Annotated in this window: 106 protein-coding genes and 1 pseudogene (2 of these 107 cut by a window edge); 55 read left to right on the forward strand and 52 right to left on the reverse strand. The window is 64.9% G+C overall.

What is annotated here, in order from left to right; all coding sequences use genetic code 11:
• Positions 1-693: the 5' portion of a tetratricopeptide repeat protein gene (locus tag BJ6T_RS10055; RefSeq protein ID WP_028169870.1), read on the reverse strand. It extends 312 nt beyond the left edge of the window; 693 of the gene's 1,005 nt are visible here — the first part of the coding sequence; the start codon lies at positions 691-693; its stop codon lies beyond the left edge, outside the window.
• A 275-nt stretch (positions 694-968) separates the two neighbouring features.
• On the opposite strand from BJ6T_RS10055, the gene BJ6T_RS10060 reads away from it, so the two are divergent.
• Positions 969-2,459 carry an amidohydrolase family protein gene (locus BJ6T_RS10060; protein WP_028169871.1) on the forward strand — a complete coding sequence of 497 codons (1,491 nt, stop codon included), beginning with the start codon at positions 969-971 and terminating at the stop codon, positions 2,457-2,459.
• Positions 2,460-2,463: 4 nt separating this feature from the next.
• On the forward strand, positions 2,464-3,393 hold the full coding sequence (locus BJ6T_RS10065; protein ID WP_014492235.1) for a CobW family GTP-binding protein: 930 nt from the start codon (positions 2,464-2,466) through the stop codon (positions 3,391-3,393).
• A 48-nt stretch (positions 3,394-3,441) separates the two neighbouring features.
• Here BJ6T_RS10065 and BJ6T_RS10070 read toward each other — a convergent pair whose 3' ends face one another.
• Positions 3,442-3,837: a GFA family protein gene (locus BJ6T_RS10070; RefSeq protein ID WP_014492236.1), complete on the reverse strand. Its 396-nt coding sequence runs from the start codon at positions 3,835-3,837 to the stop codon at positions 3,442-3,444.
• A gap of 121 nt (positions 3,838-3,958) precedes the next feature.
• Complete coding sequence (locus BJ6T_RS10075) at positions 3,959-4,336, reverse strand: tautomerase family protein (RefSeq protein ID WP_014492237.1); 378 nt, start codon at positions 4,334-4,336, stop codon at positions 3,959-3,961.
• 171 nt (positions 4,337-4,507) lie between these two features.
• On the opposite strand from BJ6T_RS10075, the gene BJ6T_RS10080 reads away from it, so the two are divergent.
• Positions 4,508-5,107: a TetR/AcrR family transcriptional regulator gene (locus tag BJ6T_RS10080; RefSeq protein ID WP_014492238.1), complete on the forward strand. Its 600-nt coding sequence runs from the start codon at positions 4,508-4,510 to the stop codon at positions 5,105-5,107.
• A 141-nt stretch (positions 5,108-5,248) separates the two neighbouring features.
• On the opposite strand, the gene BJ6T_RS10085 is transcribed toward BJ6T_RS10080, so the two are convergent.
• Complete coding sequence (locus BJ6T_RS10085; protein WP_014492239.1) at positions 5,249-5,722, reverse strand: hypothetical protein; 474 nt, start codon at positions 5,720-5,722, stop codon at positions 5,249-5,251.
• 11 nt (positions 5,723-5,733) lie between these two features.
• Entirely contained in the window at positions 5,734-6,234 is a 501-nt protein-coding gene (locus BJ6T_RS10090) for a hypothetical protein (RefSeq protein WP_028169872.1), read from the reverse strand.
• 295 nt (positions 6,235-6,529) lie between these two features.
• Between BJ6T_RS10090 and BJ6T_RS10095 the strand changes: the two genes are divergently transcribed.
• The 3 genes from BJ6T_RS10095 to BJ6T_RS10105 all read left to right on the forward strand — a co-directional run bounded on the left by BJ6T_RS10095 (position 6,530) and on the right by BJ6T_RS10105 (position 13,659).
• Positions 6,530-8,212, forward strand: coding sequence for a methyl-accepting chemotaxis protein (locus tag BJ6T_RS10095; RefSeq protein WP_014492241.1), 1,683 nt, complete (start codon positions 6,530-6,532; stop codon positions 8,210-8,212).
• Between the two features lie 192 nt (positions 8,213-8,404).
• On the forward strand, positions 8,405-11,707 hold the full coding sequence (locus BJ6T_RS10100; protein WP_014492242.1) for an acetyl-CoA carboxylase family protein: 3,303 nt from the start codon (positions 8,405-8,407) through the stop codon (positions 11,705-11,707).
• Positions 11,708-11,802: 95 nt separating this feature from the next.
• The gene (locus BJ6T_RS10105; protein WP_014492243.1) at positions 11,803-13,659 is read left to right on the forward strand and encodes a sigma-54-dependent Fis family transcriptional regulator; all 1,857 of its coding nucleotides are present in this window, start codon (positions 11,803-11,805) and stop codon (positions 13,657-13,659) included.
• A gap of 141 nt (positions 13,660-13,800) precedes the next feature.
• On the opposite strand, the gene BJ6T_RS10110 is transcribed toward BJ6T_RS10105, so the two are convergent.
• The gene (locus tag BJ6T_RS10110) at positions 13,801-14,355 is read right to left on the reverse strand and encodes a flavin reductase family protein (protein ID WP_028169873.1); all 555 of its coding nucleotides are present in this window, start codon (positions 14,353-14,355) and stop codon (positions 13,801-13,803) included.
• A gap of 56 nt (positions 14,356-14,411) precedes the next feature.
• Positions 14,412-15,509, reverse strand: a complete 1,098-nt coding sequence (locus tag BJ6T_RS10115) for an LLM class flavin-dependent oxidoreductase (protein ID WP_014492245.1) — start codon at positions 15,507-15,509, stop codon at positions 14,412-14,414.
• A 240-nt stretch (positions 15,510-15,749) separates the two neighbouring features.
• Between BJ6T_RS10115 and BJ6T_RS10120 the strand changes: the two genes are divergently transcribed.
• Genes BJ6T_RS10120 through poxB form a run of 3 tightly spaced genes read left to right on the forward strand, consistent with a single transcriptional unit; the run spans position 15,750 to position 19,126 of the window.
• Positions 15,750-16,664, forward strand: a complete 915-nt coding sequence (locus tag BJ6T_RS10120; RefSeq protein WP_014492246.1) for a 2-dehydro-3-deoxygalactonokinase — start codon at positions 15,750-15,752, stop codon at positions 16,662-16,664.
• A 13-nt stretch (positions 16,665-16,677) separates the two neighbouring features.
• On the forward strand, positions 16,678-17,331 hold the full coding sequence (locus tag BJ6T_RS10125; protein ID WP_014492247.1) for a 2-dehydro-3-deoxy-6-phosphogalactonate aldolase: 654 nt from the start codon (positions 16,678-16,680) through the stop codon (positions 17,329-17,331).
• Positions 17,332-17,389: 58 nt separating this feature from the next.
• Positions 17,390-19,126: a ubiquinone-dependent pyruvate dehydrogenase gene (poxB, locus tag BJ6T_RS10130; RefSeq protein WP_014492248.1), complete on the forward strand. Its 1,737-nt coding sequence runs from the start codon at positions 17,390-17,392 to the stop codon at positions 19,124-19,126.
• On the opposite strand, the gene BJ6T_RS10135 is transcribed toward poxB, so the two are convergent.
• Together BJ6T_RS10135 and BJ6T_RS10140 are read right to left on the reverse strand one after the other, a co-directional pair.
• Complete coding sequence (locus BJ6T_RS10135) at positions 19,123-19,488, reverse strand: hypothetical protein (protein ID WP_014492249.1); 366 nt, start codon at positions 19,486-19,488, stop codon at positions 19,123-19,125. The genes poxB and BJ6T_RS10135 overlap by 4 nt on opposite strands.
• A 68-nt stretch (positions 19,489-19,556) precedes the next feature.
• Positions 19,557-20,465 carry a PaaI family thioesterase gene (locus BJ6T_RS10140; RefSeq protein WP_014492250.1) on the reverse strand — a complete coding sequence of 303 codons (909 nt, stop codon included), beginning with the start codon at positions 20,463-20,465 and terminating at the stop codon, positions 19,557-19,559.
• 161 nt (positions 20,466-20,626) lie between these two features.
• On the opposite strand from BJ6T_RS10140, the gene BJ6T_RS47080 reads away from it, so the two are divergent.
• Positions 20,627-20,944 (forward strand): hypothetical protein, encoded by a 318-nt coding sequence (locus BJ6T_RS47080; protein ID WP_014492251.1) that lies wholly within the window; start codon positions 20,627-20,629, stop codon positions 20,942-20,944.
• Between the two features lie 184 nt (positions 20,945-21,128).
• A complete protein-coding gene (locus BJ6T_RS10150; protein ID WP_014492252.1) occupies positions 21,129-22,355 on the forward strand; it encodes an LON peptidase substrate-binding domain-containing protein in 1,227 nt (408 codons plus the stop codon).
• Between the two features lie 11 nt (positions 22,356-22,366).
• On the opposite strand, the gene BJ6T_RS10155 is transcribed toward BJ6T_RS10150, so the two are convergent.
• Together BJ6T_RS10155 and atzD are read right to left on the reverse strand one after the other, a co-directional pair.
• Positions 22,367-23,836: an amidase gene (locus tag BJ6T_RS10155; protein WP_014492253.1), complete on the reverse strand. Its 1,470-nt coding sequence runs from the start codon at positions 23,834-23,836 to the stop codon at positions 22,367-22,369.
• A 111-nt stretch (positions 23,837-23,947) separates the two neighbouring features.
• Positions 23,948-25,066, reverse strand: a complete 1,119-nt coding sequence (gene atzD / locus BJ6T_RS10160; RefSeq protein WP_014492254.1) for a cyanuric acid amidohydrolase — start codon at positions 25,064-25,066, stop codon at positions 23,948-23,950.
• 420 nt (positions 25,067-25,486) lie between these two features.
• On the opposite strand from atzD, the gene BJ6T_RS10165 reads away from it, so the two are divergent.
• The 4 genes from BJ6T_RS10165 to BJ6T_RS10180 all read left to right on the forward strand — a co-directional run bounded on the left by BJ6T_RS10165 (position 25,487) and on the right by BJ6T_RS10180 (position 30,607).
• The gene (locus BJ6T_RS10165; RefSeq protein ID WP_014492255.1) at positions 25,487-27,823 is read left to right on the forward strand and encodes a Tex family protein; all 2,337 of its coding nucleotides are present in this window, start codon (positions 25,487-25,489) and stop codon (positions 27,821-27,823) included.
• 367 nt (positions 27,824-28,190) lie between these two features.
• Positions 28,191-28,751, forward strand: a complete 561-nt coding sequence (locus BJ6T_RS10170; RefSeq protein WP_014492256.1) for a hypothetical protein — start codon at positions 28,191-28,193, stop codon at positions 28,749-28,751.
• A 100-nt stretch (positions 28,752-28,851) separates the two neighbouring features.
• Positions 28,852-29,544 carry a response regulator transcription factor gene (locus BJ6T_RS10175; RefSeq protein ID WP_014492257.1) on the forward strand — a complete coding sequence of 231 codons (693 nt, stop codon included), beginning with the start codon at positions 28,852-28,854 and terminating at the stop codon, positions 29,542-29,544.
• Positions 29,531-30,607, forward strand: a complete 1,077-nt coding sequence (locus BJ6T_RS10180) for a sensor histidine kinase (protein ID WP_014492258.1) — start codon at positions 29,531-29,533, stop codon at positions 30,605-30,607. The genes BJ6T_RS10175 and BJ6T_RS10180 overlap by 14 nt, the downstream gene beginning before the upstream one ends.
• Positions 30,608-30,619: 12 nt before the next feature.
• Here BJ6T_RS10180 and BJ6T_RS10185 read toward each other — a convergent pair whose 3' ends face one another.
• Both BJ6T_RS10185 and BJ6T_RS10190 read right to left on the reverse strand, forming a co-directional pair.
• Positions 30,620-30,991 carry a response regulator transcription factor gene (locus tag BJ6T_RS10185; protein ID WP_014492259.1) on the reverse strand — a complete coding sequence of 124 codons (372 nt, stop codon included), beginning with the start codon at positions 30,989-30,991 and terminating at the stop codon, positions 30,620-30,622.
• On the reverse strand, positions 30,988-31,854 hold the full coding sequence (locus BJ6T_RS10190) for a S1C family serine protease (RefSeq protein ID WP_014492260.1): 867 nt from the start codon (positions 31,852-31,854) through the stop codon (positions 30,988-30,990). The genes BJ6T_RS10185 and BJ6T_RS10190 overlap by 4 nt, the downstream gene beginning before the upstream one ends.
• Before the next feature lie 200 nt (positions 31,855-32,054).
• Here BJ6T_RS10190 and BJ6T_RS10195 point away from each other — a divergent pair, with 200 nt between their 5' ends.
• The 3 genes from BJ6T_RS10195 (at position 32,055) to BJ6T_RS10205 (ending at position 36,477) form a co-directional block, all read left to right on the forward strand.
• Positions 32,055-33,020 (forward strand): VOC family protein, encoded by a 966-nt coding sequence (locus BJ6T_RS10195; RefSeq protein WP_014492261.1) that lies wholly within the window; start codon positions 32,055-32,057, stop codon positions 33,018-33,020.
• 56 nt (positions 33,021-33,076) lie between these two features.
• Entirely contained in the window at positions 33,077-33,952 is an 876-nt protein-coding gene (locus tag BJ6T_RS10200; protein WP_014492262.1) for a dihydrodipicolinate synthase family protein, read from the forward strand.
• A 203-nt stretch (positions 33,953-34,155) separates the two neighbouring features.
• Positions 34,156-36,477, forward strand: coding sequence for a xanthine dehydrogenase family protein molybdopterin-binding subunit (locus BJ6T_RS10205; RefSeq protein WP_014492263.1), 2,322 nt, complete (start codon positions 34,156-34,158; stop codon positions 36,475-36,477).
• Positions 36,478-36,579: 102 nt separating this feature from the next.
• Here BJ6T_RS10205 and BJ6T_RS10210 read toward each other — a convergent pair whose 3' ends face one another.
• The 3 genes from BJ6T_RS10210 to BJ6T_RS10220 are packed head-to-tail and all read right to left on the reverse strand — an operon-like array spanning position 36,580 to position 39,795.
• Entirely contained in the window at positions 36,580-37,776 is a 1,197-nt protein-coding gene (locus BJ6T_RS10210) for an acyl-CoA dehydrogenase family protein (RefSeq protein WP_014492264.1), read from the reverse strand.
• Between the two features lie 11 nt (positions 37,777-37,787).
• Positions 37,788-38,936, reverse strand: coding sequence for an acyl-CoA dehydrogenase family protein (locus tag BJ6T_RS10215; protein ID WP_014492265.1), 1,149 nt, complete (start codon positions 38,934-38,936; stop codon positions 37,788-37,790).
• 4 nt (positions 38,937-38,940) lie between these two features.
• Positions 38,941-39,795: an enoyl-CoA hydratase gene (locus tag BJ6T_RS10220; protein WP_014492266.1), complete on the reverse strand. Its 855-nt coding sequence runs from the start codon at positions 39,793-39,795 to the stop codon at positions 38,941-38,943.
• Positions 39,796-39,940: 145 nt separating this feature from the next.
• Here BJ6T_RS10220 and BJ6T_RS10225 point away from each other — a divergent pair, with 145 nt between their 5' ends.
• The 6 genes from BJ6T_RS10225 (at position 39,941) to BJ6T_RS47085 (ending at position 45,328) form a co-directional block, all read left to right on the forward strand.
• Positions 39,941-40,555 carry a LemA family protein gene (locus tag BJ6T_RS10225; protein ID WP_014492267.1) on the forward strand — a complete coding sequence of 205 codons (615 nt, stop codon included), beginning with the start codon at positions 39,941-39,943 and terminating at the stop codon, positions 40,553-40,555.
• 138 nt (positions 40,556-40,693) lie between these two features.
• Positions 40,694-41,614, forward strand: a complete 921-nt coding sequence (locus BJ6T_RS10230; protein ID WP_028169874.1) for a TPM domain-containing protein — start codon at positions 40,694-40,696, stop codon at positions 41,612-41,614.
• A gap of 5 nt (positions 41,615-41,619) precedes the next feature.
• A complete protein-coding gene (locus BJ6T_RS10235; RefSeq protein WP_014492269.1) occupies positions 41,620-42,117 on the forward strand; it encodes a TPM domain-containing protein in 498 nt (165 codons plus the stop codon).
• 347 nt (positions 42,118-42,464) lie between these two features.
• Positions 42,465-43,445 carry a hypothetical protein gene (locus tag BJ6T_RS10240; protein WP_014492270.1) on the forward strand — a complete coding sequence of 327 codons (981 nt, stop codon included), beginning with the start codon at positions 42,465-42,467 and terminating at the stop codon, positions 43,443-43,445.
• A gap of 93 nt (positions 43,446-43,538) precedes the next feature.
• A complete protein-coding gene (locus tag BJ6T_RS10245; protein WP_028169875.1) occupies positions 43,539-45,080 on the forward strand; it encodes a hypothetical protein in 1,542 nt (513 codons plus the stop codon).
• An 80-nt stretch (positions 45,081-45,160) separates the two neighbouring features.
• Entirely contained in the window at positions 45,161-45,328 is a 168-nt protein-coding gene (locus tag BJ6T_RS47085; RefSeq protein ID WP_014492272.1) for a hypothetical protein, read from the forward strand.
• A gap of 11 nt (positions 45,329-45,339) precedes the next feature.
• Here the strand turns inward: BJ6T_RS47085 and BJ6T_RS10250 are convergent, their stop codons facing one another.
• The 3 genes from BJ6T_RS10250 to putA form a co-directional block, all read right to left on the reverse strand.
• Entirely contained in the window at positions 45,340-45,987 is a 648-nt protein-coding gene (locus tag BJ6T_RS10250; RefSeq protein WP_014492273.1) for a glutathione S-transferase family protein, read from the reverse strand.
• 160 nt (positions 45,988-46,147) lie between these two features.
• On the reverse strand, positions 46,148-47,353 hold the full coding sequence (locus tag BJ6T_RS10255; RefSeq protein ID WP_014492274.1) for a CaiB/BaiF CoA transferase family protein: 1,206 nt from the start codon (positions 47,351-47,353) through the stop codon (positions 46,148-46,150).
• Between the two features lie 305 nt (positions 47,354-47,658).
• Positions 47,659-50,658, reverse strand: coding sequence for a bifunctional proline dehydrogenase/L-glutamate gamma-semialdehyde dehydrogenase PutA (putA, locus tag BJ6T_RS10260; protein ID WP_014492275.1), 3,000 nt, complete (start codon positions 50,656-50,658; stop codon positions 47,659-47,661).
• A 114-nt stretch (positions 50,659-50,772) separates the two neighbouring features.
• On the opposite strand from putA, the gene BJ6T_RS10265 reads away from it, so the two are divergent.
• Complete coding sequence (locus BJ6T_RS10265) at positions 50,773-51,234, forward strand: Lrp/AsnC ligand binding domain-containing protein (RefSeq protein ID WP_014492276.1); 462 nt, start codon at positions 50,773-50,775, stop codon at positions 51,232-51,234.
• A gap of 169 nt (positions 51,235-51,403) precedes the next feature.
• Here BJ6T_RS10265 and BJ6T_RS10270 read toward each other — a convergent pair whose 3' ends face one another.
• From BJ6T_RS10270 to BJ6T_RS10285, 4 genes are all read right to left on the reverse strand, one after another.
• Entirely contained in the window at positions 51,404-51,604 is a 201-nt protein-coding gene (locus BJ6T_RS10270) for a cold-shock protein (protein WP_008134691.1), read from the reverse strand.
• 208 nt (positions 51,605-51,812) lie between these two features.
• Positions 51,813-52,121, reverse strand: a complete 309-nt coding sequence (gene sorB, locus BJ6T_RS10275; RefSeq protein ID WP_014492277.1) for a SorB family sulfite dehydrogenase c-type cytochrome subunit — start codon at positions 52,119-52,121, stop codon at positions 51,813-51,815.
• A gap of 12 nt (positions 52,122-52,133) precedes the next feature.
• Entirely contained in the window at positions 52,134-53,333 is a 1,200-nt protein-coding gene (sorA, locus tag BJ6T_RS10280; RefSeq protein WP_014492278.1) for a SorA family sulfite dehydrogenase catalytic subunit, read from the reverse strand.
• A 320-nt stretch (positions 53,334-53,653) separates the two neighbouring features.
• Positions 53,654-55,384 (reverse strand): adenylate/guanylate cyclase domain-containing protein, encoded by a 1,731-nt coding sequence (locus BJ6T_RS10285; RefSeq protein WP_014492279.1) that lies wholly within the window; start codon positions 55,382-55,384, stop codon positions 53,654-53,656.
• Between the two features lie 321 nt (positions 55,385-55,705).
• Here BJ6T_RS10285 and BJ6T_RS10290 point away from each other — a divergent pair, with 321 nt between their 5' ends.
• Together BJ6T_RS10290 and BJ6T_RS10295 are read left to right on the forward strand one after the other, a co-directional pair.
• Complete coding sequence (locus BJ6T_RS10290; RefSeq protein WP_167541719.1) at positions 55,706-57,211, forward strand: glycosyltransferase family 39 protein; 1,506 nt, start codon at positions 55,706-55,708, stop codon at positions 57,209-57,211.
• Between the two features lie 259 nt (positions 57,212-57,470).
• Positions 57,471-57,713 (forward strand): hypothetical protein, encoded by a 243-nt coding sequence (locus BJ6T_RS10295; RefSeq protein WP_014492281.1) that lies wholly within the window; start codon positions 57,471-57,473, stop codon positions 57,711-57,713.
• A 12-nt stretch (positions 57,714-57,725) separates the two neighbouring features.
• Here the strand turns inward: BJ6T_RS10295 and BJ6T_RS10300 are convergent, their stop codons facing one another.
• The 5 genes from BJ6T_RS10300 to BJ6T_RS10315 all read right to left on the reverse strand — a co-directional run bounded on the left by BJ6T_RS10300 (position 57,726) and on the right by BJ6T_RS10315 (position 61,460).
• The gene (locus BJ6T_RS10300) at positions 57,726-57,926 is read right to left on the reverse strand and encodes a hypothetical protein (RefSeq protein WP_028169876.1); all 201 of its coding nucleotides are present in this window, start codon (positions 57,924-57,926) and stop codon (positions 57,726-57,728) included.
• 83 nt (positions 57,927-58,009) lie between these two features.
• Entirely contained in the window at positions 58,010-58,219 is a 210-nt protein-coding gene (locus tag BJ6T_RS10305; protein WP_014492283.1) for a hypothetical protein, read from the reverse strand.
• 27 nt (positions 58,220-58,246) lie between these two features.
• A complete protein-coding gene (locus BJ6T_RS49105) occupies positions 58,247-58,381 on the reverse strand; it encodes a hypothetical protein (protein WP_256461605.1) in 135 nt (44 codons plus the stop codon).
• A 587-nt stretch (positions 58,382-58,968) separates the two neighbouring features.
• Positions 58,969-59,994, reverse strand: coding sequence for a YcjF family protein (locus BJ6T_RS10310; protein ID WP_014492284.1), 1,026 nt, complete (start codon positions 59,992-59,994; stop codon positions 58,969-58,971).
• Complete coding sequence (locus BJ6T_RS10315; protein ID WP_014492285.1) at positions 59,991-61,460, reverse strand: YcjX family GTP-binding protein; 1,470 nt, start codon at positions 61,458-61,460, stop codon at positions 59,991-59,993. Before BJ6T_RS10315 ends, BJ6T_RS10310 begins: the two co-directional genes overlap by 4 nt.
• A 181-nt stretch (positions 61,461-61,641) precedes the next feature.
• Here BJ6T_RS10315 and trhA point away from each other — a divergent pair, with 181 nt between their 5' ends.
• The 3 genes from trhA to BJ6T_RS10330 all read left to right on the forward strand — a co-directional run bounded on the left by trhA (position 61,642) and on the right by BJ6T_RS10330 (position 64,607).
• The gene (gene trhA, locus BJ6T_RS10320) at positions 61,642-62,337 is read left to right on the forward strand and encodes a PAQR family membrane homeostasis protein TrhA (protein ID WP_014492286.1); all 696 of its coding nucleotides are present in this window, start codon (positions 61,642-61,644) and stop codon (positions 62,335-62,337) included.
• Positions 62,338-62,430: 93 nt separating this feature from the next.
• Positions 62,431-63,225: an SDR family oxidoreductase gene (locus BJ6T_RS10325; protein ID WP_014492287.1), complete on the forward strand. Its 795-nt coding sequence runs from the start codon at positions 62,431-62,433 to the stop codon at positions 63,223-63,225.
• Positions 63,226-63,428: 203 nt separating this feature from the next.
• Entirely contained in the window at positions 63,429-64,607 is a 1,179-nt protein-coding gene (locus BJ6T_RS10330) for an IS481 family transposase (protein ID WP_014490322.1), read from the forward strand.
• 26 nt (positions 64,608-64,633) lie between these two features.
• Here BJ6T_RS10330 and BJ6T_RS10335 read toward each other — a convergent pair whose 3' ends face one another.
• Positions 64,634-65,095 carry a MarR family winged helix-turn-helix transcriptional regulator gene (locus BJ6T_RS10335; protein ID WP_014492288.1) on the reverse strand — a complete coding sequence of 154 codons (462 nt, stop codon included), beginning with the start codon at positions 65,093-65,095 and terminating at the stop codon, positions 64,634-64,636.
• 76 nt (positions 65,096-65,171) lie between these two features.
• On the opposite strand from BJ6T_RS10335, the gene BJ6T_RS10340 reads away from it, so the two are divergent.
• Positions 65,172-65,948, forward strand: coding sequence for an SDR family NAD(P)-dependent oxidoreductase (locus tag BJ6T_RS10340; RefSeq protein ID WP_014492289.1), 777 nt, complete (start codon positions 65,172-65,174; stop codon positions 65,946-65,948).
• A 71-nt stretch (positions 65,949-66,019) separates the two neighbouring features.
• On the opposite strand, the gene mdlC is transcribed toward BJ6T_RS10340, so the two are convergent.
• The 4 genes from mdlC to BJ6T_RS10360 all read right to left on the reverse strand — a co-directional run bounded on the left by mdlC (position 66,020) and on the right by BJ6T_RS10360 (position 70,937).
• Positions 66,020-67,642, reverse strand: coding sequence for a benzoylformate decarboxylase (gene mdlC / locus BJ6T_RS10345; RefSeq protein ID WP_014492290.1), 1,623 nt, complete (start codon positions 67,640-67,642; stop codon positions 66,020-66,022).
• A gap of 145 nt (positions 67,643-67,787) precedes the next feature.
• A complete protein-coding gene (locus BJ6T_RS10350) occupies positions 67,788-68,639 on the reverse strand; it encodes an HTD2 family dehydratase (RefSeq protein WP_014492291.1) in 852 nt (283 codons plus the stop codon).
• 15 nt (positions 68,640-68,654) lie between these two features.
• Complete coding sequence (locus BJ6T_RS10355) at positions 68,655-69,758, reverse strand: CaiB/BaiF CoA transferase family protein (protein ID WP_014492292.1); 1,104 nt, start codon at positions 69,756-69,758, stop codon at positions 68,655-68,657.
• Between the two features lie 9 nt (positions 69,759-69,767).
• Positions 69,768-70,937, reverse strand: a complete 1,170-nt coding sequence (locus BJ6T_RS10360; protein WP_014492293.1) for an acyl-CoA dehydrogenase family protein — start codon at positions 70,935-70,937, stop codon at positions 69,768-69,770.
• 125 nt (positions 70,938-71,062) lie between these two features.
• Here BJ6T_RS10360 and BJ6T_RS10365 point away from each other — a divergent pair, with 125 nt between their 5' ends.
• The gene (locus tag BJ6T_RS10365) at positions 71,063-71,983 is read left to right on the forward strand and encodes a LysR substrate-binding domain-containing protein (RefSeq protein ID WP_028170432.1); all 921 of its coding nucleotides are present in this window, start codon (positions 71,063-71,065) and stop codon (positions 71,981-71,983) included.
• A 316-nt stretch (positions 71,984-72,299) separates the two neighbouring features.
• Here BJ6T_RS10365 and BJ6T_RS10370 read toward each other — a convergent pair whose 3' ends face one another.
• Positions 72,300-73,574 carry a cytochrome P450 gene (locus BJ6T_RS10370; RefSeq protein WP_014492295.1) on the reverse strand — a complete coding sequence of 425 codons (1,275 nt, stop codon included), beginning with the start codon at positions 73,572-73,574 and terminating at the stop codon, positions 72,300-72,302.
• A 97-nt stretch (positions 73,575-73,671) separates the two neighbouring features.
• Positions 73,672-74,937, reverse strand: coding sequence for a cytochrome P450 (locus BJ6T_RS10375; RefSeq protein ID WP_014492296.1), 1,266 nt, complete (start codon positions 74,935-74,937; stop codon positions 73,672-73,674).
• Positions 74,938-75,241: 304 nt separating this feature from the next.
• Between BJ6T_RS10375 and BJ6T_RS10380 the strand changes: the two genes are divergently transcribed.
• Both BJ6T_RS10380 and BJ6T_RS10385 read left to right on the forward strand, forming a co-directional pair.
• On the forward strand, positions 75,242-76,396 hold the full coding sequence (locus BJ6T_RS10380; RefSeq protein WP_039229001.1) for a YjgN family protein: 1,155 nt from the start codon (positions 75,242-75,244) through the stop codon (positions 76,394-76,396).
• Between the two features lie 3 nt (positions 76,397-76,399).
• Complete coding sequence (locus tag BJ6T_RS10385; protein ID WP_014492298.1) at positions 76,400-77,512, forward strand: M48 family metallopeptidase; 1,113 nt, start codon at positions 76,400-76,402, stop codon at positions 77,510-77,512.
• Positions 77,513-77,521: 9 nt separating this feature from the next.
• On the opposite strand, the gene upp is transcribed toward BJ6T_RS10385, so the two are convergent.
• From upp to BJ6T_RS10400, 3 genes are all read right to left on the reverse strand, one after another.
• A complete protein-coding gene (gene upp, locus BJ6T_RS10390) occupies positions 77,522-78,151 on the reverse strand; it encodes a uracil phosphoribosyltransferase (RefSeq protein ID WP_014492299.1) in 630 nt (209 codons plus the stop codon).
• 200 nt (positions 78,152-78,351) lie between these two features.
• Positions 78,352-79,590, reverse strand: a complete 1,239-nt coding sequence (locus tag BJ6T_RS10395; protein WP_014492300.1) for a URC4/urg3 family protein — start codon at positions 79,588-79,590, stop codon at positions 78,352-78,354.
• Between the two features lie 7 nt (positions 79,591-79,597).
• Positions 79,598-80,854: a GTP cyclohydrolase II gene (locus BJ6T_RS10400; RefSeq protein ID WP_014492301.1), complete on the reverse strand. Its 1,257-nt coding sequence runs from the start codon at positions 80,852-80,854 to the stop codon at positions 79,598-79,600.
• A gap of 377 nt (positions 80,855-81,231) precedes the next feature.
• On the opposite strand from BJ6T_RS10400, the gene BJ6T_RS10405 reads away from it, so the two are divergent.
• The 3 genes from BJ6T_RS10405 to BJ6T_RS10415 are packed head-to-tail and all read left to right on the forward strand — an operon-like array spanning position 81,232 to position 84,152.
• A complete protein-coding gene (locus BJ6T_RS10405) occupies positions 81,232-82,359 on the forward strand; it encodes a threonine synthase (RefSeq protein WP_014492302.1) in 1,128 nt (375 codons plus the stop codon).
• 10 nt (positions 82,360-82,369) lie between these two features.
• Positions 82,370-83,023 carry a helix-turn-helix transcriptional regulator gene (locus BJ6T_RS10410; RefSeq protein ID WP_014492303.1) on the forward strand — a complete coding sequence of 218 codons (654 nt, stop codon included), beginning with the start codon at positions 82,370-82,372 and terminating at the stop codon, positions 83,021-83,023.
• A complete protein-coding gene (locus BJ6T_RS10415; protein WP_014492304.1) occupies positions 83,013-84,152 on the forward strand; it encodes an alanine racemase in 1,140 nt (379 codons plus the stop codon). Before BJ6T_RS10410 ends, BJ6T_RS10415 begins: the two co-directional genes overlap by 11 nt.
• Positions 84,153-84,207: 55 nt before the next feature.
• Here BJ6T_RS10415 and BJ6T_RS10420 read toward each other — a convergent pair whose 3' ends face one another.
• Together BJ6T_RS10420 and BJ6T_RS10425 are read right to left on the reverse strand one after the other, a co-directional pair.
• The gene (locus BJ6T_RS10420; RefSeq protein ID WP_028170429.1) at positions 84,208-85,023 is read right to left on the reverse strand and encodes a DUF2927 domain-containing protein; all 816 of its coding nucleotides are present in this window, start codon (positions 85,021-85,023) and stop codon (positions 84,208-84,210) included.
• Positions 85,024-85,107: 84 nt separating this feature from the next.
• Positions 85,108-85,686, reverse strand: coding sequence for a L,D-transpeptidase (locus BJ6T_RS10425; protein ID WP_014492306.1), 579 nt, complete (start codon positions 85,684-85,686; stop codon positions 85,108-85,110).
• A 381-nt stretch (positions 85,687-86,067) separates the two neighbouring features.
• On the opposite strand from BJ6T_RS10425, the gene BJ6T_RS10430 reads away from it, so the two are divergent.
• Positions 86,068-87,615, forward strand: coding sequence for an acetolactate synthase large subunit (locus BJ6T_RS10430; RefSeq protein ID WP_014492307.1), 1,548 nt, complete (start codon positions 86,068-86,070; stop codon positions 87,613-87,615).
• A gap of 37 nt (positions 87,616-87,652) precedes the next feature.
• Positions 87,653-88,171, forward strand: coding sequence for a hypothetical protein (locus BJ6T_RS10435; RefSeq protein WP_014492308.1), 519 nt, complete (start codon positions 87,653-87,655; stop codon positions 88,169-88,171).
• An 88-nt stretch (positions 88,172-88,259) separates the two neighbouring features.
• Here the strand turns inward: BJ6T_RS10435 and BJ6T_RS10440 are convergent, their stop codons facing one another.
• Positions 88,260-89,798 carry a peroxidase family protein gene (locus BJ6T_RS10440; protein ID WP_014492309.1) on the reverse strand — a complete coding sequence of 513 codons (1,539 nt, stop codon included), beginning with the start codon at positions 89,796-89,798 and terminating at the stop codon, positions 88,260-88,262.
• A 336-nt stretch (positions 89,799-90,134) separates the two neighbouring features.
• Positions 90,135-90,368, reverse strand: a complete 234-nt coding sequence (locus BJ6T_RS10445) for a DUF3551 domain-containing protein (RefSeq protein WP_014492310.1) — start codon at positions 90,366-90,368, stop codon at positions 90,135-90,137.
• 251 nt (positions 90,369-90,619) lie between these two features.
• On the opposite strand from BJ6T_RS10445, the gene BJ6T_RS10450 reads away from it, so the two are divergent.
• The 6 genes from BJ6T_RS10450 to BJ6T_RS10475 all read left to right on the forward strand — a co-directional run bounded on the left by BJ6T_RS10450 (position 90,620) and on the right by BJ6T_RS10475 (position 95,443).
• Positions 90,620-90,958, forward strand: a complete 339-nt coding sequence (locus BJ6T_RS10450; RefSeq protein ID WP_014492311.1) for a hypothetical protein — start codon at positions 90,620-90,622, stop codon at positions 90,956-90,958.
• Positions 90,959-91,130: 172 nt separating this feature from the next.
• Positions 91,131-91,616, forward strand: a complete 486-nt coding sequence (locus BJ6T_RS10455; protein ID WP_014492312.1) for a hypothetical protein — start codon at positions 91,131-91,133, stop codon at positions 91,614-91,616.
• Positions 91,617-91,718: 102 nt separating this feature from the next.
• Positions 91,719-92,201 carry a transcription elongation factor GreA gene (gene greA / locus BJ6T_RS10460; protein ID WP_028170428.1) on the forward strand — a complete coding sequence of 161 codons (483 nt, stop codon included), beginning with the start codon at positions 91,719-91,721 and terminating at the stop codon, positions 92,199-92,201.
• Between the two features lie 212 nt (positions 92,202-92,413).
• Entirely contained in the window at positions 92,414-94,000 is a 1,587-nt protein-coding gene (locus BJ6T_RS10465) for a tetratricopeptide repeat protein (RefSeq protein WP_014492314.1), read from the forward strand.
• Between the two features lie 59 nt (positions 94,001-94,059).
• Positions 94,060-94,584: a hypothetical protein gene (locus BJ6T_RS10470; protein ID WP_240537960.1), complete on the forward strand. Its 525-nt coding sequence runs from the start codon at positions 94,060-94,062 to the stop codon at positions 94,582-94,584.
• Between the two features lie 181 nt (positions 94,585-94,765).
• On the forward strand, positions 94,766-95,443 hold the full coding sequence (locus tag BJ6T_RS10475) for a membrane protein (RefSeq protein WP_014492316.1): 678 nt from the start codon (positions 94,766-94,768) through the stop codon (positions 95,441-95,443).
• 91 nt (positions 95,444-95,534) lie between these two features.
• Here BJ6T_RS10475 and BJ6T_RS10480 read toward each other — a convergent pair whose 3' ends face one another.
• The 3 genes from BJ6T_RS10480 to BJ6T_RS10490 form a co-directional block, all read right to left on the reverse strand.
• Positions 95,535-95,900, reverse strand: a complete 366-nt coding sequence (locus BJ6T_RS10480; protein WP_014492317.1) for a hypothetical protein — start codon at positions 95,898-95,900, stop codon at positions 95,535-95,537.
• Positions 95,897-96,331 (reverse strand): hypothetical protein, encoded by a 435-nt coding sequence (locus BJ6T_RS10485; protein ID WP_028170427.1) that lies wholly within the window; start codon positions 96,329-96,331, stop codon positions 95,897-95,899. The genes BJ6T_RS10480 and BJ6T_RS10485 overlap by 4 nt, the downstream gene beginning before the upstream one ends.
• A gap of 62 nt (positions 96,332-96,393) precedes the next feature.
• Positions 96,394-97,851, reverse strand: a complete 1,458-nt coding sequence (locus BJ6T_RS10490) for a metallophosphoesterase family protein (protein ID WP_197538872.1) — start codon at positions 97,849-97,851, stop codon at positions 96,394-96,396.
• 35 nt (positions 97,852-97,886) lie between these two features.
• On the opposite strand from BJ6T_RS10490, the gene BJ6T_RS10495 reads away from it, so the two are divergent.
• The 3 genes from BJ6T_RS10495 to BJ6T_RS10505 all read left to right on the forward strand — a co-directional run bounded on the left by BJ6T_RS10495 (position 97,887) and on the right by BJ6T_RS10505 (position 101,951).
• The gene (locus tag BJ6T_RS10495) at positions 97,887-99,224 is read left to right on the forward strand and encodes a TAXI family TRAP transporter solute-binding subunit (protein WP_014492321.1); all 1,338 of its coding nucleotides are present in this window, start codon (positions 97,887-97,889) and stop codon (positions 99,222-99,224) included.
• A 33-nt stretch (positions 99,225-99,257) separates the two neighbouring features.
• Entirely contained in the window at positions 99,258-100,007 is a 750-nt protein-coding gene (locus tag BJ6T_RS10500; protein ID WP_014492322.1) for a bestrophin-like domain, read from the forward strand.
• A 612-nt stretch (positions 100,008-100,619) separates the two neighbouring features.
• Complete coding sequence (locus BJ6T_RS10505; protein WP_014492323.1) at positions 100,620-101,951, forward strand: tyrosine-type recombinase/integrase; 1,332 nt, start codon at positions 100,620-100,622, stop codon at positions 101,949-101,951.
• On the opposite strand, the gene BJ6T_RS43215 is transcribed toward BJ6T_RS10505, so the two are convergent.
• Entirely contained in the window at positions 101,896-102,261 is a 366-nt protein-coding gene (locus BJ6T_RS43215; RefSeq protein WP_014492324.1) for a hypothetical protein, read from the reverse strand. The genes BJ6T_RS10505 and BJ6T_RS43215 overlap by 56 nt on opposite strands.
• Before the next feature lie 318 nt (positions 102,262-102,579).
• Here BJ6T_RS43215 and BJ6T_RS47090 point away from each other — a divergent pair, with 318 nt between their 5' ends.
• The 5 genes from BJ6T_RS47090 to ybgC all read left to right on the forward strand — a co-directional run bounded on the left by BJ6T_RS47090 (position 102,580) and on the right by ybgC (position 104,780).
• Positions 102,580-102,951, forward strand: coding sequence for a hypothetical protein (locus BJ6T_RS47090; protein ID WP_014492325.1), 372 nt, complete (start codon positions 102,580-102,582; stop codon positions 102,949-102,951).
• The gene (locus tag BJ6T_RS48200; protein ID WP_014492326.1) at positions 102,914-103,384 is read left to right on the forward strand and encodes a site-specific integrase; all 471 of its coding nucleotides are present in this window, start codon (positions 102,914-102,916) and stop codon (positions 103,382-103,384) included. Before BJ6T_RS47090 ends, BJ6T_RS48200 begins: the two co-directional genes overlap by 38 nt.
• A gap of 46 nt (positions 103,385-103,430) precedes the next feature.
• Positions 103,431-103,640 carry a hypothetical protein gene (locus BJ6T_RS48205; protein ID WP_014492327.1) on the forward strand — a complete coding sequence of 70 codons (210 nt, stop codon included), beginning with the start codon at positions 103,431-103,433 and terminating at the stop codon, positions 103,638-103,640.
• A gap of 288 nt (positions 103,641-103,928) precedes the next feature.
• Positions 103,929-104,114, forward strand: a complete 186-nt coding sequence (locus BJ6T_RS47095; protein WP_014492328.1) for a hypothetical protein — start codon at positions 103,929-103,931, stop codon at positions 104,112-104,114.
• Positions 104,115-104,336: 222 nt separating this feature from the next.
• A complete protein-coding gene (ybgC, locus tag BJ6T_RS10520) occupies positions 104,337-104,780 on the forward strand; it encodes a tol-pal system-associated acyl-CoA thioesterase (protein WP_011089947.1) in 444 nt (147 codons plus the stop codon).
• Positions 104,781-104,856: 76 nt separating this feature from the next.
• Here the strand turns inward: ybgC and BJ6T_RS45450 are convergent.
• The 6 genes and pseudogenes from BJ6T_RS45450 to BJ6T_RS10545 form a co-directional block, all read right to left on the reverse strand.
• A pseudogene (locus BJ6T_RS45450) lies at positions 104,857-104,943 on the reverse strand (acyl-CoA thioester hydrolase); the annotation flags it as partial.
• A 72-nt stretch (positions 104,944-105,015) separates the two neighbouring features.
• On the reverse strand, positions 105,016-105,930 hold the full coding sequence (locus BJ6T_RS10525) for a metallophosphoesterase (RefSeq protein WP_014492330.1): 915 nt from the start codon (positions 105,928-105,930) through the stop codon (positions 105,016-105,018).
• 151 nt (positions 105,931-106,081) lie between these two features.
• Positions 106,082-107,116, reverse strand: coding sequence for a Holliday junction branch migration DNA helicase RuvB (gene ruvB / locus BJ6T_RS10530; RefSeq protein ID WP_174770139.1), 1,035 nt, complete (start codon positions 107,114-107,116; stop codon positions 106,082-106,084).
• Positions 107,117-107,136: 20 nt separating this feature from the next.
• On the reverse strand, positions 107,137-107,754 hold the full coding sequence (gene ruvA, locus BJ6T_RS10535) for a Holliday junction branch migration protein RuvA (protein WP_014492332.1): 618 nt from the start codon (positions 107,752-107,754) through the stop codon (positions 107,137-107,139).
• Positions 107,751-108,278, reverse strand: a complete 528-nt coding sequence (ruvC, locus tag BJ6T_RS10540) for a crossover junction endodeoxyribonuclease RuvC (RefSeq protein WP_014492333.1) — start codon at positions 108,276-108,278, stop codon at positions 107,751-107,753. The genes ruvA and ruvC overlap by 4 nt, the downstream gene beginning before the upstream one ends.
• Before the next feature lie 256 nt (positions 108,279-108,534).
• Entirely contained in the window at positions 108,535-109,281 is a 747-nt protein-coding gene (locus BJ6T_RS10545; protein WP_014492334.1) for a YebC/PmpR family DNA-binding transcriptional regulator, read from the reverse strand.
• Between the two features lie 203 nt (positions 109,282-109,484).
• Between BJ6T_RS10545 and BJ6T_RS10550 the strand changes: the two genes are divergently transcribed.
• Entirely contained in the window at positions 109,485-111,233 is a 1,749-nt protein-coding gene (locus BJ6T_RS10550; RefSeq protein ID WP_014492335.1) for a methyl-accepting chemotaxis protein, read from the forward strand.
• Between the two features lie 108 nt (positions 111,234-111,341).
• Positions 111,342-111,937, forward strand: the 5' portion of a protein-coding gene (locus tag BJ6T_RS10555) for a methyl-accepting chemotaxis protein (RefSeq protein ID WP_014492336.1). The gene runs 829 nt beyond the window's last position; the window shows 596 of its 1,425 coding nt (coding positions 1-596); it begins with the start codon at positions 111,342-111,344; the stop codon falls past the right edge of the window.

A 111,937-nucleotide genomic window follows, 5' to 3' on the forward strand; every position in this document is an offset into this window, starting at 1 on the left:
CGCCACCGATCCCCAAATGACGCCGTAGCCACCGGGATCGGAAAACCGCGCCTCCCGGTCGTAGTCCGAAGCGGCATCCCTGAAATCGCCTCTCCGATAGTACGCATCTCCCCGGGCCGCGTAGTAATCAGTCGCGACGCGATCGGCCTCCGGACGACTCACCTCCTGGTCTTTCGCAAATGTGGTGTTCTTGTCGGGCCCAAGCCTGATGGTATCGGTGAAATCCCGGATCGCCTCGTCCAACCTGTCCTCAGACATATAAATCTGCCCGCGAATGAACCGGCTTGCGGCACCTGAGGGATCAAGATTGATGGCCTCGGTGAGAGAAGCGATTGCGCGTGTGGTGTCGCCCTTTTTGGCCAAGGTCAGTCCCAGCTCGTGATGGGCGTAGTTGTTCTTCGGGTTGAGCCTGACCGCCTCGGTGAAGTCGGCTTGAGCGGCATCCATGTTGCCGAGTGCAAAATTTCCGAAGCCACGCTTGAGCAGCGCCATGGATCTTGCACCAGCAGGCAATCTGGCGTCCTGGGAGAGGCTGCTGCACGCTGCCATCATGCGCGGGACATCGGTGCTGTCCTGACAATCGTTCAGGTCTTGTGGGGTGGCCGCAAACGCGCTTACCGCCGAGACGACGATGGAGACGATCAAAGCTGCCCTGCAGCGGATGCGCAGGCCCTGATTTGACATTGCAGACATTTCGCCCCCTTGCACGACACACTTGGCCGATGATCCCGACGCAGGAAGCGCGACCGGCCGCGACGGCAACCTTATAGCGATCTTTTCCATCGTTCTACCGGAAGCTTTTTGGGCCGTTGCCCGTCGGACAAGACATGCCGCGAGGTCGCGAGCGCATGCAGCATCGGCATCAGTGGCGGTAGTCGTTCTCCCCAAAATCTGCACTATGCGCTCCGCGCCTCCGAAGCTGCTGCCGGGCCTTTGGAGGTTTTGGCAATAGCATGCGGAGTGACGACATGAGCGGCTTGTTGATTTCTGGCGGACGGGTGGTGGATCCCGCGAGCGGAATGGACGCCATCGGCGATGTGGCGGTGGTGGACGGCAAGATCGCCGCGGTCGGCACGGGCCTCGGCGGCGCCGAGCGGGTGATCGATGCGACCGGGCTCGTGGTCGCGCCGGGCTTCATCGATCTGCACGCGCATGGCCAGTCGATCCCGGCCGATCGCATGCAGGCGTTCGACGGCGTGACGACGACGCTCGATCTCGAGGCCGGCGTGCTGCCGGTCGCCTCTTGGTATGAGCGCCAGGCGCGGAAGGGACGCGTGCTGAACTACGGCGCCGCCACCAACTGGGCCTTTGCGCGCATCGGCGCGATGACCGGCTCGAATGCGGAGAGCTCGCTGGAGGCGTTCGGCAACGCCATGCGCGATCGCCGCTGGATGGACAACGTGGCGAGCGATGCGGAGGTCGCCGGCATCCTCGAACGTCTTTCGCGCGGCCTCAACGAGGGCGGCATCGGCATCGGCATCCTGAACGCCTATGCGCCAGGCGCCGGTGTGCAGGAGTTGACGGCGGTCTGCCAGCTCGCGGCCAGGCAGGACGTGCCGACCTTCACGCACGTCGCCTACATGTCGCGCGTCGACCCCGAAAGTGCGGCGGAAGCCTATATCCGCCTGATCGGCTATGCCGGCGCCACCGGCGCGCACATGCACATCTGCCATTTCAACTCGTCGAGCAAGACCGACATCGAGCGCTGCCGCGTGCTGGTCGAAAAGGCGCAGGCGCAGGGCCTCCCGATCACGGTCGAAGCCTATCCCTACGGCACAGGCTCGACCGTGCTGGCCGCGGCCTTCTTCAGTGATCCCCAGTTCGTCGAGCGCAACGGCACCGGCTACGATTCGGTGCAGCGCGTGACCGACGGTCACCGCTTCCGCGATCGCGAGGAACTGCTGAAGGCGCAGGCCGAAGAACCGTCCTCGCTGGTGCTCTGGCACATCCTCGATACCGACAACAACGCGCATCATCGCGATCTGCTCGATATGTCGGTGCTGTATCCCGGCGGCGCGATCGCGTCCGATGCGATGCCGTGGACGACGTCGGACGGCAAGACCTACACCGGCGATGCCTGGCCGCTGCCGGACGATGCCACCTCGCATCCGCGCTCGGCCGGCTGCTTCACGAAATTCATCCGCGAATGGGTGCGCGAGCGCAAGGCCGTGTCGCTGCTGGAGGGCGTGCGCAAATGCGCGCTGATCCCGGCGGAGATCCTGTCGCAGAGCACGCCGGCGATGCGCGCCAAGGGCCGGCTCGCAAAGGACGCCGATGCCGATATCGTCGTGTTCGACTACGAGAAGCTCTCGGACCGCGCGACCTTCACGGCGATGAACCGTCCCTCCGAGGGCGTGCGGCATCTCGTGGTCAGCGGCCAGCCGCTGATCAGCGATGGCGTGCTGGACGTGGCGGCCCGGCCCGGCCGGCCCGTGCGCCGCCCCGTCGTCGAGGGCTGATCCCATGCCGGTCCCCATTCTCCTGGTCACGGGCTTTCTGGGGGCGGGCAAGACGACGGTCGTGAACCATCTGCTGGCGAATGCGGAGGGACGGCGGATCGCGGCAATCGTCAACGATTTCGGCGCGATCAACATCGACGCGGAGTTGATCGCGGGTGCGAGCGACGGCGTGGTCAGCCTCGCCAATGGCTGCATCTGCTGCTCGCTCGAAGGCGATCTCCTGCGCACGCTCTCGACGCTGCTTCGGCGCGATCCGAAGCCCGAATATATCGTCATCGAGACCAGCGGCGTCGCCGATCCCGCCGACATCGTCCGCAACCTGATGGACCCCGTGATCCTGCGCGAGGCGCCGCTCGAGACGGTGCTCTGCGTGATGGATGCGGCGACGCTACCGGCGGCCCTGGACGATGCGCTCCATCGTTCGCAATTGCGCGTTGCCGATATCGTGGCGCTGAGCAAGCTCGATCTGGCGGACGAGAGCGCAGGCGCCCGCATGCGCGAAGCCATCCGCGCGCAGCGCGTCCCCGCCGTGGTGGTCGATGCCAGACACGGCGCGATTCCGTCCGCGCTGCTGTTTCCCGCGGCTGTCGATCGTGCGCCCGCGCCGCGCGACCCTGGACCACGGCGGCCTTCCGAGGAGCGCTTCGAGACGCTGAGCTGGACCTCGGATCAGCCGCTGTCGCTGCCGCGCCTGCAACAGGCGATCGGCCGTCTTGCGCCAAAGCTTGCCCGCGCAAAAGGCCTGTTCGAGACCGTCGAGCAACCCGGGCGCCAGATGGTGTTTCAGTTCGCCGCCGGCCGCGCGACGCTCGCGCCGGGTGATGCACCGGCGGAAGGCGTGCCGCGATCGCGGGTCGTCTTCATCGCCGAGCTCGGCGTGCTCTCGAAGGCCGAGCTCGACGGGATCATGGCGGCGTGTGTTGCCTACGGGTAGCGTGGTCTGCAGCGCGCATAGGCGCACCCGATCAAATCAGGCGGCGCGTCAATCCTCCACCTGCAGTCCATCCCCATGCACATACCACTCCGCGCGCGACGTCCAATGCGCATGCCGGTCCGGTGTCATCCCCAGCGGCCCGTCGAATGCGCCGGCATGGATGATCGCCTCGCGCCCGCTGCGTGTGAGGTGTGGCATCGGGCTGCCGCAAATCTTGCAGAACGCGGTCGCAAAGCTTCGCGCGTTGGGCAGGTCGAAGCGCACGACGGATGCTTCACCGCGCAACCATCGCAGCGCTCCTGCCTTCACGATCACCTCGCAGGCATGGGCGGTCCCGGTCGCCTTGCGGCAGCGCGAGCAATGGCAGTTGAGGAAGCGATCGAACGGACCCTCGACCTCGAACGCGACCTCGCCGCACAGGCAGCTTCCCTGGAATGCGGCCATCTCACTCTCCATCCGGCTCGGCCGGCTTCGCGATCGCTTCCTTCAGCGGAGGTTTGCTCCGGACTCCATCAGGCCCGACGGGCCGGGAATTCTCAAGAGGATATCTGCAGGTCTGGCAGGGTCAGGCAAATTGCGCGATGCCGTTTCCGACGGACCAGTTCTCCGCGGGGGCATCGAGCACGTTGACGAACACGTCCTCGGAGCGGATGCCCGGGCTTTCGCCGAGCAGCTCCGCGATCCGGCGGTACAGCGCCTTTTTCTGCTCCGGAGTGCGCGATGCGAACACGGTGATCTGGATCAGCACGGCGTCGTCGCTACGTTTGACGCCATAGGCATTGCCGCAGCGGAAGTTCGAGGCGTCATGCTCGCTGATGGTCATGAACTCGTCGCCCTCGGGCACGTTCAGCGCCTCGCGCATGGCGCGGTACAAACCATCGAGGATCGCCTGCCGGTAGGCTTCCGGTTTGCCGGCGCGCATCGAGATGTGGAGGAGAGGCATGGGCGGGTCCCTTTTGGCATGCGGGCCCGATCGGCCAGGGCGCACGCAAGCGCCAGCCGTCGGGCCCATTGACGGAACGGGCTATCAATCCCAATTAGTTTTTGACACGATGTCGAGAAAACACATTCTTGACATCATGTCAAATATATTTGCCATGCGGAGGAGCAGGATTTGAGGCCGCGCGAGTTCGACCACGACGACGTCCTGCGCATCGCGTTCGACCAGTTCTGGCGCAGAGGCGTGCGCGGCACGTCGCTGTCGGACATCGCGCGCGATGCCGGTGTCCAGCGCGGCAGCCTCTACAATGCCTTCGGCAGCAAGGAGGCACTGTTTCTCCAGGCCTATGAGCGTTATGCGGGCGACTATCTCCTCGCCCTGCAAAAGGCGCTCGGCGCGGGCTCATTGCGAAGACGCCTCACCGCGTTCTTCGAGCTGACCATCACCAACTTCCGCTCGGGCTCGCCGCCGCGGGGATGTCCGACCACGCGCGGATTGATGGAGCTCGGCGCGGCCGAGGGGGAGGGCTTGGACGAAGACGCGCGTCAGGCTTTTGCGGGCCTCATCTCGCGCATCACCATGCTGGTTCAAGAGGCGCTGGCGGCGGGCGCAGAGCGCGGCGAGTTCAATGGCAATCCTGCGGCCGCCGCGCTGCACATCATCACGGTGACGCGCGGCCTTGGCGTGCTCGAACGTGCATTCGGCGACGAGCCGCAGCTGCGCAAGATCGCGGCTCACACCATCGATCTCGTGCTCGGCAAGAAGGGCGGTTAGGTCAGTCCGCAAAACGACGACCCCAGCGGTGGTGATCCCTGGGGCCGTCTGGAGGTTTTATGGAGGGCATCGAGCACTGCGCTCCATGGCGATGTTGATAGCGCAAGGTCGCTTGAGATGCGACTAGAACCCATCAAAGCGTCAGCACAAGGCAAGCGCGTTGACGGCCCGCGTTGTCGCGATCTCGTTCTCGTTCCCGACGAACTGGCAAACGATGGATTCGAGTTCGCCCGGCTGGTTGCGGCGCGCGACCGCCAGCAGTCGCATCAATTCCGCCTCGTCCTGCGACAGGCGCCGGCACGAGGGCGGCATGAAGCACAGTTCGCACGGCCGGCCGCTGCGCAGGATCCTGACGAGCGCAGCTGCGCGCGCCACCAGCAGCGGACTGTCGGCGATGCCCGGCGCCTCGTCGGCGAAGCGATAGGCCGCTTCCCAGCAATCAGAGGCGCCGGTCGCATAGGCCGCTCCGATGAATCGGAGCAGCGACAGCGCGACGCGGGAAAATTCATCGTAGCTCTCGACGCATGGACGCGCCGCAAGCGCGGCCTGGAGCGGACAGAGCCGCGGCTGGCCAGCTTTCTCGACTGGCGCAGAACCGCACGTATCGTGGAGCATGAACGATCCCGTCAGTGCAGCGTGGGACTTCCGACCAGCCAGCTCTTCATCGCCATCGTCCGATCATGGTCGAAAGAGCGAACGTGTCGGTCGGGCAGGATGAGGCCAGCCATGCGGAAGATCGTTGCAAGCCCCCGCACGGGCGCGAGAGCCCAATCGGCACCGACCGGCGGCAACCAGCTCTCGAACTGCTCGCGCGCGACGTCGATGCGTTCCTGCTGTGCCGCGGCGATCGCCCGCAAGATTCCGTGCTCGCTGTCGGACATCTTCGGACAGGTCGGGCAATGAACTTCGATGGCCGTATGCGCCGTGCACGCGAAGATCTCGATGATGGATTCCAGTGAGGGCACGGCGTCGCCGACGCGAAAGTGATCGTACACTTGCTGGATATCGGCCGCGGTCGGAACGGCGCTTCCGCTGCGTGCCTTGGCCCGAAATCCCCAGATGAAGAGCCGCTCGGCCGCGCACAGCGCGGGAAGGTCGAGCGAGTTGCCATATGTCGATTGATGCATTGAGCCTCTGGCCTTCCATGCAGCTCACGCCACAGCTGGCGCTGATGATCTGCCCCGATCGTTCCGCCAGAGCCGACCGCAAGTCAACGCTCGGAGCGCCGATATCGAGGTCTTCTAGATCTAAAGAGCCGGGATCCCGGATGCAGCCAAGCCCCGCCAGCCTGCAAGGCCGCGCAGTATGCCGGCGGCCGCCGACGCAATTTCGTGGAGGTTTGGGGAACCCGAATGCTTAAAGCTTCGCTAAGGGGTGCGGGATAAACTGGCAAATCAGCCCTTCCAATTCTTGCGAGCACCGATGTTTTTCTCCCGCATCAGTTTCAAGCTGGTCCTGATTGTCGGCATCAGCCTTCTCGGCATGATCGCTCTGGCGCCGATCGCGCTCTCCACCCTGCGCGCGCAGATGATCGCCGACCGCCAGGCCAAGACGCAGCACATGGTCGATGTCGGCTACGGCATCCTGGCGCACTATCAGAAGCTCGAGAGCGAGGGGAAGCTGCCGCGCGAGCAGGCGCAGGCCGCCGCGATCGCAACGATCAAGAACCTGCGTTATGACAAGGTCGAGTATTTCTGGATCAACGACATGGCCCCCAAGATGGTCATGCACCCGATCAAGCCCGAGCTCGACGGCAAGGATCTCTCCGGCATGAAGGACCCTGCCGGCAACGCGCTGTTCATGGGCTTCGTTGACGTCGTCAACAAGCAGGGCGCCGGCTTCTACGGCTATCTCTGGCCGAAGCCGGGCTTCGAGCAGCCGGTCGGAAAAATCTCCTATGTGAAGGGCTTTGCGCCCTGGGGATGGATCATCGGCACCGGCATTTATCTCGACGACGTCGACGCCGCTTTCCGCCAGAACGCGACGACATTCGCCTACATTTGTCTGGCCGTCCTGGTCCTGGTGTTGGCCTGCTCCTTCGTAATCGGCCGCAGCGTGACCGGGCCGCTCGCGAACATCACCGCGCTGACCGAGCGGCTCGCCGCCGGCGACAGCGCGTTCGAGGTGCCCTACACCGGCCGCAGCGACGAGGTCGGCGGGCTCGCCAAGGCGCTTGCCGTGTTCAAGGACAATGCGTCGGCGGTGAGCCGCATGCATGCCGAGCAGCAGGAGACGAAGCAGAGGGCCGACGACGAGAAACGCAAGACGATGGCCGATCTCGCCGGTAGGTTCGAGGCGAGCGTTCAGGCCGTCGTCCGCGACGTCTTCACCGAGGCGCGCGCGATGCAACAGGCCGCGCAAGGCATGTCGGAGACCGCGAACAAGGCGACCGACCGCGCAAGCTTCGTCGCGACCGCCTGCCAGCAAGCGTCGAGCAACGTGCAGACGGTGGCGTCCGCCGCCGGCCAGCTGTCATCCTCGATCACCGAGATCAGCCAGCGTGTGGCGCAGGCTGCAAGCGTGGCCGACAAGGCGGCTGCCGACGGTCAGCGCACCAACGACACCGTGCAGGGGCTGGCCGCCGCCGCGCACAAGATCGGCGAGGTCATCGACCTCATCAACCAGATCGCCTCGCAGACCAACCTGCTCGCGCTCAACGCCACCATCGAGGCGGCGCGCGCCGGCGAGGCCGGCAAGGGGTTTGCCGTGGTCGCGAGCGAGGTGAAATCGCTGGCGAGCCAGACCGCGAAGGCGACGGACGAGATCGGCGCGCAGATCGCCGCGATCCAGGCCGAGACCAACCAGGTCGTCGGCAACATCGAGAGCATCCGCAAGACCATCATGGAGGTCAACGAGATCTCCTCGTCGATCGCGGCCGCGGTCGAGGAGCAGGGCGCCGCGACGCAGGCGATCGCCCACAGCGTGCAGGAGGCGGCGTCCGGCACCGACCAGGTCTCGCAGAACATCTCCGGCGTCACCGACGCCACGGCGGAAACGGGCCAGGCCGCGGGCCTCGTGCTGCAATCGAGCGGCCGGCTGTCGCAGAAGCTGCAATCGCTGGAGAACGAGGTCAGCACCTTCGTTGCGGGCGTGCGGGCCGCCTGACATCGCGCTCATACTGTCTGCCGTGGCGCGGATTATTCGTCTCATCGCGGCGCGCGCGGACAACTGATATTCCGGCCGACGGGAGCGGTCATCGCATCCGCTTCCTCGCCCTTGACGATCGCGGTTAAAGTGCCGAAGCAGGACCATCGAACCTGCCGATCCGCGCTTCGCTCGCGGGCATGGAGACGCCGCATGTCGTTAAAAAAACTCCTGATCGCCAACCGTGGCGAGATCGCCATCCGCATCGCGCGTGCGGCGGCCGATGCCGGCGTCGCGACGGTCGCGATCCATCCCGCGGATGACGCACTCTCGCTGCATGTGCGTGTTGCCGACGAGGCGGTCGAAATTCCCGGTCGCGGCGCACGGGCCTATCTCGATATCGAAGCGGTGGTGAAGGCGGCGAAGAGCGCCGGCTGCGACGCGGTGCATCCCGGTTATGGCTTCCTCAGCGAGAATGCCGCGTTCGCCAAGGCTTGCGCGGATGCGGGCATCGCCTTCGTCGGGCCGAAGCCGGCCGCGCTTGAACTGTTCGGCGACAAGGTTGCGGCCCGGCAACTGGCGAAGCGTTGCGGCGTGCCGATCATCGCCGGCACCAGCGGACCCTCGTCGCTGGAGGAGATCACGGCATTCTTCGAATCCCTCGGCAAGGGCGCGGCGATCGTCATCAAGGCGATGGCCGGTGGCGGCGGCCGCGGCATGCGCGTCGTGGAGAATGCCGCCGATCTCGCGGAAGCTTATGCGCGCTGCCAATCCGAGGCCAGCGCGGCGTTCGGCTTCGACGGCGTCTATGCCGAGCGGCTGATCCGGCAGGCCCGCCATATCGAGGCGCAGATCATCGGCGACCGCCATGGCGCGATCTCCCATCTCTGGGAGCGCGAATGCAGCATCCAGCGGCGGCACCAGAAGCTGATCGAGGTGGCGCCGAGCCCGTCGCTCAGTGACGCCTTGCGCGGCCGCATCATCGAAGCTGCAAAGCAACTCGCGACCGCGGCGGCTTACGACAATCTGGGCACCTTCGAGTTCCTGGTCGACGGCACGGCCGAGGACAGCTTTGCCTTCATCGAGGCCAATCCGCGGCTTCAGGTCGAGCACACCGTGACGGAGGAAGTGCTCGGCCTTGACCTCGTCCGCGCCCAGCTCGCGGTCGCCGCCGGCGCAACATTGGCCTCCCTTGATCTGGCACAGGGCTCCATCCCGAAGCCGCATGGCTATGCGATGCAGCTCCGCGTCAACATGGAGACGCTGGACGAGCTCGGGGCGACGCATCCGACCGGCGGCGTGCTCGCCGTGTTCGAGCCGCCGTCCGGGCCCGGCGTCCGCGTCGATAGTTTTGGTTACGCCGGCTACAAGACCAGCGCGGCGTTCGATTCCCTGCTGGCCAAGGTCATCGTGCACACGCCGGGCGAAGCCTGGCACGACGTCGTGGCAAAAGCCTCGCGCGCCTTGCGCGAGTTCAGGATCGACGGCGTCGTCACCAATATCGCCTTCCTCCAGGCCGTGCTCGCACATCCCGATTTCAGGACCAACCGCATTGCGACCGATTTCATCGATCGCAACATCGCAAAGCTGGTCGAGGCGGCCGATGGCGCGGCAAAGCCGCTCTATTTTGCCGCGACCGAGCGAAGCGGCCATGGCGCGGAGACGCACGTCGCGCAGATCGTGCCCGAAGGCGCGGTGATGGTCGCAGCACCCCTGCAGGGAACCATCGTCACCATCCAGGTGAAGGAAGGTGAGATCGTGCGTCCGGGTCAGCAACTCGCCGTGATCGAATCCATGAAGATGGAGCATCTGGTCATGGCCGAGCAGGGCGGCCGCGTCATGAAGCTCGTCGCCGCCGATGGCGTGACCCTGATGCATGGCGAACCGATCATGTATCTGGAGCCGCTCGACGTCGCGGCCGATGCGTCGGCCGCGGAAGCCGATGTCGATCTCGACCATATCCGTCCCGATCTTGCCGAACTGATCGCTCGCCAGGCCAATACGCTCGATGCGAACCGGCCGGCCTCGGTCGAGCGCCGCCGCAACACCAATCAGCGCACCGCGCGCGAGAACGTCGCGCAGCTCGTCGACGACGGCTCGTTCATGGAATATGGCAGCCTTGCGATTGCAGCGCAGCGGCGCCGCCGTAAGCTCGACGATCTCATCAAGAGCACACCGGCCGATGGCCTCGTGATGGGTGTTGCGACGGTAAATGCCGACAAGTTCGGCGCCGAGGGCGGCCGCTGCATCGTCGTGGCCTACGACTACACCGTGCTCGCGGGCACGCAGGGCCACATGAACCACAAGAAGATCGACCGCATGCTGACGCTTGCGGAAGACTGGCGCGTGCCGCTGGTGTTCTATGCCGAAGGCGGCGGCGGCCGGCCCGGCGACACCGACCGGCTCGGCATGACCGGCCTCGACGGCCCGTCCTTCGTCCAGTTCGCGAAGCTCTCCGGTCTCGTGCCTGTCATCGGCGTGGTCTCCGGCTATTGCTTTGCCGGCAACGCCGCGATGCTCGGCTGCTGCGATGTCATCATCGCCACCAGGAATGCCTCGATCGGCATGGGCGGACCGGCGATGATCGAAGGCGGCGGTCTCGGCGTCTATCACCCGGCGGAGGTCGGCCCTGTTACGTTCCAGTCACCGAACGGCGTGATCGACATCCTCGTCGAGGACGAGGAGGAGGCGACGCGGGTGGCGCAAAAATACCTGTCCTATTTTCAGGGCGCGGTGTCGGAGTGGCAGGCGGCCGACCAGCGCCTGCTCCGTCGTGCGATCCCGGAGAACCGTTTGCGGGTCTACGACATCCGCAGCGTCATCGCTCTCGTTGCCGACAAGGATTCCGTGCTGGAGCTGCGCCGCGACTACGGCGTCGGCATGATCACCGCGCTGATCCGCATCGAGGGCAAGCCGTTCGGCCTGATCGCCAATAATCCGCGCCATCTCGGCGGCGCGATCGATGCCGACGCCGGCGACAAGGCCGCGCGCTTCCTCCAGCTCTGCGATGCCTTCGATCTGCCGATCGTCTCGCTCTGCGATACGCCCGGCTTCATGGTCGGCCCGGAGGCCGAGAAGACCGCGATCGTGCGCCACGTCTCGCGCATGTTCGTGACAGGCGCGAGCCTTACCGTGCCGCTGTTCGGCATCGTGTTGCGCAAGGGTTATGGGCTCGGCGCACAGTCGATGATCGGTGGCGGCTTCCACGCCTCGTTCTTCACCGCGGCCTGGCCGACCGGCGAATTCGGTGGCATGGGTCTGGAGGGCTATGTCCGTCTCGGCTTCCGCAAGGAGATGGAGGCGATCGCCGATCCCGAGGAACGCGAGACCTATTATCGGAACAAGGTCGCCGAGCTCTATGCCAACGGCAAGGCGGTCTCGATCGCCTCGGTGTTCGAGATCGACAACGTCATCGACCCCGCCGAGACGCGGCGCTGGATCATGGCAGGCGTGCGCTCGGTGCCGAAGCCGCCCGCGAGGACGGAGAAGAAGCGACCCTGCATCGATACGTGGTGAGCGCAGTGCAGCAATAGCTGCGTCCCGGTTCCCGATTGACATCCCCGCCTGTGCTGCCAGACTTTGCACAATAATACAGGGTGGAGACGTCCGCGATGGCCAGCCTTTCGGCCTCGAACCATGTCGCCCGTGTCTTGTCCGTCGCCAATCATGTGGCCGACGTCGACGCCTCTTCGCGCATCGCCAATTCCTGGCGGCGCTGCCTGGTGAGCCACAAGCTCGACCCCGCCCGCCAGGGCCCGCCGCAGACGCTCACCGAAGCCGAGATTCGCCATGTCGCCGAGCCCATGGAGGAGACGATCCGGCTGGCAACGCCCGAGCTCGACGATCTCGCCCGCGTGCTCCGCGACGCAGGCTACTGCGTCAATCTCGCTGACGTGAACGCGACCATGCTGTTCAGCCGCCTGCCGGGCGAGGCCGATGCCAAGATGTTTCTGGACTGGAAGATCTACACCGGCTCGAATTTCGCCGAGACCTTCGAGGGCACCAACGGGCTCGGCACTGCGCTTGCCGAAGAGAAGCCCATCCTGGTGCATCGTGACGAGCATTTTCGAGCGCAATGGCACATGTTCTCCTGCGCCGTGGCGCCGTTGTTCGATCAGGCCGGCCGGCTCGCCGGTGCCGTGAACATCACCTCGTGCCGCGAGGATCTCGAACGCACCGCGCATCAGCTTGCGCTCGCGGTGACGATGGAGGCGACGCGGCGGATGGAGGGCGCGATCTTCCGCGGCCATTTCCGCAACGCCTGGATCGCCACCGTGCCGGGTGACGGCGGCAGCGGCCTGCTCGCCTATGACGACGATCGCCGCATCGTCGGCGCTTGCCGTTCGGCGCGCGCGCTGCTGGGCCTCACCGACGGCTTGATCGCATCGGGCATCGATCTGTCGCGCTATATCAAGTTCGATCACCATGCTGCGCGTGGTGCGGACGAGGTCGTCGAGCTGCGCCGCGCCGACGGCAGCGCGCTCGGGCAGGGACATGTCGCGCCGCCGCTGCGGGCGAGGCCGTCCACTCAGCGTCGTGAGGTTCCCGTCGATCGTTTCGATTCGCTGCATCGGCTCGCAGGTCGCGATCCCGGCCTGATCAAAAGCGTCCAACGGCTGCGGAGCATCGGCGACCACAATCTGCCGGTGCTGCTGTACGGCGAGACCGGCGTCGGCAAGGACGTGTTCGCGCGCGCGATTCATGCGGCGAGCAACCGCGCCCGCAACCATTATGTCGCGCTGAACTGCGCGGCGATGCCGGAGAGCCTGATCGACGCCGAGTTGTTCGGCTACGAGGCCGGCGCCTTCACCGGCGCGCGCCGCGACGGCTCGAAGGGTCTGATCGTGCAGGCCGACGGCGGCACGCTGTTTCTCGACGAGATCGGCGACATGCCGATCGCGCTCCAGACCCGCCTCTTGCGCGTGCTCGAAAACCGCGAGGTCTGGCCGCTCGGCGCGCTCAAGCCGGTGCCGGTCGACATCCGCCTGATCAGCGCGACCCATCGCGACCTCGGCCGCATGGCGGAGGAGGGCGCCTTCCGCGCCGATCTCTACTTCCGCCTGCGCGGCATGGAGGTGCGACTGCCGGCGCTGCGCGAGCGCGCCGATAGAGACGATATCATTCGCCAGATCGCGCGCGAGGAGGCGCCGGATTGCCGCCTGTCGGACGAGGCCTGGGCGTTGCTCTCGGCCTATCCCTATCCCGGCAATATGCGCCAGCTCCGCCACGTGCTGCGGCTTGCCGGCTGCACGGCGGAGGACGGCGTCATCATGGATGCCGATCTCGATCTGCCTCCGTTCGGAGGCCGCGCCGCGGAGCCTGACCTTGCCGCGGCCGAACGCGCGACCATCATCGAAGCGTTGCAGAAGCACGGCGGGCGGGTGACGGAAGCGGCGCGTGCGTTGAAGCTCAGCCGTGCGACGCTCTATCGCAAAATCAAGCAGCTGAAGATCGAGACGGCGCAGTAGCGTGGTCTGCCGGAGATGAACGCGCGGCGGGTGAGAGGGAGTCTCCGCGCGTCCAGCTCTCACCTTGCTCGCGGAGACTCCCCCTCACCCCAACCCTCTCCCCGCAAGCGGGGCGAGGGAGCGCACCGCCGATGCCGGCCACTATGAAAAATCCGTCCAGCTCAGATGCCGCGAATCGAGATCGCCGACTGTCACCGTGTCGCGCATTTCGCGCGGGACGTGGAAGCTGCTGCGCAGATACACCAGCGGCGCGGCCTCGTCGGAGTGCGAGACGCCACGCACCTCGCCGACGAAGATCGAATGCGTCTTGGTTTCGAATTCCTGCGCCAGCACGCAGTCGAACGCGGCGACCGCATCCGTCAGCACCGGCGCGCCTGTCACCCCGCGCGTCCACTGCCCGAAGGCAAAGCGATCGTCGCCATTGACGCCCTTCTGGCCGCTGAAGGTCAATGCGAGCGCGGCGTGATCCTCGTGCAAAAAGTTGATCGCGAAGGCGCCTTCCTCGCGGATGCGGGCATGCGCGCTGGCGTTGCGGTTGACGCAGACGATCAGGGACGGCGGATTGTCCGACAGCGAGCAGGCTGATGTCACCGTCAGCCCGGTGCGCTTGCCGTGTTCGGCGCCAACCGTGACCAGTGCAACCGCGCCGGCACATTGGCGCATTGCAAGTTTGAAATCCTTCGCGTCGACGCTCACGCCGAAATCTCCGAAACGGGGCGGGTGCGACACGATTGCGCCGCACCCGCCGCGCGTCAAGCGGCCTTCTTCGCGGAGCCGAGATGCTTCAGGCGCGGCATCACCTCTTTGCTGAGCAGCGAGAGCGAATGGCGCCAGGCCTCCGGCTTGTGCTTGTAATCGAAGCCGAACACCAGCAGCACGCCGAAGCCGCCGACCTCGTCGTAGATCTTCTCGATCTTCTCGGCGACGGTTGCGGGCGAGCCGACGATCCAGTTCCGCTTGGCGCAATATTCGACGGTGACGTCGCTGTCGGGCACGTCAGGCGCGTGCTTCAGATAGTCCTTGAAGCCGAAATGGCCGAGCAGGGGCAGGAAGTACTCGTGCATCATCCGGCCCATCATGTCACCGGTCGAGAGCTTCCACGCCTCTTCGTCGGTGTTGGCGACGAACACCTCGCGCACGAGGCGCCAGTCCGCGCGGTTCGGCTTGCGTCCGGTCTTGGCGGCGCCGATCTCGACCGAGTCCCAATGGCTGCCGACATAGGCCGGGTTGAGGTTGAGGCTCATCGGAATGAAGCCGCGCTCGCCGGCGAGCTTCAGCGTGTCCGAGTTCTTCGAGAGCCCGGCAACGCCGATCGGCGGATGCGGGGCCTGGAGCGGTTTGATGTGGGGCTTGAGGAAGTCGAACATCGTGTCCGGCTTGGTCACGGTCCAGAACTTGCCCTTGTAGGTGAATGGCGCGGGATCGGACCACAGCTTCAGGATGATCTCCAGCGCCTCGCGGGTCATGTCGCGGTTCTGTCCGCTCATGCCGTCGACGTTGAACATCGCCCAGTCGCTCGGCAGGCCCGAAGCTGCGACGCCGAAATTGAGCCGGCCCTCGGAGAGATGGTCGAGCATTGCGACGCGGTTGGCGAGCTCGGCCGGGTGGTGATAGGGCAGCAGGAAGCCGCCCGGCCCGATGCGGATATTCTTGGTCTGCATCAGCGCCTGTGCGATCAGAAGGTCCGGCGTGGGATTGGGTTCCCAGGGCGCGGTGTGGTGCTCGCCGACCCAGGCCTCCTGATAGCCGAGCTCGTCGAGCCAGCGCATGACTTGCAGGTCCCAGTCGTTTCCTTCCTTCAAGCCGCACTCCGGCGGATGCGAAGGCATCGTGAAATAGCCGATCTCCATGGGTTTCCTCATCTGATGTTGACGCGTCTTGTTGCGCGTTCCTGGACTTGAACAGGACAGCTTTAGCAAGCGGTGTGCCACCGCATCGCAAGCCGTGTGTCAGCGCGGCGAGCGCCTCAGACCCGCGAAAAATCGCTGGTTTGAGGCGGCAATAGCCGATATCCCGGGGCGGATTTGCGGGCGTCCGTCTCATTGTCGCGAGACGGCGTCTTGCCGATGAGACCAAGGATACCCGTTGAGATGACCGAACCCGCCTATGTCGCGGTGGACTGGGGCACCAGTAGCTTCCGCCTCTGGCTGATCGACCGTGCCGGCCAGGTGCTGGCTGAACGTCGCAGCGATGAGGGCATGCTGGCCGCGGCCAAGGCCGGCTTTGCCGGTGTGCTGCAGTCGCATCTCAAGGCAGTCGAGGCCCCGGCCCAGCTGCCGGTGCTTGTCTGCGGCATGGCCGGCGCCAAGACCGGCTGGGTCGAGGCCGGCTATGTCGACACGCCTGCGCCGCTCTCTGCCGTGCTGAAGCAGGCCGCGCTTGTGCCAGGCGAGACGCGCGATATTCGCATCCTGCCCGGGATCGCGCAGCGCGATACCAGGGCGCCGGACGTGATGCGCGGCGAGGAGACGCAGTTGCTCGGCGCACTCGGTCTCGAGGCCGCAGGCGAAGCGCTGGTCTGCATGCCCGGCACCCATTCGAAATGGGTGCGCGTGAAGGACGGCACGGTCGCCCATTTCTCCACCTTCATGACCGGCGAGCTCTTCAGCGTGGTCTCGCGCGAGACGATCTTGTCGCTCGCGGTCGCCGGTGCCGATGATGCCGAGGATGTCGCGAGCTTCAAGGCGGCCGTGAAAGCCGCGTATGAAGCGCCGGCCTTCGCGGCCAACCTTCTGTTCACGGCGCGGTCGCGGCAGCTCCTGTTCGGCGGCACGCCGGCCGCCGCGCGCGAGACGCTGTCGGGCACGTTGATCGGCGTCGAGCTGGCGGCAGGGCTCTCCGGCACGGTGCCGAAAGCGGGCATCACGCTGATCGCCTCGGGGCGGCTCGCGATGCTGTACCGGTTCGCCTTCGATGCGCTGTCGGTCACCGTGCGGCCGATCGATGCCGATGAAGCCGTTCGCCGCGGCCTGTCGATGGCGGCTGCCGCGATCTGGACGACATGAGAGGAATCTTGAGATGAGCGTTCCCTTTCCGCCGATGAAGCGTCCGCTGGTCGCGATCCTGCGTGGTGTGAAGCCCGAGGAGACCGAGGCGATCGTCGGCGTGCTGATCGAGGCCGGCATGACCGCGATCGAGATCCCCCTGAATTCGCCGGAGCCGTTCCGCTCGATCGCGACTGCCGCGAAGCTCGCGCCGTCCGGCGTCCTGATCGGCGCCGGCACGGTGCTGACCGCCGCAGATGTCGATCGTCTCAACGACGTCGGCGGCAAGTTGATGGTCTCGCCGAATGTGGATACGCAGGTGCTCACGCGTGCACATCAGTACGCCATGGTGACGTTGCCGGGCGTGTTCTCGCCGACAGAGGCGCTGCTCGCCGCGCGCTCCGGCGCATCGGGCCTGAAATTCTTTCCGGCCAGCGTGCTCGGCGCGTCCGGCATTGCCGCGATCCGCGCCGTGCTGCCGGCGGGCGTGATGATCGCCGCCGTCGGCGGCGTCTCCGATCAGAATTTTGCCGAATACATCCAGGGCGGCGTGACGGCGTTCGGGCTCGGCTCCAGCCTCTACAAGCCCGGCATGAATGCGGCCGATGTCGCGGCCCGCGCGAAAGCGACGATCGCGGCTTACGATCGGGCGATTGCGAAAGACTCCGTGGTAATAAACAAGCCGTGATCCCGGCATCGCGGATTTGTATCCTATCCTGCCGCGTCAGCGAGATCAGGAGACCGACATGGCGATCAACAACGTGGCCGATCTGTTCGTGGCAACGCTAGAGCAGGCCGGCGTCAAGCGCATCTACGGCATCGTCGGCGACAGTCTGAACGGTCTCACCGAGGCGCTGCGCCGCCGCGGCACCATCGAATGGATCCATGTTCGGCACGAGGAGGTCGCGGCCTTCGCCGCCGCTGGCGAAGCCGAGATGACGGGAAGCCTCGCGGTGTGTGCAGGCTCCTGCGGCCCAGGCAATCTGCATCTGATCAACGGCCTGTTCGATGCGCATCGCAGTCGCGTCCCCGTGCTTGCGATCGCGGCACAGATCCCTTCGGCCGAGATCGGCGGTGGCTATTTCCAGGAGACCCATCCGCAAAACCTGTTCAGGGAGTGCAGCCATTATTGCGAGCTGGTGTCGGATCCGAGCCAGCTGCCTTACGTGATCGAGAACGCGATCCGCGCTGCCGTAGGCCTGCGCGGCGTCGCCGTGATCGCGATGCCCGGCGACGTCGCGTTCCGCAGCCCGCCCAAGCGCGCGCTGTCGACGACGCGCGGCCTTGCGCTGTCGGCGCCGAAGGTCGTGCCGCAGGCCGACGAGCTGAAGGCGCTCGCGGACCTCCTGAACGGCGCCGAGCGCATCACCCTGTTCTGCGGCCGCGGCTGCGCCGGCGCGCATGCGCCGCTGATGCAGCTGGCCGAAGCGCTGAAGAGCCCGATCGTGCATGCGCTCGGCGGCAAGGAGCACGTCGAGTACGATAACCCCTACGACGTCGGCATGACCGGCTTCATCGGCTTCTCCTCGGGCTACGCCGCCATGCACGCCTGCGACGCGCTGGTGATGCTCGGCACCGATTTCCCTTACAAGCAGTTCTTCCCCACTGATGCGCAGGTCGCGCAGATCGACATCCGCCCGGAAAATCTGGGACGGCGCTGCAAGATCGATCTCGGCCTCGTCGGCGACGTCAAGCTGACCATCGAGGCACTGCTGCCGCTGCTCAAGACCAAGACGCAGCGGAGGCATCTCGACGACGCCATCGCGCACTACAAGAAGGCGCGCGAAGGGCTCGACTCGCTTGCGAAGGGGACGCCGGGCAGCAAGCCGATCCATCCGCAATATCTGGCAAAAGTCATCAGCGACCATGCCTCCGACGACGCCGTCTTCACCGCCGATGTCGGCACGCCTACGGTGTGGGCCGCGCGCTATCTCGACATGAACGGGCGCCGCCGGCTGATCGGCTCGTTCGTGCACGGCTCGATGGCCAACGCGATGCCGCAGGCGATCGGCGCGCAGGCCTCGCAGCCCGGCCGCCAGATCATCTCGCTGTCGGGCGACGGTGGCTTCACCATGCTGATGGGGGACCTGATCACGCTGACCCAGATGAAGCTGCCGGTGAAGGTCGTGGTCTTCAACAACGGCGTGCTCGGCTTCGTTGCGCTGGAGATGAAGGCGGCCGGGTTCGTCGACACCAATGTCGATCTCGAGAATCCCGATTTCGCGGCGATGGCGCGCGCGATGGGCATTTTCGCCAAACGCGTCGAGGACCCCGGCGAGCTTCCGGGGGCCGTGAAGGAGATGCTTGCCCATGACGGACCCGCGCTGCTCGATGTCGTCACGGCGAAGCAGGAGCTGTCGATGCCGCCGACCATCACGCCCGAGCAGATCAAGGGCTTCAGCCTCTGGGTGCTGCGCGCGGTGATGAACGGGCGCGGAGACGAGGTGCTCGATCTCGCTAAAACAAATCTGCTACCGCGCTAGCCGCGCTTCGCCGAAGGGGCGGGCAGGCGCTCGTGGCGGTGCTGGAAGCGCTGCCAGTACAGCACGATGCCGATCAGCAGGGCCGGCGCGAAGCCGAGCGCGATCAGGAAATGCGGCAGCTGCGTCGGCGAGATGAACGCAATGGCGATATCGGAGATCAGCCAGAGCGCTGCGAACATCACCGCGAAATCGGTGCGCGGGCAGCGCAAATAATAGAACACGGCGGTGATGACGATGGCGGGCCCGATCGCGATGCCGATCATCACGGCGGTCAGCTCCTTCGGCGTCAGTGCGTCGAGCACCATCGACGCCAGCAGCCAGAGCGCGGCGAACATGGCGATGATGTCGAGCGGATGCCGCAACCCAATACCTCTCGCAGGAAACGCGCTATCGTTGTGGCCGGAACTCCGGTCGTCAAGGGAAAATACGCCTATTCCTCGTCACTTCCGGGCGTTGGCCGCAGCATGAAATGGCCGAAAGCGGTGGCGATCGGCTTGTTCGCATCGCCCTGCCAGGCCCGCGCCTCGAAGGCGACGATGCGCCGGCCCTGTTTCACGATCGAGACATTGGCGACGGTATCGAGGGCACGTCCGGAACGCAGATAGTTGACGGTGAGCCCGATCGGCTTGGGCAGCGCAGCGATACCGAGCTCGCGCCTCACGCCGAGGATCGCGGAGGTCTCGAGGAAGGCACCGGTCATGCCGCCATGGATCGCGGGCAGGATCGGGTTGCCGATGATCTGCGGTGAGAACGGCATCGTCAGCGTGCCGTCGTCATTGACGCGAATGCCGAGGCAGCGCGCGAACGGGCTGTTGGCGAACGGGCCATCCGGATCGTCGGGCGCCTCCAGCGTCGGGATGCTGCGCGAGTCCATCCTGCGGTCCGCGAGCATGTTGGTGCGGTTAGCGCCGATCATGAAGCAGGCGGTCGCGGTTGCGACCGGATCGTCCTCAGACTCCTGATAGGCGGTGGAGCGCACGAAGGCGATCGAACGCGTGGTGCGGTAGCAGACCGAATGCGCCTTGATGTCGAGGCCCGGCGTTGCCGGCTTCTGATAATCGATGCGCAGATCCAGGGTTGCGATCGCGCGCGTGCCGTCGAGCGCAAGTTGCACGGCCATGCCGCAGCTCTCGTCCAGCATCGCGGTGACGACGCCGCCATGCAGCACGCCGGTCTCGCTGTCGCCGACGAAGACCGGACGATAGGGCAGGCTGGACCAGGCCTCGGCGGGGGCGAAGCGGTCGAGCTGGAGCCCGCTGATATGGCCGTAGTCGGAACGGCGGCCCTTGATCGCCTCGGCGAGTTCCTCGAACGGCAGCGTGGTGGGTGAAGTGGACATGACGACGTTCTAGACCAGTGTCGGTCGCTGCGCAAAACCCCGAAAGGGGCTCATCAGGCAGGTCTGCAGGCAGGTCTGCCTGGGCCGGTTTGGCCTCGACACGGCGTGCCGAAGCAACGATGGTGGGCGCTTCGTCCGCCGACTAGCCCCAAGGAGTGCCCATGGCCGACCCCGAAACACCCGCCGCCAATCAGGGGCCCGCGACCATTTCGAGCTCCAGCTCGGAACGGGCACCGATCATCTATTTCGACGGCGCATCCTGCTTCGGACACCACAACGGCGCGATCCAGATCGAGCTCGCCGCGAACTTGCTGATGCCGGTTGGTGCCGCCGTCAGGGTCGACGTGGTCCAGACCGCGCACTTGCGTTGCAGCGTGGCCGCAGCGCTGGCGCTGCGCGAAGCGCTCGACAAGGCGCTGGCGATGTACAGGCAGGGCCAGCAGCAGCCGGCGGAGGTGATCCCGACCGTGAAGAACTGAGATCGCAATTGACAGCAAACTGTCTTTGCGTCACTTTTCGCGCAGGTTGATACGACCTGCCGGTTGCACCCCTCCGTGGAATGGTGAACGTATCGAGCCCTTGATCGGCCCCCTTTGCCCGAGCGACCGGGTCAGCAACGCAACCACCTGACACACCTGGATCGCTCATGCAGAGGACGAACCGATGCGCGATTTTCGCGATGCCAAGGCTATGGCGCAGGCCCTGCGCGAATCCCTGACCCATAAGGCCGTTACCATCAGCCACAGCGAGAGCCTGGAGCTGGTGTCGAAGATGCTCGGCGCTGCCGACTGGAACACGTTGTCGGCCATGCTTCAGGCAGATCGTCGCGACACCGTCGCGCCGGCTGCACGGCTCAAGACGACAACGGCGCTCTATCCGGCCGTTCCGCTGCGCGATCTCGTTCCATTTCCGAATGCGACCTACCCGCTGTTTGTGGGCCGCGAGAGCACCGTTCGGGCCCTGAACCAGGCGTTCGACGGCGGACAGGAGGTCGTGCTGGCGATCCAGCGCGAGGCAGCCGTTGATGATCCCCGGTTTTCCGATGTCTACGAGATCGGCATATTGGCCCAGCTGCTCGAACTCGTGCCGCTCGAAGATGGCACGTTCAGGGTGCTGACGCGCGGACTCCGGCGTGTCGCGCTGCGTAGCTTTGCCGCTGAATCAGCCGCGTATCAGGCCGAGGTCTCCGACGTCAGCGAGGGAGCGACCCGCGATGCGAGGGATCTGATCCGAAGGATCTATCAGCGCTTCCAGGACTACGCGGCGGCCCACGGAATCCTCGTGCCGGACCTCTGGCTGTTCTTCGATCAAACCCGTGATCCCGGACAGATCGCCGATACCGTTGCGACGCGGATGAAGTTATCCATCAGGGACAAATACGAGCTGTTGGCGACGCTCGATCCCATGAAGCGGCTCGAACGGATCGAGGCGCTGCTCAATGCGTCGCAGCGCCCGGTGTCGGCAAATTACGCGGCGACGAAACGGCAGGCGCTCGATCATGCCGATCGGCGTCGCCATCAATACGCCACGCTCGAGCATCTGCTGCTCGCCCTGATCGATGATGCGGAAGCCTCCGCGGTGATGCGCGCCTGCGATGCCGATCTTGGCGGGTTGAGCCAGGGTCTCGTGCAATATCTCGACAACGAGCTCAAGCACACGGTGATCGAGGCAGCCAGCGCCGAGCCCACGGCGGCGTTCAAGCGCGTCGATCAGCGCGCCGCGTTCCTCGCCCAGGAGGTGGGTTACGCGGCGGTGACCGGCGCCAACGCGCTTGTTGCCTTGTTTGCCGAAACGCGAAGCCCGGCGGCACGTCTGCTCGCGGAGCATGGCGTTTCGCGCGGGCGTGCTGACAAAGCGATCGCGCGCGGCGTTGGCAAGGGCGAGCCGTAGGTCGCTCTCTCTCAGCCCACATGCACCTTCGGCTTCTTGCCGCCGTTCCACTTGCCGTCGAGTGCGCGCTCGATCTGGGCGGCCAGCTGCAGCAGCAGGCCGTCATTGGCCTGCTTGGCGATGGCCTGGATGCCGAGCGGCAGGCCGTGGTCTTGCTCTGCCATCGGCATCGAGATCGCCGGCATGCCGCAGAGATTGGCGAGCGGCGTGAAGGCGAAGAAGCGCCAGAGATTGCCGAACCAGTCGAGCACGTCGGGATTGTCGGAGATGGTGAGATATTCCCTGGTGCCCACCTTCGGCGTCGGCAACGCGGTGATCGGCGTCAGGATGACGTCCCACTGCTCGAAGAACGCGCCGAAGCCGCGCGAGGTCGTGTTGAACACGCCTTGCATCTTCGCCCGCTCGGCGAAGCTCGTGTGCCGACCGGCTTCCCAGATCCTGATGTTCATGGGCTCGATCAGATCTTCGGGTGGCTTTTCCAGTCCGCGCGCGGCAAGCATGTTGGAGATCACCACGGCAAAATTGCTGATGTAGCAGGTGGTCTGCGCCGCGAACGCGGCGCGGAAGTCGAGCTCGGGCAGCGCGTATTCGACGTGATGGCCAAGGCCTTCGAGGAAGCGGCCGGTCTTCTCCAGCTCAGCGGCGATCTCCGGCGTTGCGGTGTAGTCGCCCCAGGTGTGCGACAGCGCGATGCGGAGCTTTGACGGGTCGCGCTTGATCATCTCGGAATAGGGCTGCGCCGTGGTCCAGAACGGCATGAACTCGCCGGGCGCAGGCCCGCGGGCATGATCGACGAAGGCGGCGGTGTCGCGCACCGAGCGCGATTGGCAGCCCTGGATCGAGACGAGACCGGTAAGGTCGGACATGTGCGGCGCGAGCGAGAACACGCCGCGCGACACTTTCAAACCGATATTGCCGTTGACGCCGGCGGGAATGCGGATCGAGCCGCCGCCGTCGGTCGCATGTGCGATCGGCACGACGCCGGCCGCGACCATCGCCGCGCTCCCGGCGGACGAACCGCAGGTGGTGTAGTCGGTGTTCCAGGGATTGCGCGTCACGTAGACGGCGGGATTGTCGGCCGAGCTGCACACGCCGAATTCCGGCGTCGTCGTGCGTCCGATCAGGTTGAGGCCTGCCTGGCGGAATTTGCCGGTGAGGAACGTATCGGCCGCGGCGCGATTGCCGCGCATCAGCAGCGAGCCCATCTCCTGCAGCCGGCCCTTCATGGTCGGTCCGAGGTCCTTCATCAGGAAGGGCAGGCCGGCGAACGGGCCGGCGAGATTGGCGCCGTCCTTGGCCGGATCGGCGATCACGTCCTCGAACAGCTCGACCACGCCGGACAGTGCCGGATTGACCTTGGCCACGCCCGCGGCGGCCTGGCGCGCCAGTTCCTTCGCCGTCAGTTCGCCCTTGCGGACGCGCGCCGCGAGGCCAACGCCATCGTGCTGCGCCCATTCATTCCAGCTCATCGGCAAAGTCATGAAGTCGAAATCCCCTTGATAGCGGCGCCACCTTCTTCGCAAGGGCCCGCGTGAATCAACTGAGCCGGCGCGAAGGGCAGGGTTGCGCCGGGCGGAGAGGTCGCCGCGTCATTAAGACAGCCGCGCGATCGCCGCAACCGGGCCGCCGCCGGCCGGTCCCTGATGCTCGGCACCGCCGGAGACATAGACCGCGCCGGTGCCGGCGAGGCCGGCGATCAGGCCGCCGACGGCCGCGCGGGCGTGGCGCGTCGAGCTGATGTCGGTGTCTTCCAGCATGGTGTGGCGGAAGCCGCGCACGCTGCCATCAGGCGAGGCCTCGGCCTTGGCGAAGATGTTGACGAGCTCGCGGCCCTCGGTGGCTCGCGGCGCGACGCCGAGGCCAACACCAAGCCCGACGCTGTTCAACGCCGACACCACCGCCGGGGCATCGATGGCATCGTTCATCACGGCGTGGCCGATCTCGAAGTCGCTCGCTGAAGACGCCGAGTTGCCGAGCACGATGATGACGTTGTGCATCAGCTCGATCCCTGACGAGGTGGACGCAACCGACGAGAACAGATCGTAGCGCCGCAGCACGTCGTCGTCGTGAACGTCGGAATCGATCTCGCCGAGCGCGACCGCGACCCCAAGCGCGGAGGCGCCGCGCGAATAGGCCATCGAGCTGTAGGCGCTGGTCGTGGCCGTCTTGCTGCCGCGCGCGTTTGCTGCTTCGACGCGGTCGCTGGTGAGCAGCGGGCATTTGATCTGCACGAAATGGACGTCGGCGGGATCGATGATGCCGGCATCCGCCATCGCGGCACTGACCGCCCGGGCCGTTTCCATGATCTGTGCCGAGCGGCCGATCTCTTCCGGGAGGAAGTCCCGGGTGTGCGCCATGCCGATGCTCAAGCGCTTGCCGGACATGCCTGCCGGGCGCTCAGCCTCGCGCCGCGTGAACACCGTGATATGCGGGCTGAGCACGCCTTCGGTGCCACCCGACATCACGAAGGCGATCCGCTGCTCGACTGCCTCTGGCGAAAGGCCGAGTTCTGGCGCCAGCGCCGTGCACAACGCAGCAACGGCATACTCCCGCGTAAAATCGTTGACGCCGCCATTGCCTTCGGTCTTGCCGAGGATGGCCAAAATCGTTGCCGGGTCGATCGCGCCGGAGCCGATCATGGCCATGAGGCCGGAGACGTCGCCGGGGCCGGTGGTGGCGACCTTGAAGACGCCGACCGATGCTGTCCGCATTGCAGTCCTCGTGTGGAGTTCGGTGGTCCGGCGGGTCAACCAGCCGTGGAACGGAGGCGCATGTCAAGGTGCACGCGATGTCCTCTCACCGTCACCCTGAGGTGCGAGCGACGCGAGCCTCGAAGGGCGACGGCCCGGCTGCATCCGGGCCGTTCGTCCTTAGAGGCCCGCATGGAACGCGATGCGTCCCATGCGGGCACATCAGGATAGCGGATCGGCCATTTTTGGTTTCCCGCGACGCAAGAGAGAAGCCGCCGGCATCCCCACGAATGTGGCGAGATCGCATCGGTTTGACAAAAAAATCCTCTGTCGACGGTTGCGCGCCGCACCTTGATGAATCAACCTCGGTTGGTCCATAAGCGGCGTCCCGCTGCCGGTGGTTCGCCCCCGCGTCGCGTGCTTGGATAGAGGGATTCTCGCGTGGCAAATATCAACCAGAAAATTGCGCAGGAGCTTGGGGTACGGGCGGAGCAGGTCGAGGCGACGGTGACGTTGCTCGACGGCGGCGCCACGGTTCCCTTCATCGCCCGCTACCGCAAGGAAGCGACTGGTGCGCTCGACGACGCGCAATTGCGCACCCTGGAGGAGCGCCTGGGCTATTTGCGCGAGCTCGAAGACCGCCGCAAGGCCATCCTCGAATCGGTCCGCGAGCAGGGCAAGCTCGATGCCGCGCTCGAAGCCTCCATTCTCGCCGCCGACAGCAAGGCGCGCCTCGAAGACATCTATTTGCCGTTCAAGCCGAAGCGCCGTACCAAGGCCGAGATCGCCAAGGAAGCCGGGCTCGAGCCGCTCGCCAATCAGCTGATGGCTGAGTCCGGCAACGATCCGAAGGTCGTGGCCGAAGCCTTCATCAACGCCGAGAAGGGCGTGGCGGATGCCGCTGCCGCGCTCGATGGCGCCCGCGCCATCCTGGTCGAGCGCTTCGACGAGGACGCCGACCTGATCGGTGCTTTGCGCGAGGAGATGTGGACCAATGCGCGCATGGCCTCCAAGGTGCGCGACGGCAAGAAGACCGAGGGCGAGAAGTTCGCCGACTATTTCGAGTTCTCCGAGCCGCTGACGAAGCTCCCGTCGCACCGCATCCTCGCGATGTTCCGCGGCGAGAAGGAAGAGATACTCGATCTCCAGATCCAGGCCGAAGCCGAAGCGCCGCCGCCGGGAGTGCCGAGCGCTTATGAATTGAAGATCATGAAGCGGTTCGGCATCGCCGACCTCAAGCGCGCCGGCGACCGCTGGCTGATCGACACCGTGCGCTGGGCCTGGCGGACCAAGATCCAGGTGCATCTCAACATCGACCTGCGCATGCGGCTGTGGAACGCGGCCGAGACCGAGGCCGTGCGCGTGTTCGCTTCCAATTTGCGCGACCTGCTGCTCGCGGCACCCGCCGGCACCCGCGTCACCATGGGCCTCGATCCCGGTTACCGCACCGGCGTCAAGGTCGCCGTCACTGACGCGACCGGCAAGGTGGTCGATACCGCCGTGATCTATCCGCACGAGCCGCAGCGGCAGTGGAACGAGGCGCTCGCGATCCTCGGCAAGCTTGCGCTGAAGCATCGTGTCGAGCTGATCGCGATCGGCAACGGCACCGCTTCGCGCGAAACCGACAAGCTCGCAGGCGATCTCGTCAAGGGCCTGGCCGAGCTGAAGATGACCAAGATCGTGGTGTCGGAAGCCGGCGCGTCGGTCTATTCGGCCTCGGCTTTCGCCTCCGAAGAATTGCCTGATCTCGACGTCACCCTGCGCGGCGCAGTCTCGATCGCCCGCCGTCTTCAGGACCCGCTCGCCGAGCTCGTCAAGATCGAGCCCAAGGCGATCGGCGTCGGCCAGTACCAGCACGACCTCGGCCAGGCCAAGCTCGCCAAATCGCTCGATGCCGTGGTCGAGGACTGCGTGAACGCGGTCGGCGTCGACGTCAACACCGCCTCGGCACCGCTGCTGGCCCGCGTGTCGGGCGTCGGCTCCGGCCTCGCCTCGAGCATCGTGGCACACCGCGACGCCAACGGCCCGTTCAAGTCGCGCAAGGCGCTCAAGGACGTGCCGCGCCTCGGCCCGAAGGCGTTCGAGCAGTGTGCGGGCTTCCTGCGCATCCTCGGCGGCGAGGACCCGCTCGACGCCTCCGGCGTGCATCCGGAAGCCTATCCCGTGGTGCGCCGGATTCTCAGCGCCACCAAGAGCGACATCAAGGCGCTGATCGGCAGCAGCGAGATCGTGCGTACGCTGAAGCCCAAGGATTTCGTCGACGAGACCTTCGGTCTGCCGACCGTCACCGACATCCTGCGCGAGCTCGAGAAGCCCGGCCGCGACCCGCGTCCGGCGTTCAAGGCCGCGGTGTTCAAGGAAGGCGTCGAGGAGATCAAGCATCTCCAGAAGGGCATGATCCTCGAGGGCACCGTGACCAACGTTGCCGCCTTCGGCGCCTTCGTCGATATCGGCGTGCACCAGGACGGCCTGGTTCACATCTCGGCGATGTCCAGGAACTACATCAAGGATCCGCGCGAGGTGGTGAAGCCCGGCGACATCGTCAAGGTGAAGGTGCTGGACTTCGAGGTCGCCCGCAAGCGCATCTCGCTGACATTGCGCCTCGACGACGAGGTCGGCGCCAAGAAGGATGCACCCGGCATGCAGCGGGACAACAGCTCGCGAAACCCCGCGCGCATGACGTCGTCGGCCCCGCGCAACCAGGAATCCTCCGGCGGCGGTGCCCTCGCCGAAGCCATGCGCCGCGCGGCCGAGAAGAACGGCGGCAAGCGGGCGTGATATTTGAACCTCTCCCCGCTCTTTGCGGGGAGAGGCCGGATCGCGCTAGCGATCCGGGTGAGAGGCAAGGCATGCGGCTGACCGGATCAAAGGTCCCTCCGGCTGGTAAGCTGATGGTGCACGGGACAAGCGTCGCGATCACTTTTTAGATCGCATTCGCGGGACGCAGCCTCTCACCCCACGCTCTCAGCGCGAGCGAAGCTCGTCGCGGCCCCGTCAGAACGGGGCCAGGGAGCGAAAGAGCGTTCGTCCCTAACACCCGCGTCAGAATCTGGCGCGTTTGTAAGTTGAAGGTGCCTGTCCCTTCCTCTCATCTGATCCACCTCGCGCGGCAGAAAGACCGCCGCGCAGCACGGAGGATGCTTCGATGGACAACAGGCTTCTCAAAGGCGTGACTGCGGTGACGCTCGCCGCAATGATGGCGCTCGCTTCACCTGTGCTTGCCCGTGGCGGCGGCGGTGGCGGAGGGCATGGCGGTGGCGGCTTTGGTGGTGGCGGCCACGGTGGCTTTGGCGGCGGCGGGCATTTCGGCGGCGGCGGAATGCATGCGGGCGGCTTCGGCGGCATGCGCGCGGGTGGCTTCGGCGGCATGGGCGGCGCGCGCTTTGCTGGCGGCCCGGGCTTCGGTGGAGCACGCTTCGCCGGTTCGCCTATGGCCGCCCGTGCGGCCATGGGGCCGCGCTTTGTCGGTGCACCATTGGCGACCCGCGCCGCTTTCGGCCCGCGGTTTGCTGGCCCGGGCTGGCACGGCAGGCCGTTCATTGGTCGCCATGCCTTCTTCCACCGTCACCGCTTCAACCGGTTCGCTTTCGTCGGCGCGCCGTTCTTCTATGCCAACTATGGCAACTATTACGACGATGGCTGCTGGCAAAGGAGCTGGACAGCCTATGGGTGGCAATGGGTCAATGTGTGCGGAGACTATTGGTAGTCGCATCGCGGTACCGCACCATTGTCGCGATCGCCACCGGGCGGTTCCGCTCAGCCCCGGAACGGGATAGTCTGGTGGCGATCGTCGCGCGGAGTTTTGCATGACCGGAGGTCACCGTCGCATTCTGGTCGTCGAGGACGATCCGGAAACCGCAGGCCAGCTCGTCGAGGAACTGACCACCTCGGGCTACGACGTCGATCTTGCCGCGACGGGTCGTGAAGCCCTGAGTCACGGCGTCGCCCGCGACTATGCCGTGATCACCATCGACCGCATGCTGCCCGACATCGACGGCATCGCCGTGATGCGCCAGTTGCGCGACGACGGCATCGCCGCGCCCTTCCTGATCATCTCCGCGCTCGGCGAGGTCGACGACCGCGTGCGCGGTTTGCGCGCCGGCGGCGATGACTATCTCGTCAAGCCGTTCTCGTTCGTCGAGCTGCTGGCGCGCCTCGAGGCGCTGGGCCGGCGCAGCGAGACCGTCGCCAAGGAAACGATTTTGCGGGTCGGCGATCTCGCAATCGACCTGATCGCGCGCAACGCCAGCCGGCGCGGCCGGAAAATTCCGCTGCTGCCGCGCGAGTTTCAGCTGCTCGAATATCTCGTCCGCAACGAGGGCCGCGTCGTCTCCCGGGCGATGCTGCTCCAGCATGTTTGGGACCTGCATTTCGATCCCTCCACCAACATCATCGACGTCTATGTCGGGCGCGTCCGCCGCAAGGTCGACGATGCCCAGGCCTATCCGCTGATCCATACCATCCGCGGCATCGGATATTGCCTCCGTGCTCCTGGCTAAGACGCTCCGCTCCTCCACCTTCCGTTTGGCACTGATCGCGATCGCGGCGTTCGGGCTGATCGTCGCGGCGATCATGGCCTATGTCTATTTCGGCACGATCGCCTATGTGCAGGGCCGGGTCGGCGACGCCGGCGATCACAGCGGCTTCACCGCGATGATCGAGCTCGCGATGGTCGCCGTCGCCGTGCTGCTGGCCGTGCTGGCCGGGCTCGCCGCCGTGCTGGTGACGCGGCGCACGGTCGGACGGATCGAGGAGATCAATGCGACCAGCCGCGCCATCATGCTGTCGGGGCTCGACCGGCGCATTCCCTTGCGCGGCAGTCACGACGAGTGGGACCGCGTCGCCGAAAACCTCAATCAGATGCTCGACCGCATCGAGACGCTGATGGGCGAGGTCAAGCAGGCCAGCGACAGCGTCGCCCACGATTTGCGCACGCCGCTGACACGCATGCGCGGCCGGCTGGAAAAAGCCTATCACACCCCGCGCAACGGTGAGGCCGACGCCGTGCTGATCGGCGACACCATCGCCGATCTCGATTCGGTGCTCGGAATGTTCGCTTCCATCACGCGGATCTCGGAGATCGAGACCCGCGCCCGCCGGAGTGCGTTTCGCACGCTCGACCTCGCTGAAATTGCCGGCGAGGTCGTCGAGCTCTACGACGCCGCGGCCGAGCAGGTCGCGACCCGCCTCAGCCTTGGTGGCGATCGCGAGGTGGCGATTACAGGGGACCGCGACCTGCTGTTCGACGCCATCGCCAATCTGGTTGACAACGCGATCAAGCACGGTCGCGCGGGCGGGCAGGTCACCGTCACCTGTCGCAGCGCCGGTGGCGGCGCGGTGATCGCGATCGCCGACGATGGTCCGGGCATTCCCACCGGGGAGTGCGATCAGGTGTTCAAGCGCTTCTACCGACTCGAACAGAGCCGTTACACGCCGGGCAACGGTCTGGGCCTGAGCCTGGTCGCGGCGGTTGCCGGCCTCCATGGCGCCGAGATTGCGCTGCACGACAATGCGCCCGGCCTCACGGTCCGGCTCAGCTTCCCGGCGACATCAGCGCGATAGAAGCTGACGGCGTCATAGCTCGATCACGCCGCGGCGTGCCGCATGCGCGACCGCGTCGGTGCGGCCGGTGGCATCCAGCTTGTCGAGCAGCGAGCCGACGTGGAATTTGACCGTGTGCACGGAAATGCCGAGCTGGCGCGCGATCAGCTTGTTGGACGCGCCTTCCGCCATCAGCGCCAGGACGTCGAGCTCGCGCTGCGTCAGTGCGATGTCTTCCGGCATGCTGCGCGGATCGCGGGCCGTGACCGTCGCCGTGGCGGCTTCGCCGGGTGCGGCGAGCCGAAGCCCGGCGATGCTGCCGAGCAAGACCGCCAAGCGATCGGCGAGGGCGGGATCGTCGATCTCCAGGGCGAGCACGATCTCGGGCGATTTGTCCTCGCTCACGCCTCCGGCCTCTCGCTGATCGTGACCTTGAAGCTGACGGGCTCGCCGCCACGGCGCACCGCGACATCGACCACCGTGCCGACGCTCGCAGGTCCCAGCGTCCGCGACAGCGCGCGCACGCCGGAGAGCTTCTGGTCGTTGACCGCCACGATGACGTCGCCCTGGCGGATGCCGGCCGCAGCCGAAGGACCGGCCTTGTCGACATTCATCACCATCGCGCCGATGCCATCGTCGAGCCGCACCGGCTGGAGCCCGAGGCCGAGATATCCGCGGGCGATGCGACCGCGCGCCTCGAGCTGTGCCGCGACCCGCTCGATTGTCGCCGTCGGGATCACCAGGACCCGCCGCGGTCCGAGCACGGCCATACCGAAGGCGTCGCCTGATGCATCGAGTGCGAGCCCGCCTTGCTGCGCGAAGCGCAGGCGCACGTCGAGCTCGATACGCGCATCGATGTCGCCGCCGCGCAAGGAGCGCCAGCTCTTGCCGGACAGTGATACCATGCCGAGCGCCGCGCTCGGCGCGTCGCGATCGGCGGCGACGACGACCGACAGCGTGCCGAGGGGCGGAACGGTCGCGGCCAGCTTGACCGGCGCAAGACTGGCATCGGTGCGCAACAGCGCGATGTCCGTCGTATGGTCGCGGCCGGCGATCGTGGCGGCCGCGGTGCTGCCGTCGGGGAGGCTGATCTGGATATCACCCTCATCGGCCAGCGCTTCGTCCGCGGTGACGATCAAGCCGGGTTTCCAGACGAAGCCGGTGGCGCGGGAGCGGTGCGAATGCACGGCGACGACGGACGGCGCGCTACGCGTCACGACATCCGCGAGCGCGGATGAAAGGGACGACAGAGGAGTGAGATCGGTCATGGAAGGCTCCTGTAAATTGTCCTCAATCTGGGATGTCGCGGGCGATTGCGAAACTGGCCGGGTGGCCAGGACTGACAGGGCGGATCGGCCTCCGCAGGACAGCGGCCGACGAACATGTGATTGGGACGCGCTCACGGGAACGTGTAGCAATCCAGGAATTGCACCGCACGTCCCCAAGCGTTTCCAGCGAGCCCCGACCGATGACCGTCGACCTCACCCGCCGCACCCTGCTTCAACTCGCCGGTGCGACCTCGCTCGCGATGGCGGCCGCCGCCGCTGCTCGGGCCGAGGGCATGCCGCAAGGTGGTGGGCCGACCTATGCCAGCCGCACGCCGATGCGGGTGGGCATGGTGACGCTCCGGGTCAAGAATCTCGACAAGGTCGCGGACTACTACCGCGACGTGATCGGGCTCACCGTGATGGAGCGTTCCGCAGGTGCCGCGACGCTCGGCACGGCCGGCATCATGCTGCTCGTGCTGGAAGCCCGTCCCGAGGCCGCGATCGAGCCGCGCAACGCCGCGGGCCTCTACCACACCGCCTTCCTGATGCCGTCGCGCAAAGATCTCGCGCGCTGGCTGGTGCACGCCGCCTCGCACCGCGTGCCGCTGTCGGGCTTCGCCGATCATCTCGTCAGCGAATCCGTCTATCTCGACGACCCCGAAGGCAACGGTATCGAGGTCTATGCCGACCGCGATCCCTCGCAATGGCAGTGGAGCGAGGGCAGCGTGAAGATGGCGAGCGACGAGCTCAACATCCCTGACCTCTTGTCGCTGACCAACACGCGCGTCGCAGACTACGCCCAGGCGCCGGACGGTCTGCGCGTCGGCCACATGCATCTGCGTGTCGGCGATCTCGCCGAGGCCGAACGATTCTATCACCGCACGGTCGGCCTCGATCCGACCCGCCGCCGTGGCGGCGCCGCGTTCCTGTCGTCGGGCCGCTACCATCATCACCTCGGCATGAACGTCTGGCAGAGCCAGGGCGCCGGCCAGCGCGACGATTCCACGACCGGTCTCGCCTGGTTCTCGCTGGTGATGGCGAAGCAGGAGCTGCTCGCCGCCCAGGAAGAGCGCCTGCGCAAGAGCGGTGTGAAGGTCACGGCGCTTGCCGACGGCGTGGAGGCGATCGATCCCTGGGGCACGCGGGTACGTTTGCTCAAGGTTTGATCGCCGGGGCGGGCATTGCTAATACCTCCGGGGTGCCAGCTTCCGGAGCCCCCGACATGCCCGAATTCCACGGCGTCTTTCCCTACCTCGTCTCCCCCGTTGATGCCGACGGCACGGTGCGGACGAACGTGCTCGCAAAGCTCTGCGACGACCTGATCGGCGCCGGCGTGCACGGACTGACGCCGCTTGGCTCGACCGGCGAATTCGCCTATCTCAATGCCGCCCAGCGCACCGCGGTCGTGCAGACGACGATCGAAGCCGCGAAGGGCCGCGTGCCGGTTGTGGCCGGCGTTGCCTCCACCTCGACGGCGGACGCGGTGGCTCAAGCGAAGGCCTATCAGAAGTGTGGTGCCAACGGCATCCTGGCGATCCTGGAAGCGTACTTTCCACTCGCCGATGCCCAAGTCGAATCCTACTTCCGCAGCATCGCGGATGCCGTGGACATTCCCGTCGTCATCTACACCAATCCGCAATTCCAGCGCTCCGATCTCACGCTCGACATCATCGCGCGCCTCGCTGAACATCCGCGCATCGCCTACATCAAGGACGCCTCGACCAACACCGGCCGGCTGCTCTCGATCATGAACCGCTGCGGCGATGCCTTGCGCGTGTTCTCGGCCTCCGCCCATATCCCCGCCGCGGTGATGCTGATCGGCGGGCTCGGCTGGATGGCGGGACCGGCCTGCATCATCCCGCGCCAGAGCGTCGCACTCTACGACCTCTGCAAGGCCGGCCGCTGGGACGAGGCCATGGCGCTGCAGCGCAGGCTGTGGCGGATCAACGAGGCCTTCGCCCGCTTCAACCTCGCCGCCTGCATCAAGGCGGGGCTGGCGATCCAGGGCTACGACGTCGGCGATCCCGTCCCGCCGCAGGCCGCGCTGTCGGCCGAGGCTCGCAAGGTGGTTGAGGCGGCGCTGAGGGAGCTGGCCTGATCGTCATTCCGAGGCGATGCGCAGCATCGAACCCGGAATCTCGAGCTTCCGGGCTCGGTCCTTCGGACCGCCCCGGAATGACGGTCCCCAAATGGGCATGACGAATCCGTACATATCCCGCCCAAAACCGCGGCTGGCATGCCTCCGATCGATCCGCTAAAAGGCTGCCCGCAGTTTCGAAAAGACCCTGAGGACCCCACGGAATGAATATTCTTCCCGGCAATTTGCGTTTCGGAGCGGGCCAGCCCGTCAAGCGTTTGGAAGACCAGCGACTGCTCACCGGGAAGGGTCAGTTCATCGACGACAAGCCGGAGGAGGGCGCGCTGTGGTTGCATGTGCTGCGCTCGCCGCACGCCCACGCGAAGATCGTCGCGATCGACACCAGCGCCGCCGCATCGATGCCGGGCGTCACCGCGATCTACACCGGCGCGGATCTTGTCAAGGACGATGTCGGCACCATTCCGACCTTGAGCATCTTCAAGCGCCCCGACGGCAAGCCGATGACGGTGCCGCCGCGCCGCCTGCTCGCCCATGAGATCGTGCGCTATGCCGGCGAGGCGGTCGCGGCAGTGGTTGCTTCCTCCCGCGCGGACGCACAGAGCGCGGCCGAAGCGATTGCGGTCGAATATGACGTGCAGCCCGCGGTGGTCGATCCCGTCGAGGCCGTAAAACCCGGCGCGCCCGTGGTGTGGCCGGAGGCGCCCGACAACATCGTCGGTGCGATGAGCTATGGCGATGCCGCCAAGGCGGATGAGGCGTTTGCCAAGGCTGCGCATACGGTCGAGCTCGACATCGTCAGCCAGCGTCTGGTGCCCTCCGCGATGGAGCCGCGCTCGACCATTGCCGAGATCGACAAGACCGGCCGTCTCCTCCTGCACGTGCAGTCGCAGACCCCGGCCTCGACCCGCGACGTGCTGGCCGAAGCCGTGCTCAAGCGTCCGAAGGACAGCGTCCGCGTGCTGGTCGGCGACATCGGCGGCGGCTTTGGCCAGAAGACCAACCTCTATCCGGAAGACGGGATCGTCGCTTATGCCGCGACCAAGTTGAACAAAAAAATCCGCTGGCGCGGTGACCGCACCGACGAGTTCGTCGGCGGCACCCACGGCCGCGATCTCACCTCGACCGCGTCCTTCGCGCTTGACGAGAAGGGCAAGGTGCTGGCCTATCGCGTCAAGTCGATCGGCTGCACCGGCGCTTACTCCTCGGGCGCGGCGAACATCATTCCGCTGGTGCTCGGGCCGTTCGTGCAGACCGGCGTCTACGATCTGCCGCTGGTGCATTTCGAGGTGCAGTCGGTGATGACCAACACGGCGCCGGTCGGCGCCTATCGCGGCGCGGGCCGGCCCGAGGCGGTGTTCATCGTCGAGCGCCTGTTCGACGCCGCCGCGCGAAAGATCGGCATGGATCCGCGTGCGATCCGTAAAGCGAACTACATCAAGCCGGCGCAGCTGCCCTACACCAATGCGGCGGGACAGGTTTACGATTCCGGCGCCTTCGCGCACATGCTCGATCGCGCCGTGAAGCTGGCCGACTGGGACGGCTTTGCCGCGCGCAAGAAGGCGGCGAAGAAGAAGGGCCTGCTTTATGGCCGCGGGCTCACGTCCTACATCGAATGGACCGGCGGCCGCGCGCACACCGAGAAGGTCAGCCTGCACGCGACCTCGCAGGGCCGCGTCGTGCTGCATTCCGGCACCATGGCGATGGGGCAGGGGCTGCAGACCACCTACACCCAGATGATCTCCGACACGCTCGGCATTGCCATGGACAAGATCGACGTCGTCCAGGGCGACACGGATCTCGCGATGGGCTTTGGCAGTGTCGGCTCGCGCTCGCTATTCGTCGGCGGCACGGCCGTGGCGGTCTCCTCCAACGACCTGATCCAGAAGGCGCGTGAGAAGGCGGCCAACGTGCTGGAGACCTCGGTCGAGGATATCGAATATCAGGGCGGCATGCTCACTGTCGTCGGCACCGACCGCCGCATCAGCCTGTTCGATCTCGCCGAGAAGGAAGGCGGCGCCAAGCTCAGCGTCGATTCCGAAGGTGAGGTCGACGGTCCGAGCTGGCCGAACGGCACCCATATCTGCGAGGTCGAGATCGACCCCGAGACCGGTGTGTCCAAGGTCGTGCGCTACACCACCGTCGACGACGTCGGCGTTGCCGTGAACCCGATGCTGGTCACCGGCCAGATCCATGGTGGCGTCGCGCAGGGCATCGGCCAGGCGCTGTATGAGGGCGTCTCCTATGATGCCGACGGCCAGCTTCTCACCGCGAGCTACCAGGATTACTGCATCCCGCGCGCCGACGACGTGCCGCCGATCGTGGTGACGCTGGACGATTCCGCGCCCTGCCGCACCAATCCGCTCGGCGCCAAGGGCTGCGGCGAATCCGGCGCCATCGGTGGCCCGCCCTGCGTCACCAACGGCGTGATGGACGCGCTCGCCGAGCTCGGCATCACCCAGCTGAATACGCCGCTGACGCCGCAGAAGATCTGGAAGGCGATCCGGGATGCGAAGGTGGCGGGCTAAGCGCAGCTGTTACGCGGGCTGTCGCGCCAAACTCAACTGTCGTCCCGGATCTGCGCTTCGCTTGTCCGGGACGAAGGCGGAGTGAGTGGCGCTGGCGTGCCCTCAAATCCCCAGCATCATCTTCGCGATGATGTCGCGCTGGATCTCCGAGGTGCCGCCGAAGATCGTGTAGGCCCGGCCGTTGAGATATTCCGGCACCACCGTCAGCATCTCCTCAGGCACCGCGGGCTCGTGGTTGAGCTTGTAGAGCGGACGCATCGGCTCGACTGCAAGCGCGTCGTGACCGATCACGTCGACGCCCAGCCGCGTCACGGCCTGCCGGATCTCGCTGTTGCGCAGCTTCAGGATCGACGACACCGCGCCGGGATTCTGCCCAGTCTGCAGCGCCGAGAGCACGCGCAGCTCGGTCATCTCCAGCGCGTCGATGTCGATTTCGACCTCGGAGATGCGCGCGGCGATATCCGGGCTGTCGATCGCGCGGCCGGTCAGGTCCGACTCGGCCAGCTCCGCGATCGCCTTCAACCCCTCGCGCAGTTTCGCCGAGGCAATGCCGGAGCCGCGCTCGAACTCGAGCAGGTATTTGCCGTAGGTCCAGCCCTTGCCTTCGTCGCCGACGCGGTTGGCGACGGGCACGCGCACGTCGTCGAAGAACACCTGGTTGACTTCGTGATCGCCGCCGATCGTCAGGATCGGCCGCGTCGTGATCCCGGGCGTCTTCATGTCGATCAGAATAAAACTGATGCCGTCCTGCTGCCGCGGCCCGTCGCTGGTGCGCACCAGCGCGAACATGCGGTTGGCGTGATGCGCGTGGGTGGTCCAGATTTTCGTGCCGTTGATGATGTAGTCGTCGCCGTCGCGCACTGCGCGTGTCTTCAATGAGGACAGGTCCGAGCCGGAGCCCGGCTCGGAATAGCCCTGGCACCAATAGTCTTCGCCGGAGAGGATGCGCGGCAGATAAAAGTTCTTCTGCTCGGGCGAGCCGAAGCCGATGATGACGGGACCGACCATCTTCACGCCCATCACGTTGACGTTCGGCACGCCGGCCCGTGCGCTTTCGGTTTCGAAAATCCAGCGCTGCGCCGGCGTCCAGACCGGACCGCCATATCCGACCGGCCAGCCCGGTGCGCCCCAGCCCTGCCGGTTGAGCGCGCGCTGCCAGGCCATGCCGATATCGGGGTCGGAGAACACCGACGGCGTCAGCGCAGTTGCGCGCTTCATCTCATCGGTGAGGTTTTTTGCGATGAAGTCGCGCACCTCGTCCTGGAAGGCACGCTCTTCGGCATTGAAGGATAGATCCATGGTGTGCTCTTTCAGGCTGGCACGGTGGTGCGGCCGAGCTGGGCGTGGCGGCTAAAATGATGCGCGCTGCCGCCGAACAGCGTGTCGAAGGCGACCAGCCGCTTGAAATAGGCGCCGACCTCGAGCTCCTCGGTGACGCCCATGCCGCCATGAAGCTGGATCGACTGCTCGCCGACGAAGCGCGCGCATTTGCCGATCTTCGCTTTCGCGCCGGAGGCAGCCCGCGCGCGCTCGACCGGCGGGCTATCTGCCTTCAGCGCGGCGCGCAGCGCCATCGAGCGCGCCTCGTCGACCTGCATCGCCATGTCGGCGAGGCGGTGGCGGATCACCTGGTTGGCCGAGAGCGGCCGGCCGAACTGCTTTCGGATCTTGGTGTATTCCAGCGTGGTGTCGAGCAGCGTCTGCATGATGCCGACGGCTTCCGCGCCAAGCGCAGCCATGGCGCGATCGACGGCCCATTCGATTGCGGGCAGGGCGTCGCTGCCGTCGCCGAGCAGGGCATCCTCCGGCAGCTCGACGCCGGACAGCTCGATGTTGCAGGCCCGTCCGCCGCCGAGACGCTCGTAGTCGGTGATGACAACGCTGGGCGTCTTCGCCGGCACCAGGAACAGGCCGATGCGGCCCGACGGTCCTTGGTGATCGTGGATATGCGCGGAGACGATGATCTCGTCGGCGGCGTGGCCGTCGAGCACCGCGATCTTGTTGCCGGCAAGGCGCCAGCCTTGCGCCGTCTTGTGGGCGACGGTCGCGACCTTGGCGAGATCGAACCGCGCCGCGCGCTCGGAATGGGCAAAGGCGAGCTTCAGCGATCCATCCGCGACCTTCGGTAACCGCGACTGCTTTTGCGCGGTGCTGCCGCATGTGTCGATGAGCGCCGCACCGAGCACGACCGTCGCGATATACGGCTCCGACACCAGCCCGCGGCCAAAGGCGTCCATCACGATGCCGATCTCGACCGCCCCGCCGCCGAGCCCGCCAAACTCCTCCGGAATCGGCAGCGCCAGCCAGCCGAGCTCGGCGAACTGCTTCCACACCGCAGGGCTGAAGCCGGACGGATGCTTCGCCATCTTGCGGCGATGATCGGCGTCGTAGCTCTCGGCCACGAAACGCTCCGCGCTTTCGCGCAGCAGCCGTTGCTCGTCACTGAGATTGAGGTCCATGTCGTTACTCCGCGGCCGCCGGCGGCTTGCGCACGGAGGGATGCAGTCCGGATGGGTCGACCACCATGCCGAACTCCTGAAGGTTATGGGCGTGACAGAGCTGATGCAGCGCAAAGGCCTGGTCGATCGCGGCGGGCTGGCCCATCACGTCGACCGAGCGGTTCACCGCCTCCTTGGTCAGCTTCAGCGCAAAGGACGGCTTTGACGCGATCCGGCGCGCCAGCTCCAGCACCGACGCTGAAAGCTCCGCGCGCGGCACGACCCGGTTGACCATGCCGAGCTGATGCGCTTCCTGCGCACTCCATGCGTCGGCCGTGAACAGGAATTCCTTGGCCTTGCGCGGGCCGAGCTCCCAGGGATGCACGAACCATTCGACCCCGCAGACGCCCATGGTCACCACGGGATCGCAGAACTGCGCATCTTCGCTGGCGACGATGAGGTCGCAGGCCCAGGCCAGCATCAAGCCGCCGGCGATGCACTTGCCATGCACCTCGGCAATGATCGGCTTGGCGAGGTTGCGCCAGCGCCGCGTGATCTGGAGATAGATTTCCTGTTCGCGCGCGAAGCGGCCATGCGCGTTCGCCTCCGCGAAGCCGCCCCAATTTCCGATCGGCGGAAAATCGACGCCTGCGGCGTTCTTGCCGCCGGGGCGCAGATCGTGGCCGGACGAGAAGTGCGGCCCGTTGCCGGCGAGGATGATCACCTTGACCGCGTCGTCCTGCACCGCCTCGTCGAAGGCGGCGTTGAGGTCGTAGGTCATCTGCAGGTTCTGCGCGTTGCGCGCCTCAGGCCGGTTCATCACGATCCGGACAATCGCCGGCTCCGGCCGCTCCACGAGGATGGTCTCGAATGAGGACATGGCGCTCCCCCTGGCGTTTCCGTTTGGTCTTATTGTTTCGTTGAGTTGACTATGTCAGCCAGGGATAGGCAAGAGGCTTGCGTAAATCGGCTGCTTTTCGCGTTCAATCTGGTAGTTTACGCCAGATTCCACCGGGAGAAATCTGATGCGCAAGATCCTGACCGTGCTGGCGGCGCTGGCCTCGCTCAGCCTCACCAATTGCGGCTACAACGCGATCCAGAGCGGGGACGAGCAGATCAAGGCCAACTGGTCCGAGGTCGTGAACCAGTATCAGCGCCGCGCCGATCTCGTGCCCAATCTGGTCAACTCGGTAAAGGGCTTTGCCCAGCAGGAGAAGGACGTGCTGCTTGGCGTCACCAATGCCCGCGCCAAGGTCGGCAGCATCCAGGCAACGCCGGAGGTGCTGAACGATCCCGCCGCCTTCCAGAAGTTCCAGGCCGCCCAGGGCGAGCTCTCCAGCGCGCTCTCGCGGCTTCTTGTGGTCACGGAAAACTATCCGCAGCTCAAGTCGGACGCGCTGTTCAAGGATTTGATGTCGCAGCTCGAAGGCACCGAGAACCGCATCACGGTCGCGCGCAACCGCTACATCAAGGCGGTGCAGGACTATAACGTCACCATCCGCTCGTTCCCGAGCAATCTCACCGCGATGATGTTCGGCTACAAGGACAAGCCGAACTTCTCGGTCGAGAACGAGAAGGAAATCTCGACCGCGCCGAAGGTCGATTTCAATCCGGCGCCGGCGCCGGCGCCGTCGAAATAGCTGTGCGCCGTCTTGCGAATGCGCCCAGCCCCACGCATGACTGTCATTCCCCGCGAAGGCGGGGAATCCAGTATGCCGCGGCTCCTCCGTCATCCGCCGGCGGCTCTGGAATACTGGATCGCCAGGTCAAGCCGGGCGATGACAGCGAGGTTGTGGCGCGCGTGTTCTGCTGTTTCACTGTGCTTTGCCCTCTTGCTCGCGCTTGCACTTACCTTTGCCTTCCCCGCCTTGGCCGATGTCGCCGTGCCGCAACTCACCGGCCGCGTGGTCGATCAGACCGGCACGCTGTCGAGCGCCGACGTCGCCGCGTTGTCGCAAAAGCTGCGTGACTTCGAGACCCGCAAGGGCAGCCAGGTCGCCGTGCTGATCATACCGACGACCCAGCCGGAGACGATCGAGCAGTTCTCCATCCGCGTCGCGGACGCCTGGAAGATCGGTCGCAAGAAGGTCGACGACGGCGCGATCCTCGTCGTCGCCAAGAACGACCGGCATTTGCGCATCGAGGTCGGCTACGGCCTCGAAGGCGCGCTCACCGATGTCACGTCACGGCGGATCATCGACGAGATCATCACGCCGAAATTCAGGACGGGCGATTTCGCCGGTGGCATCTCGGATGGTGTCGATCGCATGATGCGGGTGATCGACGGCGAGCCGCTGCCAGTACCTTCTCCGACTGTGAATTTCGGCAATCTGGATGATATCGCGCCTCTGTTCATTGTGACGCTGTTCGCCTCGATCGGGGTCGGCGGCTTCTTCCGGGCCATGCTGGGGCGGCTGCTTGGCTCATTGGCGACCGGCGGCATCATCGCAGCGCTGACCTGGCTCATTCTCGGGTCCTTTGCAATCGCGCTCGCTCTCGGAGCGCTGGGCTTCGTCATCGGCTTCATCGCCGATCTGTTCGCGGCGATGGCGCCAAGCTCGGGGCCGTCGCGCGGCGGCTCGTGGTCGAGCGGCTCTTCGGGGGGCGGCTGGAGCAGCGGATCGTCGTCCAGCGACAGCGGCGGCTTCAGCGGCGGTGGTGGCAGTTTTGGCGGCGGCGGCGCCTCGGGGAGCTGGTAGCGGTCATGAGCATCAAGCGCATTGCCAGACATCTCGTGCAGCATCATTGGCGCGCGAAGCAGATCTTTCCACCAGCCGTGCTCGCCCGCATCGAGCAGGCGATCAGGCAGGGTGAGAGCACGCATTCCGGCCAGGTCCGCTTCGTCGTCGAGGGCGCGCTCGACGGGCGACCGCTGTTCCGCAACCAGCCGGCCCGCGAGCGCGCGCTCGATGTGTTCTCTCACTTGCGTATCTGGGACACCGCGCACAACAACGGCGTCCTGATCTATCTCCTGCTCGCCGACCGCGATGTCGAAATCGTTGCCGACCGCGGCATCGATGCGAAGGTAGGTGCGGAGGGCTGGGAGAGCATCTGCCGCGCAATGGAGGCCGAGTTCGCCTCCGGCCAGTTCGAGCACGGCGTGATCGGCGGCATCGCGACGGTGTCGCGCGAGCTGTCGCGACATTTCCCGCCGCAGGGCCCGCATGCGAACGAGCTGCCGGATGCGCCGGTGGTGATGTGACCACGAAGCAATCCAGACCGCCCCCTCGGAAAGGCTCTGGATTGCTTCGCTGCGCTCGCAATGACGAGGTGGATGCGGCGCGCTCAACCCTCTGACCGTCACCCTGAGGTGGCCGCTTCTTCAGCGGCCCTCGAAGGGCGACGGCCCGGCTGTTGCGCGGCCGTTCATCTTCCCCCGCTTACAAATTGTTTCGCGCCCGCCACACCGGTTCCACGTTCCCGGCCAAATTCGGCCCCGGATGACTTCCTAAAATTTCGGTAAGCGGGTCCCGAAGTAAGGATTTCGCAAGCAATGAAAGTTACCAAAAGGTCAATCCAGAGTGGAGTATTCGAACTGTGAGCGAACCAATGGCTGAGCAGGCTGCCCGAGAGATCGGCAAAGAGATCGGCGAACAGACGAGCGTCGTCGAAGCCGCCGCGACCGCGCCTGCCGTCGAGGCTGCCGGCATCGAGGCCCCCTCGATCGCCCCCGACCATGAGTCGCCGCCCAAGCCGGATCCCGTCAAGGTGGAAGCCCCCAAGGTCGAGGTCCCGAAGTTCGAAACCAGGGCCGAGACCAAGCCCGAGCCGAAGCCCGGCAAGCTCATCGTCATGGCGCCGTCGGAGCGCTCCTGGGAGCGCGAGGAGTTTGCCCCACATGTGAAGGCGGACGAGCCGCGCGAGACTGGCGACAAGCGCCGCCTGTCGGCGATGGCCGCCGTGGTGGCGATTGCAGCCAGCGTCGGCGCCATCAGCGGCGCGCTCGCGACCGCCGGCATGATGCACTTCGCAGCCCCGGCCCCCGCGCCGGCGCAGGTCGTCGACACCAGCGCGCTCGAATCCTCGGTTGCCAGGATCGATGCCGATGTCGTCGCACTGAAGGCGAATGTCGAGCACACCTCCAAGACTGGCCTCAGCCAGTTCAACCGGGCCAATGACCGCCTCGACAAGCTCGAGAAGGCCCAGGCCGAGCCGATGGCCAAAATCGCAAAGCTGTCCGAGACCGTCGACAAGCTCCGCGCCACGCCGCCCGCGGCCCCCGCGCAGGCCACAGCCGCCGCCGCGAAGGAGACCACCGGCTCGATCGCGCCGACCCAGGTTGCGACCGCGGCCGCCGCACCGGTTCCGGCCCCTGCCGCGCCCAAGACCGAGGTCGGCCGGTTGCCGACGATCGACGGCTGGGTTCTGCGCGACGTCGCCAATGGCGGTGCCCTGATCGAGGGGCGCGGCGGTCTCTACGAGGTCTATGCCGGCGACCCCATCCCCGGAATTGGCCGCGTCGATGCGATCCGCCGTCAGGACGGCCGCTGGGTCGTCGTCACCAGCAAGGGCCTGATCGTCGCACGCTGAGCGTTCGATATCCGATCTTCAAGGAGGCGCTTCACCACCATGTGAGGCGCCTTTTGACTTGAATAGGCCGGCTTGCGCGGTGTTACTGAAGGCATGAGCCGCGCGTTGCGAATTCTCGTTGCTGCCGCCGTCTTGCTTGGCGGGACCGTTTCGCTTTTCGCAGCGGAGAACGCGCCGTTGACGCGCGGCACGGCGATCATCGATCCCGATCTGCTCCGAAAGCTTGACCAGAACGATTCGCTCACGATCTCGCGCCTGCTATGGCCGGAGCGGAGCGCAAACTTTCCGCTGACGACCGATTTGCTGTTCTCGTCGCTGTCCCAGCTCAAGGAGATTCCGCCGGCGATCGACGCGGAATTCGACCGCTACGTCATCAGGCAGAAGGCGGCGTACCCGACCGAGACCATCGGCGTCGGCGAAGGCTTTGACGTGCAGCTGTTCGATCGGGCCAATCTGAAATCCCGCGACACCCGCTTCGTGCTGGCCGGCATCGTCAATCGCATGGACCGCGCCTATGTCTCGGAGGAGGCGTGCGGTGAGATCAGGCTGATCTATCGGCTGGTGCGTTTCGAGGAAGGTGGCAAGACCGCAACGCGTCTGCCGATGACGTTCAATCTGGTGATGAAGGCACGCAATGCGCGCCAGACCGACGCGAGCGGCAAGCCTGTTACCTGCGCCGAGGTCGCGCGGCGCTGGCTCGACAATGGGGACTGGCAGGGGCTGATCGGCGGCGGCATCTCCCCTTCCGACGCCATGCTCGATCGCATCGAGACCAATATCCAGATCTCGATCGCGCCGAAATCGGCATTGCACGATTTCCGTTCCGACTATCTGCTCAAGGTGTTCAAATATAACGCCGCGACGAAGATGTTCGTGGAATCGACGCTGGAGAACCAGATCGACCGCGACCGCATCCTCGCCGACGACGATCTTCGACGTGACTTCAAGGCCTGGCTGCTTGCGCCGGAAAATCTCCGCGAGTTCGATCGCGGCACAGTGCTGATCCCCGAGACATTCCTGGCCAAGGCCGCGGTGGTGCCGACGCCCGCGGGCCTCGATGCTTCGCCGCTGCAGCCGGAGTTCGGCATGGTGCAAGGGGAGGACAGGGACAACAACAAGGGCGAGCGGGTCTTCACCGACAACGACGTGGTCGGCGCGCTGAAGCAGGCGGCGGCGCGTGGCATCGACATGCAGAACATCCGCTCGATCGCGGGCTTCCAGCGCCGCCTCAACGACGTCACCTGCGCCGGCTGCCACCAGACCCGCGGCATCGGCGGCTTCCATTTTCCGGGCGTCGACTGGCTGGCGGACAAGCCGTCGAACTCCACTATCGTGCCGGCTTCGCCGCATTTCTTCGGCGACCAGGTCCGCCGCCGCGACATCCTGACCGCATTCGCCGCGGGCAAACGCCCTGATTTCTCACGCGGATTCGCCAGTCGGCCGCAGACCCGCGGCAGCGGCGAACTGGCCGGCACCGAATATCAGGATGGCTGGGGCGCCCATTGTTCCCTGCAAAATGCGGGATCGGGAGCGCCGGATAAGAGTTTTACGTCATGGAGCTGTGCTAAAGGTCTCACCTGTCAGGCTGCCGCGGCATCGAGCCGCATCGGCATGTGCTTCATCAAGACGCGTTAGCGCGTGATCGGAAAAAGTGTGTAGCGGTTTTTCGAAGAGATCACGCGCCGGATAAAACCAGCAACCGATTTGGATGACCCATGACTGAGACCAGCGACGCCGACAAGGAGCGCAATCGCGAGATCGCGCGCAATGAGGAAGCCAAGCAGGTCACCGGCAGCATCCGCGTCAGCACCTGGGCGGTCGCGGTGGTCGTGATCGTCGGCGGGATTCTGTTCACGCTCGGCTGGCTGGCGCTGAGGGGTTAGTGCCAGCGCCCTCACTTCGCGTAATTCGTCATCCGCTGTCCCGGTAGCAGCTCATAGGCCGATTTCCAGCCGGGCAGCGCGGCCATGCGGCCGAGCCAGGCGTGAATGGCAGGGTGGCTCGCCGCGAAATCAAAACCGTGCTCGTCGCTCGGATAGTGCAGGTAGGCCATCATCGAGATGTCGGCGACCGTCGGCTTCGCCCCGATCGCAAAAGCATTGTGCTGGAGATGTCCGTCGAGAATGCCGAGGAAGTCCTCGAGCCGCCGGCGAAAATGCTTCAGCACCTGCGGATCGTTTTTCTCGGTGAACGCTCGCATGAAGCGGTAGGTCGCCATGTAGCCGGTGAGCTTGTGGTTGTCCCAGAACAGCCAGCGCAGCAGCTCGAACTTCTCGTCCTCGGTCTCGGCGCCGAAACGGCCGTACTGCTCGGCAAGCTTCAGCAGCAAGGGCGCGGTCTGCGTCATCTTCACGCCGTCGACCTCGAGCACGGGAATCTCGCCCATCGCGTTCACGGCCTTGCGCCATTCCGCCGTGCGCGTGACGCCGCCGCCGAAATCGGTCCACACCGGCTCGAACCTCTCGCCGCAAAGCGTCAACATCAACGCCAGCTTGTAGCTGTTGCCGGATTCCGGGAAGTAGTGCAGGCGGTAGTTGGGCATGAGGGCCTCACGGCGCGGGAGCTTTGCCGATGATTATACCGGGATGCTTCCAAGCCGTCATTGCGAGCGCCGCGAAGCAATCCAGCAATGCATCCGCGGTCGGATTCTGGATTGCTTCGCTGCGCTCGCAATGACGAGGTTGCGGCTGTGTGGCGCCGCCTTACCCCACCGCGCCTGACGACCGCAGCTGCTTGATCGCCTTCTCGTCGTATCCCGCCCCGCGCAAAATCTCGTCACTGTGTTCGCCGACGGCCGGCGGCTTGCGCGGCTGGACCTTCTTGGCGCCGTCGATCCAGATCGGGCTGGAGATGGTGAGCATGGTGTCGTTCTCGAACGGCACCAGCACCTCGTTGTCGAGCATCTGCTTGTCGTTGGGGATGTCGTCCAGAATGCCGACGATGCCGAACACGAGGCCGTTGCCGTCGAGGATCTTGCGCCATTCAGCGAGATCCTTCGTCGCAAAAGTCTCGTCGAAGATCTTGATCAGCTCGACCGAGCGGGCATGGCGATCGGCTTTGGTGGCGAAGCGCGGATCGGTGATCAGGTCTTCGCGTCCCAGGCACTTGGCCAGCGTCGGGAACTGCTTCTCCTCGCTCAGCAGCGACAGGATCAGCCAGCGGCCGTCCTTGCACTGGTAGTGGTTGGCGACGGCATTTAGCGCGCGCTCGCGCGGGCGTCGCTCGGCGAACTTGGCGCCGCAGAGCTTTGCCTGCGCCAGCACGCTTGCCGCCCACACCCCATTCGCCATCAGGTTGGAGGCGACATGCGAGCCCTTGCCGGTCTTCTCGCGCTGATACAGCGCGGTGACGATGGCGCCATAGAACGCCATGGCGCAGGGATGGTCGCCCATGCCGGCGACCGAGCGGGCCGGAGTCGTGTGGGTGTCGGCGCGGACGAGGTCCATCAGGCCGGAGCGCGCCCAATATGCGTTGCTGTCGAAGCCGGGCTTGTTGGCCTCTTCGCCTTTTTCGCCATAGCCGGTGAAAGAAGCGTAGATCAGCCGGTCGTTGAGATGGGCGAGATGGTCATAGGTGATGCCGAGTTTGGCGCGCACCGGCGGCGGCATGTTGGTGATGAAGACGTCGGCCTCTTCGACCAGCTTGTAGAGCACGGCCTGCGCCTCCGGCTTGGAGAGGTCGAGCGCAATGCTCTTCTTGTTGCGGGCCTCCAGCAGCCAGGCGAAATTATGCTCGCTGGTGGGATAGCCCGGAATGTTGGGCAGATTGCGGTAAGGGTCGCCGGCGCCGGGCGGCTCGATCTTGATGACGTCGGCGCCGAAATCCGACAGCACGGTCGCAGCCGCGGGCGCTGCGATGAAGCTCGCGCAGTCCAGAACCTTGAGCCCTGCAAAAATGCCCTTTTCCATCGCGGCGTAGCTCCCTCGCTCTTGTTGTTTCCCGCGCGCTGGAATTGGCGCGGGCCAAGTCATGGCAGCATTAGACCGATGTTTCGGCGCGATGCAACGGCGCCAGGCGCAGGGCTCATTGCTGTGATCCGTCACCCTGAGGTGGCCGCAAAGCGGCCCTCGAAGGGCGACGGTCAGGCTGCATCCAGGCGGCCGTTCATCCTTCGAGGCTCCCCGCGCGATGCTTGGCATCGCGCCACTCGCACCTCAGGATGACGGAACTGATATCGCGCATTGTCGTGAGGACGCGAATCCGAAAGCGAGGTTCACTCTTCCCCCGCAAGCAGCGCGGCATTGCCGCCGGCTGCCGCGGTGTTGATCGTCACGGTCTGCTCGGTCGCAAAGCGTGTGAGGTAATGCGGGCCGCCCGCTTTCGGGCCGGTTCCAGACAGCCCGTTGCCGCCGAATGGCTGCACGCCGACCACGGCGCCGATCATGTTGCGGTTGACATAGATGTTGCCGACCTGGACGCCATCGATGATCGCCTCGATGGTGTCGTCGATGCGGGAGTGAACGCCGAGCGTGAGTCCATAGCCGCTGCGCTCGATCGCCTGCAGGACGCGGTCGAGCTTTTCCGCGCGATAGCGCACGACATGCAGGATCGGGCCGAACACCTCCTCGGTGAGCTGCCCGGCGTCCTTGAGCTCGAAAATGTGCGGGGCGACGAAGCAGCCGTCGGGCACAGTGCCGGCAAAGTGCAGCCGCGCCTCGCTCTTCATCCGCGCGATATGCGCATCGAGGCGCTGCTTGGCCTCGGCGTCGATGACCGGACCGACATGGGTCGCGACATCTGCGGGGTCGCCGATCTTCAATTCGCGCGCCGCGCCCGCGATCATCTCGATCATGCGGTCGGCGACATCCTCCTGCACGAACAGCAGCCGCAGCGCCGAGCAGCGCTGGCCGGCGGAGCGGAAGGCCGAGGTCACGACGTCGTCGGCGACCTGCTCGGGCAGCGCGGTCGCATCCGCGATCATGGCGTTGATGCCGCCGGTCTCCGCGATCAGCGGCACGATCGGCCCGTCCTTGGCGGCGAGCGTCCGGTTGATCAGGCGCGCGACCTCGGTCGAGCCGGTGAAGACGACGCCCGCGACGTCGGCATGCGCGGTCAGCACGGCGCCGATGCGGCCGTCGCCGGTGACGAGATGCAGCGCGCTCTTGGGAATGCCGGCCTCGTGCAGCAGCGCTACGGCCTCGCGCGCGATGCGCGGCGTCTGCTCGGCGGGTTTTGCGACGACGCTGTTGCCGGCCATCAATGCCGCCGTGACCTGGCCCAGGAAGATCGCCAGCGGAAAATTCCAGGGCGAGATCGCGACGAAGGCGCCGCGCCCGCGCATCGCGAGCGCATTGCTCTCGCCGGTCGGGCCCGGCATGGCGGCATCGACGCCGAACAGCTTTCGACCCTGTGCGGCATAATAGCGGCAGAAGTCGGCGGCCTCGCGCAGCTCCGACAGCGCATCGTCCAGCGTCTTGCCGCCCTCGGCTTGCAGCAGCGCGATGAAATGGGCGCTCCGGCTCTCCAGAAGATGCGCGGTCTGCTCCAGCGCAGCCGCGCGCGTGGCCGCCGGCGTTCGGCTCCAGGCGGCAAAGCCGGCGCGCGCGGCTGTCACCGCCGCATTGGCTCGGTCCGGCGTTGCGTCGGTTATGGGCTTGAGGCCGGTGGCCTCGGCCTTCACGTCTGCCAGCAGCCGGTCGAGCGCCGCGCGCGCGCCGAATTCGACGCCGCGTGAATTGCGCCGCTCCGGCGCGAACAGATCGCCCGGCAACGGAATTTTGGGATGGGCCGCCGCTTGCGGCCGGACGATGGCATCGGCCGGACGCTGCAACAGCGCCGCAACCGGCACACGATAGTCGGCCGCCTGCGCCACGAACGACGAGTTGGCGCCGTTCTCCAGCAGCCGCCGCACCAGATAGGCGAGCAGGTCGCGGTGGCTGCCGACCGGGGCATAGGTGCGATAAGCGATGTCGGGGTGATCCTTGGCGAGCTGCTCGTAAAGCGCTTCGCCCATGCCGTGCAGGCGCTGGAATTCGAAGCCGCCGCCATCTTGCGCAAGCTCCAGCACGGTCGCGACCGTCAGCGCGTTGTGGGTGGCGAATTGCGGGAAGATGCGCGGACGCAAGCCGAGCAGTTTTGACGCGCAGGCGACGTAGTTCAGATCCGTCATCGCCTTGCGCGTGAACACGGGATAGCCGTCCAGCCCGCGCTCCTGCGCGCGCTTGATCTCGGTGTCCCAATAGGCGCCCTTGACCAGCCGCACCATCAGCTTGCGGTCATGGGCGCGGGCGAGCGCGTCGACATAGTCGATCACGGCGCTGGCACGCTTCTGATAGGCCTGGATCGCCAGGCCAAACCCGTCCCAGCCGCTGAGCGAAGGATCGGCGAGCGTCGCCGCGATCACGTCGAGCGACAGCTCCAGCCGGTCGGCTTCCTCGGCATCGACGGTGAAGTTCAAATCATGGGCCTTGGCGCGCTGCGCCAGGTCCAGCAGTTGCGGTACCAACTCGACCATCACGCGGTTGCGGCTGATCGCCTCGAAGCGCGGATGCAGCGCCGACAGCTTGACCGAGATGCCGGGCCGGTCGGGCAGGGGATGGTTGCCCGCCGCCTTGCCGATGGTCTCGATCGCACTGGCATAGGCGTCGAAATAACGCGTGGCGTCCGCCGCGGTGCGCGCGCCTTCGCCCAGCATGTCGAAGGAGTAGCGCGTCTTTTGGCCGGAGCGGGGCTTACCCCGCTCCAGCGCCTGCTCGATGGTCTCGCCCAGCACGAAATGATTGCCCATCAGCCGCATCGCCTGGCGCGTGGCGGTGCGCACCGCCGGCGCGCCCAGCCGCTTCACCAGCCGGCCGATGGTGCCGTCGGGCGTCTCGCCGGGCTGGATCACCCGCGCCGACAGGCCGAGCGCCCAGGCCGAGGCGTTGACCAGGAAGGCCGTGGACTTGGTCTCGTGGTGGATGAAGTCGCCCTCGCCGAGCTTGTCCTCGATGAACTGGTCGGCGGTGCGCGCGTCGGGCACGCGGAGCAGCGCCTCGGCCAGCACCATCAGGGCGAGCCCCTCCTTGGTCGAAAGCGCGAACTCCCGCAGCATGTCCTCGACACCGCCAAGCCGGTCGTCGCGCTTGCGGATCGCCTCGATCAGCCGCGTCGCGGTGCGGTCGATCCGCGCCTCCTGCGGCGGGCTGAGATGCGAAGCCGGCAAGAGCCGCGCGGCAATCTCGGCATCGTCGGGCGCGTAGGGGGCGGTGAAGGGCGGCGGGATGTTCGGCATGGCGTGTCCTGTGGCTGAAATCCAGGATAAGGCCCGCTAGACCGTAGTTCGATAGACAAATTAGCAATTTTGCCTTAGAAAATGAAGATCTTTTGTACATTGGCCACATAAAGTATGGAACTTGATCGAACCGACCGGAAGATCCTCTCAATTCTGCAGCAGGACGGGCGCATCGCCAATGTCGAGCTCGCCGAACGCATCGGGCTGTCGCCGACCTCGGTCGGCGAGCGGCTGAAGCGGTTGCAGCGGGAGGGCTTTGTCGAGGGCTACGGCGCGCGGCTCAATCCGCACCGACTCGGCCTCGGTCTTCTGGTGTTCGTAGAGGTGCTGCTCGACAAGACCACGCCGGACAATTTCGAGCGCTTCGCGCGCGCGGTGAAACTCGCGCCCGAGGTGCTGGAGTGTCACATGGTTGCAGGCGGCTTCGACTATCTTGTGAAGGCGCGGCTTGCGGACATGACCGCTTATCGACGCTTCCTCGGCGAGACGTTGCTGTCGATGCCGGGCGTGCGCGAGACGCGAACCTATGCGGTGATGGAAGAGATCAAGCGCGACGCACCATTGCCGGTGGACTAACGAAGTGCCGTCGCGATTGTCATTGCTGTGGCGTTGAACGAGCGGTCTTAGCGGGAAAATAGCTCTCCGTGTGCAATCGCAACGCCCGTCGTCGAATGCACTGGCCGTCTTCAAAAATTTTTTGGCCCGGCTCCCGGACAGATCCGGGAGGCAGCAAAGGCTGCCGGGCTTATACTTTGAGGTTCTCTGCGGAGGTCTTGCCCCGGTTTGCGATCTCTTCGTATTCCACCGTCTGTCCTTCGTTCAGGGACGACAGACCGGCTTTCTGCACTGCCGAGATATGCACGAACACATCCTTGCCGCCCGACGCAGGCTGGATAAATCCATAACCCTTCGTCGGGTTGAACCACTTGACCGTACCTTTAGCCATCACGTCTTCTCCGCGGGTCTTCCTCCGAGATCTCGAACCGCCAGTCCCCGCCAACCGGCCGGTTCGGTCCTAACAGGATACGCGGAATGTGGCCGGCTTGGTAGCTCAAACCATATCGGCATTTCGCCGAATTCCGCTCAACTTGGCAGCGTTTTTGCCGATTTTGCCCGTTTCGCGGTCAATTGATCGGCACGCCGCGCACCATCCGTCAATAAGTCGCGGCCAGATAATCGACGATCTTGCCGACATCGGCATCGTCGATCGGGGCGCCATAGACCTTGATCATCTTGGTCACTTCGGCCTGCCAAAAACCTTTCTTGTCCTTCATCGGCGGCTGCGTGTTGACGTAATCGGCCGAGTGGCAGGCGCTGCAATTGCCCTGCACGACCTCGAGATTGGGGCCCGGCTTGAAGGCGGCGACTTCGTCGGGCGTCTTGTAGTTGAGCGGCGCTGCAAGCGCCGAACCCACCATTGCGGCGACGGCGAGTGAGCTGGCGAGGAGAACGGTGCGCTGCATGATCATTCTCCCTCAGGCCACGGTCACGCGGACGGTTTCGACGACGTTGCGTAGATAACCCGCCGGGTTCCAGCGTGGCGCATCCGGCTGGGTCTCGCCGCCATTGCCGGTGGCGCGCACCTTGAGCTCGTGGGCGCCCGCTGCGAGCTTCACCGGCAGCTTCCATTCACGGAAAGAGTATTTGCCGAGATCCTTGCCGAGCTTGGCGCTGACCCAGGTCTTGCCGCCGTCGGTGGAAACCTGGACGTCCTTGATGCCCTTGCCGCCGTCGAAGGCGATGCCGCGCAGCGTCGTGCCGCCGGCCTTCAGCTTGGCGCCGTCGGGAACGCTCGTGATGAAGGACCGGATAGTGAAGCGGTTGATCGGGATCGTCGCCTTCGGCGCGGTGCCCGGCTCGACCGCATTGTTCGGCGTGTCCGGAATGCGATAGGCCGACTTCATCCAGAAGCCGTCATAGACACTGTCGATGACGGTGATCTCGTTGAGGTGCTTGACCCAGTAGGTGCCGTAATAGCCGGGCACGATCAGGCGCAGCGGAAAGCCGTTGAGGAACGGCAGGTCCTCGCCGTTCATGCCATAGGCCAGCATCACCTCGCCGTCGCTGGCGTGCTCGAGATCGAGCGCCTTGACGAAATCCGGCGTCTTGTCGCTGACGGGGCCGTCCATGCCGTTGAAGGTGACCTGCTTGGCACCGCTCTGCACGCCCGCCATCTCCAGCACGGCCTTCAGCGGCACGCCACGCCAGCGCGCATTGCCCATCGCACCGTTGGCGAGCTGGCCACCGGCGACACGCGGCTCGGAGAAGCCGCGGCTGTTGCCGGAGCACTGGTTGACGGCGACGATCTCGGTCGCCTTCATCTTCCTGATGTCCTTGAGCGACAGCTTGAGCGGCTTGTCGACCTTGCCCTTGACCTCGAGCGTGAACTTGTCGGGATCCAGATTGTAGGGCAGGTCCGAGAGGTGATAGCGCACGAAGAATGCGTTATTCGGCGTGATCGGACCGTCGTTGAAGATCGCGAACGGCGTCTCGAGCTGCGGCGGCCGGCTGGTCAGTCCGATCATCGGCCGCTTCTGCGGATATTTCACCAGCGGCCGTTCGCCATTGGCGAAGGGGAGCGTGACGGTGTCGAGTGCCAGCGCCTTGGTGGAATTCAGTGTGGCCGCCATAGCGGCAAGGCCCGCTCCTTTGAGCAGGTCGCGTCGATCGAACATTCTTGTCTCCTCCCGGAGCTTTTCGTTGGACAGCGGTCATCACCGCGATCCCGCGCTCATCTGTCGCAACGATTGAGATGAAGTCAATTCGTGCTTTCGCAGCAGGCCCATGTCGCTGCGTTGCAGCAAGCCGGTGTTACGTTTGTAATGAGATGAGGCGAGCTAGCGAGATTGAGCCGAGCCATAGCCGCGATCACGGTGCATCTCTCCCGCTTGCGGGAGAGGTCGGCACGAAGTGCCGGGTGAGGGCTTTTTCCTCTTGGGGATTGTCCCGTCGTGGAGAGACCCTCTCCCGCAAGCGGGAGAGGGAGCGCGCCGCCTTACGCCGCGACGCGCTCGCTTCGGTCCACCAGCGCCGACAGCTGCCTCGTGTCCGCAACGACGCGCACGGCCATCGGCTCGTCGCGGCCGCGGATCGCGACCTCCTGCTGCGGCAGCGCATCGTCGGCAAGTCCCGCGGTGCGGCGGACCTCTTCCGAGACGATCGCTTCGCAGGCCAGCGTCTTGGTCATGTCCTGGAGTCGGGCAGCGACGTTGACGGCATCGCCGAGCGCGGTGAAGACGATGTGATCGCGATAGCCGATGTCGCCGATGATGACCTCGCCGCCGTGAATGCCGATGCCGAAGCGGATCGGCTGGCGGAGATCGTGGCTCAGGAGCTCGTTGAGCTCGTCGATATGCGTGGCGATGCCGGCAGCAGCCTTCAGCGCTTGCCGGCAGGCGGTCTCCGGATCGGCTGACAGCCCGAACAGCGCCAGCATGCCGTCGCCGACGAACTGGTTCGGCTGGCCGCCATTCTCGATCACGGCCCGCGAGACGGCGCCGAGGAAACGGTTGACGATGAAGACGGTGTCGAACGGCAGCCGCTTCTCGGCAAGCTGCGTCGAGCCGCGCATGTCCACGAACAGGCTGACGAGGTAGCGCTCCTGGCCGATTCTGGCCGATGTCGAGGCCTGCCCGTCCGCCGAATGCGTGTGGGGCGTGAACAGCTGGAAGAAGGAGAGGTCGGAGTCCGGCCGCAACTGGCAGGCAAGCCGGATCGAGGGATCGGCGGTGCCGACGCGCGCGAGCACGAAGGCCTCGCGCTGCGACGGCTCGGGCAGGGCGGCATGGTCGCCGATGATGCGGATGCGGCAGGTCGAGCAGCGGGCGCGGCCGCCGCAGACGCTGGCATGCGGCACATTGTGGCGCAGGCTCGCCTCCAGCACGGAGAGACCCTTCGGCACGCGCACCGTCTTGCCGTTGCCGTAGGACAGCGCGATCATGCCGCGGCGCCGTTCGCGCAAGGCGCGCACGCCGCGCGCCGCCAGCGTCAGTCCGAGCAGGCCGACATAGCCGATGGTGAGGCCGCCGGTGATGCGGTCGAGCGTCGCCGCTTCCGCGGTCGAGCCGAGCTGGCGGCGGGTGAGATTGTGCGCGCGCCACTCGCCGTCGTCGACCTCGATCTGGACACTGCGTCCGCCCTGGTAGACGCCGAGCAGCGACAGCGTCGGGATCAGCACGGCGGCGGCGAGCAGATAGGGCGCGGCGCGCGCGAAGAACGGTTTCAGGCGCAGCCAGAAATAGATGCCGATGCAGCCATGGACCCAGGCGATGATCAGCAGGATCGTCATGGTCCAGATGCGGTTCGAGGTGACGAAGAACAGATAGAGTTCCTGCGGATAGAGTTTCTGGTGTCCGTACAGCGTGTAGCCGAGCCGGACGCCGATCACATGGGCCATGACGAGGGCGGGGATGCTCAGGCCCAGCACGAGCTGGAGTGGCTCGATCGTCCGCCAGCGGAACTGGCGGCGCTGATAGAGCGCGTAGATGCCGAGCCCCATATGGGTGAGCGCGGCCGTATAGAACACGATCGCGATGGGGAGGAACCGCCAGAACGCCGTGTGATAGTAGACCCCGATCTCCATGGCATCGACCGAGATGTTGCCGAGCGCATGGTTGAGGAAATGGCTCACCACGTAAGAGAACAGGATGACGCCGCAGACCAGCCGAACCTGCCGCATGCTGGTCGCGCGGGAAAGTTCGGACAATCGTGAGAATGCAGTGGCCATGATTCGGTTGTATCAGTTCATGAAGGAGAACAGCCAGCGTAGCGTTTAATTCCAGGGGCGGACAGCTGGCCTGATCACATGCGCGGCAAGGTTACGATATTGTAGGGTGGGAAGGCGCCTTGGCGCCGTGGCCACCATCCCGTATCGCATCCCTCGAGGGTGGGCACGCTCCGCTTTGCCCACCCTACGATCTCCCCCGCATTGACTCCCCCTCCCAGGTTGGCGAAAAGCGCGGCCGTGACGACAGCCCCCGATATCACTACGCCCCCAGCCGGCGCCGTGCGCCGGCCCCTCGTCGTGGCCGTGCTCGTCATTGCCGCGATGACACTGCTGCGCATCGTCTACGCCTCCGCCATCGAGCTGCGCACCGACGAGGCCTATTACTGGACGTGGTCGAAGGAGGGAGCGCTCAGCTTCCTCGATCATCCCCCCATGATCGCCTGGTTCATCCGTTTTGGCACCGCGATCTTCGGCGACACCGTGCTCGGCGTCCGCTTCGGTGGCATCGTCGCAATGCTGGTGACGCAGCTGCTGCTCGCCGACATCGTCCGCCGCCTCACTCATGATGCGCGCGCCATCATGTTGGCGGTGCTGATGCCGGAGGCTGCGCTCTATTACGGCCTGCTGATGGCCAAGGTCGCGCCGGACGTTGCCATGATCCCGTTTGCGGTGGCGATGATGTGGGCCCTGGTGCGGCTCGCGCAGGGCGGCGACGGACGCTGGTGGCTGGCGGCGGGCCTGTTCGCCGGACTGTCGATGCTGTCGAAGTTCACCGCGATCATGTTCGCGCCGGCGGTCGCCGCGTTTCTGCTGGTGCCGGATTGGCGCTGGCGCTGGCTGCGCGGCCCTTACCCTTATCTCGCGGTGCTGATCGCGATTGCCGTGTTCTCCCCGGTGCTGATCTGGAACGCGCAGCACGACTGGGCCTCGTTCCGTTTCCAGGGTGTGCGGGCCACCGCCAATTACGGCATCTCGCTGCGCACGATCGGCGACTACATCGGCCTGCAATTCGGCCTGGTCGGCTTCGTCATGCTGCCGGTCGTGCTGTCGGGCCTCGTGATGACGGCGTGGCGCGGCTATCGCACGCGCGAGCCGGTCGCGATCCTGCTGTCGACCGCGGTGCTGGTGCCGTTCCTCTATTTCTTGTTCAAGTCGACGACGCTCAGGGTCGGCGACACCTGGCCGATGTTCATGTGGCCGGTCGGCTTTGCCGCCGCTGCGGTCAACCTCGTCATGCTGTCGCGCGAGCGCTGGTCGGCGCGGATGATCCGGTCGAGCATTTTCTGGCTCAACACGGCGGTCGTCACGGGGATCGCCTTCGTCGTCATCGTATTCCTGTACTACGTCGCCGCGCCCTGGAATCTCCTCGGCAAGATCGATCCGATCGGCGCCGAGGCCGGCTACGAGCAGGTGGCTGCGCGTGCGCAGGCCGCGCTCGACGAGACCGGCGCGACCTGGATCGCAACCACGGACTATCGCACCTACGCGATGATGCGCTGGCTGTTCAGGGGCCGCGTGCCCGTCATCGAGATCAACGAACGCGGCCGCTTCCAGGATTTTCGCGATCCCGGCATGGATCGGATCAGCGGGCATGCGGGCATCTATGTCGGGCGTGAGCCGGACAACCGCGCACCAGTGTGGGGATCGATCCCGGCGAAGCGCGAGCAACTCGGCCAGGTCGAGCGCCGCTGGCGGGGCGTTCTGACGGACACCTATGTGATTGAGAAGCTCACCGGCTGGACGCCGGAACTCTCGCCGCCAGCGGATTCACCGCTGTTTCAATGGCGGGTGCTGGCGGGGGAATTCGAGAAGCGTACGCTCGCCTAGCGAGGCAGCACCCTTCTTCCCTTCTCCCCTTGTGCGGTCCCAAAGGCAAACGAGGCCGCGCGTTGAACCGGCTTGGCGTGGCATGAGAACAACATACCAACAGAAATCTGAGCGATCGCTTCGCTGCAATCAGCATTTTTCCCGACATTCACAGGCCGCCATCCCAGATTACCACCCGCTCAAGCATTTAAGCCACTAAGCTGGAGCAGTCGTGACGAAACATATTTTCTCTTATTGATATTATCTGCGGGGATAGGACATGTTTGATGTCTATCGCAATGGCAAGCGGGACTTCCTCGTCGTCAGCAACGGCTCTCCGATGCCCGCGCTCTACTCCTCCAACAAATGGCGCAAGAGCAGAGCGAGAGTTCTCAAGGTCAGCGACGAGATCAGGGCAGCCGTTCAGGAGCGAGGTTATTATCTTGGCAGCGTGCGGGTGACCAAGAAGGACCTGATCCACACCGAGTGCACCGTTGCCGATACGTCACCGGGCAATCTCTGAACATCCGGCCGACTAGGCCGCCAACCGCGCCAGCCCGGCCTCGATCACGACGATGTCTTCCTCGATCTGCCGGATCGTACTCGTGCAGTCGATCCCGGTACATGCATCGAGATCTGCGATAAGTTTGCGGCGCTGTGTCCGGAGCTCATCAAGAGCTGCTTGGTCCCTGAGGGAAACGTATCCCTCCACGATCAGCTCAATTGCACCCGCCACCATCAAAATCCCCAAGCCATGTTAGCCCCGTCAAGGCACTCCCCGACCAAGCGAGGATCGAGCGTGCCAATTGGTTATACGATTCAATCCCGCGCACTGAGTTCTTCCAGAACAACGCGCCTCCGCAACGCGCGTGCGGCAGCGGTCAAACGAGTCCCTGCGATCAGCCCGAGCCGCCTCAATCTTGGCAAAGCGACGGGGTCACACAGCTCGATGGAGAGCCCGGCTCCCAGTATCGCAATGGCGCGTTGCTCCTCCGCGTCGAGATCAGTCCATGGGATGATGCCCTTCATCACCGGCCTCAAATCGTCCAGTGCACCTCAAAATCCAAACGCGCGCCTGATTTGCCGCAGCATATCCATGGCCGCGTCGGTGTACCGACCGTTGGTCAGGTATCGATCCAGTTGCAGTGTGCTGATCAGCGCCACAAGCGCTGCCATCAAGCCCTTAAACATTGGGCCTCTCCTGAAAGAGACCGCCAACCGGGCGTGTCGAAATGTTGAGCAGTTCTCAGAATGCGCGCCGCATATGGCGGCCTAATATGCAAATGGTGACATTGACTGGTAACCAGTTTCTTAACGGGCTGATGCGCCGTGGTATGGGGCGGCCAGAGGCTGACTTAGAAGCGACGACTTGAATTGCCGCCTCCTTGTCCTCAGTTGCCCAAAACCGCGGCAGATAATCTTCCAATACTCGAAAGGGCTAACTCGATAGTTCGCTTGCGAGGCGCGGCTTGACTGAGCAAGGTCGTTTTGCCGGACAATTGCCCTTTAACCCCGTCTGGGTCTGTCTTAGATCAGCCGGCGAGGGATGATATTCCGCTCGTTGGCTCGATTGGATGGCACTCAGCTGCTCGGAGCCTTTCGTGTGGTCCTTTGCTGTTGCGGCACTGTTCCTGGCGCTGTTGGTGTTTGGTGCGGTCGGGTTTATCATTGTCAGCTTCGACTTTCCCGATGAACCGCGAGCTTAAGCTTCGCTCATTCAGGCGGCGCGCCATGCGTCGGTCCGGCGAATGGCGCGAACGACGGCCCGAATAGCACCGCTACTCCTCGTCCTTCTTCCGCAAAAGATCCGTCGCGAGGTCCGACAGTTTTGGCGGCGGCAGCGCCGCGAACGGCAGCGGGCGCGTCACGTCGATCGCGGCCAGACCCAGCCGCGCGGTCAGCAATCCGTTCAGCACACCTTCGCCGAGTCGCTGCGACAGCTTTGCCGCGATGCCATGGCCGAGCATCTGCTGCACCAGGCTGTCGCTCGCGGCCATGCCGCCGGTGATGGCGAGATGCGCGATCACGTGGCGGAGCAGGCGGATCATGCCGAGCGCGCCGGGGCGGCCGCCATAGAGAAAAGCGAGCTGACGGATCAGCCGCAACGCGGCCACGAACACGAACAATACGTCGATCGCCGCGCGCGGCGAAACTGCGGTCACGATCGAGACCTTTTGCGCGGCCGACGACACCAGCCGCCGCGCTTCCGTGTCCAGCGGCGACATCAATTCGCGTTCGGCAAGCCGGATCATGTCGGCGCCGTCGATGATCTCGCCGGTGTGGCTTTCCAGCGTGGCGCGCGCGCGGGCGAGCTGCGGGTTCTGGTGCGCGATCTTCAGCAGATCCTGCACGATGACGCGGCTCTCCTCGCGGTCGTCACTGGCAAGGACTGCGGCGGCGCGCGCATGCAGCTTCTCGATGGTTGCAAGGCGCGCCAGACCAAAGGCCTCGCGCCCGATCACCACCGCGAGCGCCAGTGCCGTGACGAAGGCGAATGCGAGGCCGACGAAGCCGAGCGTTTCGCTGCGCGCAAACAGATCCTCGATCAGACGGACCACGCCGAGCCCGGTGCCGAGCAGCGTCAGCCCGCCGAGCCCGGACCAGAACAGCGTGCCCCAGGGAAAGCCACGCCGCGCCGGGAGCGCGGCCTCGATCGGCACTGGCAATGCCTGCGGATCGTGCTCGGGCGTGATCTGGATCGTGGTGCGGCCGAGCCGCGCTGCTTCGTCGGCTTCGGTGACGACGACGCCGGGATCGTCGAGCCGGAACGTCGCCGGCCGCCGCGGCTTGGATCGGTCGTTCATGACAGCTTGTCTCCGATCAGGAACTGCAGGGCACGGTCGAGGCGGATGTGTGGCAGCGCCGGCTCGTCATTGCCTTCGCGTTCGAGCTTTGGCGGGCGGAAGCGCAGGAAGCGAAAATCGCTCTTCTCGGCGGCCTCGGTCGAGAGGCCGCGGAATGCGTCGGTGCCGTTGAACAGCGGCTCGGGATCCGGCGGCAGATCACCCGGAAAGGTCGCAACCTCCGTGTTGCCATCAAAGAACTCGCCGCCTGCGCTTTCGCCGGCCGCCGGCGTTCCCAGGATCGACGGCAATTTGTCGCGGCCATGCGCGACCTGGGCCTCGCGCGTGGCGCGAACGGCGGCGAGCGCCACCACGTCGATCTCTGCGCCGGTATCTTCCGCGCGCACCACCGCACGGGTGACCGCGCGGCGCAGCACCGCCTCGAGCCGGTCGTGACTGGAATGATGCAGATGGTCCGCCTTGGTCGCCGCGAACAGGATGCGGTCGATACGCGGCCGGAACAGGCTGGAGAGGAACGTGCTGCGGCCGATGCGGAAGCAGTCGAGAATTCCGGCAAGCGCGGCTTCGAGATCGTGCAGCGCTTCGGGGCCGGAGTTGAACGCGGCGAGCGCGTCGGCCAGCACGATCTGGCGATCGAGCCGGGCAAAATGATCATGGAAGAACGGCCGCACCACGACGTTCTTGTAGGCCTCGAAGCGGCGAACCATCATCGCCCACAGCGAGCCGTCCGGCGCCTGGCCGCCAACGGGCACGTCGAGCGGCGCAAAAGTCAGCGCCGGCGTGTCGGCGAGATTGCCGGGCATCAGGAAGCGGCCCGGCGGCAGCAGGCTCATCGCGAAGCGCTCGTCGCGGCAGGCGCGCAAATGGCCGGTGAAGAGCTTTGCCGCCGTCAGCGTCGCCTGCTCGTCCTCGCGCGCCTCGGGCTTGAGCGTTGCAAGATGCGCGTGCCAATCCGCCGCAAGATGCGCACGCGGCGCCTCGCGCGACAGTGCGAGGCTTTCGGCCGACCATTGCTCATAGCTCTTCTGGAGCAGCGGCAGGTCGAGCAACCACTCGCCGGGATAGTCGACGATGTCGAGCGTCAATGTGCGGTCGGCGCCGTTCTGGCGCTGATAGTCGATGACGAGCCTGAGTTCGCTGATGTCGACGGTCGAGTTCGGCCAGCGCCGCTCCTCGATCAGCGCGCGCAAATGGTTCTCATAAGCGAAGCGCGGCACGGCGTCGTCCGGCTGCGGCGCCAGATGCGCCCGCGCGATCCGGCCCGAGGCATAGGCCTCGAATACCGGAAAGCGGCCGCCGCGGGTGAGGCCGTGGATCAGCGCGGTGATGAATACGGTCTTACCGGCCCGTGACAGGCCGGTGACCCCGAGCCGCACCGTCGGGTTGAAGAAGTGCTCGCCAAAATCGATCAGCGCCCTGGCCGACAGCCGCGCTTCTTCGACCATATCCTGGAAACTGAATGCCATATGAACGTGATTGATCCCGAGGCGGGCGGAAATGTGAGACTGTTCACAAAAGTGGCATTCGCGTGAGGAAAATCAAGCTTCATACTTCCACCGCCTTTATCGGCAAATCAGCCGTTTGAACGACGCGCCGATCTCGAAAGATCCCTACAAGAGGGCATTGTCTTAGCCTTTGCGGATTGCCATGACCGTCTTCCAGCTGAAACAGCTCGCCTCCAACTCCGTCCACGCCGCAGCCGATGCGATCGGCTGGAACTACGACCGTGCCGAATTGATCGCGGACGGCATCATCCACGCGATCGGCGTGGTCTGCGGCATCGTTGCCGCCACGGTCCTGGTGGTGCTGGCGGCGGTTTATGCCAACGCCACCAACATCGTCGGGGTCTCGATCTATGTCGCCGGCCTGCTCTCGATGCTGGTGCTGTCGGCGACCTATAATCTCTGGCCGGTCTCGCCGGCCAAATGGCTGCTGCGGCGGTTCGACCATTGCGCGATCTATCTGCTGATCGCGGCGACCTACACGCCGTTCATCCTCGAGGTGAGGGACAGCGTGTTCGCGCTGGTGCTGCTCGCCGGCGTCTGGTGCGTCGCGATCCTCGGTATCGTGCTGAAACTTCTCTATCCCGGCCGGTTCGACCGCGTCGCGGTCGGCATCTATCTCGCGATGGGGTGGAGCGGCGTGATGGTCTACGACGCCGTGGTCAGGGCGCTACCTGCGCTGGTGCTGGGCTTCATCCTTGCGGGCGGCCTGCTCTACAGTTTTGGCGTGATCTTCCATGCCTGGCGGCGGCTGCGCTTCCAGAATGCGATCTGGCACGGCTTTGTCTTGGCCGGCGCGGCGTGCCATTATACCGCGGTGCTCGACCTCGTGTTGAGCTGAGCAAGATCCGCGAAGCGGAATTAGCGAAGCGGTATAAGATAGCGAAGCGCTATCCGAAAAGAGAAGCGCTACAAGACAAAGAGGAGACGTCGCATGCAGGTGACCGGCAAGGTCGTGGTCGTCACGGGCGGCGCAAACGGCATCGGCAAGGCGCTGTGCGAGGCCTTCCACAAGGCGGGTGCCGCCAAGGTCGTCGTTGCGGACATGGACGCCGCCAATGCAAGAGCCGTCGCCGCCACGGTCGATGGCGCGGCCTTCAGATGCGACGTCGCGCAGGAAAAAGAGATCGCCCACGTCATCGAGGAGACCGAGCGGCAGTTCGGCCCGATCGAATTGTTCTGCTCAAATGCCGGCATCGGCGGCGGCTTCGATCCGATGTCGGTCAATGCCGGCGGCGCCTCCGACGAGCCGTGGCAGCGGAGCTGGGCGATCCATGTCATGGCCCATGTCTATGCGGCGCGGCATCTCATTCCCCGCATGAAGGCGCGCGGCGGCGGATATTTCCTCAACACGATCTCGGCCGCGGGCCTGCTGTCGCAGGTCGGCAGCCCGGCCTATTCCACCACCAAGCACGCCGCGGTCGGCTTTGCCGAGAATCTCGCGATCTCGCACAAGGCGGACAATATCAAGGTCTCGATCCTCTGCCCGCAGGGCGTCGACACCAACATGCTGCGCTCGATCCCGAAGGGCCCACAATCCGGCGACGGCGATCTGACGCCTGAGCAGGTCGCGAAAGACGTGCTCGCCGGCCTCGAGCAGGAAACGTTCCTGATCCTGCCCCACCCCCAGGTGCTCGGCTACATGCGCAAGAAGACCGAGAACTACGACCGCTGGATCGGCGGCATGGCGAAGATCCAGGCCAAGATGCGGGAGGAGTTCGGGAAGTAGCCGCCACAGTTTCCGCGATTGCGCCTGTCATGCCCCGCGCAGGCGGGGCATCCAGTACGCCGCGGCCCGTCGGTTCAACAACAACCGTCTCGGAGTACTGGATCGCCCGGTCAAGTGTTTAGACCGGACAGATCACTGACAGGTGTTCGGAGACATAGCTGACACATCAAACTGGCTGGATTGGTCGATTTGGGAGGCCGTCCATGCCCTGGAACGAGGTGTCGGTAATGGATCAACGACGCGAGTTTGTGCGGCTGGCTTTGCAGGAAGGCGCGAACCGGCGGGAGTTGTGCCGGCGGTTTGGGATCAGTCCTGAGGTCGGCTACAAGTGGCTGAAGCGTTGGCAGGCAGGGGACCATGATCTTCGGGATCAGTCCCGCCGACCGAAGAGTATGCCCAGGCGGAGCGAGCCTGCGATCGAGGCTCAGGTCTTGGCGATGCGCGACACGCATCCGGCCTGGGGGGCGCGCAAGATTGCTCATTGTCTGAAGCGCGCTGGCCAGGCCGTGCCGGTGCCTTCAACGGTCCATCAGATCCTGTGCCGGAACCAGCGGATCAAGCCGAGCGAGCAGGCTGCAGCTGGCTCTCCAGGGCATCGCTTTGAGAAGGACGCGCCCAATCAGCTCTGGCAGATGGACTTCAAGGGCCATATGCCGCTTGCCGGCGGGACGCGGTGCCATCCGCTCACCATGGTCGACGATCACTCGCGCTATGCCCTGTGTCTGAAGGCCTGCGCCAACGAGCAGCGTCCTGACGTGCAGAAGCACCTGACCGACACCTTCCGACGCTATGGGCTGCCGGAGGCCTTCTACCTCGACAACGGTTCTCCGTGGGGCGACACGTCCGGCGTCCGCTGGACCGCGCTGAAGGTATGGCTGCTCAGGCTCGGCGTCAGGGTCGTCCATGCCAGGCCGCGCCATCCTCAGGGCCGGGGCAAGAACGAACGCTTCCATCGCAGCCTGAAGGCGGAAGTGTTCGCCCTGCGCACGTTCCGCACCCTGGCGGAAGTTCAGCGGGCTCTCGATCGCTGGCGCATGCTCTACAATCTGGAGCGGCCTCATGAGAGCTTGGGCATGGGTGTCCCCGCCGATCGCTATCGGCCGAGCTCTCGCCCCATGCCGGACCGTGTCCCGCAGGTCCAATACGACGCCGGAGAGACCGTTCGCACGGTCTCCTCGACCCGGAGCTACATCGCCTTCAAAGGCCGAATGTGGAAAGTCCCTCAAGCCTTCTGCGGCGAGCAGCTCGCCGTCAGGCCGCTCGACCGCGACGGCCGTTATGGAATCTTCTTTGCCAGCTGGCAGGTCGCATCAATCGACTTGACCCGCGGCCAACCTGTCAGTGATGTGTCCGAACAGGTGTCAGCTATGTCCCCGGTCTAAACATCAAGCCGGGCGATGACACCTAGCTACGCCGCCGACTCCGCCTCATCCTCCATCCGGCTCTGCCGCAGCGCCCGGGCATAGAGCATCATGCCCTCGCGCACCGTGCGCTGCTCGGCCTCAGTCAGCGCGGCCAGCGCGCCGCGCACCTGCTGGCGTCCGAACGCGTGCAGCGCCTCCAGTGTGCGCCGGCCCTTCGCCGTCAGTGACAGGAGCTTGCTGCGCGCATCGGCTTCATCAGGCGTCTCCCGCAGTTCGCCGCAATCGACCAGCTTGCGCACCATGCGGCTGACACTGGATTTCTCCAGTCGCAGGAAATCGCCGAGCTCGCCCGAATTCATCGGGCCGCGGATCCCGATCTCCAGGATCGTGTGCACGGCCGAGGGCGGATAATCCGAGGCCGCCACCGTCGCATCCATGAAGCCCAGCTCCCGCACCATCAGCCGCGAGGCGGCGCGGATGTCGTCGATCAGCGAAAGCTCGGTCATGCTTGACTCATGGCATATAGTTGTATCATACAACTATATGCGCGCAACGTCGCGCGCAAGCGTTTTGGAGTGAGCCATGAGCGGAACTGTGCCGGCCGGGATGCGGATGAGGGGCAAGGTCTGCCTCGTCACGGGCGGCGGCAGCGGCATCGGCCGCGCCGCGGCGCTGCGGATGGCCTCGGAAGGCGCCGAGGCGATTGTCGTTGCGGGACGGCGGGAGGCCGAAATCGAGGCCACCGCCGCAGCGTGCCGGGAGCTCGGCGCGGCCGCGATCGCGATCCAAACAGACATCACGCGAGAGGACGACGTCGCGCGCCTCGTTCGCACGGCAGTCGAGCGCTGCGGTCGGCTCGATGTTGCCTTCAACAATGCCGGATTCCAGGAGCGCCGCGCGTCGCTGGAAGAGCAGGGCACGGAGATCTACGATGCGGTGTTCGACACCAATGTCCGCGCGCTGTTTCTGTGCCTGCGCCATCAATTGCCGGCGATGCTAGCGCAGGGCCGCGGCAGCATCGTCGTCAACGCCTCCGTCAGCGGCGTGCGCAATCCCAATCCGGGCTTCTCGCTCTACTCGGCCTCGAAGGCCGCCGCGATCTCGCTGACCCGCTCGGCGGCAATGGAGAATGCCCCGCGCGGCATCCGCATCAACGCCATTGCCCCCGGCCGCGTCGTCACCGACATGATGCTGCGCGCGGGCGTGGGCGATGTCGCGACCGTCAGTGCGGGCCTGCCGCTGCGGCGGATGGGGAGTCCGGAAGAAGTGGCGGAGGCCGTGGTATGGCTGTCGTCCGACGCGTCATCCTACGTGGTCGGGCATGTGCTGGCGGCGGACGGGGGATTCCTGGCTTCGTAGTGTCGCGGTGGCGCGGCAAATTCAGTGCCGTGGCCCGGATTTCGCTGCGCTCCATCCGGGCTACGGCAGCCTCAATGCTTCTGCCCGTAAAGCACCGGCACCGCTGAATCCACCACGACCTCGACGAGGCTCGTCCCCTCGAACGCCATTCCGCGCTTGAGCGCCTCGCCCAGCTCCGCAGCCTTGCTCACCCGCACCGCATGGCACCCCATGCCTTCGGCGAGCCTGACGAAATCGATCCCCGGCAATTCCAGCCCCGGCACGTTCCTCACCTGCATCACCTGGCTGAACGAGCGCATCGCGCCGTAGCCGGAATTGTTGATGACGACGATGGTCAGCGGCAGCTTTCGTTGCGCGGCGGTCCACAGCGCCTGGATCGAATACATCGCCGAGCCGTCGCCGATCAGGCACACGGTGCGGCTCTTCGGCTTGCCGAGCGCCATGCCGACCGCCGCGGGCAGGGAATAGCCGAGGCCGCCGCTCGCCATGGTGTAGAAACTGTCCTGGCCGCGCATCGGCATGAACTTCTGCATCGCCGGCCGGTGCGAGGGCACTTCCTCGACGAGTGACGCGTCGTCCGGCATCGCCTGCGACAGCGAATGCAGCAAAAATTCGACCGGCAGCGGATCGGCGGCCTGCGGCGCCGGCGGCAGCGTGCGGCCCATTGGCGTGGCGCGTTTGCTCTCGGGCAGGAGGTCGAGCAGCAGGCTCAGCGCCGGCTTCATGGTCGCAATGATGCTGGTGCCGACGGGTGTCACCGCTGCCGCGTCCGGATCGTCGGTGATCTGGAAAATCGTCGCGCCGCCATCGAAGATCGCGGCATGGCCCTCGACATGGAAGGTGAACACCGGCGCGCCGACGACGACGACGAGATCGTGTTCGCGCAGCGCGTCGGACAGCTGCGCCGGCGAGGCGTGCAGGAAGCCTGCGAACTGCGGATGCCGCTCGGGGAAGGAGCAGCGCGCGGAGAACGGGCTGACCCAGACGCTGGCCTTGGCCTTCTCGGCCACGCGCACCATCAGATCGACCGCGCCGGCGCGGTCGACGCCGGGGCCGACCACGAGGGCAGGGTGTTTTGCAGAGCCGAGCGCCGCGACCAGCGCCTTCATCGCGTCAGGTTCGGGCCCGATCTCGCGGCTGACCTTGCGCGCCTCGACCGGTGTGGTCGCATGCGCCCAGTCGTCGATCGGGATCGACACGAAGGTCGGCCCGCAGGGCGGCTGCATCGCGGTGTAATAGGCCCGCGCGATCGCGGCCGGCACGTCCTCGGGCCGCGCCGGCTCGACGCTGTACTTGACGTAAGGCCGCGGGAATTCCGAGGCGCGCTCGGCATAGAGGAACGCCTGCAAGGGCAGGATCGAGCGCGCCTGTTGGCCCGCGGTGATCACGAGCGGCGTCTGGTTGCGGTGCGAGGTGTAGATGTTGCCGAGCGCGTTGCCGACGCCGGCCGCCGAATGCAGATTGACAAAGCCGGCATTGCGCGTCGCCTGCGCGTAACCATCGGCCATGCCGACGGCGGAGGCTTCCTGCAACGCCAGCACGTAGTCGATGTCGTCGGGCCAGTCGCTGAGGAACGGCAGCTCGGTCGAGCCGGGGTTGCCGAACACCCTGTCGATGCCCAGCGAGCGCAGCAGATCGAGCGTCGCCTGCTTCACGGTGGCGGACTTGCTGCCGCTCTTGCCGTTCTTGGCCATGGTTTCCGTCCCTGTTGTTTTATCGAAGCTAGAAGCCCCACCCCGTCATTGCGAGGAGCGAAGCGACGAAGCAATCCAGACTATCTCCGCAGAGGGATTCTGGATTGCTTCGCTTCGCTCGCAATGACGAGGAGACAGCAGTGCCTCACCACACCGCCGTGCCCTTCATCGTCGGCTGTCCCTCCGCATTCGCGGTCCACAGCTCCATGCCCGCCTTGGTCGCGTTGGCGTTGATGGAGAACTCCGTGCCCTCGAACAGCGGCTGCACGCCGCGATAGGTGAATGTCTTCGGCGCCCTGCCGTCGTGCAGCTTCGCCGCCATCTCGACGATGAGCGCCGCCTGCAGCGGCCCGTGGAAGATCAGGCCCGGATAACCCTCGACCTTGGTGACGTAGTCGCGGTCGTAATGGATGCGGTGGCCGTTGAAGGTCAGCGCGGAATAACGAAACAGCAGCACGGGATCGGACACATGCGTCTCGCGGTGCTGCGCTTTCGGCGGCGGGGGCGGGGCCTTGGCACCGGCGGGCGCGCTGCTCGTCATCTCGCGATAGACGATGTCCTGCCGCTCGCGGATGGCAACGCCCCGCGGCGAGGAGATGCTGTGCTCGACCGAGACGAAGCACAGCGTGCCGGTCGAGCCGGATTTCACCTGGACGTCGGCAATGCGCGAGGTCCGCGTCGATTCATCGCCGACGCGCAGCGGCTGCAGGAACTCGATCTCGCCGCCGGCCCACATCCGGCGCGGCAGCGGCACCGGCGGCAGGAAGCCGCCGCGGGTGGGGTGGCCGTCGGGGCCGAGCATCGACATCGGAAACACCGGCTGCGCCAGGCACCAATGCACCGTGAACGGCGCGGCATCGCCCGCTTTGGGCTCACCGACCTCCTGGAACAGCGTCGCGCGCAGGCCCTTCACGAGCTGCGCGGTGACGATGTCGGTGGCCTCGGTGCTGCGGCCGATCCATTGCCGCAAATGGTCGATGTCGAGCTTCTCGGTCATGATGTCTCGCTCTTGTTATGACTTCTTGGCCGGCCGCTCGCCGATCGCGGGCACGGCGCCATAGCTGCGGGTCTCGCCGACGATGATCGGCGCCGGCGCGGGATAGCTGACGCGTCCCTGCGGCGTGTCGACCTCGATGCGGCGCAGATGCGGATGATTGGTAAGGTCGGCCATGGTGTTGACCTCGGCAAACGCGATGTCGGCGTCCGACAGCCGCTTCAGCAGCTCGTCGCGTGTCATCTTGCCGAAAATGTCTGCGACCGTCGTGTCGGTGAAATCGCGGTTGCGCACGCGCTCGACCATGTTGGCGACGCGCGGATCGGCCGGCAAATCGGGCTGGTCGAGCACCTTGACGCAGAGCGTCTTCCACTCGCGCTCGCTCTGGATCGAGATCAGGATGTCCTTGCCGTCCTTCGAGGTGAACACGCCATAGGGCGCGATCGAGGGATGGCGCAGGCCCATGCGCTTGGGCGGATTGCCGGCTTCGGAGTTGAGCAGCGGCACGGTGCACCAGTCCGCCATCACGTCGAACATGGAGATGCGGATGTCACAGCCCCTGCCGGTGCGCCCGCGCGCGATCAGCGCTTCCAGGATCGCCGCATGCGCAGTGGCGCCGGTCGCGACGTCGACGATCGACATGCCGACCCGCGAGGCGCCATCCGGGTTGCCGGTGATGGAGGCGAGCCCGCTCTCGGCCTGGATCAGCAGATCATAGGCCTTGCGGTGGGCGTAGGGGCCTTCGTCGCCATAGCCGGTGATCGTGCACGAGATCAGCTTCGGATAGTCCTTCAGCAGCCGTTCGCGCGAAAAGCCGAGCTTGTCCATCGAGCCCGGCTTGAGGTTTTGGATCAGCACGTCCGCGCTCGCGATCAGCTTCTCGAGCTCGGCGCAGCCTTCTTTCGTTGCGAGATCGACCACGGCCGATTGTTTGCCGCGGTTGAGCCAGACGAAATAGCTGCTCTGGCCCTTGGCCGCTGCGTCATAGCCGCGGGCGAAATCGCCCTCGGGCCGTTCGATCTTGATCACTTCCGCCCCGGCGTCCGCCAGCCGTGACGAGCAGAACGGCGCTGCGACCGCCTGCTCGACCGCAATCACCCTGATCCCGTCCAATGCTCCCATGGCGCGACCTCAGTACGAGCGGGGCATGCCGAGCACGTGCTCGGCGACGTAGGACAGCACGAGGTTGGTCGAGATCGGCGCCACCTGGTAGAGCCGCGTCTCGCGGAATTTGCGCTCGACGTCGTATTCCTCGGCGAAGCCGAAGCCGCCATGGGTCTGGATGCAGGCATTCGCCGCCTCCCAGGACGCATCGGCCGCCAGCATCTTGGCCATGTTGGCCTCCGCGCCGCAGTCGAGCCCGGCTTCGTATTTGCGCGTGGCTTCCTTCACCATCAGCTCGGCCGCGCGCATCGAGGCATAGGCCTTGGCGATCGGGAACTGGATGCCTTGATTCTGGCCGATCGGCCGGCCGAACACCGCGCGCTCCTTGGCGTAGTTCGTGGCCTTGGCGATGAACCATTTGGCGTCGCCGACGCACTCGGCCGCGATCAGGATGCGCTCCGCGTTCATGCCGGAGAGGATGTAGCGGAACCCCTTGCCTTCCTCGCCGATCAGATTCTCCGCCGGCACCTTCATGTCGGTAAAGAACACTTCGGTGGTGGCGTGGTTCATCATGGTGCGGATCGGTCGGATCTCGAGGCCGTTGTTCTTGGCCTCGCGCATGTCGACGATGAAGACCGAGAGACCGTCGGTGCGCTTCTTGCTCTGCTCCTTCGGCGTGGTGCGCGCCAGCAGCACCATCAGGTCGGAATGCTCGGCCCGGCTGGTCCAGATCTTCTGGCCGTTGACGATGTAGCTGTCGTTGCCTTCCTTGCGCGCGAAGGTCTTCAGCGAGGAGGTGTCGGTGCCGCTGGTCGGCTCGGTGACGCCGAACGCCTGAAGCCGCAATTCGCCGCTGGCGATCTTCGGCAGGTACTTCGCCTTCTGCTCGTCATTGCCGTGCCGCAGCACGGTGCCCATCGTGTACATCTGGGCATGGCAGCCGCCGCCGTTGCAGCCCGCGCGCTGGATCTCTTCGAGGATCGCAGCCGCCGCGGAAAGCTTCAGGCCCGCGCCGCCATATTCCTCGGGGATCAGCACCGAGAGATAGCCGGCCTGCGTCAGCGCATCGACGAAGGCCTTGGGATAGGCCATCTCGCGGTCGAGCTTGCGCCAGTATTCGCCGGGAAACTGCGCGCAGAGCTTTGCGACGGCCTCGCGGATGTCGGCGTGATCTTCGGTGTGGTGTTGTTCACTCATGGCGTTTTCCATCGATGGCGGCAGTCAAGATAACGCCGGCCGATCCCCTGGCGTTGTGAAAACATCGCCAGCCCCCTATGCTCATTTGCTATAGCGTATGAAGTAGCCTTCCAGGATTGGCAAGCATGGATTTCCGGCAGCTCAGGACGTTCAGTTGCGTGGCGGAGCTCGGCAGCCTCTCCAAGGCGTCCGACACGTTGCGCGTGGCGCAGCCGGCGCTGAGCCGGCAGATCAAGCTCTTGGAACACGAGCTGCGCACCGAATTGTTCACGCGCAACGGACGCGGCATGGTGCTGACGGAAGCCGGCCGTCTCCTGCTGGCGCGCACCTCCGGCATCGTGCGGCAGATCGACCAGATCCGCGACGATATCCAGTCGACCAAGGGGCCGCCGTCCGGTCAGGTCGTGCTCGGCTTGGTTCCGACCGTGAGCTGCGTGCTGTCGGCGCGCTTCGCGCGGCGCTGCGTCGAAAGATTTCCCGGCATTTCGCTGCGCATCGTCGAGAGCTACAGCGGCCATCTGGTCGAATGGCTGCATCGCGGCGAGATGGATCTGGCCATTCTCTACGGTCGCTCCGCCGATCTGCATCTCAACGTGGAGAGCTTGGGGCGCGACAACATCGTCGCGGTTGGCCCGCGCGGCTGCGGCCTCGCGCGCAAGAAGAGCGTCGATGTCGGCTGGCTGCTGCGCCAGCGGCTGGTGCTGCCCAGTCATTCCCACGGTCTCCGCGCGCTGATCGAGCATGCGGCCGCCCAGCGCAAGATCAAGCTCAACGTCCAGCTCGAGGCGGATTCCTTCCGCGTGCTGACGAGCCTCGTCGAGGAAGGCCTCGGCTTCGCGCTGCTGCCGCCCTCGTCGGTCCACGGCGAGGTCGCCGACGGACGGCTGGAGACCGCGCCCGTATCCAAGCCGATGACGCGCGAGCTCATTTTCGCCTCTCCGATCGACCGTCCGGCCTCAACGGCGTCGCTCGCCGTCACCGCATTGTTGCGCGAGGAAGTCGCCGCCTGCCGCAAGGAAGGCGTATGGGACATCAGGCTGGCCTGACGCGCCAGCGCTGGGTTCTCGGAGGGATTTAAGGGACAAGCGTGCGGTCGGCCCTTCGCATATTGAGCGAGCTGTCATGCCGGAATTTTATAGCCGGGCGCGCGCTCCTCGAGCGCTAGGAGCACACTCTTCGTCCTACACTCGGTGTCATTGCCCGCGAAGGCGGGCAATCCAGTATTCCATGGACGGCGCCGGCTGGAATCGAGGAGCCGCGTGTACTGGATGCCCCGCCCCCCGTGCGCAATTGCGCACTAGGCGGGACATGACAGCAGAGATTGGCGAGGCCACTTGCCTTAAGGTAGTCCCTAGAACACGCCTACCCCGGAATCCTCACCGGCAGCGACTCATAGCCCTTGATGAAGCTCGAATAGATCCGCTTCGGCTCGCCGACCACCTCGATCCGGTCGAACCGCTTCAGCATCTCTTCCCAGACGATCCGCAGCTGCAGCTCGGCCAGGCGCATGCCGACGCAGCGGTGGATGCCGAAGCCGAAGGAGAGGTGGGTCCTCGGGCGGGGGCGGTCGATGATGAAGTCGTTCGGCTTCTCGAACATCTCCTCGTCGCGGTTGCCGGAGACGTACCACATCACGACGCGGTCGCCCTTCTTGATGTGCTTGCCGCCGATCTCGGTGTCGGCAAGCGCGGTGCGCCGCATATGCGCCAGCGGCGTCTGCCAGCGGATCACCTCGGGCACCATGGAGTCGATCAGCTCCGGATTGGCGCGCAGCTTGTCGAACTGCTCCGGGTTCTCGCTCAGCGCCAGCACCGAGCCGCTCATGGTGTTGCGCGTGGTGTCGTTGCCGCCGACGATGAGCAGGATGATGTTGCCCATGAGATTGTCGGGGTCCATGAAGCGCGTCGCGTCGTTATGCGCCATCAGCGACAGCAAATCGTTGCGCGGCGCCGAGTTGACGCGCTCGTTCCAGAGCTTGGACATGTAGGCGTAGCATTCGTCCATCTCGCGGCGGCGCTCTTCGGCGGAGGCGACGATGCCGCTCTTGGGCAGCGCGGTCGCGACATCGGACCAGCGCGTCAGCTTGCGCCGCTCGTCCCAGGGGAAGTCGAACAGCGTGGCGAGCATCTGCGTCGTCAGCTCGATCGAGACGCGCTCGACGAAATTGAAGGTCTCGTTGCGCGGCAGGTTGTCGAGCACGGTCTGCGAGCGCTGGCGGATCAGTTTTGCCAGCTCGTCCAGATGCGTCGGCGTGAACATCGGCGACACCGTCTTGCGCTGCGCCGAATGCTGCGGCTGGTCCATGGCGATGAAGCTCGGCCAGTCATAGCCCTGCGGCACGTCGCGGATCCCGATGCCGCCGAGCGTCGAGTCCGAGGAGAAGATGCCGTGACTGGTGTCGACATGCATGATGTCGTTGTACTTCACCACCGACCAGTACGGCTCGATCGGCGCATTGGTGCAGTAGTGCACCGGCTCTTCCTTGCGCAACCGCTCGAACCACGGCCACAGGGTGTCGTCCTGGAACAGCCGGGGGGCGCCGGGGTGAAACTGCGCCAGCGGGGTCGCATAGGCCTCCTCGCGCGCCCTGCGCATGCGCTCGGCCTTGTCGGTTTTGACCGGAGTTTGGATGTTCATGGTCGTGGCTCCAGTTGGTTCTTGCTTTGCCTCTCCCCGCGCCCGTCCGCCGAAGCTTGGCGAAGGCGGGTGCGGGAAGAAGCAGCTTTCTCACGCGTCACGCGGAAATCTTCACCGGCAAGGTTTCAAGTCCCTTTACGAAACTCGAATAGACCCGTTTGGGTTCGCCGACCACGTCGATATGGTCGAAGCGCTTGAGGATCTCTTCCCAGATAATCTTGAGCTGAAGTTCGGCAAGCCGCAAGCCGACGCAGCGGTGAATGCCGAAGCCGAAGGACAGATGCGTGCGCGGCCGGGCGCGGTCGATGATGAAATCGTAGGGCTTTTCGATCGCTTCCTCGTCGCGGTTGCCCGAGACGTACCACATCACGACCTTGTCACCTTGCTTGATCTGCTTGCCGCGGAACTCGAAGTCGGCAAGCGCGGTGCGGCGCATATGCGCCAGCGGCGTCTGCCAGCGGATCACCTCCGGCACGAAACTGTCGAGCAGGCCGGGGTTCTCGCGCAGCTTGCGATACTGCTCCGGATGCTGGCTCAGCGCGTAGATCGATCCCGACATCGTGTTGCGGGTGGTGTCATTGCCGCCGACGATCAAAAGGATGAGATTGCCGAGGAAGTTTTTGGCATCCATGTCGCGCGTCGCGGCGCCATGCGCCATCATCGAGAGCAGGTCGCTCTTCGGCGGCTGCTCGATGCGCTCCTTCCACAGCCGCGCGAAATAGCCCGCGCATTCCGTCAGCTCGGCCTGCCGTTCGTCTTCGGTGGCGACGAGGCCGTCCGGCCCGGGAATGGTGGTGGCGATGTCAGACCAGCGCGTCAGCTTGCGGCGGTCCTCCCAGGGAAAGTCGAACAGCACCGCGAGCATCTGCGTGGTGAGTTCGATCGAGACACGATCGACCCAGTCGAACACCTCACCGCGCGGCAGATTGTCCAGGCACTCGGCCGAACGCTCGCGGATGCTGAGCGCGAGATTGTCCAGATGCGTCGGGGTGAACATCGGCGCCACGGTCTTGCGCTGCGCCGCGTGGCGCGGCGGATCCATCGAGATGAAACTCTCGCGGCGCAGGTCCGGGTCGATGTCGCGGATGGTGATACCGCCGAGCGCGGAGGCCGAGGAGAACACCGAATGGTTGGTCTCGATCTCCATGATGTCGTTGTAGCGCGTCACCGACCAGTACGGCCCGAACATCGAGTCCTTGCAATAGTGCACGGGATCGTCGCGGCGCAGGCGATCGAAATAGGGCCAGAACGTATCCGTCCTGAACAACTCGGGATCGCCCGGATCGAACTGCTCCAGCGGCAGTGACGTGGCGCGCGCGCGTAGCTCGTCGAGCTTCGCCGCGCTCTCGATGGTCCCGTGCATGACCGCTCTCCCTGACATGAACCGCGCGTTCTCGTTGAATTCTGCGCTGCGGTATTTGATTTGCAATTACAGCCGGTTGTCTGCGTCGGAGCAAGGGAGAGTTTTGCCACATCCAACCTTTGCGAGAGGATTGAGCGGGCTGTCACGCGGATGTGTCAACGTGATCTCCCGCACGCCGTTCGAGAGGGAATCGTGCGAGAAATGGACTGAAAATCGAGGTAGATCGAACCCAGCCATCTTGGGGATCGACCAATCCCTGATCTATAGTTTGACCGTACCAGGTCCGCACCCCGAGGTTGCCGCCGTGAACGACATGCAATGGGCCCCCATCGGCTCCGAACCCTTGCCCCCGCCGCTGCCGCCCACGCGGGTCGATTTCACCGGCAACCGCACCGAGTTCCGCAAAATGGTCACCAAGGGTGCCCTGCTTGAGCTCGTCACCTTCGGCTTCTACCGGTTCTGGCTGGTCACCGACATCCGACGTCATTTGTGGACGAACACCGCGGTCGATGGCGATGCCGCCGAATACACCGGCCGGGCCAAGGAGCTGCTGGTCGGCTTCCTGTTCGCGCTCGCGATCCTGGTGCCGATCTACCTTGCCTATTTTCTCATCGGCATCGAGTTCGAGCGCTGGCAGGGCTTTGCCTCGACGCCGCTGTTCATCAGCTTCTATGCCTTCGGCCAGTTCGCGATTTTTCGCGCGCGGCGCTATCGCCTGACGCGCACGGTCTGGCGCGGGGTCCGGTTCTGGATGGACGGCTCGGGCTGGGCCTATTCGTTCCGCGCCATGGCGTGGGGCCTGCTTGTGTTCCTCACTCTCGGCCTGGCGTTGCCCTGGCGCGAGGCGTCGCTCGAACGCTACAAGATGCGGCACACCCATTACGGCGATCTCTCCGGCGATTTCGAAGGCGACGGCTGGACCTTCTTCAAGCGCGGCTGGTGGCTGTGGCTCTTGAGCCCGATCGCACTCGTGATCTTCCCGCTGGCCCCGTTCTTCTATGCCGAGTTCAAGGCGCGTGAATGGCGCTGGTGGCTCGACGGCATCCGCATCGGCGGTGTCAGCCTGTCCTCGGAGTTGCCGCACAACGCGTTCTACGGCCTGTACTGGAAAGTGATCGGCTGGTGGATGCTGCTTTCGACTATTTTCGCCGCCTATATGGGTGGTGGCGCCTTGCTCGTCGTCCAGCTGAGCGGCGTTCCGGCTGATCAGGTCTTCGGCCCCGGAAATGCCGGCAAGAGCATCCCGATGCTGGTCATGATGGTCATCGGCTATTTCGCCGTGGCGCTAGCGATCAACATCGTCATGCGGGTCTATCTGCAGCGCGATCTCTGGGCCAAGGTGCTGGAAACCGTCGAGGTGCACAACATCGGGGCCGCGGCGGATGTACGCGGCAGCGGTGAGCTTGCCAGCGCGCTCGGCGAGGGCTTTGCCGACGGGCTCGATGTCGCGGGATTCTGATCTGTGAGTGAGTTGTCCACCGAGGTTCCGGCGCAGTCTGCCAAGCCGACGATCTTCTTCGACGGCGTGTCGAGCCGCAGGCGGGAGGTGTCGCTGGCGCTCGGTGACGCGCTCGACATCGTCGAGGAGGGCGGAGCGCCGGTTCGCTGGGCCTATGCCGACATTCGCCGCGCCGACAGTCCGGCCGGGATATTGCGCCTGGCCTCGACATCCGCGCCGCCGCTGGCGCGGCTTGAAATTCGCGACGCCGCGCTCGCCGCAGACGTGATCGCCCGCTGCATGCGTCTCGACGAGCACCAGACCTCGCGCCGCGGTGTCGCAAAGATCGTCGGCTGGTCGGTGGCCGCCGCCGTTTCCATCGTTTGCGTCGTGCTGTTCGGTGTGCCGCTCGCTGCCGACCGGCTCGCGCCGCTGGTGCCCAAGCCGATCGAACGGCGCATCGGCGACGCCTCCGAAGTCCAGGTGAAAACCATCTTCGGCCGCAAAGCGTGCGAAGACCCCGCGGGCAAGGCCGCGTTCACAAAACTGGTCAATCGTCTGCGCGATGCTGCCGGCCTCGATGACGATTCCATGACGGCCGGTGTGCTGCCGACCTCGGTGCCCAATGCATTCGCGCTGCCCGGCGGCAAGGTGTACGTGTTGAGGGGCTTGGTCGACAAGGCCGAAAACCCCGACGAGCTCGCCGGCATCCTTGCCCACGAGCTCGGCCATCTCAAGCATTACGACAACATGCGCGGGCTGATCTACAACGGCGGCACCTCGTTCCTGATCGGCCTGCTGTTCGGCGACGTCACCGGCTCGAGCGCCGTGATCTTCGCCTCGCGCAGCGTGGTCGAAGCCTCCTATTCGCGCGAGGCCGAGACCGCCGCGGATACGTTCGCGATCGAGATCATGCACAAGCTCGGCCGCTCGCCGAAGCCCGCGGCCGAATTGATGTTTCGCATCACCGGCAAGGAAGGCGGCTCCGGCCTCACCACGATCCTGGCGAGCCACCCGCTCACCGAAGACCGCCTCGCGCGCATGACGAAGGAAGATCGTCCCGCCAGCGGCCCGCCGCTGCTGACGGACAAGGAATGGCAGTCGCTCAAGCTGATTTGCAGCAGCGGGAAGATCTAACCTTTTCGCCTACCGCGTCCCGTAAGCGCGGTCGCCGGCATCGCCGAGGCCCGGCAGGATAAAGCCGTTCTCGTCGAGACCTTCATCCACCGCAGCCGTCCAGATCGGAACGTCGGGATGCAGTCCGCGCAGCCGTTCGAGCCCTTCAGGGGCCGCGATCAGGCAGGCGAGGCGGATGTCCCTGGCGCCGCGCTCCTTCAGCCGGTCGATCGCGGCGACGGCCGTGTTGGCGGTCGCGACCACCGGGGTGACCACGATCGCCAGGCGCTCGCTGAGGTCGGACGGCGATTTGAAGAAATATTCGACCGCGGCAAAACTATGCGGCTCGCGGTAGAGGCCGATATGGGCGACGCGCGCGGTCGGCACCAGATCCATCATGCCGTCGACGAAGGTCGTGCCGGCGCGCAGCATCGGCACGAACACCAGCTTCTTGCCGGCGATCTTGGCCGAATGCATCGTCGCCAGCGGCGTCTCGATGACGGTATCGGCGAGCGGCAGATCCCGCGTGATCTCGTAGCACAGCAGCATGCCGATCTCCTTGATCAGCTCGCGGAAGGACTTGGTCGAGATGGACTTGTCCCGCACCAGCGTCAGCTTGTGCTGCACCAGCGGATGATCGACGATCGTGACGCCTTCCATGAAACGCTCCTAACGAAATGCACCTGGGTGAAATGCGACCGGTTGATGCTTCTTCCCTTCTCCCCTTGCGGGAGAAGGTGGCGCGAAGCGCCGGATGAGGGGTCTCTCTCCACGAACTCCAATGAGAGATGCTCTTGCGGAGACAACCCCTCACCCGGCTTCGCTTTCGCGAAGCCACCCTCTCCCACAAGGGGAGAGGGTTAAAAAACCGTGCCGTCGCTGATGACCTTGAGCGGCGGTGCGCCGTCGGGCCGGCGCGCAAAGGCGATGGCGCGGCCGGCGGCCCAGGTGCCACCTTCGAGAATGCTCGCGAGGGGCAAGGTTTCGGGCGTGCGGCCGAGCCTGGCGCGGACGCTGCCCGCAAGCCGGTCGAGCAACACAACGGTGAGCGCGCGCCACTCCACGACGAGCAGGGAATCCACCGCATGCGCGCGCTCGGCATCGGCGGGATCGCGCAGGCGCAGCACCTCGTGATCGACGAACAGGCCGCCATTGCGGTATTCGGCGAGCCCGGTGAGGCCGTCGATGTCGGTGACGTCAAAGCCGGCGCGCTGCAGCGGTTCGATCAGCGAATAGCTCAGCCATTGCGACAGCTTGTGCAGCGGCACGAGGCCTGCCGTTGCGTCGTCCGCCTCGATCGCCGGATGACGCCAGCAATCACCGAGCGGAATCCCGGCGAGCTCGAGCCGCGACGGCCAGATCGGTCCAAGCTGGTTCAGCACTGCGGCCAGGATGGCGGGCGCGGCGACCGCGCCGCCCACAGCCTGCGCCGCGATGTGATCGAACAGGCCGCCTGGCCGCGGCGTATCGTTCAGGCCGAAAATGTCCGCACGCTCGACAACCAGCTTGCCCAGACGCCGCAGCAGGTCAGTGCGTCCGTCGAGACCGAGCAGCGGATTGGCATCGCTCGCCTGAAAGGCCGAGGTGAGGGAGGCCAGCGGTAGTTTCGCCAGCACGTCAGCATCGGCCCTGAACGGCGCACGCGCATCGCCGGAGAACAGGCCGCCCGCAAACATGTCGAGGCTCGCGATGGCAAGCCCCTCTGATCGGCCGATACTTTCGCCGGTCCCGGCGTCGCGATAGCGCCACGTGGCTCCCGCACCTGCGTCGAGCAGCACGCTGACGATGGCGAGGTCGAACTCGGCGCGCGCACGTGCTGCGCGATCCGGCCACGATACTTTGTCGGCAAGGCCCGTCCAGCGATCGACGCCGCCGAGCACGAAATGCCGCCAGCGCGCGTGGAAGGGGATGTCCAGCGTCGGATAGGCTTTTCGCGTGACCGCAAGTACCGCTTCCGCGACGCCGTCCATGCGATCGAGATCGATCGTGAAATGGCTCAAGCCGCCGGCGAGGCCGATCTCGAGCATTTTTGCGGCACGCGCGCGAACCGCTCCTGCGCTGAGCAGGGAGCGGGCCTGTTGTTCCAAAGCCTCCGCCATCGCGCGATCAGTACTTTTCCAGCGAGCGTCCGACCACGCCGTTCACGTCCTTCTCCGGCGCGATGTCGGTCGAGTAATAGCCCGCAGCCTTTTTCGCGGCGATCTCGACATAGGCGTCGGCCGGGATCAGCTCCGGCGGGATCGGCACGCGCTCCACGATGTCGATGCCCTGCGAAGTCAGCGCGTCATGCTTCATGTCGCTCATCGACAGGAAGCGGTCGATGCGCTTCAGGCCGAGCCAGTGGATCGTATCCGGCATCAATTGCTGGAAGCGCGCGTCCTGGACGCCGGCGACGCATTCGGTGCGCTCGAAATAGGCGGCCGCCGCGTCGCCGTCCTCCTGGCGCTTGCGCGCATTGTAGACCAGGAATTTGGTGACCTCGCCGAGCGCGCGGCCTTCCTTGCGGTTGTAGATAACGAGCCCGAGCCCGCCCTCCTGCGCGCCGCGCGCGGATTCCTCGATGCCGTGGATGAGATAGGGCCGGCAGGTGCAGATGTCGGAGCCGAACACGTCGGAGCCGTTGCACTCGTCATGCACGCGGCAGGTGATCTTGGTGCGGTGGTCCGGCAGTTTCGTCACATCGCCGAACATGTAGACGGTGGTGCCGCCGATCGGGGGCAGAAACACCTTCATGTCCGGCCGGGTGACCAGCTCGGGGAACATGCCGGCGGTCTGCTCGAACAGCGTGCGCCGCAGCTCGGTCTCGCCGGTGCCGAAGCGCGTCGCAAGGCCCGGCAGGTACCAGACCGGATCGATCGCGATCTTCACCACCGACACGCTGCCATTGGCATGCACGACCTCGCCGTCGGCGCGCAGCCGTTTCGCGGCCAGCGCCTCGCGGATCTCGGGCAGGTCGAGCCGCGCACGCGTCACCGCGATGCTCGGGCGGATATCGACGCCCTCGGCGATGTCCTTGCCGAAATTCTCCGCGACGAGATGCCCCCAGGGATCGAGCGCGACGATCTTGTCGGGATCGCGCCATTGCTCAAACGGCCCGATGGTCGCGGCCGGAAAGGTGTTGGTGAGGTCGGGCCGGCGGATCGGATCGAGCGCGCCGGCGGACACCGCGAGCGCCCGGTACATGGCGTAGGAACCGCCATGGCTGCCGATCACGTTGCGATCCCCAGCGCGCGATACCGTGCCGATGATCGGCCCCCGGGCGCGCGCGTCGGCTGCGCCCCAGTGAATTGGAAACGCGGCCTTCTTGCCCGGCTCCGGATGGGAGGTCAGGCGGATGTGATCGGTACGGTTCGCGCGGCTCATGTCCAGGCTCCCAAAAAGCCGACGGCCCGCCGCTCGGACGGGCCTGGCTCACTTGCGTTACCGGTGCCGAACACCGGCGACGCGAGCTCAATCCAACATATTGTAGCGGCTGGCGACGACAGACAAGTTAATGGTGCCGCGCCGGGCAGGCGACCCTGGCCAAATTCCCGTCACCGACGGGCAGGTCCGGCTCGCCCGAAGGCCGCACTTTCGCTCTCGCCGAACCTTGCCGTCCGACCCGTGTGACGCCTCTAAGCAATTGAAGTAGTTTTATTTTTCATGATTTCAAGAGGGTGTTGCGGTGGCCGCGCGCCGAGGCTGGACAAAATGTATATAATCAGACAAAACGTATAAGTCACTTCGCCCCGGAGTCCGCCATGCCCGCAGCCAGCTACATCGACCCCCGTAATGGAACGCTCTACGCGCTGGAGCAGCCGCGCTGGTGCTCGGACGAGCGCACGCCGCTGCTGGTGACGCCGGGGGCAGGGATCTCGCGCGAGGACATCGACAGCCGCACGCGATCATTGTGGCGCTACCGGGCGGCGCTGCCGGTGGAGATCAAGAATCCGATCTCGCTCGGCGAAGGCTGCACGCCGCTGGTTCAACAGGCCTGGGGTGACCTGCGCCCGTTCTTCAAGCTCGAATGGTTCAACCCTACCGGCAGCTTCAAGGATCGCGGCTCGGCGGTGATGCTGTCCTTCCTGCGGCAGATCGGCGTCGATGCGATACTCGAAGACTCCTCCGGCAATGGCGGCTCGTCGATGGCGGGGTTAGGAGCCGCCGGCGGCATGCGCGTGAAGATTCTGGCGCCCGCCTCGACATCGCCGGCCAAGATCGCGCAGGTGCGCGCCTATGGCGCGACGGTGCAGCTCGTCGAGGGCCCGCGCGAGGAGTCGGAAGCCGAGGCCATTCGGCAGTCGAGCCAGACCTTTTACGCCAGCCACAATTGGCAGCCGTTCTTTCTCGAAGGCACCAAATCGCTCGCCTATGAAATCTGGGAAGATTTTGGATTCCGCGCGCCCGACAACGTGATCGTCCCCGTCGGCGCCGGCAGCAGCCTGCTCGGCTGCGCCTTCGGCTTCCGCGAGTTGTTGAAGGCCGGCCAGATCACAAAGCTGCCGCGCCTGTTCGCGGCGCAGCCGCAAAACTGTTCGCCGATCGATGCGAGCTTCAAGGCCGGTGTCGACACGCCTGTCGCGCGTGAGGTGAACAAAACCATCGCCGAAGGCACCGCGATCAAGAATCCGCTGCGGCTGCGTGAGATCATCGGCGCCCTGCGCGAGAGCGGCGGCGGCACCGTTGCGCTGACCGAGGACGAGATCGTCGCAGCCTTGCGTCGTCTTGCGCGGCAGGGCCTGTTCGCGGAGCCAACCAGTGCCAGCGCGGCCGCTGCGCTGGAAAAGCTCTCGGCTGCTGGAGCGATCAAGGCGAACGAGACCACGGTCGCGGTCCTCACCGGTACGGGGCTGAAGGCCGCAACCACTGTCGCCGATCTCGTGCAGTAGGGGGCGGGCGATGGGCCGAGCCAAATTCACTGCGTCGAGCAAGGCGACCGCCGGGCAAAAATTGCTGTTCGATCAGTTGCAGCAGATCGCGCAAGGTCTGGGCGAGACCTTTGCGCCGTTCTGCGAAGTCGTGCTGCACGATCTCACCGACCCCAAACAGGCGATCGTCGCCATTCACAACAATCTGTCGGGACGCAAGGTCGGCCAGGGCGCGACAGAGCTTGGCCTCGCCCGCATCGCCGACCCCGACTACGCGCAGGTGATTTCGAACTACGCCAACAGCTTTGCCGACGGAAGGCAGGCCAAGAGCACCTCCATCGGTATCAAGGGGGCGGACGGTTCTTACGTTGCCGCGCTCTGCCTCAACGTCGACCTGACGCTGTTCCAGGGCTTGCAGAGCGCCATCGGTCAGTTTGTCAGCGTCGATGCGAACAACAGCCCGCGCGAGCAGCTCATCCCCGTGGGCGCGGACGCCATCCGCGCCCATATCGACCAGTTCGCCGCGCGCCGCGCCACCACGCCCCGCGCGCTCAACACCGAAGATCGCCGCGCACTGCTGCACGAATTGCGGGACGCCGGCTGCATGCAGGTACGTCGATCCTCGGACATCATCGCGGCCCATCTCGGGGTGTCGCGTGCCACGGTGTATGCCGATGCTCGCTAATCTGTTGGACCTCGAAACGCCCTGTCTGCTGCTCGACGAGCAGCGGCTCCGCGCCAATGTCGCGCGGATGAAGGCGCATCTCGCCGGACTTGGCGTGGCCTTCCGCCCGCATCTGAAGACCGCAAAATCGCTCGACGTCGCCCGCATCGTGATGACCTCGGCCACTGGGCCGGCAACGGTCTCGACGCTGCGCGAGGCCGAATATTTCGCGGCCGGCGGCGTGCGCGACATGATCTACGCCGTCGGCATCGCGCCCGCGAAGCTCGCGCGCGTCTCTGCCATCCGCGCCACCGGCGCCGATCTCGCCGTGATCCTCGATAGCATCGAACAAGCTGACGCCGTCGCCGCACATGCCGCGAGCAACGGCGACGCGGTTCCGGCGCTGGTCGAGGTTGACGCGGACGGCCATCGCTCCGGCGTCGCTCCGACCGATGCGGCTACGCTGGTCGCCATCGGCAGGCGTCTGGTCGCAGGTGGTGCGACCTTGCGCGGCGTGCTGCTGCACGCTGGCGACAGCTACGCACTCAGCGATCCCGCCGCCATCGCGGGTGCGGCAGAAGCGGAACGCGTTGCCGCCGTGACTGCGGCGAACGCCTTGCGCAGCGCAGGTCTGCCCTGTCCCATCGTCAGCGTCGGCGCGACACCGACCGCGCGTTATGTGCGCGACCTGACCGGCATTACCGAGGTGCGCGCCGGCGTCTTCATGTTCGGCGACCTCTATCAGGCCGGCGTCAGCTCGGTTGAAGTGGGCGACATCGCGCTCTCTGTGCTTGCCACCGTCATCGGCCACCAGAAGGCAAAAGGCTGGATCATCGCTGACGCCGGCTGGATGGCGCTGTCGCGCGACCGCAGCACGGCGAAACAGGCGCTCGACCAGGGTTATGGCGTGGTCTGCGATCTCGCCGGAAAACCGTACCCGGACCTCATCGTCACCGATGCCAACCAGGAGCACGGCATCATCGCGCTTCGAAAAGGCTCGAACGCCGCGCTGCCCGACCTGCCCATTGGCTCCCGCGTCCGCATCCTCACCAACCACGCCTGCGCGACCGGCGCGCAATATGATCGCTATCAGGTGCTGGATGGTGAAGGCGGAGTCAGCGCCGTGTGGCCTCGGATCAACGGGTGGTAGGAAGAGCGTCGCGGGGCGTTGCTTACCCTCCCCTCCAGAGGAGGGTAACAGCACCTCACTCCTTCAGATCATTCACCCGCTTCACCCACGCCCTGACATCGGCGAGTACCTGGGGCAGCACCGCCCTGACCTCCTGCACGGTCATGCCGGCCTTGATGCGGGGATCGTAGAGCAGGTTGAGGATGTACTGGTCGTAGACGTCGAAATAGCCCATCGACACATTGTCGTTGAACATGGTCCACGGCACGCTCGCGGTGTCGTTGATCGGGCCGAGCGATTGCAGCAGTTCCTCATAGGCGCAGTCGAGGAAGGTGAAATCGCCGTTGTCGACGGTGAGGATCACGTCGGAATGCTCGATCTCGAAATTGTCGTTCTTGCGGAAGCCGGACAGGCATTGCGGATCGAGCGAGGTGCGGATCTCGCGCGCCTTCTCCGCGCCGTAGAAGCTGGAAATCGTCCGAAACAGGTCGCGGTCGCGAACCAGCTTCACCCGCACGTTCGCGGCTTCGCTGGTGTCGATCATGGCGATGTCGAGATGCTGCACGCGCTTGCCGATGTCGGCCACGACCTTGGCGAGCTGCGTCTTGCGGTCGGCGCGCTCGCTCTCGGCGTAGACGCGCACCGGCCCGTCGAATTTCCGGATGCGGTCGACGCGGCCGGCGAGGTGGTATTCGGCGCCGAACGCCGTCTTCAGAAAGCCTTCGACGATCTCGCCGTCGGTAAAGCTCTTCTTCTCGGCGCGCTGGCGCGAGGCGACCGCGGGCAATTCGCCCGCGACGGCGATGGTAGCGGTGTCAGGGGCGAACGCGAAGGTGGCGAGTGCCAGCAGGGCGATGCGAAAGCCGGACGAAGGCGGGGCCAATGCGCTCATTGCTACCCGACGCTGCCGTATTCGGAAGCGACGCACAAGACCGCATATTCACGCGCCCTGCGGGTTCCCGCAGTTTGCTGACGGCTAGTTGTTGAGCACGACCACCTTGGTGCCGACCGAGACGCGGCTGTAGAGATCGCTGACGTCCTCGTTGGTCATGCGGAAGCAGCCCGAGGACACGGCCTGGCCGATCGTCTCCGGCTCGTTGGAGCCGTGGATGCGGTAGAGCGTCGAGCCCAGATACATCGCGCGCGCGCCGAGCGGATTCTCGATGCCGCCCTTCATGTGGCGCGGCAGGTCGGGCCGGCGGGCCAGCATCTGCGATGGCGGCGTCCAGTCCGGCCATTCCTTCTTGGCGGTGATCCTGTGCACCCCGCCCCAGCGGAAGCCGTCGCGGCCGACGCCGATGCCATAGCGCAGCGCCTGGCCGTTCTGGAGTACCAGATAGAGGCGGCGCTCGCTGGTGTTCACCACGACCGTGCCGGGTGCGTAATTGCCGTTATAGTAGACCGTGGTGCGGGGGATCGGGCTCGAGCCGCCGCGGAAGAAGCTCGGACCGAAGCCCATGATGTCACGCGAGTCGAACCCCTCGGCGAATGCGCCGCCGGCGGCGGTCGACAGCAATGCGATGGCGGCAATCGGTGCGGCAAAAAACCGGATCATTGTTTCCCCCCAGCAAAAAATCGATTCAACTGAGGTTACAGGCCATATTTGTGGGCTTTTCGCAAGCCACGGCCCCGTGAGCGAGGTCCTTTACGAATGAGCCATGTTTAATGATTGGCGTTACCAAATCGGCAACCCCGCCGGTTTCGCCGGGAAGCGTTAGAGCGTTTTCAAGCGAAGTGGATACCGGTTCGCATCAAGAAAACGCGTCAAAACAAGAAGCTAATGCTCCGTTCCGATTCCGTCGGAACGGAGCGTTAGCCAAACCAGCGCATCGTCGCGCGGGGCAGGCCAGCGATGCCGGCTATTGCTTTGACGGAGGCGGCGAACAATGATTGATCGGACGGACATTTGAATATTGCCGGTTGCAGGAGCTGCGGGATGAACGGTGCGGAAAGCCTGGTGCGGACGATGGTCAAGGGTGGCGTGGACGTCTGCTTCACCAATCCGGGCACCTCCGAGATGCATTTTGTCGCGGCGCTCGACCGTGTGCCGGGCATGCGCTGCGTGCTCGGCCTGTTCGAAGGCGTGGTGACCGGTGCCGCCGACGGCTATTTCCGCATGAAGGGCACGCCGGCTTCGACGCTGCTGCATCTCGGCCCCGGCCTCGCCAACGGCCTTGCCAATCTGCACAACGCCAAGAAGGCGAATTCCGGCATCGTCAATATCGTCGGCCAGCATGCGGTCTACCACATCGGCTACAACGCGCCGCTGACCTCCGACATCGAGGGCCTGGCACGGCCGATGTCGTCCTGGGTCCGCACCTCGCCGGATTCCAAATCGGTCGCCGCCGACGGTGCCGCGGCGATCGCCGCCGCCAAGAGCGCACCGCCGCAGATCGCGACCCTGATCCTGCCCGCCGACACCGCCTGGAACGAGGCCGATGGCATCGCCGAGGTGCCGGCCGAGCAGCAGCGCGCGGGCTATTCGCCGCAGGCGGTCGAGCAGGCCGCAAAAATCCTGCACGGCGACGGCGAGCGCACACTGCTGCTGATGACCGGCAGCGCGCTGAGCGAAAAGGGCCTGGCGCTGGCCGAGCGCATCGCCGGCAAGACCGGCTGCACCGTGATGGGGCCGACCTTCCGCCCGAAGATGGCGCGCGGCCGCGGCCGCTTCTCGATCGACCGCATCCATTACGTGATCGAGAACGCGCTGCCGATGCTGGAGAAGTTCCGCCACATCGTGCTGGTCGAGTCCGATGATCCCGTGGCGTTCTTCGCCTATCCGAACAAGCCGAGCATGCTCAAGCCCGAGGGCTGCGAGGTGCACCGCATGACCACCTGGGGCGAGAATTCGGTCGCGGCGCTCGAAGCACTGGCCGGCGCGGTGAAGGCGAGCGCGAAGGACGTCAAGCCGCAGGCCCTGGCTGAGCTGGTGAAGCCGACCGGCGCGTTGACCTTCGCCTCGATCGCGCAGGCGATCGCATGCGCCATCCCCGAGAACGCGATCATGGTCGACGAATCGCTGACTACCGGCCGCGGCTTCTTCCCGCCGACGGCGGCGGCCGCTCCGCACGACTGGCTCCAGAACATGGGCGGCTCGATCGGCTTCTCCACGCCGCTGTCGATCGGCGCCGCGATCGCCTGTCCGGACCGCAAGGTGATCACCATGGTCGGCGACGGCAGCGCGATGTACACGATCCAGTCGCTGTGGACGCAGGCCCGCGAGAATCTCAACATCGTCACCATCGTGTTCGCCAACCGCATCTACCAGATCCTGCGCGGCGAGTTCGACAATGTCGGCGCCGGCGAGCCCGGCCAGCGCGCCAACGACATGCTCCGGCTCGACCGTCCGACGCTGGACTTCGTCGCGCTGGCGAAGGGCATGGGCGTCCCCGGCCGCGCGGTCACCAACGCCGAAGAGTTCAACAAGGCTCTGGCCGAAGCCGTCGCCGAGCCCGGGCCGCGGCTGATCGAAGTCCAGATGTAGGGCGCAGCATCAGGGAGCGCCGAGGGCCGGGGGCAAGATGCAGACCGAGCTGAACAAGGTAATCGCGGCGCTCCGGGACTTCTACGCCAACGAAGGATTCTTGTTCGAGAAGGACGTCGGCGAGCGGGCGGTGACGCACCGCTTCGCCGTCTATCTGGAGCGGCAATTCTCCGGCTGGTCGGTCGATTGCAACTACGACCGTCTCGGCGAGCGCACGCTGCACCTGCCGCACGGCACCATCGTCTCCACCGACGATCATCTGGGAAAGTCGATCTACCCCGATGTCGTCGTGCATCAGCGCGAGATCCCGAACAATCTGCTCGCCGTCGAGATCCGCAAGGCGAGCAATCACACCTCGCTCGAGCACGACCAGCAAAAGCTGATGGCGATGACCGACGCCCATGTCTGGTTCGCCTACTGGATCGGCGTGCTGCTGGTGCTGGACAAGCACCATGTGACGATTTCGGAAGTCTACGTCAGCGGCGTCGTGGATCAGCCATTGTCGCTCTGGTTTGCGACGCGGCTGGAGGAGAGCGGTCTAGGCGCCGTGCATTAGACAGCCTCAACAGCGTCATGGCCGGGCTTGTCCCGGCCATCCACGCCTTGTCACGCAGTGCAAAGAACGGGTCTCATCTCATCAGGCCTCAATGCAGCGGATCGCCCTGGCCGAGCGCGTAGGCGACGAGGTCCTTCAGCGCGAAGCTGGAGCCGGTCACCGGCGTCCATTGCGGGTCGAGCGACAGCACGGAGGAATTGTCGCCGAACATCATGCCGAGGAAGACCTCGGCCACGATGCGACCGCCGACGGGGCCGAGCTGTGGCGTGTTGATTCCGGTCGCCGGCGCGCCGGTGGCCGGGATCGTCACCGCGGTCTGGAATTGCCGCGCCTCGGCCAGGATGTAGGTCCAGAGCGGGCAATTGCCGGCAAACACGCCGTTCGCGATGGTCGCGATCCCGGTCTGCGGATCGCCCGCGCCGGGCTCGTCGACGGCCTTGCCGATGATGATCTGATCATCCGTCAGCGGCGTCAGGTTCATCGCCTTGGCGACGGCCTGGCCTGAAGGCAGGCCGAGCCGCCAGCTGCGCTCGAGATTGCGTAACGCCAGCGACGACGGATTGGAGGCGACCTCCGGCGGCAGCTTGCGCAGCGGATCGACCAGCGAGGCGTCGATGCGATAGGCGAACTGCAGCCGCTTCTTGTTGTCGGGATTGGTGTCGTCGTCCTCGACGCCATAGGGGCGCGTGTCCAGATCGATGAAGCGGCCCCAGTCCATGGCGCGTCCGGGACCCATGGCGCGGAAGCCGGTCAGCGCGTTCTTGTCGGGATTGTGGGGGTCGGGGAAGATCTGCAACAGCATGTTGTCCGCATCGTTCAGCCGATAGCCGGGGCGGATCATGGAATGGCCGAGACGGTAGGCCGCAACCGAGAACTCCACCGGCATGAACGGATAGGTCTTCCAGTGATAGTGGGCGAGCTTGCTGCGGTCGTACTGGCTCGCGGTCCTCAGCTCGTCCAGCACGCTGGCGTGGACGATGCGCGGCAGGAAGTCGTTCAGCACGACGTATTGATAGTGGAAGCGGACGCGCTGCTGCACGTCCTCGAACGACAGGCTGTCATTGTCGTCGACCATGCGGTTGTGAAAGCGCAGCATCAAGGCCTGGAACTGTGAGACGATGCTGTTCTCGTCGTTGCGGGGATCGCCGATCAGGGCGCGACCCTTGAAGCGCGGCAGGTCGCTGGCATCGGGGACGCCCGCGCCGGTCAGCTTCTCGCCGAGGCGGAACTTGATGCCGTCATACATGTAGGGCTGATCGTTCGGACCACGGCCGTAGAGGTTGTCCAGATCGAGCGACGGCGTGCGGAAGTCGACGAGCCCGTCGGGGTCCTGCTGCTTGGTCAGCGAGCTGACCGGATCGAAGGTGATGTCGTGGTCGATGAACTGGCCGAAATAGGTGTAGAGCGCGGGAATGCCGCTCTCCTCCGCGTCCGGCCCGTCCTTCGGACCATCGAAGTCGGCGACCATCTTGTCGGCCAGCGCCGAAAGGTTCGCGACATTGTCGGCGTCGTTCGGACCGAATTTCGCCGGCGTGAGCTTGCGGAACATGCGTCCGAAGCGGCCCTGGGAAAGCGGCGAACGCGTTGCGTTCAGACCGCGCGGAACAACGCTGTGGCGGCTGCTCATTGAAAACACCTCCCTGAAAAGTCACGACGTGCAACGAATAAAGCTAAAGTTGTTTGAAGCAGAATATGCAGGTCAGGCTAGATCAGGCGATCGGGTGCCACAAGCGATCTGCTTCACACACTGCGCGACATCGATGTTGTTTCGAAAGGGAGCGTTGCGAACAAGCTGCGGTCGCGCTTTGCAAATTTTTCCGGGAGCGATGACGGATAACATTCTCGTCATCGCCGCGCGCGAGCGGCCTAGCGCAAGTGAATTCGCCGGACTGTCGGCGAAGCGAACGGTCTTCACGTAATAAGTGTGGCGGCGTGCGCGTCATGCGCGCACGCCGCCACGTCTTCAGTAGGCACTCCGCTGCGAGAACGCGTAGCGCGGATTGATGCCGCAATAGGCCTCCGTGCCGGAGGCGGTGGCGAGGCACTGCTGATAGCTCGCGAACTGGCAGTTGCCGGGATAGCCCCACATGCGTCCCTGCAGGCAATATCGATCGTTTGCAGGATGTGCCTGGGCGGCCGGGGATGCTACGGCGACCAGGGCGGCGAACGATGCGAGAGTGAGGATGATGCGACGCATTTCAATCTCCTTCGAGAGCGGGTGGACGGGAACGTCAGCGAGCCGGGCTCGTCTGAGGCATGTCGCCTATCTTGGTGTCGGCGGAATGCCGTGCGTTCGCGACGTGGCACATCATGACGCAGCCGGCGGCCAGCAATGTGATCTCCGCCACAGTTCGCGGTGGGGGGCCGGCCTATTGTGAGCAGACTTGCGCGCGTCGATCACGGGGAACCAGGCTTGTCTGATTCGGATCAGGTATTTTGGAGGTTCTAATGCAAAGGTCATATTTGCTGGCTGCGACGGCAGCGCTGGCGCTTCTCATGCAAACACCGCTCGCGCTGGCCCAGAGTGCGCCGGCCGCCGGTGGAACCGCAGCGCCTGCCGCGACAACCACTGCGCCGGCAGCGACGGCGACAACGCCGGCCGCGACCAGCGACACCGCCAGCCAGCCGGCCGATTCCAAGAAGAGCGCGTCGAAGAAGCCGGCGAAGAAGAAGATGACGCGGCAGCAGGAGATCGATCATTCGCTCGACAGCGGCACCGTGCCCGCGCGCTACCGCAGCTCTGTGCCCAGGCAGTACCAGCGGTACATTCCGTTCGATAAGCAGTGACGGACCTCACGGCGGCGCGACGCGATCGGACGTCGCGCCGCCGGTGCCACCGTATGACGGCCTTGGCGTGACGTCTTGTCGTAGCACCTTTGGCCAGGTGGAATCCGGCCATACATCCCCAGTGGCGGTCCGCGAGGGCGGTGCTAGAGTAGGCCGCAGCCCGGGGGGAGAAATGAGCGACGACGTGAAGGATGCTGGCCTTGTGGCCATGATCAGCAGCATCCTGGGAGGCAACAAGCGCGCAGACAGCAGTGCTCCGCCGCCGCTCACCGAGGTTCCGCCGACGGCGCCGACGAACGGGTTCGATTTGGTCGAGCCGTCCACCCCCGAGCCTGCACCGGCCGAACCCGACGTTGCGCCCGATGCCGTGCCGAATGCCGCGAAGCCGGTCGAGCGGCCAGCGAAAATCACGACGACGCCTGATGGCAAGAAGCTGCTTCCTGCCGAGGCGATTGCCGAGCTGGTGCTTGGCGAGCTGCGCAAGCTGGAGAATTTTCCGGCGACCGGCGCCTCCGTCACGGTCTACGGTTACAAGCACTGGAACGCGATGATCACCTTCGCGCCGTTCTCGACCACTTTCCAGAACGCGACGCGGTTTCGCCAGGCCGTGCCGGACCTGGTCTTCAAGCTCCGCCGTTTCGTCGAACTTGAGATATAGTCCGGGACAATTACCGGCTGCCGTTCCGCGCGATTCCCCGCTGCGGGGCGCGGGACCAGGCGGGAGCGGGTGCCCGAAACAGTTGTTCGACAGGATCTTGAATTGAGCGTCGCCTTTACCAAGGAAGAAAGCGCAGAAACCGCGTCCGAGACGCTGCTACCGGATCGGCCGATCTCGCCTCATCCAAATCTCGTGACGGAAGCAGGCTTGCAGGCGCTGCAGGCGCAGCTTCGCGACGCGCGCGAGGCCTATGAAGCCGCGCAAGCCATCGACGACGTCAACGAAAAGCGCCGGCAGTCGGCGGTGCCCTTGCGCGACGCTCGCTATCTGACCGAACGGCTGCGCACGGCGCAGGTCATTCCCGATCCGGCGTCGACCGATGTCGTCGCCTTCGGCAGCACCGTGACCTTCAGCCGCACCGACGGCCGCGTGCAGACCTATCGCATCGTCGGCGAGGACGAAGCGGATCCAAAGGCAGGATCGATCTCGTTCGTGGCACCGGTTGCGAAGTCGCTGATCGGGAAAGCGGTGGGCGATGTCGTGGGTTCGGGCGCGCAAGAGATCGAGATTCTGTCGATCGCGTAGCGATGCGAGCCGAGGCCTGAATGGTGGGCGTGTAAGGATCGAACCTCGACAGCTCCGGCTTCGGATTGGTTTCGCCAACTTCGAGGTGCCGCTGGGTCAGTTGCGCTGCCGCGACTTAGCTATTCAGCAAAAATCGCGAACGTCATATAGTGAGGGCTATCAAGACCAATACCAAGACGAATTCATTGCGTGTCAGGCAAAGGGAGGGATCCATGCGGAAGTCCCTGTTCTTCGTCATCGCAGCCGGTCTCGGTCTATCAGGACCACAGGCTCTGGTCGCGCAAGACGATGTAGATCAGCAGCTCGGCAGCGTTCATTTCCAGACCTCTTGCAATGATGTGGCCCAGCGTCGTTTCGATCGCGGGATGCGCTATCAGCATTCCTACTGGTACGCCAACGCCAAGGAGATATTCGAGGAAGCCATCAAGGCCGACCCGACATGCGGCATGGCCTATTGGGGCATTGCGCTCACCTACATGGACAATCCGCACAATGCGATTCCAAAGCCGAACCTGGCGCCGGGCCTCGCCGCGATCATGAAGGCCAAGGAGATCGGCGCCACGACCGAGCGCGAACGCGACTACATCGATGCGCTGATGGTGATGTATGCCGATTACGAAAAGATCCCTCACGTCCAACGGATGCGCATGCTGCGTGACGCGCAGGCGCGCGTCGCGGCAAAATATCCGGACGACGACGAAGCCCAGATCGCCTACGCCATTACGCTCAATACGTCGGCGGATCTGAACGACAAGACCTACGCGCAGCAAATTAAAGGCGCGGCGATTCTAGAGCCGATCTCCAGGCGGCTGCCGATGCATCCGGGCGTGACGCATTATCTGATCCATCTCTACGACTACCCGGCACTGGCGCAGAAAGGGCTCGATGCCGCCAATCGTTACGCCAAGATCGCACCGGCCGCGCCGCACGCCCAGCACATGCCCTCCCACATCTACACACGCGTCGGCTATTGGAAGGAATCGATCGACTCCAACACCGCGTCCGTGAAGGCCGCGATGGCCGAAAAGTCGGTCGGCAACTATCTGCACGCACAGGACTACATGGTCTATGCTTACCTGCAGCTCGGCCAGGACAAGCAGGCGCGCGCCGTCATCGACGACATGATCAAGGAGACCGACTTCAAGGCGACGGTCGCGGCGGCAGATTACGCGCTGGCGGCTTCGCCGGCGCGTTATGCGATCGACCGCGGCGATTGGGAGGGTGCCTCGCAGCTGCCGGTCAGGCCGAGCAACCTCAACTTTGCGATGGCGGTAACGCATTTCGCCCGGGCCCTCGGCGCGGCGCGCTCCGGCAAACCGGAAGCCGCCAAGGCCGACATCCAGAAGCTGGCGGAATTGCGCGACAAGCTGCAGGACGCCAAGGACAATTATTGGTCCGGAATCGTCGACATCCAGCGTCAGGTCGCCGTTGCCTGGGTGCTTTACGCCGAGGGCAAGTATGACGAGGCGCTCAATGCGATGAGTGCCGCGGCGGATGCAGAGGACAAGACGGAAAAGCACGTGATCACGCCCGGACCGCTGGCGCCGGCGCGCGAGCTTTACGGCTTCATGCTGCTCGATCGCGGCATGGCCAAGGAGGCGCTTGCTGCATTCGAGGCAACCAAGGCGAAGGAGCCGAACCGCTTGCATGCTTTCGCGGGGGCGGCCAAGGCGGCCGAAGCCCTTGGTGACAGGGAAGCGGCACGACAGAACTGTCAGCAGCTCGTAACGCTGACGGCCAGTGCCGATTCGGAACGCCCCGAGGTCGCGGCGGCTAAGCAATACCTCGCCAGCAACTGAGCCGGAAAGAGAACGGTGGAATGATGAGAAGGGCAGCCGCCATCGCCGTCGCAGCAATCGTGCTGGGAAGCGCGCTGGCGGCATCGCTCGTGTGGCTCCATGTGCCGCAACATGCCGCCGCGAATTCCGCCACGCCGGTGTGGCACGAGGTGACTTGGCCGTTCTCGATTGACCAATGGGGCAAGGGAAAGGCGTTCCGCTGCAGGGCTTCCGACTGTGGTGTCGAGGTGACGCTGTACCTGCGCGCCAAGATAGGTTTTTGCAATTGCACGACGGGCGTCGCCGATGACGAGGATCTCGATCGCATGGGCGATACCGTTCTCCTGGGCGAAGTCTCTCCACGCGGTTCCGGCCATCCCATCAGGATTGCGTCGATGAACGGTCGCAGCCGCGCCTACACGCTCAACTCACATGGCGCTCCCGGCAAAACGCTGGTGTCGGTCGTGTACAACGAACGTTGCGACATGATCGCAGCGACCGCTGTCATTGGCCACGATCGGCCGGAGGCCATCGAACCCCGCGTGATCGAGTTTCTGGGCGGCAGCACCGCGATGCACTGGGCTGAGGTCACACTGGGTCTGTGATTGACCGCGCCTTCCCGATCGTCGGGCATTTCAATGCGGCGAATGGCCCGCGCAGCTGGGGCGAGGATTGCTATCGACAGGGGCAATCTCATTCGCCTAAAACATCAGCCATGCGTTTCCGTTGTCTTGTCCCGATATCGAAGGTCTCCGCCGTGTCCGCGAAACAAAGCGCGGCGGCTGGATGAGACGGTTTCTGTCGGGAGCGTTGCCGTTCTACGCGCTGGCCGGATTGGCCATGTGCATGTACCTCGTCCTGTACAAGACGAACCTGTTCGACTTGAACGCCATCGTCCAGGATGCGACCGGTTCAGCATGGTTTCCGGTCTTCATGTTCGCTTGCGTGCTCCTGGAGTCGGTCTTTCCGTATTTCGGCTATTTTCCGGGAACCGCCCTCATCCTGATGTCCGTGGCGCTCACTCCGAAGCCTGCGGATGTCTCCGTTTTCATCGTGGCGTGGGCGGCCATCATCGTGGGCGCCGTTCTGAGTTACGGGCAGGCTCGTTTTTTCAGACCGATGTTGCAGCGGGTTGCCTCGAAAGCGGCACTGAGCCGATGTGAGTCCCTCCTCGACTCCTATGGTCCTTATGCGCGTGTTGCCTTGTTCGTTCATCCCAACGCTTGCGCGATGTATTTCACGGCACTCGGACTTCTCGGCCGGAACCTGACGCGAGAGCTCGCTCATCTTTGCGTGGGTGCAGCGGCTTCCGTGGGCATTCTGTTCGTCGTCGTGACGAGACTCGTGTCGTCCGCAGGCGCCAGCGATGATGGGGAATTGCAGGTGCTGCTGGCGGCAGGCCTGGTCGCCATCGGGACCCTCGTCGGTCTCTATGCGGCCTGGCGGCCGGATCGGCCCGCCTAAAGCTTGATCCGGAAGACCGCGAAGCGGCTTTCCGACCAGGGAGCTCGCTTTGAGCTTGGTCGGTCATGATCCATTTGCGGAAGCACCCAAGTCAGAGCCTGAACCAAGGCAGGGTGAGATAGACGCAAGCGATCATCGAGACGATGGGAATGACCCACACCCATCCCGACCAGAAGTTTCGCACTGAACGTCCGGGTAACGACGCAGCAACGAGGGCGACGATCAGTGCCCCGAGCGCGGCCGTCGCGGCCCACCCGTACCAGTACATCGCTGGAGCTAGAAATCCCATCGCAGGGTCAGCAACGTCTCGCGAATGATGCGTGCCCGCCAGCACGATGCCGAGCGACGGGAAAACGGTGAAAAGAGCAAGGTCCTTTGCGAGTGCAACCACGTAGAGGAAGCCAAATGTCGTCCCAAACGCGAATGCAAAGCGGCGGAACGCAGCCGATAACGTCATGCGCCAAAACCCCTGATGTTGTTTACGACGTGGCCAGTTAGGAATCCCCACCAAATGACAAAGGCGAGGATCGAGGTGAGCATCGTGCGCGTCTGAGCAGGCTCGTCGGCATGCGGCCGTCGCCAGCAAACCCAGTAGGCTGGTAGCAACGCAAAACCGATAGCGGCGAAGTGCTCCTTGAGGTCGAAGAAGCCCAGGGCTGGCCAATGACCGGCGCGCTCTAACTCTGGCCTGATGTCGACGCGAAAATACAGATAGATGATCCCACCGAGCAGGATGGAGATGGCATACAAGACGACGACGGCGTCGGCGAACCGGGCCGATGGCACGGAGCGAAAGCGGCCGAAAAACGAACTGGGGCGCATTCCCACAGTCGCCCACGTCGCCAAGGTCTGGTGCGTAATCGCGCCAAGCAGTGCAACGGCGACCAAGCCGTGAACAATCAGGAGTACTGTCGCCAGAACCTCACTCCCCGCCTATTACCCGCTTGCTGTCACGTGAAGAGCTCCTCAGTCCCGAATGGCTCCGCCGACCACGGCCGGAAGCGATTGAGGGTGAACTTCGTCTTCTGGCCGGGTTCAACGTCCACCAGCACGTAATTGTACTCCTCTTGCGGAGGCTGACCCTTCCAGTAAAGGTCCCGCGGATAGTCGGCGGGCACCTTGATGCTGGTTCGCCCCGGCAGGATTGGGTCTTGTTCCGCGCCCCCACCGCCCAACATCAGATACTTTACTCCATCTACGTCGTAGATTTCCGTGGTGTGGACGTGCCCGTTCAACACGACCACATCCATGTCCCTGGCATACGACGCAATCACCTTGTGCGGGTTATCGGGAGCCGGGATCGGGCCTAAGCCTGACCGCGCAAACACGGGATAGTGGAAGACGATGAACGTCTTCCGAATGCCATTGGCCTTCGCCTCGTCCATCCACTTTTGAAGCTGGGTCATCTGCTCGGCATATTTTGGCCGATCAGCATCCCATAGCGACGGCGAACGGTAATCGTACTTGCCACTCCAGAGATAGATGAAGCGGGTGCCCTTGAAGTCGAATTTGTAGATGAGGTTTTCCGGCGTGACGCCGAATTTTCTCAGATACGGCACAGCCGAAAGTACGCCCTCGATCTTTGGGTCGGCCCACACCTCATGATTACCCACACTCATGAAAAAGCGCCCATCCAGACCGGCTGCGCGCATCTCGTCATCCGGCGCGGGTAGCTTCTTCAACATTGTTTCGTTCACGCGCTTCCAGTATGGGCTGTCACTCACGGTCAGGCCCTGATTGCCCCACCACACGGCGTCACCGCTATTGACCACGAATTTCGCGCGACCGGATTGAACGTCCTTGACGATTTCGCGCGTCACCCATTCGCCGCCCTGAAGCCGGAACATGGTGCGATGCACTCCCGGAAGCAGTTTCACGTCTTCAACGGATGCCTCGGTGACCCAACCCTTATCTACCGTCAGGGTCATCACTTCCGTCTTGGATGCGAACGGCATGACGACCTTGACCAGGTCCTTTGTGACCGGATCGAAGATCATCTTCACATCCTTCGCTACGACGGCCTCGGCGACCTTTTCCGGCATGACCAATCCGAACATCTCGACGAAGAACTTGCTGAGGTCCGGTTGTCCCTCTTTCAATGGGAGGTACATCATCGGTCGGGTATCGCCGACCGCAGCGAATGAAAAGCCGGCCGCTGCGGAAAGCGGTGCTTGCGCGGTCGTTGTTTGTGTCTGGGCACCGGCAACGCGTGGCACGGAGAATGCGGGCAGTGCCGCGAGTGCGCCCAGAACTATGCGACGACTGGGCTCGTTGGGCCAAGAGGATTGCATAATGATCACCCTTGATCGAGGAGAGGGAATGAGGCGCCGTATCGGGCGCGCAAACAGTCCGATTTGCCGACCGTTTTCCGTGGACCTTCGGCGGCGGGTAAGCTTGATATAGATCAACGTCGTCACCACCCGTTGCGTCTGGAGTGGCGAGTATGAAGTCGACAAAACTGCCGCTGTGGCTTCGCTTTCTCCTGCTTGTCGGCGTCGTCGTCTTCGCGGCAGGCGCAAGTCTTGTTGCCTATCGGTACTACAGTCGCCCGGTAGCGCTGACCGTGGCGGTCGGCTCGGTCGACGGCGAGGCAGCCAAGGCAATGTCAGCGATGGCAGGGGAGTTCGTTTCAGCGAACGCGCCGGTCCGGCTCAAGGTCATCGACAGCGGCACCGCGCTTGAGGCCGCTGCCGCTTTCTCCGCCGGTAAGGTCGATCTCGCTGTGGTTCGCGGCGATGTCGGCGACTTGTCACAGGCGCAAGCCGTCGTCGTCGTCAGCCATATGGTCGTACTGATCATCGCGCCGCCGGGATCGTCCATCGACAGCATTGCCAACCTGAAGGGACGCACGGTCGGGGTGGTCGGCGGAGCAGTGAACGCCAAAATCGTCGATGTGTTGACCAAGGAATACGATCTGGCGGGCGCGAAAGTTGTATTCAAGAACCTTGCTTTGACGGATGTCCGGCAAGCCATTCAGTCGAAACAAGTCGGTGCCCTGCTCGTCACGATCCCGCTCGCCGAAAAATACCTCTCGCTCGTTCGCGGATTTTTTCAGCTCGACCGTAAAAAGGCCCCGGTACTGATCCCAATCGAGTCCGCGGGGGCAATTGCAGAGAGGGAACGCGCTTTTGAAAGCTTCGACGTCCCGAAGGGCACGCTGCGGGGATCGCCGCCGGTCCCGGAAGATGACCTGACGACCCTGAGGACCTCGCTATACCTGGTTGCGCAAAAGAAGCTCGGCACTGATCTGGTAACCGACCTCACGGAGGCGATCATGAGCGCGCGCAGGAATCTTCTGCGCGAGCAGCCGATTTTCGCGCAGATCACCGCGCCCAGCACCGACCAGGATGCCTACCTTCCGCTGCACCCTGGCGCGGCAGCCGTCTACAACAGCACGACGCAGAGCTTCATGGATGAATACGGCAACTGGATCTATTTGACGCCGATGGTACTGGGTGGCGCTGCCACCATGCTTGCGGCGGCGTGGAAATTCCTGGGCCTCGGCAACCGCGCAACCGATGGCCCGCTCGATTCTCTCTATGCCCTGGCGCGCCGGATTCGGAAGGTCGATACGGAGGCTGAACTTTCGGATATCGAGGACGAAATCGACGGCATTCTAAAGGCGGAGCGCGCCAAATCCGCCGCTGGAGACGAGAGCGCGGTGGATGATGCCACATTGAACGTGGCAGCCCACCGGCTTGAGAGCTTGATTCACGAGCGACGCACATTGATCGCCAGGGGACCCGCAGTTGCCTCCGCGGCGAAGGCGACGCAGCGCTAAGTCACGACACGCCGCGCGACACACTGGTGAATCATGAATGCAATCGCGCTATCGTGCATCACGTTTCTGTGCATCTCGGGCGGTGCCCTGCTCGGTATGTTCCTTCCTGGGCATCACCTGAGCACAGATGACAAGGATGTGGTCAGGCTGGGCACGGGCCTCATCGGGACGATAGCCGCGCTTGTCCTTGGCCTGCTGATCGCCTCGGCGAAGGGTTCCTACGACACGCAGAGCACTCAAGTCACGCAGATGACGAGTAATGTTGTCCTGCTCGACAATCTGCTGGCGCAGTACGGACCGGAGACGAATGACGAACGCAATCTGTTGCGGCGCGCCGTCGTTGCTTTAGCCGATCGAATGTGGCGCGAGAAAACTTCCGAGGTTGCCAAGGCGAACCCGTTCGAGGCGAGCGCCACGAGCGAAGCATTCTTTGCGAAGCTTCAGCAGCTTTCGCCGCAGAACGATTCCCAGCGCTCCCTGCAGGCCAGGGCCATACAGATCGCCACCGACATTGCGCAAACCCGCCTGTCCCTGTACGCCCAGACGAACAACTCGATCCCCATGCCGTTCCTGGTGGTGCTGATTTTCTGGCTCACCATCATCTTTGGAAGCTTCGGCCTGTTTGCCAGGCCCAGCGCAACCGTTTTCGGCTCGTTGTTCGTTTTTGCGCTGTCGGCCGCCGGGGCGATCTACCTGGTCCTAGAGCTGGGGCAGCCATTTGCGGGTTTGATGCAGATTTCCAGCGCGCCACTGCGCAACGCCCTCACGCCGCTCGGCCCCTAGCGTTCGCGCGCCTCGCAAGGGAGCGTTCAGCGATTCTTGAAATCCGGGATCAATGGTGGGCGCACATCGGTCGAACCTTGGACCTCTCGCGTGTCAAGGCGGCTCGGTGGTGCGGGCCTCTCCTTGGATGATGCCATCATGCCCGTGTGTTGCCCGACGGAGCAAGCGAATTCGGAAAAGGCGCAACCCATTGATCCGACTGATGTCGGCTACTGTGCATGGGGTTGTTTTCGACTTTTTTTGATCAGACGGCCCCGACAGCCGTCAGGCCGGGGTGATCGTCCGCAACCAGTATGGCTTGGGAAGATGGATGGTGGGCGCACAAGGGATCGAACCTTGGACCTCTCCCGTGTGAACCACAATCCGTAGACCCGAGCTAACCAAATCCGGCCATAGTTGAGGTGTAAAAACTCCTTAAATTAATGAGAGTTATGGCCTACTACGGCTATAAGAGCCCATACCTGACCTTACTACATTTTGTATGCCCCCGTTGTGCCCGCCGCGGATATTCCCTTGGGGCACACAAACGGGGGAGGTCTGAGACCCGGTTCTGTTCGAGGCTCACCGCCCTTCTTGCGGGGCACACTGGGGCACAGAGAGAGGGAAGGAATCATGACGGAGCCGGCCAACCAGCTGACACTCACCGATGCGGTGATCCGCAACGCAACGCTGCCGCCGGGTAAGGCGCAGCATTATCTCCACGACGACAAGCTGCCCGGCCTCGCCTTGCGCATGCGCGCCACCGGCGGCCGGACCTGGGTCTACCTCTTCACCAAGCCGGGGGTGAGGGGGACCCAGCGCAAGACCCTCGGCGCGTGGCCCAAATATAATGAGAAGGCCGCCCGCAAGGCCGCCACCATCGCCGCAGGCGAAGTCGTCAAGGGCTTGGACCCGAACGACGCGAAGCGCGAGGCGAGGCGGCAACAGGCAGCCGAGAAGCAGCGCACCACGCTCGCGACCCTCATTGTTGAAGATGGTCCTTACCAGACGTCTATGACCGAACGTCAAGTCGTCAACTGGAAGCCAGCAATGTCGGCGCTGCGGCGCGGGCTCAAGGATCACGCCGAGAGCGGCGTGGGGGACCTGACGCGACGGCAGATCATGGCTGCGGTCGATAAGATTGCCAAGACCGGCAAGCGTGGTGCAGCCAAGGACTTGCGCAAGCACGTGCATACTTTGCTCGAATGGTGCGTCGGTGAGGGCTATGTCGAGCACAACGTGCTCGCCGGCTATCGCGCGCCCAAGGAAACCCGCGCGCAAAGGGTCGGACGCCGAACGAAGGGCCGCGCGCTGACCGATGAGGAAATCATCAAAGTCTGGGATGCATCCGGCAAGCTCGGGGCTTTTGGTCTCCTGGCTCGCATGTGCCTGCTCGGTGGCCCGCGCCGCAGCGAGCCTACCATGATCGAGTGGCGAAAGCACATCATGGATGACCGTATCACCTTCGATGCGGCGTGGACCAAGATGGGCCTGCACCACGACGTGCCGCGCACCCACCTCGCAAACGAGGTGCTCGCGGCCGCCAAACACTTCCAGCGCGCAACGTCCGACTATGTCTTCCCGTCACCAAAGACCGGCGGCCAGATGTCCGGGTTCACCAAGATGGTCAACCGCCTGGTCAAGGAAGCGGGTGTTGCCAAGTTTACCATGCATGACCTAAGGCGCAGCTTACGAACCGTCATGTCTCGCTGCGGCTACGACAACGAAATCCAGCGGCTGTGTGTCGGGCAAAGGCCAAGCGGAATCGATCAGGTCTACAATCACGACGAACAGTGGATCATCCGCAAAATGGCGTTCGAAGCGGCTCACGACTACATTGCGGAGTTGGTCGGCGCGAAACGGGTCGGCAAAATCGTGCGCCTGCAGCGGACGAATCCGCTTGACCCGATCAAGGCCGAGCTCCTCGGCCGTCTCCGTGAGCATTATGCGGCTGAGGCATCTTAGTGGTCTTATCGCACTTGGCCAGATAGTCGCGTACCGCATCGACACGATAGAGGGGGCGGCCATCGACGTAGCGCCATTTCAGCGGGTGGCTCGGATTGCGCCGCCACTGCTCCAACGCGCCGGGCGTACGCCGGATGACCGCGGCCGCCTCAAATGCCGTCAAATTAGAGCTGCCCGGCAGCGTATCGATATCGAACGTCGCGGGCGGCGGCATGCCACGGTTCTTGCGACGGCGATTCGCCCGCGGTATTTTGCTGGAACCTGCCGACCCAAATGCCTCGATCCCAATCTTTTCGTCTTTGCCGCGCATGCCTCCGCCCCGAACCATGATCGGTCTGGGCAATAAGATCGTAGGCTGCTCCGGCAAGAAAGAAACCAAGTGCGCAGGTATGGTTGCTGGGTAGCTGTGGCGTACAAATAGGACGAACCGGTTCCAGCCCGGCAGACCTTCGGCCTCATAACCTGAAGGTCATAGGTTCAAATCTATCCCCGCAACCAAATTTCTGATGTAATACAACGGGTTGGGCGAAAGCCTAACCCTTTAATTTTTCGTAAATGGCCTAGCACGCGCCTAGCACAAAATTCGACTTTTTGGTTCCCTGCGCTAAAATGCACGTGGAGGTGCATGATGGCCAGGCACGAGCTTCTAGGTGGTCTGATTCAGGTATACCGGCGAAACGGCCGGTATTGGCACTGTTCGGCCTCCATCGACGGCCGCCAACACCGCAGCACGACCGGAGAGGAAGATCTCTCCCTCGCCAAGCAGTTTGCGGAGGACTCGTTTATCGGTCTTCGTGGGAAGGCGCGGGAGGGGCTGTTGGTGAATGAGAAGACCTTTCGCCAAGCCGCTGACCAATTCCTGAAAGAGTATGAGGTGATCACCGAGGGCCAGCGCAGCGAGCGCTGGGTCCAGGGTTACGAGATCAGGCTTCGCCTGCACCTGTTGCCGTTCTTCAGGCAAGGTGCAGGAATATCGCCTACACCGGATCGCAACGTCTAAGACCGGCAAGGCGCCCGCGCGCAGCACTATCCACGACGAGGTCGTGACGTTGCGGCAGGTGTTGAAGACTGCCATTCGCCATGAATGGCTCGCGCACCTGCCGGACTTCTCTCCTCCTTATAAGACTTCGGGGAAGGTGGTGCATCGGCCGTGGTTCAGCCCCGAGGAATACAAGCAGCTCTACGAAACCACGCGGGCGCACGCGAAGGCCAGCCAGATCCACCACCGTTGGAGTGCCGAGCAATTGCATGATTACGTCCTGTTCTTGGCCAACACCGGCTTGCGGCCGGATGAGGCCAAGAACCTCCAGCATCGCGACGTGACCATTGTTGAGGACGAACGTAGCGGCGAGCGCATCCTGGAAATCGAGGTGCGCGGCAAGCGGGGCGTCGGCTACTGCAAGAGCATGCCGAGCGCGGTGCGACCCCTATGAGCGGCTGCTAGGCCGCGCGAAATACGTGAAGCAGGGCAGAGCGCGGGTGCTGGCGAAGCTGCCGCCCTCTAACGAGCCGCCGCAGTTGCCCAAGCCGACCGACCACGTGTTTCCGGGCAATCACATCAAGATGTTCAATGCCCTGCTTGATAGGAGCGAGTTGAAGCTGGATCGGGATGGCAATCGGCGGACCGCATACAGCCTGCGGCATACCTACATCTGCATGCGCCTGATGGAAGGGGCGGACAGCTACTAGATAGCGAAGAACTGCCGAACCTCAGTGGAGATGATCGAGAAGTTCTATGCGGCGCACATCAAGAACAGGCTCGATGCTTCCGCCATCAATGTGCGTCAGGCCAAGCCCGCTCCTCGCAGGCAGTTGAGTGAGGTCTTCTGCTTTTGTCGCCTTGTAGACCCTTCTGGACCAAGATCGGCGCGCGGCCTGGCAACAGGACGGCAAGGGCTTCAACATCCAGTTGAGCTGCCTGCCATTGAACGGCCGCCTCGTGGTTCGCGAACCCAAGGCCGACGCGGAGGCGGGGCAATGAGCCCAGCCGCCACGCGGGGCTACGACGTCGGCTTCAAAAGCTGGATGACATACGAACCCCTCGTGCTCGCCAGCAGCGAGCACGAGGCCATCGCCAAGGGCAAGGCCATTTACGGCCTCGCCGGCCTCGGCGATTTTTCGTTCAGCGATTGCGGCGAAGGACTGGCTCGCCTAGGTTCATGAGCCGGAGGCGCATTCATGAACGTCGTCCTCAAGCCGGGTACGCGTTGACGATAGATCTCCGACATATTCATCCGAAGTCGATGGCAGCAGCGCGACGCCTGCCGCATTCAGGCGGTTGCCTCAGCTTCCGGCAGCAGGAGCCAAGCTCAAGACGATTGCTCAGAAAACCGCCTCTGTGCAAGACAATGGGTCCCTGTACGCGCAATAAGAGGAAACCGCGCTGTGACACTCTCTCTTGACGGCGAAATTCGAGACGGACGGCATTACATGCAGGTCCGCGTCTATTTCGAAGATACCGATTCCGGCCAGATTGTTTATCACGCGAATTTTTTGCGTTTCATGGAACGTGGCAGAACGAATTACTTGCGCCTGCTCGGCACCAATCAGCAAGCGCTGCTCGAGGAAACGCGGAACGATGCGCCGGGCTTCGCCTTCGTTGTCCGTTCGATGACAATCGATTTTCTAAAACCGGCAGTCTTGGACGACCTGCTTGACATTGTCACGGTCCCGCAAGAGGTGAGAGGCGCGTCGATTGCCTTGCTGCAGGAGTGCAGGCGCGGGGGTGATCTCTTGGTCTCGGCGCGTGTACGGGTCGCGTTTATCTCAGGCGGAAAAGCGCAGCGCATCCCAAAGGCTCTGAGGCTTGCTATGGAAGAGCACAGATAAATCTGCCTTTCGTTCACGCTTTAACGCTCCAGCGACCCAATGAAATCAATGCGTTGGCCTTTTGTTGCGATATCGTCAAGTCAGAGAAGTCCGTGTCCTCGTAGTAGACGCGGACCTGCATGTGATGGCGGCCGTCGCGGATCTCGCCGTCGAGATGGGCTGTCACGTCGCGAGCCTCTTTGCTTTTTGCAACCGGCCCGTTTTGCGCAAAAACAGCCGGCTGCGCAAGCGCAGGTTATGCCACGGCCGGCGTCCTTCCCAGCGTCACCTCGACGATTTCCGGCGGCACGCCGACGCGGACCGGCATGATGCTGCAACCGAGGCCGCCGGAGACGATGACGTCACATTTCAGCCGGAAGTGACCATAGGCGAGCCGCACGCCGTGCTGAGGCGAAACAGCCGGCGACCAGCCGAACAGGCGGACCTGGCCGCCATGGGTATGGCCGGACAGTTGCAGCGCGACGCGCGCGGGTACGAGCGGCGCGATATTTGGCTCGTGCGCGAGCAGGATGACCGGCGCATCGTCGGTGACCTTCGCCAGCGTGCCCGCGAGATCGTCGGCGCCAAGCCGATGCGCGCGGCCATAGCGCTTCGCGGGATAGTAGGCGAGCTGATCGCCGAGGCCCGCGAGCCAGAAGGAGCGTCCGTCCTTGGTGAGACGCACGACGTCGTTCTCGTAGACGGGAATGCCGGCCGCCTCCAGCGCGCGATGGGCGGCTGTCGGCCCGTGACCGGCCTGCTGCACGGCCCTGTCCACCCAGTAGTCGTGATTGCCCATGACGGCATGGACGCCGAGCGGTGCCTTGAGGCCCGCGAGCACCCTGGCCCATTCGCTCGACGGAATGATGCGCGTGACCTGGTGAACACCCGCGACATAGTCGCCGAGCAGCACGATGACATCGGCGTTGAGCGCATTGGTGCGATCGACGATGCCCTCGATCCGCTCCAGCGACATCCAGGGATCGCAGGCATGAATGTCGGTGACGATGGCGATCTTGAGCGGAAAATCCGCCGGCCATTGCCGCGGGGTCGGGTGATAGCGGGTGACGCGGAGCCGCAGCGGCTCGATGCCGACGCCATAGGCCGCGGTCGAGACACCGAGCGCGGACAGGCCGCCGATGGAACGGATGAGATGACGACGCGTGATCATAGAAGCCCGATGGTGATGCAGCTTTTGTGATGCGGCCCGATTGGAGCGGAATTGGGGTCCGCTCGTGCAGACGGCCTGCATTTGCGTGCAGACCGTTTGCACAAAGGTTACCGGAAGTTCATGACAACCGACGCACCTTGCATCAACGCAATCAGTCGTCGCTCTCGTCCGTGCCGAACAGGCCGAACTGTGCCGCGGCATCGCGCGAGGGCTCGGCGATGCCGAGATGGCGGAAGGCGTGCGAGGTGAGCAGGCGGCCGCGCGGGGTGCGCTGGAGATAGCCGCACTGAATGAGATAAGGCTCGATGATGTCCTCGATCGCATCGCGCGGCTCGGACAAAGCGGCAGCCATCGTCTCGACGCCGACCGGGCCGCCGCCATAGTTCTGCGCGATGGTCGTGAGGTAGCGGCGGTCCATGGCATCGAGGCCGGCGGCGTCGACCTCGAGCGCGCTCAGCGCGTGGTCGGCGATCTTGCGGTCGATCGAGGCGGCATCGGCGGCGGAGGCGAAATCGCGCACGCGGCGCAGCAGGCGGCCGGCGATGCGCGGCGTGCCACGGGCGCGGCGCGCGATCTCGTTGGCACCGTCGGCGCTCATACCGACATTGAGCACGCGCGCGCCGCGGGTGACGATGCTTTCCAGCTCTTCGATCGTATAGAAGTTGAGCCGGACCGGGATGCCGAAGCGATCGCGCAAGGGATTGGTGAGCAGGCCAGCGCGTGTGGTGGCGCCGACGAGCGTGAATTTCGACAGCTCGATCTTCACCGAGCGTGCCGCCGGGCCCTCGCCGATGATCAGGTCGAGTTGAAAGTCCTCCATCGCGGGATAGAGCACCTCTTCCACCGCCGGGCTCAGGCGATGGATCTCGTCGATGAAGAGCACGTCGCGCTCTTCGAGGTTGGTGAGGAGTGCGGCGAGATCGCCAGCCTTCGCGATCACCGGACCCGAGGTGGCGCGAAAGCCGACGCCGAGCTCCTTGGCGACGATCTGCGCCAGCGTGGTCTTGCCGAGGCCGGGGGGGCCTACGAACAGCACGTGATCGAGCGCCTCGCCGCGCTTGCGTGCCGCCTCGATGAAGATCGAGAGGTTCTTGCGCGCCTGCTGCTGGCCGACGAAGTCGGACAGCGATTGCGGACGCAGCGCGGTGTCGCCGACATCGTCGCTGCGGCGCTCGGGCGAGACCATGCGGTTGGCCTTGGGGTCGCTCACTTCGCGAGCTCCTTGAGGCCGAGGCGAATGAGCTGTGCGGTCTCGGCATGCTCACCCGCGCTACGCGATGCCGATGCGATGGCCGCGGCGGCCTGCGGCTGGCCGTAACCGAGATTGACGAGCGCCGAGATCGCATCTGCCACCGGGCGCGGCGCGCGCTGGTCGTCGACGGCGCCGGCGAGATGCACGACGGCGGGATCGACATTGGCGAAGGCCGGCGCCTTGTCCTTCAATTCGGTGACGATGCGCTCGGCCACCTTGGGGCCGACACCGGGCGTACGCGCCACCGCGGCCTTGTCACGGAGCGCAATGGCGTTGGCGAGATCGGAAGGCGCCAGCGTGCCGAGCACGGCGAGCGCGACCTTGGCGCCGACGCCCTGCACGGTCTGGAGCAGGCGAAACCATTCGCGCTCCTGGTCGGTGCGGAAGCCGAACAGCTTGATCTGGTCCTCGCGGACATAGGTCTCGATCGACAGCACCGCGACCTCGCCGGGCGCCGGCAGATGCTGAAGCGTGCGCGCCGAGCAATGCACCTGATAGCCGACGCCGCCGACGTCGAGGAGGACATAATCCTCGCCGTAGGAATCGATCAGGCCCTTGAGCTTGCCGATCATAAGCCCGCCACCTTCAGCCTGAGTGCCGTGCTCTGGCGGTGATGGGCGTGGGTGATGGCGATGGCGAGCGCGTCGGCGGCGTCCGAGGACGGCGGCTCGGCTTTCGGCAGCAAAATCTTCAGCATCATCGCGATCTGGTGCTTGTCGGCGTGGCCGGCGCCGACCACCGTCTTCTTGACCTGGTTCGGCGCGTATTCGGCGACGGTAATGCCGAACATCGCGGGCGCCAGCATGGCGACGCCGCGGGCCTGACCGAGCTTCAGCGTCGCGACGCCGTCCTTGTTCACAAAGGTCTGCTCGACCGCGGCTTCCATCGGCTTGTGACCGGACAGGACGGCGGCAAGCCCCTCATGGATCGCGAGCAGCCGGCTCGCCAGCGGTAAATCGTCCGGCGGTTCCACCGAGCCGCAGGCGACGTAGATCAAACGATTGCCCTCGGCCTCAATCACGCCCCAGCCGGTGCGGCGCAGGCCGGGGTCGATGCCGATGATGCGAACGGGGCCACGAATCGGGAGCGCAGTCATGGGCCAGTGATAGCGGCTGGCTGCGGTGGGGGAAACAGAAACAGAACGGAAGTAACAGGGGAAGTGGGGTGCCGCGATTGGGTGCCCGCGGTGACGACCACAAGATACGCCGTCATACCCCGTGAAGGCGGGGTATCCAGTACGCCGCGGCTTCTCCGTTTCCCTCAGACGTCTCTGGAATACCGGGTCGCCCGGACAAGCCGGGTCGCCCGGACAAGCCGGGCGACGACAGCGGAATCTGGGACTGGTGGCGACCTCAGCCGCCCATCTTCGCCATCAGCGCGTCCGACACCTCGAAATTGGCGTAGACCTGCTGGACGTCGTCGTGCTCGTTGAGCAGGTCCATCAGCTTCAGGAGCTTCTCGCCGGTCTCGTCGTCGACCGCGACCGTATTCTGCGGCTTCCAGATCAGCGCGGCCTTGCGCGGCTCGCCGAACTTGGCTTCCAGCGCCTTGGCGACGTCGCGATAGCCTTCGGTCGAGGCGTAGATCTCGTGTCCGCCTTCGCCCGAGACCACGTCGTCGGCGCCGGCCTCGATCGCGGCATCCAACACAGCATCGTCGGAGGCGACGCTGCGGTCGTATTCGATGATACCGGTGCGGTCGAACATGAAGGAGACCGAGCCGGTTTCGCCGAGATTGCCGCCCGACTTGGTGAAGAAGGAGCGGATGTCGGAGGCGGCGCGGTTGCGATTGTCGGTCAGCGCCTCGACGATGACGGCGACGCCGCCGGGGCCGTAACCCTCGTAGCGGATCTCGTCGTAGTTCTCGCCCTCGTTGCCGAGCGCCTTCTTGACGGCGCGCTCGATATTGTCCTTCGGCATGTTCTCCTGGCGCGCCGCGATGATGGCGGCACGCAGGCGCGGGTTCATGTTGGGATCGGGCGTGCCCAGCTTGGCCGCGACGGTGATTTCCCGCGCCAGCTTGCCGAACAGCTTCGACTTCTGGGCATCCTGCCGCCCCTTGCGGTGCATGATGTTCTTGAATTGGGAATGTCCGGCCATGCGTGTCTCGTCAGGAATCGTGCGCCAAAGGTGAGCGTGGGAAGCGCGGCCTTATAGGCCGCCAACCCACCGGAATGAAAGAGGCTCTACGACTTTAAGGTAATACCGTAGTGCCCTGTGCCTAGGAGTCAGGCACCGTTAACCATGATTTCATTCCGACTTGCGAAAATAGCAACCGCCCGTTCCCCGACAAGAGTGACCTGATGGCGTTCGCATTGTTTCGGAAGCGTCTGCCCGACTTGTCCGCGCCTGTGGCCCCCCCACAGGCCGCGCCGTCGCCGGTCGATCCCGCGCCCGGCCCGTCGGCCGAGGGCGATTCCGCCAGGGAAATCCTGGAACTGCTGGAACTCGAGCTCGGCGCCATGATCCGCCAGCTCGAGCGCGCCGCCAACGCGGTCGCCGGCGGCGCGGAGGCGACCGCGGCAACGCTCGCGGATATTCGCGAGCGCACCGACGCCCTCACCGGCCGCACCAATGCGGCGCAATCGACCGCCTCCACCTTTGCCCATGCCGCCGACAAGTTCACCCAGTCCGCGCAAGGCATCGGCGCGCAGGTGCGCGAGGCCGGCAAGCTCGCCGACGAAGCCAGCGCCGCGGCGCAGGAAGCCCGCGCCAATGTCGACCGCCTGCGTGAATCCTCCGCCGCCATCGGCAATGTCGTCAATCTGATCGCACAGATCGCGCGGCAGACGACGCTGCTCGCGCTCAACTCGACCATCGAGGCCGCGCGTGCGGGCGCGGCCGGCAAGGGCTTTGCGGTCGTCGCCACCGAAGTGAAAGCGCTCGCGGTGCAGACCCAGGGCGCAACGGAGGAGATCACCAGGAAGATCGACGCGCTCCAGCGCGACGCCGCCGGCTCGGCCGACGCCGTGCATCGCATCGCGCAGGCGATCGAGGCGATCCGTCCGGTGTTCGACACCGTCAACGGCGCGGTCGCCGAGCAGAATGCCACCACCAGCGAGGTCTCCGGCAACGCGGCAAGCGCGTCGCAGTTCATCATCTCGGTCGGCGAGAGCGCGGCCGAGATCGATGCCGCGACCAAGGCGGCCGAGACCCACGGCGAGAACGTCGCCAGCGCCGGCAAGGCCGTCACCACCTTCGCGCGCAAGCTGAAATCGCGTTGCGCGGTGCTGCTGCGCCAGAGCGAGCACGACGACCGTCGCAAGACCGAGCGGCTGCCCTGCCATCTCAAGTTCGAAACCGCGCGCGGCGTGTTGCAGGTCTACGAGATCGCGATGGACGGCGTGCTGATCGGCGGCGCGGAGGCGGCGAAGCTTGCCACGCAGGCCGTCGTCGACGGCACCCTCGAAGGCGTCGGCGCCTGCCGCCTGCGCGTCATCGAGCAGACCAAGGCCGGCGCCCGCGCGCAATTCGTCAGCCCCAACGCCGATCTCAGCGAGAAGATCGAAGACAGGCTCTGGTCGATCCACGAGGAAAACACCGAGTTCGTCACCCGCGCCATGGAAGCCGGCACGGCGCTGACCCGGATCTTCGAGCAGGCGGTTGCACGCGGCGAGGTCAGGATCGACGACCTCTTCGATACCGACTATGCGGAGATCGCCGGCACCAATCCGCAGCAATACCGCACGAAATATCTGGACTGGGCCGACCGCGCGCTGCCGCCGTTCCAGGAAGCCTTTCTCGCCAAGGAACCGCGCATGGCGTTCTGCGCCATGGTCGACCGCAACGGCTTCCTGCCGGTGCACAACAAGATCTATTCGCATCCGCAGCGGCCGGGCGATGTCGCCTGGAACACCGCCAACAGCCGCAACCGGCGGATCTTCAACGATCCGGCGGGGCTCGCCGCCGCGCGCAACCTGCGCTCGTACCTGGTCCAGAGCTATGCCCGCGACATGGGCAACGGCAACACCGTGATGATGCGCGAGATCGACGTTCCGATCCGCGTGCAGGGCCGGCACTGGGGCGGATTCCGCACGGCCTACAAGCTGTAGTGCGCGCTCAGGCAAGACGCCGGCCGCGAATCACCCTTTAAGGCTGGAGTTGGAATGGGAATGCCGCGGAGAGCCGGCGAACGGCTCTGACTGGAGGACTCTCAAAACATGTCCGTCGCACAACTTGCAGTCCTGGACACCGGCTCCAACCGGACACTTGCCGAACGTCTGATCGACCAGCTCGCCGACCGCATCGGCGGTCTCGGCGTCGAGCTCGCCGACATCGCCGGCAACGTCCAGGAAGTCGCAAACCGCGTCGCGAACCAGTCCGAACGGTTTCATCACCTCCAGGAGACGGCCGAGACGATGGTCTCGGCCAATCACGATATCGCCAATGCCTCACAAGCGGTGCAATCGACCGCATCGGCGGCGGTCGGCGAGATCGCGCAGTCGCGCGGCGCGGTCGACACCGCGGTCAGCCACATCTCCGAGCTCGTCGCAGCCGTGGAGCGGATCGAGGCCCGCCTGAGCGCGGTCGGCTCGGCACTGGCGCAGGTGGCAAAGGTGTCCGGCTCGATCGAGGCGATCGCCAAGCAGACCAATTTGCTCGCGCTCAACGCCACCATCGAAGCGGCCCGCGCCGGCAATGCCGGCCGCGGCTTTGCGGTGGTGGCAAGCGAGGTCAAGAATCTCGCGGAGGCCACCCGTGCGGCCACGCATCAGATCTCCGACACCGTGCGCGATCTCGACGGCCAGATCGAAGG

This window comes from Bradyrhizobium japonicum USDA 6 (assembly GCF_000284375.1).
Classification (GTDB): Bacteria; Pseudomonadota; Alphaproteobacteria; order Rhizobiales; family Xanthobacteraceae; genus Bradyrhizobium; species Bradyrhizobium japonicum.

What these genes read in the sequence shown, in the direction of transcription:
- BJ6T_RS10245 (WP_028169875.1), top strand. Translation starts at nt 43,539, where the DNA reads ATGAGCCGCGCGTTGCGAATTCTCGTTGCTGCCGCCGTCTTGCTTGGC.
- BJ6T_RS10370 (WP_014492295.1), bottom strand. Translation starts at nt 73,574, where the DNA reads ATGAACATCCAAACTCCGGTCAAAACCGACAAGGCCGAGCGCATGCGC.
- BJ6T_RS10195 (WP_014492261.1), top strand. Translation starts at nt 32,055, where the DNA reads ATGACCGTCGACCTCACCCGCCGCACCCTGCTTCAACTCGCCGGTGCG.
- BJ6T_RS10290 (WP_167541719.1), top strand. Translation starts at nt 55,706, where the DNA reads ATGACACTGCTGCGCATCGTCTACGCCTCCGCCATCGAGCTGCGCACC.
- BJ6T_RS47085 (WP_014492272.1), top strand. Translation starts at nt 45,161, where the DNA reads ATGACTGAGACCAGCGACGCCGACAAGGAGCGCAATCGCGAGATCGCG.
- BJ6T_RS10445 (WP_014492310.1), bottom strand. Translation starts at nt 90,368, where the DNA reads ATGCGTCGCATCATCCTCACTCTCGCATCGTTCGCCGCCCTGGTCGCC.
- BJ6T_RS10465 (WP_014492314.1), top strand. Translation starts at nt 92,414, where the DNA reads ATGCGGAAGTCCCTGTTCTTCGTCATCGCAGCCGGTCTCGGTCTATCA.
- BJ6T_RS10170 (WP_014492256.1), top strand. Translation starts at nt 28,191, where the DNA reads ATGGACAACAGGCTTCTCAAAGGCGTGACTGCGGTGACGCTCGCCGCA.
- BJ6T_RS10075 (WP_014492237.1), bottom strand. Translation starts at nt 4,336, where the DNA reads ATGCCTCTCCTCCACATCTCGATGCGCGCCGGCAAACCGGAAGCCTAC.
- BJ6T_RS10475 (WP_014492316.1), top strand. Translation starts at nt 94,766, where the DNA reads ATGAGACGGTTTCTGTCGGGAGCGTTGCCGTTCTACGCGCTGGCCGGA.
- ruvA (WP_014492332.1), bottom strand. Translation starts at nt 107,754, where the DNA reads ATGATCGGCAAGCTCAAGGGCCTGATCGATTCCTACGGCGAGGATTAT.
- BJ6T_RS10315 (WP_014492285.1), bottom strand. Translation starts at nt 61,460, where the DNA reads ATGGCATTCAGTTTCCAGGATATGGTCGAAGAAGCGCGGCTGTCGGCC.
- BJ6T_RS10240 (WP_014492270.1), top strand. Translation starts at nt 42,465, where the DNA reads ATGGCTGAGCAGGCTGCCCGAGAGATCGGCAAAGAGATCGGCGAACAG.
- BJ6T_RS10330 (WP_014490322.1), top strand. Translation starts at nt 63,429, where the DNA reads ATGCCCTGGAACGAGGTGTCGGTAATGGATCAACGACGCGAGTTTGTG.
- BJ6T_RS10325 (WP_014492287.1), top strand. Translation starts at nt 62,431, where the DNA reads ATGCAGGTGACCGGCAAGGTCGTGGTCGTCACGGGCGGCGCAAACGGC.
- BJ6T_RS10360 (WP_014492293.1), bottom strand. Translation starts at nt 70,937, where the DNA reads ATGAGTGAACAACACCACACCGAAGATCACGCCGACATCCGCGAGGCC.
- BJ6T_RS10375 (WP_014492296.1), bottom strand. Translation starts at nt 74,937, where the DNA reads ATGCACGGGACCATCGAGAGCGCGGCGAAGCTCGACGAGCTACGCGCG.
- poxB (WP_014492248.1), top strand. Translation starts at nt 17,390, where the DNA reads ATGGCGATCAACAACGTGGCCGATCTGTTCGTGGCAACGCTAGAGCAG.
- BJ6T_RS10060 (WP_028169871.1), top strand. Translation starts at nt 969, where the DNA reads ATGAGCGGCTTGTTGATTTCTGGCGGACGGGTGGTGGATCCCGCGAGC.
- BJ6T_RS10090 (WP_028169872.1), bottom strand. Translation starts at nt 6,234, where the DNA reads ATGCATCAATCGACATATGGCAACTCGCTCGACCTTCCCGCGCTGTGC.
- BJ6T_RS10310 (WP_014492284.1), bottom strand. Translation starts at nt 59,994, where the DNA reads ATGAACGACCGATCCAAGCCGCGGCGGCCGGCGACGTTCCGGCTCGAC.
- BJ6T_RS10495 (WP_014492321.1), top strand. Translation starts at nt 97,887, where the DNA reads ATGAAGTCGACAAAACTGCCGCTGTGGCTTCGCTTTCTCCTGCTTGTC.
- BJ6T_RS10395 (WP_014492300.1), bottom strand. Translation starts at nt 79,590, where the DNA reads ATGGCGGAGGCTTTGGAACAACAGGCCCGCTCCCTGCTCAGCGCAGGA.
- sorB (WP_014492277.1), bottom strand. Translation starts at nt 52,121, where the DNA reads ATGCAGCGCACCGTTCTCCTCGCCAGCTCACTCGCCGTCGCCGCAATG.
- BJ6T_RS10100 (WP_014492242.1), top strand. Translation starts at nt 8,405, where the DNA reads ATGTCGTTAAAAAAACTCCTGATCGCCAACCGTGGCGAGATCGCCATC.
- BJ6T_RS10440 (WP_014492309.1), bottom strand. Translation starts at nt 89,798, where the DNA reads ATGAGCAGCCGCCACAGCGTTGTTCCGCGCGGTCTGAACGCAACGCGT.
- ruvC (WP_014492333.1), bottom strand. Translation starts at nt 108,278, where the DNA reads ATGACTGCGCTCCCGATTCGTGGCCCCGTTCGCATCATCGGCATCGAC.
- mdlC (WP_014492290.1), bottom strand. Translation starts at nt 67,642, where the DNA reads ATGGCCAAGAACGGCAAGAGCGGCAGCAAGTCCGCCACCGTGAAGCAG.
- BJ6T_RS47080 (WP_014492251.1), top strand. Translation starts at nt 20,627, where the DNA reads ATGGCCGACCCCGAAACACCCGCCGCCAATCAGGGGCCCGCGACCATT.
- BJ6T_RS10095 (WP_014492241.1), top strand. Translation starts at nt 6,530, where the DNA reads ATGTTTTTCTCCCGCATCAGTTTCAAGCTGGTCCTGATTGTCGGCATC.
- BJ6T_RS10225 (WP_014492267.1), top strand. Translation starts at nt 39,941, where the DNA reads ATGCGCAAGATCCTGACCGTGCTGGCGGCGCTGGCCTCGCTCAGCCTC.
- BJ6T_RS49105 (WP_256461605.1), bottom strand. Translation starts at nt 58,381, where the DNA reads ATGTTTAAGGGCTTGATGGCAGCGCTTGTGGCGCTGATCAGCACACTG.
- BJ6T_RS10430 (WP_014492307.1), top strand. Translation starts at nt 86,068, where the DNA reads ATGAACGGTGCGGAAAGCCTGGTGCGGACGATGGTCAAGGGTGGCGTG.
- BJ6T_RS10190 (WP_014492260.1), bottom strand. Translation starts at nt 31,854, where the DNA reads ATGACCGATCTCACTCCTCTGTCGTCCCTTTCATCCGCGCTCGCGGAT.
- BJ6T_RS10400 (WP_014492301.1), bottom strand. Translation starts at nt 80,854, where the DNA reads ATGAGCCGCGCGAACCGTACCGATCACATCCGCCTGACCTCCCATCCG.
- BJ6T_RS10455 (WP_014492312.1), top strand. Translation starts at nt 91,131, where the DNA reads ATGAGCGACGACGTGAAGGATGCTGGCCTTGTGGCCATGATCAGCAGC.
- BJ6T_RS10085 (WP_014492239.1), bottom strand. Translation starts at nt 5,722, where the DNA reads ATGCTCCACGATACGTGCGGTTCTGCGCCAGTCGAGAAAGCTGGCCAG.
- BJ6T_RS10230 (WP_028169874.1), top strand. Translation starts at nt 40,694, where the DNA reads ATGACAGCGAGGTTGTGGCGCGCGTGTTCTGCTGTTTCACTGTGCTTT.
- ruvB (WP_174770139.1), bottom strand. Translation starts at nt 107,116, where the DNA reads ATGGTCTCGCCCGAGCGCCGCAGCGACGATGTCGGCGACACCGCGCTG.
- BJ6T_RS10215 (WP_014492265.1), bottom strand. Translation starts at nt 38,936, where the DNA reads ATGGACCTCAATCTCAGTGACGAGCAACGGCTGCTGCGCGAAAGCGCG.
- BJ6T_RS10415 (WP_014492304.1), top strand. Translation starts at nt 83,013, where the DNA reads ATGCTCGCTAATCTGTTGGACCTCGAAACGCCCTGTCTGCTGCTCGAC.
- BJ6T_RS10205 (WP_014492263.1), top strand. Translation starts at nt 34,156, where the DNA reads ATGAATATTCTTCCCGGCAATTTGCGTTTCGGAGCGGGCCAGCCCGTC.
- putA (WP_014492275.1), bottom strand. Translation starts at nt 50,658, where the DNA reads ATGCCGAACATCCCGCCGCCCTTCACCGCCCCCTACGCGCCCGACGAT.
- atzD (WP_014492254.1), bottom strand. Translation starts at nt 25,066, where the DNA reads ATGCGGACAGCATCGGTCGGCGTCTTCAAGGTCGCCACCACCGGCCCC.
- BJ6T_RS10480 (WP_014492317.1), bottom strand. Translation starts at nt 95,900, where the DNA reads ATGACGTTATCGGCTGCGTTCCGCCGCTTTGCATTCGCGTTTGGGACG.
- BJ6T_RS10295 (WP_014492281.1), top strand. Translation starts at nt 57,471, where the DNA reads ATGTTTGATGTCTATCGCAATGGCAAGCGGGACTTCCTCGTCGTCAGC.
- BJ6T_RS43215 (WP_014492324.1), bottom strand. Translation starts at nt 102,261, where the DNA reads ATGCGCGGCAAAGACGAAAAGATTGGGATCGAGGCATTTGGGTCGGCA.
- BJ6T_RS10265 (WP_014492276.1), top strand. Translation starts at nt 50,773, where the DNA reads ATGGAACTTGATCGAACCGACCGGAAGATCCTCTCAATTCTGCAGCAG.
- BJ6T_RS10425 (WP_014492306.1), bottom strand. Translation starts at nt 85,686, where the DNA reads ATGATCCGGTTTTTTGCCGCACCGATTGCCGCCATCGCATTGCTGTCG.
- BJ6T_RS10220 (WP_014492266.1), bottom strand. Translation starts at nt 39,795, where the DNA reads ATGTCCTCATTCGAGACCATCCTCGTGGAGCGGCCGGAGCCGGCGATT.
- BJ6T_RS10340 (WP_014492289.1), top strand. Translation starts at nt 65,172, where the DNA reads ATGAGCGGAACTGTGCCGGCCGGGATGCGGATGAGGGGCAAGGTCTGC.
- BJ6T_RS10200 (WP_014492262.1), top strand. Translation starts at nt 33,077, where the DNA reads ATGCCCGAATTCCACGGCGTCTTTCCCTACCTCGTCTCCCCCGTTGAT.
- BJ6T_RS10125 (WP_014492247.1), top strand. Translation starts at nt 16,678, where the DNA reads ATGAGCGTTCCCTTTCCGCCGATGAAGCGTCCGCTGGTCGCGATCCTG.
- BJ6T_RS10410 (WP_014492303.1), top strand. Translation starts at nt 82,370, where the DNA reads ATGGGCCGAGCCAAATTCACTGCGTCGAGCAAGGCGACCGCCGGGCAA.
- BJ6T_RS47095 (WP_014492328.1), top strand. Translation starts at nt 103,929, where the DNA reads ATGAGCCCAGCCGCCACGCGGGGCTACGACGTCGGCTTCAAAAGCTGG.
- upp (WP_014492299.1), bottom strand. Translation starts at nt 78,151, where the DNA reads ATGGAAGGCGTCACGATCGTCGATCATCCGCTGGTGCAGCACAAGCTG.
- sorA (WP_014492278.1), bottom strand. Translation starts at nt 53,333, where the DNA reads ATGTTCGATCGACGCGACCTGCTCAAAGGAGCGGGCCTTGCCGCTATG.
- BJ6T_RS10355 (WP_014492292.1), bottom strand. Translation starts at nt 69,758, where the DNA reads ATGGGAGCATTGGACGGGATCAGGGTGATTGCGGTCGAGCAGGCGGTC.
- BJ6T_RS10405 (WP_014492302.1), top strand. Translation starts at nt 81,232, where the DNA reads ATGCCCGCAGCCAGCTACATCGACCCCCGTAATGGAACGCTCTACGCG.
- trhA (WP_014492286.1), top strand. Translation starts at nt 61,642, where the DNA reads ATGACCGTCTTCCAGCTGAAACAGCTCGCCTCCAACTCCGTCCACGCC.
- BJ6T_RS10115 (WP_014492245.1), bottom strand. Translation starts at nt 15,509, where the DNA reads ATGGAGATCGGCTATTTCACGATGCCTTCGCATCCGCCGGAGTGCGGC.
- BJ6T_RS10550 (WP_014492335.1), top strand. Translation starts at nt 109,485, where the DNA reads ATGGCGTTCGCATTGTTTCGGAAGCGTCTGCCCGACTTGTCCGCGCCT.
- BJ6T_RS10435 (WP_014492308.1), top strand. Translation starts at nt 87,653, where the DNA reads ATGCAGACCGAGCTGAACAAGGTAATCGCGGCGCTCCGGGACTTCTAC.
- BJ6T_RS10120 (WP_014492246.1), top strand. Translation starts at nt 15,750, where the DNA reads ATGACCGAACCCGCCTATGTCGCGGTGGACTGGGGCACCAGTAGCTTC.
- BJ6T_RS10505 (WP_014492323.1), top strand. Translation starts at nt 100,620, where the DNA reads ATGACGGAGCCGGCCAACCAGCTGACACTCACCGATGCGGTGATCCGC.
- BJ6T_RS10065 (WP_014492235.1), top strand. Translation starts at nt 2,464, where the DNA reads ATGCCGGTCCCCATTCTCCTGGTCACGGGCTTTCTGGGGGCGGGCAAG.
- BJ6T_RS10365 (WP_028170432.1), top strand. Translation starts at nt 71,063, where the DNA reads ATGGATTTCCGGCAGCTCAGGACGTTCAGTTGCGTGGCGGAGCTCGGC.
- BJ6T_RS10270 (WP_008134691.1), bottom strand. Translation starts at nt 51,604, where the DNA reads ATGGCTAAAGGTACGGTCAAGTGGTTCAACCCGACGAAGGGTTATGGA.
- BJ6T_RS10305 (WP_014492283.1), bottom strand. Translation starts at nt 58,219, where the DNA reads ATGAAGGGCATCATCCCATGGACTGATCTCGACGCGGAGGAGCAACGC.
- BJ6T_RS10285 (WP_014492279.1), bottom strand. Translation starts at nt 55,384, where the DNA reads ATGGCCACTGCATTCTCACGATTGTCCGAACTTTCCCGCGCGACCAGC.
- BJ6T_RS10420 (WP_028170429.1), bottom strand. Translation starts at nt 85,023, where the DNA reads ATGAGCGCATTGGCCCCGCCTTCGTCCGGCTTTCGCATCGCCCTGCTG.
- BJ6T_RS10210 (WP_014492264.1), bottom strand. Translation starts at nt 37,776, where the DNA reads ATGGATCTATCCTTCAATGCCGAAGAGCGTGCCTTCCAGGACGAGGTG.
- BJ6T_RS10335 (WP_014492288.1), bottom strand. Translation starts at nt 65,095, where the DNA reads ATGACCGAGCTTTCGCTGATCGACGACATCCGCGCCGCCTCGCGGCTG.
- BJ6T_RS10105 (WP_014492243.1), top strand. Translation starts at nt 11,803, where the DNA reads ATGGCCAGCCTTTCGGCCTCGAACCATGTCGCCCGTGTCTTGTCCGTC.
- BJ6T_RS10070 (WP_014492236.1), bottom strand. Translation starts at nt 3,837, where the DNA reads ATGGCCGCATTCCAGGGAAGCTGCCTGTGCGGCGAGGTCGCGTTCGAG.
- BJ6T_RS10140 (WP_014492250.1), bottom strand. Translation starts at nt 20,465, where the DNA reads ATGTCCACTTCACCCACCACGCTGCCGTTCGAGGAACTCGCCGAGGCG.
- BJ6T_RS10150 (WP_014492252.1), top strand. Translation starts at nt 21,129, where the DNA reads ATGCGCGATTTTCGCGATGCCAAGGCTATGGCGCAGGCCCTGCGCGAA.
- BJ6T_RS10250 (WP_014492273.1), bottom strand. Translation starts at nt 45,987, where the DNA reads ATGCCCAACTACCGCCTGCACTACTTCCCGGAATCCGGCAACAGCTAC.
- BJ6T_RS10235 (WP_014492269.1), top strand. Translation starts at nt 41,620, where the DNA reads ATGAGCATCAAGCGCATTGCCAGACATCTCGTGCAGCATCATTGGCGC.
- BJ6T_RS10175 (WP_014492257.1), top strand. Translation starts at nt 28,852, where the DNA reads ATGACCGGAGGTCACCGTCGCATTCTGGTCGTCGAGGACGATCCGGAA.
- BJ6T_RS10525 (WP_014492330.1), bottom strand. Translation starts at nt 105,930, where the DNA reads ATGATCACGCGTCGTCATCTCATCCGTTCCATCGGCGGCCTGTCCGCG.
- BJ6T_RS47090 (WP_014492325.1), top strand. Translation starts at nt 102,580, where the DNA reads ATGGCCAGGCACGAGCTTCTAGGTGGTCTGATTCAGGTATACCGGCGA.
- BJ6T_RS10350 (WP_014492291.1), bottom strand. Translation starts at nt 68,639, where the DNA reads ATGACCGAGAAGCTCGACATCGACCATTTGCGGCAATGGATCGGCCGC.
- BJ6T_RS10450 (WP_014492311.1), top strand. Translation starts at nt 90,620, where the DNA reads ATGCAAAGGTCATATTTGCTGGCTGCGACGGCAGCGCTGGCGCTTCTC.
- BJ6T_RS10155 (WP_014492253.1), bottom strand. Translation starts at nt 23,836, where the DNA reads ATGACTTTGCCGATGAGCTGGAATGAATGGGCGCAGCACGATGGCGTT.
- BJ6T_RS10545 (WP_014492334.1), bottom strand. Translation starts at nt 109,281, where the DNA reads ATGGCCGGACATTCCCAATTCAAGAACATCATGCACCGCAAGGGGCGG.
- BJ6T_RS10500 (WP_014492322.1), top strand. Translation starts at nt 99,258, where the DNA reads ATGAATGCAATCGCGCTATCGTGCATCACGTTTCTGTGCATCTCGGGC.
- BJ6T_RS10255 (WP_014492274.1), bottom strand. Translation starts at nt 47,353, where the DNA reads ATGGAAAAGGGCATTTTTGCAGGGCTCAAGGTTCTGGACTGCGCGAGC.